Origin of the sequence: Undibacterium sp. RTI2.2, from assembly GCF_035018705.1 — a bacterium.
Classification (GTDB): Bacteria; Pseudomonadota; Gammaproteobacteria; order Burkholderiales; family Burkholderiaceae_D; genus Undibacterium.
Map to the genome: position 1 here is coordinate 1 of NZ_JASJXN010000017.1, position 107,194 is coordinate 107,194.

At 47.2% G+C, this 107,194-nt stretch carries 83 protein-coding genes, 1 other RNA gene and 1 pseudogene; 26 read left to right on the plus strand and 59 right to left on the minus strand.

Annotation, left to right across the window (positions count from 1 at the left end):
• Nucleotides 1-143 precede the first annotated feature (143 nt).
• The 12 genes from araD1 to QN395_RS11025 all read right to left on the minus strand — a co-directional run bounded on the left by araD1 (nucleotide 144) and on the right by QN395_RS11025 (nucleotide 13,880).
• Nucleotides 144-1,148: an AraD1 family protein gene (gene araD1 / locus QN395_RS10970; protein WP_323492559.1), complete on the minus strand. Its 1,005-nt coding sequence runs from the start codon at nucleotides 1,146-1,148 to the stop codon at nucleotides 144-146.
• A gap of 106 nt (nucleotides 1,149-1,254) precedes the next feature.
• A complete protein-coding gene (locus tag QN395_RS10975) occupies nucleotides 1,255-2,997 on the minus strand; it encodes an IlvD/Edd family dehydratase (RefSeq protein ID WP_323492558.1) in 1,743 nt (580 codons plus the stop codon).
• Between the two features lie 345 nt (nucleotides 2,998-3,342).
• Entirely contained in the window at nucleotides 3,343-4,230 is an 888-nt protein-coding gene (locus QN395_RS10980) for an SMP-30/gluconolactonase/LRE family protein (protein ID WP_323492557.1), read from the minus strand.
• 106 nt (nucleotides 4,231-4,336) lie between these two features.
• A complete protein-coding gene (locus QN395_RS10985; protein WP_323492556.1) occupies nucleotides 4,337-5,443 on the minus strand; it encodes an aldose epimerase family protein in 1,107 nt (368 codons plus the stop codon).
• A 43-nt stretch (nucleotides 5,444-5,486) separates the two neighbouring features.
• Nucleotides 5,487-6,434 (minus strand): glycoside hydrolase family 43 protein, encoded by a 948-nt coding sequence (locus QN395_RS10990; RefSeq protein WP_323492555.1) that lies wholly within the window; start codon nucleotides 6,432-6,434, stop codon nucleotides 5,487-5,489.
• A 96-nt stretch (nucleotides 6,435-6,530) separates the two neighbouring features.
• On the minus strand, nucleotides 6,531-7,883 hold the full coding sequence (locus tag QN395_RS10995; RefSeq protein ID WP_323492554.1) for an MFS transporter: 1,353 nt from the start codon (nucleotides 7,881-7,883) through the stop codon (nucleotides 6,531-6,533).
• Nucleotides 7,884-8,028: 145 nt separating this feature from the next.
• A complete protein-coding gene (locus QN395_RS11000) occupies nucleotides 8,029-9,381 on the minus strand; it encodes a TonB-dependent receptor (RefSeq protein WP_323492553.1) in 1,353 nt (450 codons plus the stop codon).
• On the minus strand, nucleotides 9,362-10,648 hold the full coding sequence (locus tag QN395_RS11005) for a TonB-dependent receptor plug domain-containing protein (protein WP_323492552.1): 1,287 nt from the start codon (nucleotides 10,646-10,648) through the stop codon (nucleotides 9,362-9,364). Before QN395_RS11005 ends, QN395_RS11000 begins: the two co-directional genes overlap by 20 nt.
• A gap of 584 nt (nucleotides 10,649-11,232) precedes the next feature.
• The gene (locus tag QN395_RS11010) at nucleotides 11,233-12,174 is read right to left on the minus strand and encodes a family 43 glycosylhydrolase (protein WP_323492551.1); all 942 of its coding nucleotides are present in this window, start codon (nucleotides 12,172-12,174) and stop codon (nucleotides 11,233-11,235) included.
• An 865-nt stretch (nucleotides 12,175-13,039) separates the two neighbouring features.
• The gene (locus tag QN395_RS11015; protein WP_323492550.1) at nucleotides 13,040-13,309 is read right to left on the minus strand and encodes a hypothetical protein; all 270 of its coding nucleotides are present in this window, start codon (nucleotides 13,307-13,309) and stop codon (nucleotides 13,040-13,042) included.
• Between the two features lie 57 nt (nucleotides 13,310-13,366).
• Nucleotides 13,367-13,579: a hypothetical protein gene (locus tag QN395_RS11020; protein ID WP_323492549.1), complete on the minus strand. Its 213-nt coding sequence runs from the start codon at nucleotides 13,577-13,579 to the stop codon at nucleotides 13,367-13,369.
• 28 nt (nucleotides 13,580-13,607) lie between these two features.
• Entirely contained in the window at nucleotides 13,608-13,880 is a 273-nt protein-coding gene (locus tag QN395_RS11025) for a hypothetical protein (protein ID WP_323492548.1), read from the minus strand.
• A 170-nt stretch (nucleotides 13,881-14,050) separates the two neighbouring features.
• Here QN395_RS11025 and QN395_RS11030 point away from each other — a divergent pair, with 170 nt between their 5' ends.
• Nucleotides 14,051-15,175 (plus strand): catalase family protein, encoded by a 1,125-nt coding sequence (locus tag QN395_RS11030; RefSeq protein ID WP_323492547.1) that lies wholly within the window; start codon nucleotides 14,051-14,053, stop codon nucleotides 15,173-15,175.
• Nucleotides 15,176-15,543: 368 nt separating this feature from the next.
• Here QN395_RS11030 and QN395_RS11035 read toward each other — a convergent pair whose 3' ends face one another.
• Nucleotides 15,544-15,732, minus strand: a complete 189-nt coding sequence (locus QN395_RS11035) for a hypothetical protein (RefSeq protein ID WP_323492546.1) — start codon at nucleotides 15,730-15,732, stop codon at nucleotides 15,544-15,546.
• A 274-nt stretch (nucleotides 15,733-16,006) separates the two neighbouring features.
• Between QN395_RS11035 and QN395_RS11040 the strand changes: the two genes are divergently transcribed.
• Nucleotides 16,007-16,804: an alpha/beta hydrolase family esterase gene (locus QN395_RS11040; RefSeq protein ID WP_416352053.1), complete on the plus strand. Its 798-nt coding sequence runs from the start codon at nucleotides 16,007-16,009 to the stop codon at nucleotides 16,802-16,804.
• 219 nt (nucleotides 16,805-17,023) lie between these two features.
• Here QN395_RS11040 and QN395_RS11045 read toward each other — a convergent pair whose 3' ends face one another.
• The 5 genes from QN395_RS11045 to QN395_RS11065 form a co-directional block, all read right to left on the minus strand.
• The gene (locus QN395_RS11045) at nucleotides 17,024-19,063 is read right to left on the minus strand and encodes an AI-2E family transporter (protein WP_323492544.1); all 2,040 of its coding nucleotides are present in this window, start codon (nucleotides 19,061-19,063) and stop codon (nucleotides 17,024-17,026) included.
• A 336-nt stretch (nucleotides 19,064-19,399) separates the two neighbouring features.
• Nucleotides 19,400-20,710 (minus strand): glycosyltransferase, encoded by a 1,311-nt coding sequence (locus QN395_RS11050; protein WP_323492543.1) that lies wholly within the window; start codon nucleotides 20,708-20,710, stop codon nucleotides 19,400-19,402.
• A 255-nt stretch (nucleotides 20,711-20,965) separates the two neighbouring features.
• The gene (locus QN395_RS11055; protein ID WP_323492542.1) at nucleotides 20,966-24,049 is read right to left on the minus strand and encodes an efflux RND transporter permease subunit; all 3,084 of its coding nucleotides are present in this window, start codon (nucleotides 24,047-24,049) and stop codon (nucleotides 20,966-20,968) included.
• Nucleotides 24,050-24,060: 11 nt separating this feature from the next.
• On the minus strand, nucleotides 24,061-25,188 hold the full coding sequence (locus QN395_RS11060) for an efflux RND transporter periplasmic adaptor subunit (RefSeq protein WP_323492541.1): 1,128 nt from the start codon (nucleotides 25,186-25,188) through the stop codon (nucleotides 24,061-24,063).
• Nucleotides 25,189-25,295: 107 nt separating this feature from the next.
• Nucleotides 25,296-26,861 (minus strand): efflux transporter outer membrane subunit, encoded by a 1,566-nt coding sequence (locus tag QN395_RS11065; RefSeq protein WP_322121271.1) that lies wholly within the window; start codon nucleotides 26,859-26,861, stop codon nucleotides 25,296-25,298.
• Between the two features lie 356 nt (nucleotides 26,862-27,217).
• Here QN395_RS11065 and QN395_RS11070 point away from each other — a divergent pair, with 356 nt between their 5' ends.
• Nucleotides 27,218-27,907 carry a response regulator transcription factor gene (locus tag QN395_RS11070; RefSeq protein ID WP_322121270.1) on the plus strand — a complete coding sequence of 230 codons (690 nt, stop codon included), beginning with the start codon at nucleotides 27,218-27,220 and terminating at the stop codon, nucleotides 27,905-27,907.
• Nucleotides 27,908-27,927: 20 nt separating this feature from the next.
• A complete protein-coding gene (locus tag QN395_RS11075) occupies nucleotides 27,928-29,280 on the plus strand; it encodes an ATP-binding protein (protein ID WP_323492540.1) in 1,353 nt (450 codons plus the stop codon).
• Nucleotides 29,281-29,598: 318 nt separating this feature from the next.
• On the opposite strand, the gene QN395_RS11080 is transcribed toward QN395_RS11075, so the two are convergent.
• Nucleotides 29,599-30,345: a class I SAM-dependent methyltransferase gene (locus tag QN395_RS11080; protein WP_322121268.1), complete on the minus strand. Its 747-nt coding sequence runs from the start codon at nucleotides 30,343-30,345 to the stop codon at nucleotides 29,599-29,601.
• 265 nt (nucleotides 30,346-30,610) lie between these two features.
• On the opposite strand from QN395_RS11080, the gene QN395_RS11085 reads away from it, so the two are divergent.
• Nucleotides 30,611-32,167, plus strand: a complete 1,557-nt coding sequence (locus QN395_RS11085; RefSeq protein ID WP_322121267.1) for a Do family serine endopeptidase — start codon at nucleotides 30,611-30,613, stop codon at nucleotides 32,165-32,167.
• A 244-nt stretch (nucleotides 32,168-32,411) separates the two neighbouring features.
• Here the strand turns inward: QN395_RS11085 and QN395_RS11090 are convergent, their stop codons facing one another.
• Nucleotides 32,412-32,633, minus strand: coding sequence for a hypothetical protein (locus tag QN395_RS11090; RefSeq protein ID WP_323492561.1), 222 nt, complete (start codon nucleotides 32,631-32,633; stop codon nucleotides 32,412-32,414).
• Here QN395_RS11090 and QN395_RS11095 point away from each other — a divergent pair.
• The 4 genes and pseudogenes from QN395_RS11095 to QN395_RS11110 all read left to right on the plus strand — a co-directional run bounded on the left by QN395_RS11095 (nucleotide 32,580) and on the right by QN395_RS11110 (nucleotide 36,451).
• On the plus strand, nucleotides 32,580-33,869 hold the full coding sequence (locus QN395_RS11095) for an RHS repeat-associated core domain-containing protein (protein ID WP_323493106.1): 1,290 nt from the start codon (nucleotides 32,580-32,582) through the stop codon (nucleotides 33,867-33,869). The two genes, QN395_RS11090 and QN395_RS11095, sit on opposite strands and share 54 nt — an antisense overlap.
• A 400-nt stretch (nucleotides 33,870-34,269) precedes the next feature.
• The gene (locus QN395_RS11100; protein ID WP_323493105.1) at nucleotides 34,270-34,665 is read left to right on the plus strand and encodes a hypothetical protein; all 396 of its coding nucleotides are present in this window, start codon (nucleotides 34,270-34,272) and stop codon (nucleotides 34,663-34,665) included.
• Between the two features lie 616 nt (nucleotides 34,666-35,281).
• A pseudogene (locus QN395_RS11105) lies at nucleotides 35,282-35,716 on the plus strand (IS3 family transposase); the annotation flags it as partial.
• A 135-nt stretch (nucleotides 35,717-35,851) separates the two neighbouring features.
• Nucleotides 35,852-36,451, plus strand: coding sequence for a hypothetical protein (locus QN395_RS11110; RefSeq protein ID WP_322121264.1), 600 nt, complete (start codon nucleotides 35,852-35,854; stop codon nucleotides 36,449-36,451).
• Nucleotides 36,452-36,974: 523 nt separating this feature from the next.
• On the opposite strand, the gene QN395_RS11115 is transcribed toward QN395_RS11110, so the two are convergent.
• The 3 genes from QN395_RS11115 to QN395_RS11125 all read right to left on the minus strand — a co-directional run bounded on the left by QN395_RS11115 (nucleotide 36,975) and on the right by QN395_RS11125 (nucleotide 40,309).
• Nucleotides 36,975-37,895, minus strand: coding sequence for a peptidylprolyl isomerase (locus tag QN395_RS11115; protein ID WP_322121263.1), 921 nt, complete (start codon nucleotides 37,893-37,895; stop codon nucleotides 36,975-36,977).
• Nucleotides 37,896-38,054: 159 nt separating this feature from the next.
• A complete protein-coding gene (locus QN395_RS11120; protein WP_323491869.1) occupies nucleotides 38,055-39,584 on the minus strand; it encodes an ATP-binding protein in 1,530 nt (509 codons plus the stop codon).
• Nucleotides 39,581-40,309: a response regulator transcription factor gene (locus tag QN395_RS11125; protein WP_322121261.1), complete on the minus strand. Its 729-nt coding sequence runs from the start codon at nucleotides 40,307-40,309 to the stop codon at nucleotides 39,581-39,583. The genes QN395_RS11120 and QN395_RS11125 overlap by 4 nt, the downstream gene beginning before the upstream one ends.
• A 638-nt stretch (nucleotides 40,310-40,947) precedes the next feature.
• On the opposite strand from QN395_RS11125, the gene QN395_RS11130 reads away from it, so the two are divergent.
• From QN395_RS11130 to QN395_RS11140, 3 genes are all read left to right on the plus strand, one after another.
• On the plus strand, nucleotides 40,948-41,415 hold the full coding sequence (locus tag QN395_RS11130; RefSeq protein ID WP_322121260.1) for a hypothetical protein: 468 nt from the start codon (nucleotides 40,948-40,950) through the stop codon (nucleotides 41,413-41,415).
• An 89-nt stretch (nucleotides 41,416-41,504) separates the two neighbouring features.
• Nucleotides 41,505-41,870: a cysteine rich repeat-containing protein gene (locus QN395_RS11135; protein WP_322121259.1), complete on the plus strand. Its 366-nt coding sequence runs from the start codon at nucleotides 41,505-41,507 to the stop codon at nucleotides 41,868-41,870.
• Between the two features lie 45 nt (nucleotides 41,871-41,915).
• Nucleotides 41,916-42,779, plus strand: coding sequence for a sterol desaturase family protein (locus QN395_RS11140; protein ID WP_323491868.1), 864 nt, complete (start codon nucleotides 41,916-41,918; stop codon nucleotides 42,777-42,779).
• A gap of 177 nt (nucleotides 42,780-42,956) precedes the next feature.
• Here the strand turns inward: QN395_RS11140 and QN395_RS11145 are convergent, their stop codons facing one another.
• The 6 genes from QN395_RS11145 to QN395_RS11170 form a co-directional block, all read right to left on the minus strand.
• Nucleotides 42,957-44,279, minus strand: coding sequence for a TolC family outer membrane protein (locus QN395_RS11145; protein WP_322121257.1), 1,323 nt, complete (start codon nucleotides 44,277-44,279; stop codon nucleotides 42,957-42,959).
• Nucleotides 44,280-44,437: 158 nt separating this feature from the next.
• Nucleotides 44,438-44,761: a rhodanese-like domain-containing protein gene (locus tag QN395_RS11150; RefSeq protein ID WP_322121256.1), complete on the minus strand. Its 324-nt coding sequence runs from the start codon at nucleotides 44,759-44,761 to the stop codon at nucleotides 44,438-44,440.
• Nucleotides 44,762-44,778: 17 nt separating this feature from the next.
• On the minus strand, nucleotides 44,779-45,426 hold the full coding sequence (locus tag QN395_RS11155; RefSeq protein ID WP_322121255.1) for a protein-L-isoaspartate O-methyltransferase: 648 nt from the start codon (nucleotides 45,424-45,426) through the stop codon (nucleotides 44,779-44,781).
• A 166-nt stretch (nucleotides 45,427-45,592) separates the two neighbouring features.
• Entirely contained in the window at nucleotides 45,593-48,763 is a 3,171-nt protein-coding gene (locus QN395_RS11160; RefSeq protein ID WP_322121254.1) for an efflux RND transporter permease subunit, read from the minus strand.
• Between the two features lie 3 nt (nucleotides 48,764-48,766).
• A complete protein-coding gene (locus QN395_RS11165) occupies nucleotides 48,767-49,945 on the minus strand; it encodes an efflux RND transporter periplasmic adaptor subunit (protein ID WP_323491867.1) in 1,179 nt (392 codons plus the stop codon).
• Between the two features lie 117 nt (nucleotides 49,946-50,062).
• Nucleotides 50,063-50,698: a TetR/AcrR family transcriptional regulator gene (locus QN395_RS11170; protein ID WP_322121252.1), complete on the minus strand. Its 636-nt coding sequence runs from the start codon at nucleotides 50,696-50,698 to the stop codon at nucleotides 50,063-50,065.
• A gap of 621 nt (nucleotides 50,699-51,319) precedes the next feature.
• On the opposite strand from QN395_RS11170, the gene QN395_RS11175 reads away from it, so the two are divergent.
• Nucleotides 51,320-51,583, plus strand: a complete 264-nt coding sequence (locus QN395_RS11175; protein ID WP_323491866.1) for a YkgJ family cysteine cluster protein — start codon at nucleotides 51,320-51,322, stop codon at nucleotides 51,581-51,583.
• Here QN395_RS11175 and QN395_RS11180 read toward each other — a convergent pair.
• A complete protein-coding gene (locus QN395_RS11180) occupies nucleotides 51,561-51,953 on the minus strand; it encodes a cytochrome c family protein (protein WP_322121251.1) in 393 nt (130 codons plus the stop codon). The genes QN395_RS11175 and QN395_RS11180 overlap by 23 nt on opposite strands.
• A gap of 601 nt (nucleotides 51,954-52,554) precedes the next feature.
• Here QN395_RS11180 and QN395_RS11185 point away from each other — a divergent pair.
• Together QN395_RS11185 and recQ are read left to right on the plus strand one after the other, a co-directional pair.
• The gene (locus QN395_RS11185) at nucleotides 52,555-53,430 is read left to right on the plus strand and encodes an undecaprenyl-diphosphate phosphatase (protein WP_322121250.1); all 876 of its coding nucleotides are present in this window, start codon (nucleotides 52,555-52,557) and stop codon (nucleotides 53,428-53,430) included.
• Nucleotides 53,431-53,433: 3 nt separating this feature from the next.
• Complete coding sequence (gene recQ, locus QN395_RS11190) at nucleotides 53,434-55,263, plus strand: DNA helicase RecQ (protein ID WP_322121249.1); 1,830 nt, start codon at nucleotides 53,434-53,436, stop codon at nucleotides 55,261-55,263.
• Between the two features lie 313 nt (nucleotides 55,264-55,576).
• On the opposite strand, the gene QN395_RS11195 is transcribed toward recQ, so the two are convergent.
• On the minus strand, nucleotides 55,577-56,083 hold the full coding sequence (locus QN395_RS11195) for a peroxiredoxin (RefSeq protein WP_322121248.1): 507 nt from the start codon (nucleotides 56,081-56,083) through the stop codon (nucleotides 55,577-55,579).
• Between the two features lie 325 nt (nucleotides 56,084-56,408).
• On the opposite strand from QN395_RS11195, the gene QN395_RS11200 reads away from it, so the two are divergent.
• Both QN395_RS11200 and QN395_RS11205 read left to right on the plus strand, forming a co-directional pair.
• A complete protein-coding gene (locus QN395_RS11200; protein ID WP_322121247.1) occupies nucleotides 56,409-58,040 on the plus strand; it encodes a hypothetical protein in 1,632 nt (543 codons plus the stop codon).
• Nucleotides 58,041-58,105: 65 nt separating this feature from the next.
• Nucleotides 58,106-59,626 carry a S8 family peptidase gene (locus tag QN395_RS11205; RefSeq protein WP_322121246.1) on the plus strand — a complete coding sequence of 507 codons (1,521 nt, stop codon included), beginning with the start codon at nucleotides 58,106-58,108 and terminating at the stop codon, nucleotides 59,624-59,626.
• A 144-nt stretch (nucleotides 59,627-59,770) separates the two neighbouring features.
• Here QN395_RS11205 and ftsZ read toward each other — a convergent pair whose 3' ends face one another.
• The 17 genes from ftsZ to rnpB form a co-directional block, all read right to left on the minus strand.
• Nucleotides 59,771-60,970, minus strand: a complete 1,200-nt coding sequence (gene ftsZ / locus QN395_RS11210) for a cell division protein FtsZ (RefSeq protein ID WP_322121245.1) — start codon at nucleotides 60,968-60,970, stop codon at nucleotides 59,771-59,773.
• Between the two features lie 157 nt (nucleotides 60,971-61,127).
• Nucleotides 61,128-62,360 (minus strand): cell division protein FtsA, encoded by a 1,233-nt coding sequence (gene ftsA / locus QN395_RS11215; protein ID WP_322121244.1) that lies wholly within the window; start codon nucleotides 62,358-62,360, stop codon nucleotides 61,128-61,130.
• Nucleotides 62,361-62,364: 4 nt separating this feature from the next.
• Nucleotides 62,365-63,168 carry a cell division protein FtsQ/DivIB gene (locus QN395_RS11220; protein ID WP_322121243.1) on the minus strand — a complete coding sequence of 268 codons (804 nt, stop codon included), beginning with the start codon at nucleotides 63,166-63,168 and terminating at the stop codon, nucleotides 62,365-62,367.
• Between the two features lie 4 nt (nucleotides 63,169-63,172).
• On the minus strand, nucleotides 63,173-64,135 hold the full coding sequence (locus QN395_RS11225) for a D-alanine--D-alanine ligase (protein ID WP_322121242.1): 963 nt from the start codon (nucleotides 64,133-64,135) through the stop codon (nucleotides 63,173-63,175).
• Between the two features lie 98 nt (nucleotides 64,136-64,233).
• Nucleotides 64,234-65,655: a UDP-N-acetylmuramate--L-alanine ligase gene (murC, locus tag QN395_RS11230; RefSeq protein ID WP_322121241.1), complete on the minus strand. Its 1,422-nt coding sequence runs from the start codon at nucleotides 65,653-65,655 to the stop codon at nucleotides 64,234-64,236.
• A gap of 6 nt (nucleotides 65,656-65,661) precedes the next feature.
• The gene (murG, locus tag QN395_RS11235; RefSeq protein WP_322121240.1) at nucleotides 65,662-66,735 is read right to left on the minus strand and encodes an undecaprenyldiphospho-muramoylpentapeptide beta-N-acetylglucosaminyltransferase; all 1,074 of its coding nucleotides are present in this window, start codon (nucleotides 66,733-66,735) and stop codon (nucleotides 65,662-65,664) included.
• On the minus strand, nucleotides 66,732-67,865 hold the full coding sequence (ftsW, locus tag QN395_RS11240; protein ID WP_322121692.1) for a putative lipid II flippase FtsW: 1,134 nt from the start codon (nucleotides 67,863-67,865) through the stop codon (nucleotides 66,732-66,734). Before ftsW ends, murG begins: the two co-directional genes overlap by 4 nt.
• Nucleotides 67,866-67,951: 86 nt before the next feature.
• On the minus strand, nucleotides 67,952-69,490 hold the full coding sequence (gene murD, locus QN395_RS11245) for a UDP-N-acetylmuramoyl-L-alanine--D-glutamate ligase (protein WP_323491865.1): 1,539 nt from the start codon (nucleotides 69,488-69,490) through the stop codon (nucleotides 67,952-67,954).
• 5 nt (nucleotides 69,491-69,495) lie between these two features.
• Nucleotides 69,496-70,665, minus strand: a complete 1,170-nt coding sequence (gene mraY, locus QN395_RS11250; protein WP_322121238.1) for a phospho-N-acetylmuramoyl-pentapeptide-transferase — start codon at nucleotides 70,663-70,665, stop codon at nucleotides 69,496-69,498.
• A gap of 1 nt (nucleotide 70,666) precedes the next feature.
• The gene (locus tag QN395_RS11255; RefSeq protein WP_323491864.1) at nucleotides 70,667-72,097 is read right to left on the minus strand and encodes a UDP-N-acetylmuramoyl-tripeptide--D-alanyl-D-alanine ligase; all 1,431 of its coding nucleotides are present in this window, start codon (nucleotides 72,095-72,097) and stop codon (nucleotides 70,667-70,669) included.
• Nucleotides 72,097-73,653: a UDP-N-acetylmuramoyl-L-alanyl-D-glutamate--2,6-diaminopimelate ligase gene (locus tag QN395_RS11260; RefSeq protein ID WP_322121236.1), complete on the minus strand. Its 1,557-nt coding sequence runs from the start codon at nucleotides 73,651-73,653 to the stop codon at nucleotides 72,097-72,099. The genes QN395_RS11255 and QN395_RS11260 overlap by 1 nt, the downstream gene beginning before the upstream one ends.
• The gene (locus tag QN395_RS11265) at nucleotides 73,653-75,416 is read right to left on the minus strand and encodes a penicillin-binding protein 2 (protein ID WP_322121235.1); all 1,764 of its coding nucleotides are present in this window, start codon (nucleotides 75,414-75,416) and stop codon (nucleotides 73,653-73,655) included. Before QN395_RS11265 ends, QN395_RS11260 begins: the two co-directional genes overlap by 1 nt.
• The gene (ftsL, locus tag QN395_RS11270) at nucleotides 75,413-75,688 is read right to left on the minus strand and encodes a cell division protein FtsL (RefSeq protein WP_322121234.1); all 276 of its coding nucleotides are present in this window, start codon (nucleotides 75,686-75,688) and stop codon (nucleotides 75,413-75,415) included. The genes QN395_RS11265 and ftsL overlap by 4 nt, the downstream gene beginning before the upstream one ends.
• Nucleotides 75,685-76,656, minus strand: coding sequence for a 16S rRNA (cytosine(1402)-N(4))-methyltransferase RsmH (rsmH, locus tag QN395_RS11275; protein WP_322121233.1), 972 nt, complete (start codon nucleotides 76,654-76,656; stop codon nucleotides 75,685-75,687). The genes ftsL and rsmH overlap by 4 nt, the downstream gene beginning before the upstream one ends.
• Before the next feature lie 8 nt (nucleotides 76,657-76,664).
• Nucleotides 76,665-77,093 carry a division/cell wall cluster transcriptional repressor MraZ gene (gene mraZ, locus QN395_RS11280; protein ID WP_322121232.1) on the minus strand — a complete coding sequence of 143 codons (429 nt, stop codon included), beginning with the start codon at nucleotides 77,091-77,093 and terminating at the stop codon, nucleotides 76,665-76,667.
• 759 nt (nucleotides 77,094-77,852) lie between these two features.
• The gene (locus QN395_RS11285; RefSeq protein WP_323491863.1) at nucleotides 77,853-81,065 is read right to left on the minus strand and encodes an EAL domain-containing protein; all 3,213 of its coding nucleotides are present in this window, start codon (nucleotides 81,063-81,065) and stop codon (nucleotides 77,853-77,855) included.
• Between the two features lie 403 nt (nucleotides 81,066-81,468).
• Nucleotides 81,469-81,816, minus strand: an RNA gene (rnpB, locus tag QN395_RS11290) — RNase P RNA component class A.
• A gap of 144 nt (nucleotides 81,817-81,960) precedes the next feature.
• Between rnpB and QN395_RS11295 the strand changes: the two genes are divergently transcribed.
• The 3 genes from QN395_RS11295 to QN395_RS11305 all read left to right on the plus strand — a co-directional run bounded on the left by QN395_RS11295 (nucleotide 81,961) and on the right by QN395_RS11305 (nucleotide 84,586).
• On the plus strand, nucleotides 81,961-83,664 hold the full coding sequence (locus QN395_RS11295; RefSeq protein ID WP_322121230.1) for a thiamine pyrophosphate-binding protein: 1,704 nt from the start codon (nucleotides 81,961-81,963) through the stop codon (nucleotides 83,662-83,664).
• Between the two features lie 33 nt (nucleotides 83,665-83,697).
• Nucleotides 83,698-84,096: a MerR family transcriptional regulator gene (locus QN395_RS11300; protein WP_322121229.1), complete on the plus strand. Its 399-nt coding sequence runs from the start codon at nucleotides 83,698-83,700 to the stop codon at nucleotides 84,094-84,096.
• 64 nt (nucleotides 84,097-84,160) lie between these two features.
• The gene (locus QN395_RS11305) at nucleotides 84,161-84,586 is read left to right on the plus strand and encodes a carboxymuconolactone decarboxylase family protein (RefSeq protein ID WP_322121228.1); all 426 of its coding nucleotides are present in this window, start codon (nucleotides 84,161-84,163) and stop codon (nucleotides 84,584-84,586) included.
• Between the two features lie 161 nt (nucleotides 84,587-84,747).
• On the opposite strand, the gene QN395_RS11310 is transcribed toward QN395_RS11305, so the two are convergent.
• Nucleotides 84,748-86,427 (minus strand): S1C family serine protease, encoded by a 1,680-nt coding sequence (locus tag QN395_RS11310; RefSeq protein ID WP_322121227.1) that lies wholly within the window; start codon nucleotides 86,425-86,427, stop codon nucleotides 84,748-84,750.
• Nucleotides 86,428-87,243: 816 nt separating this feature from the next.
• On the opposite strand from QN395_RS11310, the gene QN395_RS11315 reads away from it, so the two are divergent.
• Nucleotides 87,244-89,241, plus strand: coding sequence for a S9 family peptidase (locus tag QN395_RS11315; RefSeq protein ID WP_322121226.1), 1,998 nt, complete (start codon nucleotides 87,244-87,246; stop codon nucleotides 89,239-89,241).
• 151 nt (nucleotides 89,242-89,392) lie between these two features.
• Nucleotides 89,393-90,397 carry a hypothetical protein gene (locus QN395_RS11320; RefSeq protein ID WP_322121225.1) on the plus strand — a complete coding sequence of 335 codons (1,005 nt, stop codon included), beginning with the start codon at nucleotides 89,393-89,395 and terminating at the stop codon, nucleotides 90,395-90,397.
• A 592-nt stretch (nucleotides 90,398-90,989) separates the two neighbouring features.
• Here QN395_RS11320 and QN395_RS11325 read toward each other — a convergent pair.
• The gene (locus tag QN395_RS11325; protein ID WP_322121224.1) at nucleotides 90,990-91,484 is read right to left on the minus strand and encodes an SgcJ/EcaC family oxidoreductase; all 495 of its coding nucleotides are present in this window, start codon (nucleotides 91,482-91,484) and stop codon (nucleotides 90,990-90,992) included.
• Between the two features lie 134 nt (nucleotides 91,485-91,618).
• Between QN395_RS11325 and QN395_RS11330 the strand changes: the two genes are divergently transcribed.
• Genes QN395_RS11330 through QN395_RS11340 form a run of 3 tightly spaced genes read left to right on the plus strand, consistent with a single transcriptional unit; the run spans nucleotide 91,619 to nucleotide 94,853 of the window.
• The gene (locus QN395_RS11330) at nucleotides 91,619-92,398 is read left to right on the plus strand and encodes a response regulator transcription factor (protein ID WP_322121223.1); all 780 of its coding nucleotides are present in this window, start codon (nucleotides 91,619-91,621) and stop codon (nucleotides 92,396-92,398) included.
• Complete coding sequence (locus tag QN395_RS11335; protein WP_322121222.1) at nucleotides 92,395-94,374, plus strand: ATP-binding protein; 1,980 nt, start codon at nucleotides 92,395-92,397, stop codon at nucleotides 94,372-94,374. The genes QN395_RS11330 and QN395_RS11335 overlap by 4 nt, the downstream gene beginning before the upstream one ends.
• The gene (locus tag QN395_RS11340) at nucleotides 94,371-94,853 is read left to right on the plus strand and encodes a response regulator (protein WP_322121221.1); all 483 of its coding nucleotides are present in this window, start codon (nucleotides 94,371-94,373) and stop codon (nucleotides 94,851-94,853) included. The genes QN395_RS11335 and QN395_RS11340 overlap by 4 nt, the downstream gene beginning before the upstream one ends.
• A gap of 37 nt (nucleotides 94,854-94,890) precedes the next feature.
• Here QN395_RS11340 and QN395_RS11345 read toward each other — a convergent pair whose 3' ends face one another.
• From QN395_RS11345 to QN395_RS11385, 9 genes are all read right to left on the minus strand, one after another.
• Nucleotides 94,891-95,790: a M28 family peptidase gene (locus QN395_RS11345; RefSeq protein ID WP_323491862.1), complete on the minus strand. Its 900-nt coding sequence runs from the start codon at nucleotides 95,788-95,790 to the stop codon at nucleotides 94,891-94,893.
• Nucleotides 95,791-96,429: 639 nt separating this feature from the next.
• Entirely contained in the window at nucleotides 96,430-96,732 is a 303-nt protein-coding gene (locus QN395_RS11350; RefSeq protein ID WP_322121219.1) for a hypothetical protein, read from the minus strand.
• Nucleotides 96,733-96,740: 8 nt separating this feature from the next.
• Complete coding sequence (locus QN395_RS11355) at nucleotides 96,741-97,706, minus strand: polymorphic toxin type 37 domain-containing protein (protein WP_322121218.1); 966 nt, start codon at nucleotides 97,704-97,706, stop codon at nucleotides 96,741-96,743.
• Between the two features lie 135 nt (nucleotides 97,707-97,841).
• On the minus strand, nucleotides 97,842-98,612 hold the full coding sequence (locus tag QN395_RS11360; protein WP_322121217.1) for an enoyl-CoA hydratase: 771 nt from the start codon (nucleotides 98,610-98,612) through the stop codon (nucleotides 97,842-97,844).
• A 271-nt stretch (nucleotides 98,613-98,883) separates the two neighbouring features.
• A complete protein-coding gene (locus QN395_RS11365; RefSeq protein ID WP_322121216.1) occupies nucleotides 98,884-100,080 on the minus strand; it encodes an acetyl-CoA C-acyltransferase in 1,197 nt (398 codons plus the stop codon).
• Between the two features lie 14 nt (nucleotides 100,081-100,094).
• Nucleotides 100,095-102,497 carry a 3-hydroxyacyl-CoA dehydrogenase NAD-binding domain-containing protein gene (locus QN395_RS11370; protein WP_322121215.1) on the minus strand — a complete coding sequence of 801 codons (2,403 nt, stop codon included), beginning with the start codon at nucleotides 102,495-102,497 and terminating at the stop codon, nucleotides 100,095-100,097.
• A 167-nt stretch (nucleotides 102,498-102,664) separates the two neighbouring features.
• The gene (locus tag QN395_RS11375; RefSeq protein WP_322121214.1) at nucleotides 102,665-104,455 is read right to left on the minus strand and encodes an acyl-CoA dehydrogenase C-terminal domain-containing protein; all 1,791 of its coding nucleotides are present in this window, start codon (nucleotides 104,453-104,455) and stop codon (nucleotides 102,665-102,667) included.
• A gap of 152 nt (nucleotides 104,456-104,607) precedes the next feature.
• Nucleotides 104,608-105,219 carry a TetR/AcrR family transcriptional regulator gene (locus tag QN395_RS11380; protein ID WP_322121691.1) on the minus strand — a complete coding sequence of 204 codons (612 nt, stop codon included), beginning with the start codon at nucleotides 105,217-105,219 and terminating at the stop codon, nucleotides 104,608-104,610.
• 330 nt (nucleotides 105,220-105,549) lie between these two features.
• Nucleotides 105,550-105,924: an RNA-binding S4 domain-containing protein gene (locus QN395_RS11385; protein WP_322121690.1), complete on the minus strand. Its 375-nt coding sequence runs from the start codon at nucleotides 105,922-105,924 to the stop codon at nucleotides 105,550-105,552.
• Between the two features lie 354 nt (nucleotides 105,925-106,278).
• Here QN395_RS11385 and QN395_RS11390 point away from each other — a divergent pair, with 354 nt between their 5' ends.
• Nucleotides 106,279-106,911: a TetR/AcrR family transcriptional regulator gene (locus QN395_RS11390; RefSeq protein ID WP_322121213.1), complete on the plus strand. Its 633-nt coding sequence runs from the start codon at nucleotides 106,279-106,281 to the stop codon at nucleotides 106,909-106,911.
• The last annotated feature ends 283 nt before the right edge of the window (nucleotides 106,912-107,194 follow it).

Sequence of the window (107,194 nt, forward strand, 5' to 3'; positions counted from 1 at the left end):
GGCCGCTCCTTTCTCATCTATTTTGCGCTTCTCGCAATAAAATTACTCTCCGGTGTTTCGTTTTGCAAGAACCTCAAATGCCAGAAATGCGCTACCGTTTCCCTTCACGCTAACGCCACCGATCAGCGCTTTTCCTGTAATCATCATAATGCGTGTACTTTCGTAAAAGCAGTTTTTGCCACTTCCAGTTTATTTCTTAAAGCCGGACCAAATGCCGGTGCTTCGATCTCAAAAGTTTCACCTGCCTGCACGCTGACATTGTCTGCAAAACTCAGTGTAGCGGTGCCAAAAAAATGAATATGTACATCGCCAGGACGGTTGAACAAGGTATATTTAAAATGGTGATATTCTAAATTCGCAATCGTATGGGACATATTTTGTTCGCCACTGACGAAGGATTTTTCCCATCGCACTTGCCCCTGTTTATCAATAATGCGCGATGTTCCGGCAACATGGGATGGCAACTCACCCACAAGCAAAGCAGGACCGATACTGCATGGGCGTAATTTTGAATGGGCCAGATAAAGATAATTCTGGCGCTCGGTAATATGATCTGAAAATTCATTTCCAATCGCATAACCAACACGATATGGCGCACCATCATCGCCGATCACGTATAAACCGGCAATTTCTGGCTCTTCACCACCATCCAACGCAAAATCAGGCATGTTCAATGTCTGTCCACTAGCGCTGACAACGGAGCCGTCTCCTTTATAAAACCATTCTGGTTGTGCTCCAACCTGACCTTGCTTTGGCTTTCCACCTTCAACGCCAAGGCGAAACATTTTCATACTGTCGCTCAGCGTGTCCACATCGCCACCGATTTTTTTATGCATAGCATCACGTGCATCGGCGCTGCCAAGATGGGTTAAACCCGTCCCGGTGACATAGCAATGCGCTGGATCTGCATGATCTAGCGGCGGCAAAATACGACCTGCTTTTGCAATATCCTCATACTGATAGACCACATTACCAATAGCCGAATTAGCCAATTGCTCAAGCCCAATCTGCTGCCGGATGGCGCTCTGTGCCAGCGCATAGGTTGACGAATAGCCATCAATCACACGAATACTGGACTGCTCCAGAATGCCAATATGTCGTGTCCCGGCTCCTGTAGTAGATTCGGTAAGAAATTGAATGAGTAACATGTGAGTTCCGCGATGAAAAGTGAGATGAAAAGCGTAGTGAAAATAGATAAAATAGATAGCAACTACGCTTTATTTGAATGCTTGGTGTGAATGCTTATTGAGAATATTAATGAGAATGTTTAGGTACGGCAGAGCCACGACTACCCAGCAAAAAGTCAAAATCACAACCCTCATCAGCCTGCAATACATGATCGATATAGAGCTTCTGATAACCGCTCTTGGCAGTAGGAACTTGGTTGGTGGCACGTGTTGCCAAGCGCTCTGTCATTTCTGATTCAGAAATATCTAAGTTCAAACTACCTTTGCTACAATCAAGCGAAATCCAATCTCCATCCTGAACGATTCCCAAAGGCCCACCCGCCATTGCCTCCGGTGCCACGTGCAATACGACTGTGCCATATGCAGTACCACTCATACGAGCGTCTGAAATACGCACCATGTCTTTCACACCTTGGGCCAGCAACTTCGGCGGCAAACCCATATTGCCCACTTCGGCCATACCAGGATAGCCCTTAGGACCACAGTTCTTCATCACCAAAATTGAATTTGCATCTACCTCAAGATCGGGATCAACAATACGTTCTTTATAATGATCAAAATCCTCAAATACTACTGCCTGACCACGATGTTGCATCAGATGTGGCGATGCAGCTGAAGGTTTTAAGACAGCACCACGTGGCGCCAGATTGCCACGCAAAATACAAATTCCACCATCGGCGATCAAAGGATTTACCAACGGTCTGATCACTTCGTCGTCATATACCGGAGCATCTTGGCAATTCTCCCAAAGAGATTTTCCGTTGACGGTTAAGGCCGCTTTGTGCGGTAGTAAGTTACCTTCACCTAAGCGCCGTATCGCACCGGGCAAACCACCCGCGTAATAGAACTCCTCCATCAAAAACCGCCCCGACGGCAATAAATCAACAATCGTTGGCGTGCCCTTGCCTATCGTTGTCCAGTCCTCTAGTTCCAGATCAACACCGATGCGCCCGGCGATGGCTTTTAAATGAATGACTGCATTGGTTGAGCCGCCGATGGCGGCATTCACCCGAATCGCATTCTCAAACGCAGCGCGAGTCAATACCTTGGATAAACGCAAATCCTCCCACACCATTTCTACAATGCGGATGCCGGACATATGTGCCAATACATAACGACGTGAATCGACCGCAGGGATCGCGGCGTTATGCGGCAGCGAGGTACCCAGAGCCTCGGCCATGCAGGCCATCGTCGATGCTGTCCCCATGGTATTACAGGTACCTGCAGAGCGCGACATACCGGACTCTGCCGCCATAAACTGATGCATCGTGATGTCGCCAGCCTTGACGGCTTCATGCAATTGCCAGACCGCCGTACCTGAGCCAATATTTTTACCATTAAGCTTGCCGTTGAGCATAGGCCCGCCGCTTACAACGATGGTGGGAATATCGCAACTTGCCGCGCCCATCAGCAAGGCGGGAGTCGTCTTATCACAGCCAACCAGCAGCACTACCGCATCCATAGGATTACCGCGGATCGATTCTTCGACATCCATGCTGGCAAGATTACGGGTCAACATCGCCGTGGGGCGCAAATTGGATTCGCCATTCGAGAATACAGGGAACTCAACCGGGAAACCGCCCGCCTCCAGTATCCCTTTTTTGACATGCTCTGCCAGCTGGCGGAAATGGGCATTACAGGGCGTTAATTCTGACCAAGTATTGCAAATACCGATGATCGGCTTCCCCTGAAATTCATGATCAGGAATGCCCTGATTTTTCATCCAGCTGCGATACATAAAACCATTTTTATCTTGGGTGCCGAACCACTCAGCCGAGCGTAGCGCGACCTTCTTTTTTGTCTCTGACATGCATACTCCTTATTTTTATATTGCCAGCCCAATGTGTCTCATCCGGCTGGGTAGCGATATAGAAATAATACGGAGTTCATCGATGCCTTTCCAATCACTTTTTATTTAGTAATGATATTCGATTTGATATCGATAAAGTGATCAAGAGCATTAAAATGCACAATACCAACGTCCAATGATCATGCGGCCTTCAAGACAAAAATGACTGGAAAGCCTTATTATCATTAGACCCTGCACTCAGGATTTTTGAACATTGATATCAAAGTAAGCCGGATAAATAACCGATGATCTGCGATAGAAACCAGTAAAGTACAGAATTAGCTGCGCAATCCTAAGAATGTCTAGCTAAATACGTCGGCCTAAAAATCGTTGTTCCGGGATACCTCGAACATCGTCCAGCTCAGCATGAAAAATACCTCCCGCTTGTGGCTGCAATGCCAACTCAGTATCAGACAGTGAAACACGCGCCGTACTGATGTAAAGCGCATTGAACTCCGGCCCGCCAAAAGTAACACAGCTCGGTTGTGATACTGGCAGATCAAGCACTCGATCTATTTGTCCATCTGGCCCATAGCGCACCACACGTCGCCCTCCCCATTGCGCGTTCCACAAGTACCCTTCGGCATCGATAGTTGATCCATCCGGCTCACCAGGCTGATCGCTCAGTTCGGCAAACACTCGGTCGTCCGAAATCGTGCCGCTGATCGCGTCATAGCTGCAGCAACGAATAACTTTTTCAGGAGAGTTGCAGTAATACATGGTGCCGCCATCAGGACTAAAGCAAATACTATTCGCCACTGCGGCTTGGGATAAAGGCAGACGCTCTAAGCTTAGGTCGGTATTGAGGCGATAAAAACTACCGATCGCCGCCGCATCAGGTGCTTGATTAAAACAGCCAAACACAAAACGCCCCTGACGGTCGCAGCGACCATCGTTGATGCGCGTCGTTGGAAGATCAGATTCCACATCGCAAATCGGTGTGATCAGTGCAGTCGAAAATTGAAAATAAGCGAGTCGGGAGGCCAGACCGAGTAACAATTGATCATCGTCATCGGTTAAAGCGAAGCAAGCTAATCGTTCTGGCATAGCCCACTGAAAAATCTCATCGCTCGCCGGATGATAGGACCATAGACATGCACCTTCTATATCGGTCCATAACAAGCGCTGCAAGCGCTCACACCATAAAATGCATTCACCTAATATGTTCTTGGCATCTATTTTGAGTTGCATCATGCGATCAATTTTATATTCACCATTAAATTGCTAATGCGTTGGCTAATGAATTCATTAATAAGTCCATTTTGCGATTCAACTGAAATCTTTCCACCCACCATGACGATCAGGCTTGTACCGAAAACCGATAAACCGAAAAGCTTTCATATTCCTCACCTGGCCGTAAAATAGTATTCGGAAAAGCAGTCTGATTTGGTGAGTCGGGATAATGTTGTGGCTCCAAACAAAAACCACTGCGATGACCGTAATGAGCAGTCTTCCCCGACAATGAACCATCCAGAAAATTACCGCTATAAAACTGTATGCCTGGTTCTTGCGTCCACAATTCCAGTACGCGTCCAGACACGGGTTCATGTACATGCGCAGCCAGACTCAATTCTTGAGATCGACTTTTGTTCAGCACATAATTGTGGTCATAACCGCTACCATAGCCCAGTTGCTGATCCTCGTCATGAATCCTCGCGCCTATGAGTTTAGGCGTACGAAAATCAAATGCAGTATCGGCCACAGGCAATAAGCTGCCGGTCGGTATCAACGCACTATTCACCGGGAGGTAAGTATCGGCGTTGATCATTAACTCATGACCCAGAATGTCGCTCACTCCATCACTAATTCCGGCCAGATTAAAATAAGTATGTTGAGTCAGATTGATAGGCGTCGCTTGATCAGTTACCGCTTGATACAGCACTTGCAGTTCGTTGGCATTAGTCAGTGTGTAAGTGACGGTGACTTGCAGATTGCCGGGATATCCTTGCTCACCATCGACACTGAGGTAGCTCAAAGTCAGGCCAACCGCAGTAATGTCGCCTCGTGCATCATTGCGGACAAAAGGTACGGCGTCCCACTTCACTCGATGGAAACCTGCTGATCCACCATGCAAATGATGGGCACCATCATTACAGGGGAGTTGATGACTGACGCCATCCAGCACGAAACGTCCATCGGCAATGCGGTTACCAAAACGACCGATCAAGGCACCAAAATAAGGAGAGACATCGCAATACGGCGCCAGATGATCAAAGCCTAGCGTCACGTCGGTAAACTGACCGTGTTTATCAGGCACATGCAACTCGGTGATAATGCCGCCAAAGTCGGTAATTTTGACGATCATGCCCTGGCTATTGGTTAAAGTGAATAGCTGTGCATCCCTGCCGTCTGGTAGTTGTCCAAATACTTTTTGACTGATGGAAGGTATCTCGCGGTTGTCACTCATGCCGAAGTCTCCATCACTATTTTATTAAATTTGCCACTCATCGTTACGGCTCTGAGGGACGACCAAACATGGGCATTCCGTTCGCATCCCACTTCAATTTTTTGACAAAAGTATGGCGGTCTGGATTCCAGAGCGGATCACCGATAATCTCGGTGTATGTGCGTGCGTGATAGACCAGCATGACGCTATCGCCATCTGCATCAAAGGTAAAGCTATTATGACCAGGGCCATAAATTCCGTGCTCGTAGCAGGTCTGGAATACGGGTTCTTTGGTCTTAGTCCATACAGATGGGTCTAGTAAATTGGCTTGATCATCAGCCCACAATAATCCCATGGCGTAATTTTCATCGGTAGCACTAGCAGAGTAGCTGATGAATATCTTGCCGTGACATTTTAATATTGACGGCCCTTCATTGACCCAGAATCCACGGATTTCCCAATCAAATTCTGGCTTACTGAGCATGACCGGTGGCCCGCCGAGCTCCCAGGGGGTTTTCATTGGGGCGATGTAGATGTTGGAGTTACCTTCAATTGCCGGATCTTTTTGCGCCCATACGTAATACAACACACCCTGATGAGTAAACGTTGTCGCATCTAGGCAAAAGCTGTCGATACCAGTGTCGATTTGCCCCATGAATTGCCATTCACCTTGCAAGGGATTGCTATTCGTATTACGGATAGCGTACATCCGATGTTGAAACAGTTTATCCTTGATCTCGCGACTTGGTGCTGCAGCAAAGTAAACATACCAGGCACCCTGATTAAAATGCAGTTCTGGCGCCCAGACCAATTCGCTGTATGGGCCGGTATCTGGCTTATGCCAGACATCGACCGTCTCCGCATTTGCCAGTTCTACAATCGATTTGGCACGACGTAATTCTATACGGTCATATTGCGGCACTGAGGCTGTGAAATAGTAATAGCCATCGGTATGCTGATAGATATGTGGGTCAGCACGTTGCTCAATTAAAGGGTGTAATTTTTCAGTCACGGTTATTTCCCATAGTCACATTGCGATCACAAAAAAGATCAGCAACTGACGTCAATACATTAATCTCATTTCAAAACTATATTTCGACTTCACACCTTAGCCTGCTACATAACCTTTAGTGCGCATTTCGTCTTTCACACCGCTGTAGTAATCGTCATTAATACGGTACTTAAACATCAACAATCCCATGATGAAATGGAACACGCCCGGGATCACCGAAAACATTAAGACAATGCCGGTCAAAGCGAATTGAGTCTGCTCTTGATTAGCCTGGTAATTAAAATAGCTCAGCAAGATACCTACCAAGCCGCCCGCTACTGCCATGCCGATCTTTTGACAAACTGAAATACCGCCGAAGGCAAATCCAGAGACCCGCTTACCAGTTTTTACCTGGCCATAATCAATGGTCTCTGCAATCGCCGACCAAAATACAGGTGCATGCAAATCCACTACAAAGGACAATAAAAAATACAAAACAAATGCTAAAGCCGTATCGCCGGGTTTAACCACCAGATAAATCAATGCGCTGATCAAGGCGACCGCGATTTGTGTATAACGGAATAGTTTTACCTTGCAATAAAATTTGGTGATCCAGGTTGAGGCAACCATCGACAAAATCGCTGCGACGACACCGGTAGATAAAAAAGCAGCGACTGTTTCTGTGTTGGCACCCAAAAAGTATTTAGCGTAATAAATTGCCACAGATCCGCGCACCACATAGCCGACCGTACCCGTGACACAGACGCCGCATAAAATCAGCCATTGATCATTGCGTAAGAGCACCGCTAACTGCGAAGACAAAGACTGTTTTTCGACAACATGTAAAACCCGTTCTGTGGTGCTGAAATAGCAGAATAAAAATAAAGCAACACCCATTACTGCCATCACCGCCATTGCAGCCTGGTAGCCGACTGCCGGATTACCAGCACCCCATTTTTGCGCCAGCAGGGGCACAATTATTGTCACCATAAACGCGCCGATTTTGGCAAAAAACAGCCGATACCCGTTCGCCGACAAACGCTCTTTAGGATCATTGGTCAAAGCACTCACTAACGAGATATAAGGAATACCAACCCCTGCCGTCATCACCGTCATTAAAATATAGGTGGAATACGCCCAGACCAATTTGGCGCTGTATTGCCACTCAGGCGTAGTAAAAACAAAAAATACACTGACGCCATAAGGCACAGCCAGCCACAATAAATAAGGACGGTAGCGACCAGCACGGCTGGTGTATCTATCAGTGATTTGCCCCATCCCTAAATCAGCAATCGCACCGACAAACTTAACCAAGACAAAGAGTAAAGCGAGGTCGGTCGTTTTTAAACCATAGATGTCGGTATAAAAAAAAGTAATGATCAGCATCATCGATGAGATCACTACATTTAAGGCCATATCACCTGCCCCAAAACCCACTTTTTCTACTGTCGATAATTTTTGAGTATTCATTTAATTTTTGCCCGGTACAGGTACCAGTTATATGTTCGTCTCAACCAAAAAGGGCATTGCTGCTATTTAGCAATGCCCCGATGAAATCACCTACTGGTGTTGATGTACCTATGTTTTTTACCTTGATCTGTTTAGCTTTGAAAGATTAACCTTTCCAGTTCAAGCCTATACCTATCCTGCGGTCATAGCGGCGGGTGTCACGCGGATACACATTAGGATTGCTAAAGTAATCGCTGTACTTAAAGTCCAACAAATTGCTGCCATCTAAAGTGATTGAAAGATTAGGCGTGATCTTATAGCTCAGCGACCCATCCAGAGACGATATTGGCGCAACTGTCAAATCCAAACCTGAATTAGAGGCATTATAAGTATCCACAAATTTAGAACGCCAGTTATAAGCCAAACGTCCAGACCAACCATTTTTCTCATACAAAGCGGCAACGTTATAAGAGAATTTTGATAAGCCGGTGAAAGGTTTATCGACTAAAGTCGGGTCAACTGATTTGGTCGTTTTACCTTCCATATAAGTCACGTTCGCCTGTAAACCAAAGCCACCTAACCAGCCAGGCAACTTATCATAAAACTGCTGATACGCGACTTCCAAACCTTGCAATTGTCCGCTGTCGGTATTGTAAGGACGTGTGACCTGATATACCGTCCCCGCGAAAGTTTCCGCTTGTGTTTTATTGAGAATATAGCCGTCAAAATAATGCTGGAAAACCGCCGCGCTGACAGATCCCGCTGGTGCAAAATACCACTCAAGTGCAGCATCAAAATTGCGACCTGTTACTGGTTTTAAGTCTGGATTACCGCCTGTCGCGGTCGGATTGACAGTCACGCCAGCATTTATATAAGCCGCCCCCGGATTGAGCTGCGCAAAATCAGGACGAGTAATCGTTTTACCCGCTGCCAGACGGGCGATCAGATCTGGTCGCAAATTAAATTTAAAACTCATGCTCGGCAACACATCTGTACTCGAACTGCTTTTTTGTGTCGCAACATAGCTACCGTCGGTCAACAAATTGTTACCTTGCAGTTCCTCGTCTGTTTTAACTATTCGTACACCAATGACTCCACTGACAGGCACGCTACCCCAGTCGAAGCCAACATTTGTTTTTCCATAAAACGCATAGCTTTTTTCAGAGTCCTGGAACATCGATCCCGGATCAAGCGCTTTCGCGCTGGAAGAACCTGTTACTGCATTGCGAATCGCGGCCGTATTATTGATCAGGAAAGTAGCACACGGTGTGTACCATTGCGCAAGGCCGTAGTTACCGCCCAAGGCTGGCGATACACAGCTCAAACCATTAATACTGGCAGCATTAATGCCTGGTGGCGCACCCACTCCACCTTCAAATGATTTGATCGATTCTGCCGTTCTGCTAGAGACGCGAACGCCAGCGCTAAACTCTTTAAATAAACCATCAGCCTCTGGCGTATAGAAACCATCCGCACGCCAGTCGGTTGAGCCCCCTTTATCACGACCATAACGATCCAATAAATTGAAATAAAGAGAAATTTTTCGCGTCCTTCATATCAATACCCGTATATTGAAAATTAGGCGTGCCATTCAAGCTGGTATTGACGTTGACATTAGGTACCGTAGTATTGGTATCCAGGATAGGATTAGCCCAAGTATATTTGCTTGAGGTAGTAGATATTTCTGAGGTAAATTTTAAGCCCGGACTCGCATTCCACCGGCCACCGACGGCAAACTGCTGTGTCAGCGTATCCGCCTTATTTGCCTGGGTTGAGTCGATAGTAAAAGTGTTATGCGAAGAGATCGTCTGCACCTGATTTGTACCAGGAATCGTCGTGGTCGTCACTGAATTACCAAGCCATGGCAGCCCGACAAAAAAATCTGTTTCAAACGTGTTTTTATAGCGGGTAGAGATGCCCTCCGCGTACAACTCAACATCGGCATTAGGACGCCATTGCACAGCAACGTTCTCTGCCAAACGACGACGATTACCAGGAATGGCTTCAATACCCATCACAAAAGGACCGGTGAGATTAGGGCCTTGGCTAGTTGGGTTGGTATTAAATGCGCGTTCTTCCTGGTACTTATTTTCAACATAAGACAGACCGAATAGGGCACCAAATTCACCGTAGGCTGTTTTCCAGCGATTGGACACCATCATCCCGACATTAGGGTCATTGGATTTTGATTTATCGCTGTTTTCTAAATGCCCATTGGCTGAAAATGTGTAGCCTTTAAAATCGAAAGGCCGGTTGGTGCGGACATCCACTACACCAGCAATACCGCCTTCCACCAAATCGGCGCTTTGGGATTTATACACATCGACCCGTTGCAACATAGTTGACGGGATATCCGCCAGGTTCACATAGCGTCCGTTGGTGGTGTACATTTCTCTACCGTTTAATAGCGTAGCAATCCCGGGAAGCCCGCGTATCAAGACCGAATTGGCTTCTCCGGCATCACGACGAACCTGAATCCCGCTCACACGCGCCAAAGTCTCGGCAACATTTGTATCGGGGAATTTACCAATATCATCGGCAACAATGGTGTCGATGACCTGATCTGAATTTCTTTTGATTTGCAGTGCGCTTTCAGCCGACTTGCGTACACCGGTGACCACTACTACGACACCTTCGTCAGCAGCGGCGGCAACTGCTTTAGTTTCTTGCGCCCAGACAGAAGCACAAGTCAGTATCCCGACACTGGCGAGCGCCGCCACAGATACTTTTAAAACCAAAGGGCGATAAGGCTTGGCCATATCTGGGCCAGATACGTTACGTTTCATACGTCTCCAATTTATTTTTAGTTATGTGCTTCAAGGTCAGGCATTTTTATCTACATGCTCTAAATTCATCTTAAGGTGCGCACAAAAATCTCTCCAATCAATTTTTTAGCGTTTTCGATATCAATATCGGTATCGGGAACTCCCTTAGGAATTAGCGCTAGAAGCGCGCTTAGAGCGCGACTCCAGAATTGATTGGCTACAACGATGTCAGATCACATTGCCAAAAAGGGCAAGCTCGCCCTTGTAAGCCTAGGGAAATTGCCATGCCAGAGAAATTCAGCACAATTTGTGCACATATTGTTCAAGCAAGATGTGATGTAAGCCAGCACGGTTTAAGAGCGGCATAGATTAGCTCATCGCAAGAGATAGTTTTTTTCTGTGTAAAAACCGTGGGAATTTACAACACTTCTGCTAGCAACTGCAACACTCAATGCAATCCTCCTTGGTAATTATGTCGTGCCAAGTTTGAAGGAGTGGCGAATGAGTTAGCAAAAAATGGTGATCGTAAAGAGCTTCAGGCTCGCAACGAAGCGTCATGAGCCTGAAACTGATCCTGACCTAACGCTGACAAAATAGCGAAAAGATTAGTAAGTTGGCCATCCATTCGAGAAATACAGATCATTTAAAAACAGGACGCCATTGAAATTATTCTGACTATCCAGTTTATGTCTGGCGAGCACACCGTTACTAACCGACTCTCCGCCAGGAGCAAAAAAACGACCGCCACCCGCCTCCAAGGTAGTACCGCCAGAATTGAGCATATCGTTACCGCTCATGTCGAGATAAGGGCCAGTAATACTGGTCGATCTACCATAAGAGATGTGATAAGTGCTGTTGGCTTTTGAGCAGCAAGTACCTTTAGAAACAAACAGGTAGTAGTAGCCACCATTGATCATGATGAAGGCGTTTTCAATCCCACTACTGTCAGAGGCTAGGTGGTATCGGGTACCAATCGGCTTTAATGTGGTCGGATCAACTCTGCTGGTATAAATCCCAGTCCACCAGGACCCAAAAGTCAGCCACGGCTGCCCCGCTTTATCGACTACAAAATTCGGATCAATCGCATTAAAGTTATCGCCACTCTTAGAGGACAACACAAGCCCTTTATCAACCCAGTCGCCCTTGGCAATACTGGATGCAGTAGCAAGGCCGATGGCGGATTTTTGCGAACCGAAGGTCGATACGGCATAGTACAAAATCGCTTTGCCATTATAGACACGCATGTCGGGTGCCCAAACGACTTTAGAATTGCCGTTGTACTGCCCCCACCACGACAAACCGCCAGCAAATATGCTGCCACCTTGCGTCCAGGCATGTCCGTCAGGCGAGTATTTGACACCAATGCCGGTGTCGCTGGTTTCAACGATCCACCAAGTGTTACCGTCTTTTATCATACTAGGATCATGCGTCACGACTGCGCCGGTTAACGTCCATGCCGCGGCCTGTGCGCTGGATACTGGCAAGATACTGCTAAGCATAATACCGACGATTACCGACCATTTTTTGATGCGATTTATCTTGTTCATCGTAGCCTCTATTTTATGTATGTAAATATAATTGGCATTATATTTACTCTGGCGTTTTTGCCAAATGTGGGTGTCTCCCACATTTATACTGCGATAAACAAATTGTCTCGTCCAATCACTTTTTTATGACGATCCATATTGCTATGGATATCAATCTGGGCTTACCAACGGGCACCATAACGCGACGCGATCACTAAAACTACCGCGACGTTTTGTCTATCATTAAATGAATTTTAAAACGTAATTGCGATGCGACCAAAAAGATACTCGTCCGTTAAACATTCTTGTCTGATCTTATCTGTATAGGAGGACGGCGTTGTGATTGCAACGGCAATTTCGCGTAGTGTAGGATTAGTGTCTGGCGATGAGAGCCTGTTGATTGAGCCAATCTATGTCAACCAAATAGCAATATTGAAGAGGTTTTCTGCTGGAGGAGCAGAAATGATTTTTTCTTACGGACTTAGTTACTACATCTTTACTACATCTTTACCACATCTGAATTGATCGCTCAGTTGCCAGATTAATTTGCCAGGCTAGCTTGACTGCTTAGGTCATTCTGAGCAAGTGCGTGGCTGTTTGCTACACAGCCTGGTTAATTGCTTATTTTATACCAATAATTAATATACTCCCCATAAAGTAATAAAAATATCGCTTATAGACCAATAATTACAAAGACAATAAAATATACCTATAGGGAGTATTAAAAATCACAAACCAAACACAAACTAAGCATCAATCCAAAATCTATTCAGTACCACGCAAAAGCATACGTGCAGCGGCTCACTGACGTCTGGTCGCATTCGCTGAACTTATCCCCCAGTTAAACGCAATAACAAGGCGTTTATAACGCTTGCAAAATAATCTTTTAAAGCTCTTTCAGGTAGTAGCGATTCCCGTTATTACTGACGATGACATTATCTTCTAATCTGCCGGCGGGCGTCCCGTACATCAGTTTTTGAAGGTCTGCCTTTTTATAAAAGAAAAGACCATGCTCTGTATTCGTTTCTGCCGGATGATCGCCAGGTTCTGCGTAATAAACACGGTCTAACAAATAGCCTACCGGGCTCTGCTGATCCGCGTGAGAGAACAAATCATATTGCACGGCTGCTTGTAAATCTAAGTATTCATCACTCATGTACATCTCCAGAAAATTTTTTGATTTTAATTAAATAGGGTAAAATAGAAAGCAGAATCAAGCATCCGGCACTCTTCCCAAATAGGGGCCAGTGGACTTGCTCCAATGCGCCAGATCCTCACTTGCTTCCGCCTCAGAATGAAAAGTTTTTTCCGAGGTGATGGACTTGCCCTCAACTTCTTTTTTAGAGTGCGGATCAATATGGAAGTCATACACTCGCCACAACCAAAGACCTTCGGGCGTTTCATGAAATTGTGTTTTAGTAGACATCATCATTCCTTCAAAAAAAACGTAGCCTTTAATTTGAGCCAAGAGAAAGTAAAAATCCCGCTAACAAGACGATGAACACCAGCGATAGTGCAGCGGCACCGATGTCTCGCGCCAGCGTCGCAGTCCAAGATGGCTTCCCGATATTAAATTCATCGACCTCGTTATCAAAAATCAGGCTCTCATTTTTTGCTTCAGCTTGGGCATGCATACGAATCTCCATTTTTCTGGTTGGCTCTGACCGTGTCACAGCTGACTTGAAATTACGCCGATTAATGGCAGAGATCGGTTCGATAACCCACATAAGTCCTTTTTTCCTGCGATTGTTATTTTGCTTGGTAAGCGTCGCTGAATTCTGTTGGACTCTTACTTAATTACCGCCTCGATTACGCTTACGTGCGGTCACACACAGACTATGTTCAGGCTTAAACCATAAACTCGGCACCCGACTTAACAACTACCGAAGGGTCAGCCATGTCATCTCTTATGCCACCGGATTTGCCACCAACGTCACCCCTGCCTTATAAATCAAGCTATGAAATGTCTGAAGAGGAAGAGGATGAAACACAAATTGGTTTGCTCAAAACGCTGCGACATATTTCGGACATCACCTACAAAGATTCAGGTCACGCGACCCGTAGTGTGCATGCAAAAAGTCATGGCTTATTACATGGGGAAATGTCGGTTGTAGACAATCTGGCGCCCGCTCTGGCACAAGGTATTTTTGCTACTCCCGGAACATGGCCGGTGGTCATCAGATTATCGACCATCCCAGGTGATGTACTGGACGATGCCGTATCCACACCACGCGGTATGGCAATTAAACTGATTGGTGTAAAAGGAGAAAGGCTGGCAGGTAGCGAGGACGATGTTACTCAAGATTTTTTATTGGTCAACGGCAGCCCTACTTTTGCGGCGCCACGGGCGAAAGAATTTTTGGGTAGCTTAAAATTATTAGCATCGACGACCGATAAAGCGCCGGGCTTGAAAAAGGTATTGTCCTCAGTATTACAAAGCACAGAAAAAGTGCTGGAAGCGGTCGGAGGCAAGAGTGGTACGATCATCGCCTTGGGCGGTCATCCAGAAACCCATATTTTAGGCGAAACGTTTTTTAGTCAGGTGCCGATTCTATTCGGTGACTACATGGCAAAATTTTCTGTCGTCCCGGTGTCTTCTGGTTTGGTGGCGCTGACTGGCGCAGTGGTCGATTTAAACGACAAACCGAATGGCTTGCGTGAGGCAGTAGTCGACTTCTTTGCGCACAACAATGCAGTATGGGAATTGCGTGTACAGCTTTGTACTGACATAGAAAAAATGCCGATTGAGGATGCCTCTGTGGCCTGGCCAGAGGAGCTCAGTCCTTACCTGACCGTTGCCCGCATATCAGTACCGTCCCAGGTCGCCTGGAGTGAAGGCCGCTCAAAAGCGATTGATGACGGCATGTCGTTTAGCCCGTGGCATGGCGTTGTTGCACATCGGCCTTTAGGTTCTATCATGCGACTCCGAAAAGCGGCGTATGAGATGTCGGCTAAATTCCGGGCAGAACATAATCGACAAGCGGTGACTGAGCCCAAAAATATGGATGACTCTCCGCTCTAAATTTGAGGAAAGCAGAAACCATGCGATCCAACCAACATACACCACCCAAATTTATATACGCCGGAATTTTTTATGTACCGGTCTGACGAGACCGCTTAGTGCACTATTGAGTCACTAAAGATAATAACGATGATATCGATAATACATATTGTAATCATCGTTTAAATGGCTCCAGATTATTGGTTATTGGAGCCATGTTTATCTATTAGTTGTATAGTCGTGAAGACTAACGATCTCGTTGATGTAGTGTTTGCTATCTTGGAAGTCCAGCTATCCCATAGGCACCTTAGTGGTACCTGCAGAGAACATTAAAATCTCCTGCTAAATCAACAGAGAATTACCATGCGTAAAAACAAGAATTGGATTGCTCAATTAAAAACAATCACAACACTATTTCGCATCGCCAGCCCAAAGGGATTGAGTAAAATAATCATGCCCTTTAAACGTATTGTGCAGAAGCGATCTAAGAAATTATCGCCGTTCCAATTACCGACACTACCTACCATACCCCGACTACCCAAAATACCCAAAACACCTGGCTTCAGTAACTTCGACATCAGTAAACCGGTCAGAAATTTACCTGAGCTCAATAGAATAAAAGTAGCCTCAACCTGGCCGTACAGCGAAGCGATGCCAACGGATCTTCCTGCCGGGGGAGAATTTTTGACTAAGTCGTATGTTAAAGAAAGTCATGCTCAGACACAGGGGCAGACTCAAATTCACCCCCAGCTTGTGCCTCATATTCACTTTCATACTAAGTCGCGGCCCTCTCACACTTACAAAATTTATATTCCCAGTAACAGCAATGATCAGCCGCTACCACTATTGATCATGCTGCATGGCTGCACCCAAAACCCAGATGACTTTGCAACAGGTACTGCGATGAATTTACTTGCAGAGGAGCAGAAATTTATTGTCGCCTACCCGGCGCAAACTCAGTCTGCTAATGCGCAAAAATGCTGGAATTGGTTCAGGACTGACGACCAGTCACGCGGCAAAGGCGAGCCTTCTATTATCGCGGGAATTACTCAAGACGTTATCCGTGACTACCCGGTAGATACGACGCGCGTGTATATTGCAGGCTTGTCTGCAGGAGGCGCAATGGCCGTTACCGTGGCGACACTTTATCCAGATATTTATGCCGCTGTTGGCGTCCATTCTGGATTGCCGTATGCATCGGCAAATAATGTTCCTTCTGCTTTATCCGCCATGCGCAATGGTAGCTCTCAGGCCAACTGCCAACAACTAGATGAAGCAGCGCTGACGGCAATCCCGATGATTGTTTTTCACGGTGATCAGGATCACACAGTCAACGCCAGTAATGGTGAACACCTGATTCAACAAAATATCGCAGCCCAAAATATAGAAATCGATTCTGCGTCACCTCAAAATATTTCAGTACAAACAGGTAAAACTGATGGCGGTCATACCTACTCCACAACGTCTTATTACGATAGTGATGGCCACTCGGTAGCGGAACATTGGGTCATCCATGGCGCAGGTCATGCATGGTCGGGTGGCAATCCCGCTGGGAGTTATACCGATGCAAAAGGACCGGATGCATCGCGAGAAATGCTACGGTTTTTTTTGAGCCATCAATCTTTGCGACGAAGTGAGCGCAAAAATTGATTCTAAAAAGAACACTCTTTAGCAATCACACGGCGCTGAGGATATATTGATGATTGCGTCCGTCATGCTCACGAACCAAGTCAATAATATAGAGAAATAAGAACATACTCCCCCTAAAATATATAAAAATCGCCGTGTGGACGAGAAAACATATGGACAACCTAAAATACCCATATGGAGTATTTATCCTACACAATAATCTACCTGCTATGAATCAAGCTAGCTGACGGTACTTGACACTGGCATCACCTCAAGACAAGTTTGCAGCGTTTCCTGGTAAGACCTGACGATCTGATCTGCACCGGCAACTTGCTCCAAGACACCTTCGGTTTCATCAAACGGATTGGCTAGCAAGACCGCTACGATTTTTACGTGGGGAAGTTGACTGCGTAATTTAGTGGCGGCGGATTCCAGATGTTGATGGCCTTTGACCGGATCAGTGCTGACGAAACAGACCATAGAAATAATGTCCGGGGTGGAATCCGGTGGCGGCGGCAATTCAAATTCCTCAATAGAGAAATGACGTGCGTCAATATGCTGCGCACGCAGAACTCTGACCAATATTTCTGCCGCCAGTACATCGGTATTGCTTAATCCTATGCTCAGCAAGATCGATCCGGCGGGCGCATTGATCGGCCCTTGCCACTGCCCGATCATCCGTTCGCGCTGGCTACGCAATTGCAGTCCTAGGTTAATTCCTTCTAATAAGGAATTGCGGGAATAATGCTTCCACCATTTTCGGTTCTCTCCCAACTCCTGGATCACAGACACAATGGCGTTACTGACTTTGACTTGCTCGACCTTAGTAATCGCTCTGTCAGTAAAATCCATTTTTGCTAGATGCAAGGCTGGGCCTAACACCGTGTCGCAGTAGGCGCTAAACGATTTGCGCTTTAAGAAGCGACGGGCGTTGGCGATGATTTCTTGTGCATCACCCGCTAAGGCGCGCTGGTAAAAATTCTCTGGCATGGTGAGTGCTGGTATCTCGCCCAACAATACTTCTAAAAAATTCAGCGAGCTGATATAGCGCCCGGCAACCACCATACAAAGCGTCAGCGGCGTGGATAACATTAAACCTACCGGACCCCATAACCAGCTCCAGAAAATCGCCGCGATCACGACAGACAATGGCGATAATCCGGTGGTGTGTCCGTACAGATGCGGCTCTATCAATTGGGAAATCACCAGCTCCACCACAAAGAACAGACTGATCGTCATCAGCGCCAGCGACCATCCTGGCGCGATTGCAGCGGCCAGCAAGGTAGCGCACACCGCAGCAATCCAGACGCCAACATACGGAATAAACCGTAAAATAGCGGCCATCGCGCCCCATAGCAGGGCTTGCGAAAGTCCGATGACGCTGAGCCCTAACCAGATCAGCAAACCCACCGCAATATTCACCCCAAACTGGGATAAGAAAAACCGAGAAAGCCGTTCGCCAGCATCATTGACTGCAATGGTGGTCTCGCGCAAATCATGCTTGCCGATAAGCCGGATAAAACGATCCCGCAGGGCTTCGTGCTCAAGTAAGACGAATATCAGGACAATAAAGACAATACCGGTCGTTTCGATTGGCCCCCATATTGAGTTAAATATTTTTTCTATTAGCTGGAAAGGCTTTAACGGCGGCGAACGTATTTCCACTGGTATGGGAGTAATACTTTTAGTGGCGGTGATCATTTCTCCGGTAGTTGTTCCTGCGTTTGTTCCTACGCTTGTTCCTGCATGCACTCCACCATTGGCTGCGACGTTGATGGAACTAGCCGCGGTACTATTTGCAGCCTTGTTGGCTCCATGCTTAGGATTACTAGCGACCTTAGTCGGGGTCTCTGCCGGAGCCAAACTCTCTGGCACGCTGCTAACTGGTTTTGAATAGTCCGATAAACCATCCATCACCCGGTCTGCCTGTCCGGTCAGTGCGTTCAGTTTGCCCAGCGTTAACTGATCCAGTGCGCGGAGTTTGCCACGGATGGTCTCTTCATATTTTGGCAGGCTAGCACCCATTTGTATCACCTGCACGCCAACCAAAATACACAAAGTACTCAGCGCCAGCGTGAGCGTGACGACCGACACAATCACCGACGCCGCATGCCCAAAACCAATGTGTCGCATACGCCGGATAAGAGGTGCAATCAACAAACTCAAAATCACAGCTAAGGTAATCGGGATCAGAAACTCTCTGCCAAAATAAAGCATACCAAGCACCGTCGCCGCACCAACGAGTTTGGCTAACTTGTCCGGCGATGTTTTGGGGTTCATGAAATTAAGCAAGGTAGTTCCTGTCGGTGATCTGAATTATTGATCTGAATTATTGATCTGAATTATTGATCTGAATTAATGATCCAAATATGTGAACAAATTAAGCGAGGTAGGTACCCGAAAGATTGTACATGGCGATTCGCAAAAAATACGCCCTCAATGATTCTTTTGAGCAAAGATATAGCGATATAAATCGTGTTGGACGATTACAAATATCTAAGGACATAAACATATACTCCCCATAAATATTTATAAATATGCCCTATTGACCAATAATTGTATGGACAACCTACATATACAGATAAGGAGTATATTCATTCGCCTTAAACTACTCGTCTAAGATTCAGTGACCAAACCGCTTGTAGAAGATGGCCGACTGATACAAGCCTCCAGCAATTTAACGGCCACTTCCACACCATTCTCCTGCGCCATTGCCCGAGCAATTACCGCTGCGCGGTTTGCCATATCTGGCGATGCCAACACCTTGGCGATAGAGGCTGCCAGACACTTTGCAGAAAGTCGCTTACGGATCAACTTTGGTCCGGCGACACCAAGTCGTTGTAGCTCTGCGCCCCAAAAAAATTGATCGGCGATATGAGCAACTACCACCGATGGTCGCCCTGCGCGCAGGCTAGCCTGTGTGGTTCCAGAGCCGCCGTGATGGACGATCAAAGCGCAGCGCGGGAAGATAATTTGATGAGTAGAACGCTGTAACTTGAAGACGTTTGTGCTGCAATCAAACACCGACAAATCGTCCCAAGGCAGTTGGAATATAGCGCGGCAACCGACACGCTTAACCGCCTCATTCCAAAGCGCTACGGTCTGCTGGATGTAATTCAAATGATGAATCATCATACTGCCAAAGCAGAAATAAACAGGTGGGTTTCCAGCAGCAATAAATTCTTCCAGACCAGCCGGTGAAGCAGCTTGCGGTAAACCTTTTGGTAAGTTAAGAAAGCCGCAGACGCTGTGTGTGCCCTCCCAATCCGGTGGCACATGAAAAATGCTGGGGCTGACCGCAATCAGATTCAATCGCTCAGATACCCAGCTCTGCTGGATGACATCGGTATTGGGAATCAGGTGTTCTCTGTGCCTGAGCGCATTCACTCGCGGCAAAAAAATATGATTCAGAATAACGCGCACTATTTTCCATGCGAAGGGATAACTCCAAGACCCAAAGTCAGGGAATCCTCCCGGGCACAAAAACGCCGATGGCTGCAAACTATGGACAAGATTGATCGTCACAATCGGCGTTGCAGATTTCTCCGCAGCGGCTCGTAAGGGATGCAAGAAAAAATGTCCCACCACCAGATCATTATTGGCGCACAGCTCTTTTGCCGCAGCAAACATCTGCTCCATCACCGGATCAAATCCAAAACTCAGGATCATCTCGGTTTGCGTGATCAAATTACGCGTACCAATCATTTTTCGCCAAAGTTGCTCCATCACTTCTGGCGACATTTCCTCGGTGCCAAGTACATTAATCAACGTAAATCCGAACTGCTCAGAATACTTGCTGTAATCCCGCCCCTCATTATCAGTCACGAGCAAAGTCACAACATGCCCAGCCTGTACTAAGCCTGCCGCCAATGCGATAAATGGCTGAACATCGCCTTCACTACCCCATGTTTGTAAACCGATTTTCAATTGAGCATCCGCTTTAAATTAAATCTGATTAATTGTTGTTAGACACAAAAAAAATCCTAATCAGCTTAGAGAAATCTAAGCGATGTAATAAAAAACCCACCTTGATTAAAAGGTGGGTTTTGCTTTACTTCCGTTCTTCGTGTCGCTATTGCTTTCACTATTAATTGGCTTTTTGCTTCGTTCTTTTTGACATTTGCTTAACTAGACAATTAAATGCACAAATATCAGATAAAACTAGCAGAGCAAACCCATTAGCTACACCAATTTTGGCACTGTATTGTCGTCCCGGTGGCTAGCATCGACTGGCTCGGCAGGCGTCTCAGCAACATGTTTTCCTGAGATCGCAAGATACATTGCAGGCACCACAAACAAGGTGAACAGTGTGCCGATGGAGAGTCCGGTAAAAATCACCAGACCCATCGCATGACGACCTGCTGCGCCTGCGCCGGATGCGATTACCAGAGGTAATACGCCGAACACCATCGCTGCGGTAGTCATCAGAATCGGGCGCAGACGTTCGCCTGCAGCTTCTTCAATCGCGTCACGTTTGCTCAAACCTTTTTTGCGCAACTGATTCGCAAATTCAACAATCAAAATACCGTGCTTACTAATCAGTCCCATTAAGGTCACTAAACCAACCTGAGTATAAATATTGACCGAAGAGAAGCCCCAGAAGATGAAAATCATCGCGCCAAATAAAGCCAATGGTACCGAGATCAAAATCACGACCGGATCACGGAAGCTTTCAAACTGCGCCGCTAATGCGAGGAAAACGATAATCACCGCAAACGCCATCGTCACCAGAAAGCCGCCCGATTCGCTCTTGAACTGACGCGACTGGCCAGCGTAATCTACGGTGTAGCCAGCCGGTGCAATCTCTTTGACCAAGCCACTCAGATAAGTCAATGCCTCATCTTGCGATACGCCTGCTACGCCAGAGATAGTTGCCGAGTTCAGCTGCTGAAACCGGTTAATCGCCTCTGGTACCACGCTGGTGGTGATGTGAGCCACGGTACTTGCCGGTATCATGCTACCGGTTGGTGTGCGAATATAAAAATCAAGCAAATTCTCTGGATTTAAACGGTCCACCTGCTGCACTTGCGGTATCACTTTGTAGGAGCGACCAGCGATGGAGAAGTAATTTACATAACCACCACCTAAGGCCGCGCCCAAAGCCTGACCCACATCTTGCTGCGTCATTCCTAGCGCAGTAATTTTGTCGCGGTCAACTTCCAGAGTAGCTTGCGGTTTATCCAGTTTTAAATCGACGTCCATAAAATAAAACTTACCGGAGGTACGAGCTTTGTCCATCACTTGCTGAGCAACTGAATTTAAATTCTCAAAAGGCTCGGTCGTCGTGATCAAAAACTGAATCGGCAAACCGGATGAACCAGGCAATGCAGGGAACTGGAAAGCTGCGATTCTGGCACCGGCAATCTTGTTCCACTTTGCTTGCAAGTCTTGCTGAATTTGCTTGGCACTGCGGCCACGTTCGCTCCAGTCTTTCAGCAAGACACCGCCAATACCAGCATTGGTCGTTGGCACACCGGTGATCTGGAACATCTGCTTGTATTCCGGCATGTCATGCGCCACTTTAAATACCTGATCGGCGTAAGTTTGCATCTGGTCGGATGTCGCTGTTGGCGCACCGACGACTTGTGACAAGACGATGCCCTGATCTTCTTCTGGCGCCAGTTCAGACTGCGACATCTTAAACATCAGTCCCAAGCATAAAATCAGAATCACGCTCATCACAATAAGCACAGGCCAGGTATTTAACAAGCTATGCAAAATACGTAAATATCGGCCGCGAACTTTTTCAAAGGTATGGTCAATGTATTTTGCGAAACGGCCATTAGTTTGCTCCATCTTAAAGAAGCGGGAGCACATCATCGGTGATAAGGTCAAGGCGACGATACCAGACATGGCAACCGCGCCAGCCAGAGTAAAAGCAAACTCAGTAAACAAAGCACCGGTTAAACCACCCTGGAAACCGATAGGGACATACACTGCAATCAGCACGACGGTCATGGCCAAAATCGGCGAGGCCAATTCACGTGCCGCAAGCAAGGAAGAGTCCATGATGGACTTGCCTTCTTTCATGTGCCGATCGACGTTTTCGACCACGATAATCGCATCATCCACTACCAGACCAATCGCCAACACCAGCGCGAGTAAGGTCAGTAAATTGATGGAGTAGCCAAACATCAGCATCACGAAGAAAGTACCAATCAGTGACAGCGGCATCGCAATCACAGGCACCATCACCGCGCGGAAACTACCGAGGAACAAGTAAATCACCACCGTCACAATTAACAGCGCTTCTAACAAGGTTTTGACGACTTCTTCGATCGAGGTGTTAATGAACTCGGTGGAGTCATACACGATCTGCCCGGTAAGACCAGATGGCAATTGCGATTGAATCCCCGGGAAAGCTGTGCGAACGCGTTTTGCAACATCAAGGATGTTCGCTTCCGGCGCTACTTTAATACCGATAAACACCGAACGAACGCCACTAAACGCCACGTTAAAGTCATAATTTTCTGACCCCAGAGTGACGGTAGCAACATCCTCCAAACGGACAATTGCGCCGTTATTTTGCTTGATTGCCAGCTTCTTAAATTCCTCAACCGAGTGCAAATCTGTACCGGCAGTTAAAGGCACGGTCACCATCTGACCTTTGGAGGCGCCCAATGCAGTCAGATAATTATTGGAGGCTAAGGCAGTACTGACATCAGCTGCGGTAACGCTAAATGCCGCCATTTTTTGTGCGTCCAGCCAAGCACGCAGAGCAAATTGGCGGGCACCTAACAGCTCGGCGGTTTGTACGCCTTCAATCGAATCTAACTTTGGCTTAACAACGCGGATCAAAAAATCAGTCACGTTATTAGTTGGCAAAGTATCGCTATAAAAGCCCATATACATCGCATCCGTGGTCTGACCGGTTTGTACAGTCAAAACTGGTTGCTGCGCTTGTGCAGGTAACTGGTTTTTTACCGAATTAACCTGGGTGCTGATTTCAGTCAAAGCCCGGTTCGCATCGTAGTTAAGACGCAAGGTTGCGGTAATTGTTGATACGCCACTGGAGCTGGAAGAAGATAAATAATCAATCCCCTGCGCCTGCGCAATAGCGGACTCTAATGGCTGCGTGATAAAGCCAGCGATTGTCTGCGCGTCAGCACCAAAGTAAGTCGTCGAGATCGTGACGACTGCATTTTGAGTATGCGGATATTGGTTGACGGGTAAGCTAAACAAAGACCGCATACCGAGTACCACAATCAGCAAACTCACGACGATGGCGAGTACCGGACGCTTGATAAAAATGTCGGTAAATTTCATCTTGACTCCTTTTAGTGTTCTTGCGGAGTTGGATTGGGACTATTTTTCGGCTGGACAGAATTATCGATCAGCACTGGCGTACCATTCTTCAATTTAAGCTGTCCGCTGGTGACGACCATTTGTCCGACTTCTATCCCTTTTAATACGGCAACCTGATCACCACGAGTAGCGCCAGTGGTCACGAATACTTGTTGGGCGACTTTAGCGACCTCACCTTTTTCATCTTTTTTGTCGCTGTCTTTAATTACAAATACAGTGGAGCCGTAAGGATTGTAGGTAATCGCTGTTTGCGGCAACGTGATAAATTTATTTTTGTCGCCGACATCAATTGCCACATTGCCGAACATACCCGGCAAGAGCAATTGTTTTTGATTGTTCAAGGTTGCTTCTACCTGAACATTACGGGTTGCTACATCGATTTTTGGATTGATGGAAGAGATTTGTCCCTGGAAATCCTGACCTGGAAAAGCATCACTCAAGAGCTTAAGACTTTGCCCAACTTTCAGCGAAGCGATTTGTTTTTGCGGCACAAAGAAGTCCACAAAAATAGGATCAATCGTCTGCAAGCTGACTAACTTGTCACCCGGATTAACGAACTGACCCGGATTTACAGTGCTGATCCCCAAGCGACCTGCGAATGGTGCGCGAATAGTTTTTTTCTCGACGTTGGCGGCTTGTTGGGCGACCAAAGCGCGTTTGCTTTTTAAGTCGGCCATATCAGAATCAACTTGTGCCTGACTAACACCCTCTGCCGCCAATTGCGCCTGATCGCGCTTGAGGACAGTAGCAGATAATTCTGCTGATGCCTCCAAAGAGCGCAGTTGTGCGATGTCAGAATCCGCGTTGAGCTGTATCAAGATGTCGTTATGCTTTACATTTTGACCGGACTTAAATTTTACGTCGCGTACCAGACCAGCGATTTCGGAGCTGATGTCGACGCCACGATAAGCTGTGACTGTGCCGACGGAAGAAATCTGCGGCTGCCACTCTAAGGTTTCTGCTTTTGTCGTGCTAACGGTTTGTGCGCCAGGCTTGGGCGCACTGGCGATTAATTGTTTAATTTGTAGATACTTGCCGAACGCCAGGCCAACGATCAACAACACCACGCAGCCGAGCATGATAAACATACGCTTTGTCATGAATACTTCCCCTTTAATATACTAATCCGGTCACGAATACGATTAAGAAGCGTGACTCAATTCATATCACTTCAATACATCTCATTAAAATTCGAGAACCACAAGATTTATTCTGCGCTTGCCGCTTTATTGTCGGTAATAGCGGAACCGGTAGCGCTGGAAATATCCATCAACGCCGGACGGTTCCACCATCCACCACCCATAGACTGAAATAAAGCCGCCGTATCCGCATACCGGTTTGCCTGCGCCTGAATCAGACTGACACGCGCTGTTTGATAAGTGCGCTTGGCATCGAGCAAGGTCAGAGAGCTAACACTACCCAATTTGTACTGTTTGGTCGTCAAGTCCAAGGTTTCTTTGGCGATGGATTCAACATCTGCTTGCTGCTTTAAAGTTTGCGCATCGAACTCTAAAGCGCGCAAACTATCCGCCACATTTTGGAAAGCCGATAACACCGTAGAACGATATTGCGCTGCCGCCTGGTCGTAGGATGCCACTGCTGCACGACGCTTAGCTGAGAGGGAGCCGGCATTAAAAATCGGTGCCGTCAAACCGCCAGCCAGGCTCCAGAAACTCATATTTTCGCTGAACAGATTATTGGTTTTAGTCGATGCAAAACCATAACTACCAGTGAGAGAAAATTGTGGATACTGATTGGCCGTTGCAACACCGATTTGGGCGCTGGCTTGATGTAATAAGCTTTCAGCCGCGCGAATATCTGGACGTTGGCGCACCAATGCGGAGGGGATAGATACCGGTAACTCTTGCGGCAATTGCAGTGCGTCCAGATTAAATTCAGGCAAGCCCGGATCACTAGGTAAGCGCCCCGCATACACTGCCAGTTGATTACGCGTTTGCTCTAAGGATTTTTGCAGGCCGGGCAAACTCGCACGGGTCTGAGCAACCAAATTGCGCTGAGATAAAAACGAGGATTTGGCAATCGCACCGACTTTAAATTGCTGCTCAATCACTTCCAGCTGCCTGGACTGCGCATCGAGTATCTCTTGCGTCGCTTGCAATTGCGCCCGATAAGACGCTTCGCGTATCGCGGTGGTAACCAGATTGGATGTCAGTGTCAGATACGCTGCCTCGACCTCATAACGCTGATAATCAATACCCGCTTGCAGGCCTTCCAGTCCGCGCTTATTTGCACCAAATACATCCACTGTGTAAGAGACATTAACGGAGGCATTGTATAAATTGAAGATGGTGCCGCCCGGAATGCCTGTAGATACCGCCGAGGCATGTTCGCGTTCACCATTGAGGCTACCAGTCACAGTAGGAAATTGGCTTGATCCATACTGGGCGTTGTAGTTCTCTTGTGCTTGTCGCAATGCCGCCTGGGCAGATGCCAGCGTTGGACTCTTTGTTAAAGCGTCGCGGATTAATTTGTCTAGTGCTTCAGAGCGGAATACTTGCCACCAGGCTGCTGGAATATCCTGCCCGCTCACCAAGGTTTGTGACGTCCCTGCATTACCTGCCGATGCCTCGGTCTGGCTCGCTGTGGGCGATGGCGTATAAGAATAATTCTCTGATTTGACCGGTGCTGCTGGCGCAGTAAAGTTGGGGCCAACTGCGCATCCGCTGATGAGTAGGCTGAGAGCGATGGTTCCGCCAGCGCCACGAGCCAATGATTGCAGAGAAACTTGCTTGCAGATCCTTGTTTTTTTCAATTTCCACACTCCCGAATACGCAAATAGTTTGGCATTAACATTACTGACTTTAAAGTCAGATAAAGATATTACCTGAATACTTGATGAGTGTTTTGAATAATTAGTAAAGTTAGGTAAATATTTTTGTGTGACTTACGCAAAATTGTCCTGCAAGGCGCAACCACGACGACAGTTTTAGGACGGACAGGCGCTGCAACGCGGTTTTGGGCGGTTTTGCGAAAGCCCTGGCGACAATATACTACTACCATGTATATATAAGCAGTCCAGATATTATATGGACAACAAGCCATATTTATTTAAAATAATAGGGAGTATATTAAAATCAATGTTATTACCCCGTCAGCGGAGCGAAATAAATGCGGATTTTATTGGTAGAAGATGATCAGATGATAGGCGAGGCGATCAGAACCTCTTTGCGTCAGCTTGAGTATGTCGTTGATTGGGTGCGGGACGGTGGCTTGGCGGATTCTGTTTTACAGACTGAGCATTTTGATCTGGTGTTGCTGGATTTAGGCTTGCCAGGCAAAGACGGGATTGAAGTTGTGCGTAGCTTGCGTCTTCGCAAGGTGAGTATACCGGTCATCATCATCACTGCCCGCGACGGATTAGAGGATAGGATTAAGGGATTGGATGCGGGCGCTGATGATTATGTGATCAAGCCGTTTGCGATTGAAGAACTGGCAGCGCGTCTGCGCTCTGCCCTGCGGCGCAGCTCTGGGCAAACTGAGCCTGCGATCCAGATCGGCGATGTGATAATTAATCCTGCGACGCACGAGGTCAAACGCCATGATGTGACGGTATCTTTGTCAGCCCGTGAATACGCAATGATCGAGGCTTTGTTGCTGCGACCCGGTGCGATTTTGTCGCGCGCACAGTTAGAGGAACGCATGTACGGCTGGGGTGAGGAGGTTGAAAGTAATACGGTCGAAGTGTATATCCATTCGGTACGGCGCAAACTCGGCACCAGCTTTATTCAGAATGTACGTGGGGTTGGTTACTTTATTCCTAAGCCGACATCAACTACAACATCAACTCCTACGACGTAACAACAACGCACAGTTTCTCGATGAAAATTACTTCAATACGCGCAAAATTATCGGTCTTTTTGATCGCTGCAGCCATACTCACAGCATTGCTAATAGGTTTGATCACTTATCGGCACACACTAAAAGAAAATGAAGATTTGCTGGATTACCAGTTGCGTCAGATTGCCTTGTCATTGCGCGACCAGGGCGTTGTTGCCGACCCGTCGTATTACCAGCAAGGGGACGCGTTAGATGTCGTGATACAGATCTGGAATAGCAATGGCAGCATGCTGTATTTATCGGTACCGGGCGCACCTTTATTTGATCGCGCAACATTGGGCTTTACCGACGTGGATGTGCAGCTCAATATAAGTTTGAACACCTATCCAAAACGCTGGCGGGTATTTAGCGTTGCTACCAGAGACAGGATTATTCAAGTCGCACAACCGCTAGATCTGCGCACCGACCTCGCCGCAACAGCAGCACTGCGCAGCCTGACGCCGCTACTGGCATTTGTGCCGCTGATGGCGCTATTAATCTGGTGGACCGTAGGCAATTCTTTATTACCCTTGCAGCGAGTCGCCAACGAGGTAGAACAACGCGATGCCCGTAGTCTGGAGCAAGTAGCGGAGACCGATTTACCGAGCGAAGTGGTACCGCTGATCACGGCCCTCAACTCACTACTGGCGAGGTTGCAGCAAGCGTTCTCTAGCCAGCGCGCGTTTGTAGCGGATGCAGCACATGAGCTGCGCTCGCCACTGACGGCACTCAAACTGCAATTACAATTATTGGGCAATGCGCCGGATGATGCCGCAAAAAAGCAAGCCTTGGACCAACTCAACCAAGGGGTAGATCGCTCTAGTCACTTAATAGAACAACTATTGATTGCAGCACAAACCGATCCGGCGGACACGCAAATCCAATTGCAAGCCTACGCGCCATCGACCAATATCGCAGAGCTGACGCGGCAGACAATTGCCGATCTTTTCCCAATTGCGCAATCGCGGGAATTACAGCTTGAGTTAGCTGCACCAGAACAATTGCTGATCCCTGTTGACGCCGCACGTTTAAGCATCCTGATCCGCAACCTGATCGACAACGCCATCCGCTACACGCCGAACGGCGGGCAAGTACACACCAGCGTGATTGATCACGGATCGCAAGTTGAATTATTGGTAGAAGATTCCGGCCCCGGGATCGCACCATCTGATCGTGAGCGGGTATTCAGCCGGTTTTATCGCTTAAACAATCACCCAAGCCAACAAACGGGGAGCGGCTTGGGATTATCGATTGTGAAGAATATTGTGGACCAACACGGCGCCCAGATTACGCTAACTAGTTCAGCTTTAGGTGGTCTGAAAGTAAGTGTTATTTTTCAAGCTAGTTCAAATTAGTTCAAGCTGCACCGATGGTTACTTGGTGTTGGGAAAAGCTTTGCGGTAATTTCCCCGACACTCTTTTCAACAGTTTGGTCCAGCAAGACAGACACAGCTATTTTTTGGCTTAAACCGAGATTTTCCGTTAGGATTTGAGTTGATGACGGATGCACTTTTCGAGGCAGTTTTGATGCGAGTTTGTTGCAAATAAGGCGCTCATGGCAAGCCATGAGCAACGAAGAGCGTCAAAAATGACCGGAAATGCGCCGTCAGCACTCAAATAGCACCTTCGGTGCGCCTAATGGAAAATCTCGGTTAATCCCTAATACTTAATGTTCATTGACTGCTAGCGATAAAAGTGTGGATGTCAAAATTAATTTTGACAGTTTCGTTAGTCTCTGTATTTTGGATCTTCGCCAAGAATTCCTCAGCGTACGCGCTCCCGCCTTGTTTATCGATATATCGTGTCACATAACTTGTAGACAAAAAGAATAACCCGACCTCCAATGGTGTCAGTTCTATGATGTTTGAAAATATATGTCGTTCGGCTGAAGCAAATCCTCCTGACGAATCAATTCGTTCTAGGGTGTCATCGTAACTGGTCAGCCGGACGTCACGGTATTGGCTCCATTTCGTGACGAGCTCCTTTTCTATCAGATCACGAAGCGGACCATATGCAACTGGAAAATCATATTTATACGCGCAGAACACTCCTTTATTTTTTAGAAGTGACTTGATTCTTTGCAAGACAATATCCCGATCCATCCAGTAAAACGAGGTTGCGCTGGTAATCAGGTCAAACTTCTTTTGAGAGGAATATTCCTCTGCTGGGGATACGCTAAAGCGAATTGCAGGATAGTTAAATTTGGCCTTCTCAATCAAGTTTGCGCCAATGTCAGCTCCTTCAACATAATTGAAATACGGTGCGAGCCTGATAGTCGAAACTCCATTTCCACACCCAATATCCAACGCAGCGTCAACACCTCCACACCGGCTCACCAAATCCCGATACAGCGCCTCGGGGTAGGCGATCTTTGCGCGGACTAGGTTGTATGCATCTGCATACTGATCAAACTGTTGCATTAAGCAATCTCCAATAGCTTTGGCTATATTCGCCCTTGTTGAGAAAATTTATCAATGAACCGCTGTGACTTACCAACGATAAATGTATGAAGCACCAGCAAGTATGACAGTTATGGGGGGGGAATTACCAGAGGTTATTCGATGCGAACATGCAATTCTCTCTTAAGTCTAATTTAAGTTTGTTCTTTTATTCTGCAGATGTCCCCACATTTTTAGGGCAATTTCCTTGCACTGATTTGTACAGACCTGCTGAATAGGAGCAAACATGAAAGCTAAAGAAATTACCATCGCATTAGTCGCCGCTGGCGTCTTATCTGTCGGCACCGCCAACGCATTCAACTGGAATGCATCTGACTGGTTTCATAAAAAAACGGATACTGCCCAAGCAGACACTCCGGGCACTATCGCCGGTTCGGCGATACCCTCATCTCCAGCAAGTACACCGCAAAATACGCCGTCAGGCACAAGCGCCACAGCGCCTATCGTTCCCATCACTGCGCCCAATTATCGTTCCATTGTTGAGCGTTATGGCTCTGCCGTTGTGGGTATCAATACCGAAGCGATGCATAAAACCAGTATGGAAGATTCGGACGGTGCATCGGGTGATCCGTTCTCTCAGTTCTTCCGGGGTTTGCCCGGTATGCAGGGCATGCCAGGTTTTAATGGTCAAGGTCGTATGCAGCCACATAATGTGCCTGTGCGCGGACAAGGTTCAGGATTTATTTTGAGCAAAGACGGTTTAATTCTAACCAATGCGCATGTCGTAAATGACGCTGATGAAGTCACGGTCAAATTAAGTGACCGTCGGGAATACAAAGCCAAAGTATTAGGCAGCGATAAAGCGACCGATATCGCAGTACTAAAAATCGACGCTAATAATTTGCCAGTAGTCAGTCTTGGCGATACCAAACAACTTGGCGTTGGCGACTATGTTCTAGCCATCGGCTCCCCTTTCGGCTTTGAGCAAAGCGCGACTGCTGGCATCGTCAGCGCAAAAAGTCGCTCATTACCTGGCGACGGTTATGTACCATTTATCCAGACCGACGTCGCAGTTAATCCCGGCAATTCGGGCGGTCCCTTGTTTGATGCCAGTGGCAATGTGGTTGGCATCAATTCACAAATTTACAGCCAGACTGGCGGCTATCAAGGCGTTTCATTTGCGATCCCGATTGAGGTTGCTTTAAACGTCAGCAACCAGATCGTCAAGAGCGGCAAAGTAGTCCACGCCAGATTAGGGGTAACGATACAAGAGCTGAACCAAACTCTGGCTGAATCTTTTAAATTAAAACAACCCGATGGTGCCCTGGTCGCCAATATCGCACCCGATAGTGCAGCGGCCAGAGCCGGACTAGAGCCTGGTGATGTGATCCTTAAATATAACGATCAGATCATTAAGCGATCCGGTGATTTACCGGCACTGGTTGGCATTGGCAAACCCGGCGATAAAGCGACGCTGCAAGTCTGGCGCGCTGGCAAGGCGATTGAACTATTAGCCACGCTGGATACCGCAAAAGATGTCGCCATGAACGAGGATGTATCCCCAAGAAACCAAAATAAAGGCAGGCTAGGTGTTGCGGTTCGCCCATTAACATCCGATGAAATTCGGCAAGCAGGATTGCCATCTGGTTTAGTGGTAGAGCAAGTAGGCGGTGCCGCCGCCCGCGCAGGGATCGAGGCTGGTGATGTGATTATTGCTGTCAACGGTGCCAACGTAAAATCAGTAACGCAACTTCAGTCACTGGTCGCCAAAGAAAATAAGCAGTTGGCTTTGCTGATACAACGAGGCGACGCGAAGATATTTGTACCTGTGAACTTGGGTTAAAAAGAAGTTGAAAGGGAGTTAGCGTAACTCAAGAAATACATCAACTGTTTGCTCAATAAAAAATGCCCTTGTGATATTGCAAGGGCATTTTTTATTTTTAGGACTTTCGCAAACGCCACGACCTCTCAACACAGAGCTATCGCGAAACAGCAAAGAAAAAGAAAGGCAGGTTTTCGCAGCACTCCTGATTTTCTCAGTGTCTCTGTGTCTCCGTATTGATTGGAGTCTCGGGTGCCCCACGGTCTTAAGCAGCATCACCCTCGTCAAAGTCGAATACTGGCACAAAGACCATCTGGGCAGCCTGATCGCCACCACCGACCACACGGGTGCCGTGACCGCACGCTACTCCTACGACCGGTTTGGCAAGCGTCGCACAGCCAGTGGCAATTACGACGCCAATGGTCAACTCATCATCGACTGGACCACCAACACCAACAACGGCACAGATCGCGGCTACACCGGTCACGAGCATCTGGATGATATGGGCGTCATCCAGATGAACGGCCGTATCTATGATCCGCTCTTGGGACGCTTCATGCAGGGTGATCCGTTTATTCAAGACCCGTCGAATTTACAAAACTTCAATCGTTATGGGTATTGCTATAATAATCCGATGACTTGTACCGACCCAACAGGACAGTTATTTGGTATTGACGACATGTTCTTTGTTGCTTTGATTGCGATATGGGGCGCAGAGAAGGCCGGCATTATTGATGCCAGAACCGCCAGACAAATCACAGCGATCGCTTTCACGATTGCCTCTGGGGTGCCGCAAACTTTTGCGGAAGCTGCACAAACTGGCTTTTTTAGCGGAGCCATCTCCAGCGGGAACTTGAAAGGTGCGTTACAAGGAGGATTCACTGCGGGTATGTTCTATGGGGCGGGGAATGTTATCGGCGGAGGTAATTTTTTTACAGGGGGCAGCGGCACACAATGGACAGTGGCTGAGGGGGTGGCGCTGCATAGTGTTGTTGGATGCGTGACTAGTGTTGCAAGCGGTGGGAAGTGTGGACCTAGGGCTCTGAGTGCAGCGTTCACCAAAGCGATCGCCAGTACCGATTTTATGAAGAGTGTTACTGATTCAGGTGATAGAGTTACTGGAACACTGGTCAGTGCCATTGTTCGAGGTACTGCATCAGTGTTTGGTGGTGGTAAATTTGCTAACGGTGCGCAAACCGCTATCTTTAGTTATTTGATGAATGAGGTTGCCCATTGGAAGCAAATGGAACGGGCAAGTGCACGAGCTTTAAGATATCTCGGTTTTAAGGTTGAGCAAGGAGTAAAGCTACTCGTCACTTCCGCAGACGGCACCTCAAGGATTATGATTGCAGACAGTGTTGCCATGAAGGATGGCTTGTTAATTATTACTGAGGTAAAAGATGGACTAGGGGCAAAACTATCGGCGGCACAAAAAATGATTTTTGAAATTGCCAAAGATGAAGGGACAATTGCTATCGTGTCCAGTGATAGGGCTGGTAGGCTTGGGTTGGAGGCTAGGGTCAATTTAATTGAACAAACTACTTTTATTCAACGAATCGCAATTTCTTTAGAAGCTAATATTGCTAATAAAGCGGCTGGTCAATTAACTAGAGTTCTTGGGACAGACGGAGCTGCCACAATTTTTCGGGTTGCTAAAATTGCGACTGGTTTAATGGCAACGATAACGATTGAGTTAGCAACACACTCTGACGACGTGCATTAAAGATTGTATATATGACTTCAAAAAAATTAAAATTTCAAAATTCTCGAGGATTTGTGAAAGTATGGGGCACACCTCAACCATCGACGTTAGAAGAAATATTTTCTTATTTGAATATGAACGGTTATTCGGGACCAGTTTCGTGGAGGGATCCTGCGGCCTTGAATTTTGTGAAACAGATTGATTTGAACTTTTTTTTGTTTTTGCTATCTCTGGTGTTTTTCAAGACCCAGCCGGAATTTTTAATTTTGACATTTCCATTCAAATCTGCTCCAAAAAAATTGGAGAAATTGAATTACTACTTGATTTATGGGAAGTCGATAAAAGGTTCGTTGAGAGCGCTTTTTCATTTCCGAAATCTGCTTTGTTCCAAGTCACATTAAGCCACCTTAAATGGAATTGTGTGCCTGGAGGTAACCCCTGCTGGACCTCTCATTCCAATAATAGTTCTGCTAATTTGGAATTTAATCAATGGGTAAGGGACTGGGAGCAATTTGGTCTACCTTTTACTGAGCGCATAAAAAATTCAAACGATGTAGTGGCTGTATACTTTGATATAAAAAAATATCGAAAAAATTCCTGGGTGAAATCAGATGGACCGCAGCACTATAGCTTTTTTGAGACAGGAATTATTTTGCTGTCTGAAGAGATGCGACATCAGGAGGCTATGGAACTGTTTAAACTTTGGGTAGATGACACAGAAAAATCTAAAGAATTTTTAAGACCGAGAAGTTTGGAATTTATTCAGCGAAGAATAAGAAAAATAAATGATTGGTTAAGTTTAAAACAGCAAGCGTAGCGTGCACACTCCCGTAGGGGGCGCCATGCGCGCCGCTTCAGATGCTAGCGTCCCTCTCTAAGCCCATCGTTTTTCCATCAGTGGTGCGTATGACGCACCCTTCGCTGGAGATCCGATGGGTATGGTTTGTCAGAACCTAGGCTGCGTACCGCCAATAAGCATCAGGTAATCAGAGCATATAAACCTGGATCCGCACCCCGAAAATAGCAAAGCTTCATGCAAGGCAATATCACATACTCCCCCGTAGAGATAAAAAAATATGCCTTATTGCCCAATTATTATATAGACAATTAAAACATACATAGTGGGAGTATATTCATTCAGATGGCGAAGCAAGAATAGCCAACAGCCGTTCGCTTCGATGATCGATCTGGCAGTTAATGATGTTCATTCACCGAACTTTTTGCTACGTCGCTCCTGCGAAGGCAGGAGTCCAGAGGCGTTCGTTGATTGACCGGCGACACTGGATTCCTGCTAAGGACATGCAAGAATGACAGGCAGCAAGCGTAGCGTGCATACCCCATAGCGGTGTGCGCCCTGCGCACGGCTTCAGATGGTAGCGTTTCTTTCTAAGCCGATAGTTTTTCCATCATTGGTGCGTATGACGCACCCTTTACTGTTCAATCGGGAAGTGATCGGGTGGTCGCTCAAGCCACGCATGACAACTGACATCGTGACAGATGCGTTGACGATGGCGTGGTTTCGCCGCCGACCAGACGCTGGTGTCATGCATCATTCAGATCGCGGTAGCCAGCACGCCAGCCATGCATTTCAGGGAAAGCTCAAGGAATTTGGCATGATCTGTTCGATGAGCCGTAAAGGTAATTGCTGGGACAACGCGCCTACTGAAAGCTGGTTTAATAGTTTCAAGAACGAGCGCTATCATGGCGTACGGTATGCGACTCATGCCAAAATGAAGGCTGCCAGCTTCGACTATATAGAAGTCTTTTATAATCGAACCCGCCAGCATTCAACACTGAACTATCAGTCGCCAATTAAATACCTTGATCGCTGGAGGAATGCACAAAATCAGAAAGAACACGCTGCATAATATCCACCTGATGGAAGACGAAATATCGAGGCAACCTCAGTATCTAGAGAACCTATTCCTTAATGCCGACAAACCCGCATAATTTTTCATAAGCCTTAAAGTCGTTATAGCCGACATCTCATTGGATATTTAAACATGAACATCACTATCCTCTTCCCTACCCAAACAGAAGCAAGCCAGTTTCAACGTGATGATGTATCCACGATGATTTCTGGCGTAGGCCTGACTGCGACCGCGCTTGCGACGATGAAGGCAATTCAGCAATATCAGCCGGAGTTGATCATCCTCGCGGGGATCGCTGGGGTTTATCCACATGCGCCATTCAAAAAATATGATGTGGTATTAGTAGAAACAGAGGTCGAAGGTGATTTGGGATTCTTCACTAAGACTGGTTTTGTACACATGGCACATTTACCCATTGAGATGGAGTTTGAGCGACGCCATACTTTGGCTTGTCCACATCTGCCGCTTAATTCACCTTTCCGGCTGGCAAAAAGTATGTCACTGAATGCGGCATTAGCGCCCTTTGTTGATGTGCAAAATATTGATATAGAAAATATGGAAGGTGCAGCTTTTTTCCATGTCTGCCTACAAGAGCAACAAAAGTTTTTAGAGCTGCGGGCAATCTCTAACATTGCACAGATTGGCGATGATGATTGGGATATGCAAGGCTCAGTCAAAGTGCTCACTGAAGGATTGCATCAGCTGATTGATATTTTGCAGGAGCAAGGCTGAGCGTATAGTCATTGAATGCATCAAACTTTTTACTTAGGACTTACGCAAAAACGGAAAGCTACTCGCTGGCATTCCCATGAAACCAGATGGCTTAATATAAAACATCAAGACCTCTCACCACAGAGACACAGAGCCACAGAGAAAATCAGGAGAACAGCGAAATCCTGCCTTTCTCTTTCTTTGTTGTTCCTCTGTGTCTCTGTGCCTCTGTGGTGAGGGGTTTTGTTTTTTGCGTAAGTCCTATTACTTTTATTACTTACGTAAAATTGTCCCTGCAACGCAGTTGGGGCGGTTTTGCGTAAGACCTATTGATTATGCTGATACGATGGTCACGTAATATGCCACGTACCGCACTCGACTGGCCTGCACTGAATAAATTTGCTGACTTAATGTGTACACGTCCAAGCTGGAAAGCGCTGTATCAAAAACAAGGTTTGACGGATTGGACAGGCTGGTAATACGGATTATTTCAGGGAATAAAAAAGGAGCCGAGGCTCCTTTTTTATTCCCTGAATATCGAGAATTACTTCTTTACAGCATCAGCAGCTGGTACTGTAGCGGCTGGAGTTGAAGCTGCCGGTGTACTTGCCGGAGTTGCTGTCACTGGCGCATTCACCATTTCGATTTTAGCTTTTGTGCGGATATCGTCGATCAATTTTTTCAAGCTTTCTTGCTGGGCTTGTTGCTTCAATCCTTCTTTAACTTCGTCTAATGCCGGAACGACTTTTGCGCGAGAGTCTTCTAACAAAATAACGTGGTAGCCGAATTGTGATTTAACTGGCTCTAGCGTGAATTTGCCTTTTTCTAATTTAGCTACCGCTGCGCCAAATTCTGGCACCATGCGTGCCGGGTCAAACCAGCCTAAATCACCACCGCTAGCTTTGGAACCTGCGTCCAGCGTTTTTTGCTTCGCCAGTGCTTCAAATTGGCTCGGGTCTTTTTGTAGCTTAGCGATAATGTCTTTCGCTTCGGCTTCTGTCGCTACCAAAATATGGCGCGCTTTATATTCGTTACCACCAAGTTTGACTTTGATTTTTTCGTATTCTGCTTTGAGCATGTCATCGCTGATGACATTAGTCTTCAAATAATCTTGAACATACGCATTAGCCAAAATCGATTCTTTGGTCAACTGAGTCTGATCGATCACTTCTGGTGTTTTATCCAAACCCTTTTTAACGGCTTCTTGCGCTACCAGATATTGCAACGCCAAATGATCAATGATCTCTTTGCGTGATTCTGGCGTGTCGGGCTGGCCTTGGGCTGCACGTTGCTTGACCATTAAATCGACAATGCTTTGGCTAATTGGCGTGCCATTGACGGTAGCAGCCGCTTTGGATGGAGCAGCAGCCTTGGATGCATCTTGTGAATTACAAGCAGTCAGGATTAGTAAAGAAGCAGCACTAGCTAACAAAATACGGGTATCAACACGGGACTTGATGAACATCTTTAGATTTCCTCTATAAGGTAAGTAATTGTATTCGGCTCAATATTCAGCTTGAGTTCAGCTCAAATGATAAATGCAGAAAGCCGCATATATTAGCAGCATTGCATGGCATTGCTCAAAATTGGCAAGGAGATTGTATTTAGGATGGGTAGTCAATCCTTACGCCAGAGGGAAAAACAGTAGCACTTGCAAACCTGGTGCAGCATCTTGCAATAACATCTTGCCGCCGTGTCTTTGCATGGTGCGTTCTACTATCGCTAAGCCCAAACCGGTTCCTGGCAAGCCCCGGTCTTGCGCACCGCGAGAAAAAGGCTTGCGTAACAAATCTCTCTGATCGGCAGCAATACCTGTGCCGTGGTCGCGCACTGCCAATAAGGCAAATTTCTGCTCCTTGGTTTCTTGCAAATATAAACGCACCAGGACAGGCGCTTGACCATATTTAGTGGCGTTATCTAATAAGTTAGCGAGCATTCTCTCGATTGCGATACTACTGGCTGGCGCTATCCATAACGCAGCGCTGGATTCGACGCTTAAGCTGACGTGATCGTAGTCACCGGCACTCAGCAGACGCTGTGTTAGTGCGCATAAATCGACCCGTTCTTCCATCGGTTCGGCCTCGGCACGAGCAAGGTCTAAAAAAGAACCAACCAACTTATCGGCAATCTGAACATTGCGCACAATGCTGTCGCGTTTATTGTTGACTTCTGAAGTCTCGGGTAGCAGCTCGGCAGCCATACGAATGCGGGCAAGCGGCGAGCGTAAATCATGCGAGATCGCAGCTAACATCAAATCTCTTGCGGTATCTTGCTCTGCTCTTTGTGCTGCAAATTCTGCAAATTGGGCGGCTAACTGACGCACTTCTGCTGGCCCTGTGTTTGCTGCTTTTGCTGCTTTTTCTATATCTGCTGACCGAATATAGGAAGTCGCATGGGGTTGATTACTTTTAGCAGCAAAGGCCTTAACGCTGCGCTGTAAATCTAATAAGGGTCTGGCAATACGCCGGCTTAACCAGGCAGAGGCCACAATAAACACTAGGACAACAATGAGGAATCCAATCAAACCACGCCGGCGGATGTCGGGCCCCTCTAGCTCGCTTTGTACGCCGACCCAAACCGGCTGAGCACTGGTTTGCAATTCTAACCATGTGGTAGTGTTTCCTGTCTCACCGCTAACCGCCAGACTGATCACAGGAATGCCTTGAGCATTTAGCTCAGAAATCAGAGCACGGTAGCGCGGCACTAGCGGCATTGGGCTGGCAGAAAATGGCGGCGGGCCGGGGATTAAACTAATGTCTGCCGTGACGGTTTTAGTATTTGGCAGCCTTGCTGGTTGACCGTCGCGTAAATTTTGTTGTACCGGCTTGAGCGCCTGCGCCCATAACGGGGCTGTTGAATGAGCAAAAATATTGGCTTGCTCATTAAATAGCAGGACAACAAATATGACCGTCAACAAAATGCCCACAGTGACTTGGAGTAAAAAAATCCGCGCGAATAGTGAGTCAAACAAAGAATCAAACCTTGAGTAAAACCATTTACTGAATAATTTATAAAATCTGCCGGCAAAGCTCTTGCTTGGACTGATTGTCTGCGCCAGATTTACAGGCTGAATTGTCGACTGACTAATGGGTGGCTCCACAGCCTCATTCATAGAGTTTTGGTCTGAGGGCGACCTGTTGATTTTCTCGCTCATCTCGCGCTGCCTGTAAATACATAACCTTCGCCTCTGACGGTCTCTATCCACTCACGTCCATTGAGTGCGCTACGTAACTTTTTACGTAGTCTAGCGACTTGTACATCAACCGCTCTGTCCAGCGGCATGTAGCTGCCAGGCTGTACCGCCGCAGACAAAGCATCGCGTGACACGGTAACGCCAGGTTGGCTGGCCAAGGCGACTAATAGCTTAAATTCATTCGACGTCAGTTGTAAAATTTGCGGCTCGCGTTCAGCCGGATCAGTGTAAATTGCCCGCCTTGCCATTAAATCCAAAGTCAGGCCATCAAACTGCAATTGGGTACGCTTGGTGAAGACCCTGACCCGACGTGCAAGCGCACGTACGCGGGCGACCAGTTCCCGCGGCTCAAATGGTTTAGCCAGATAATCATCGGCACCCAGCTCTAATCCCAAGACACGATCAATCGGATCGCCTCTGGCAGTCAGCATCAGAATAGGCAAATCATTCCCCGACTCGCGCAAGCGACGGCATACGTCTAAGCCATTCGCATCAGGTAACATCAGATCTAACAGCAAGACATCCGGTTGATAAGTCGCCAGCGCCGCCATACCGAGTGCGGCCGTCGCTGCGCAATGCGTTTGTATCCCTTCGCGCAATAGCAGCTCGCTGGTCATTTGCGATAACTCAATATCATCATCAATCATTAAAACTCTGGTTGGCTCTGCACGTGCGAACATTTCCATAGATGCTTCCCAATTGAATGAAATCAGAATCTGCATTGGTAGCAATGCGATGTCGCAGTAAAGCGCATACGGCACGCGGTAGTCAAGTGGGGAGGTTGATGCTAAGTCGATTTTTTACTTTTGGGATTGCATTCGAATAAACACTGTTCGATAAAATAGTTTCAGCAGGCTCAGGATTGCTTTTTAAGTAATTTTGTAAGGCCAATATTAATATACTCCCCATTATTTCTATGAAAAATGGCTTATTGCCCAATTAATCAATGGACAGATTAAATATACTTGCCTGGAGTATAAATATAGCACCATACAAGCGTCCTACAAAAAATTGATAAGGGTGACAGATAAAATTTTCCCGATCAACGCCTGAACACCACCTAAGCAGCAGCTGAGCAGCACCTAAGCAGCACCTAAGCATACCCTGCCACTACCTGGCATAGCGACTTATCCTCCTATGAGTTTGATTTGTGTCACCGCTGACATATTTTGACATCGGATGTCAAACACAGAAACCTGCCTTGCTCCTAGAATAAAGTCTGCTTATTTCACTTCTTTTATTTGTTTTTTTATTTGTTTTTTTATTTATTAACAGGCCTTCACTAACTGGGCTCAGTTAACAAACTTAACCACCGGAGTCAATCATGAAAACAGCTCGGATTTCTAGCTTTACAGTTGTATTAACCGGCACTTGCCTACTGATTACTGGCCTGACTATCGGCACAAGCGCATCAGCAGCAGAATTTACCGGACGCCATGGCAGTACCGCCAGCGCCAGCGGCGTAGTGCTGCCGAACCGTCAAGGCGGTGTATCGGCCGCCGGGCAAGTCACCGCCAATGGCGCACGAGGCGGCACAGCCAGCGGACAGGCAAATATCCAGACTAACGGGCAGCAAAGCGCTACCTATAGCGCGAATGGCTCCGGAACGACGGCAAACGGCACAAGTTATAGTGGCACCAGTAGCGGTAGCTCCAGCTATAACAGTAGCACCGGTTACGCTGGCAATAACACCACTACGGTGAACGGCAAAACAGTGAATACCAGTACACAAAACGGAGCAACGACAGTGTCTTCCGCTAAGGGGACAAAGACTTTTGGTAGCCGTCACTAAATCAGATATTTTTAATATCTAAATCGAATAACCATCGCAGCGGTTTCAAGACCCATACACAATAAATCATCAACCAACGGAGCCTCATCATGCAAACTCAACGCGTCTCTATATCCACCTTGATGAAGATGTTGACAGCCAGTCTTTTTATACTCGGTGCAGCACATAGTCGGGCAGAAGATGCTGGCTCAGTACAAAAAGCCTGCCGCGCAGATTTCTCTAAGTTCTGCCCATCGATCAAACCTGGCGGTGGCCGTTTAGCCGGATGTCTGAAGGAACATCAAAGTGAATTATCTGCGGGCTGCCAAGAAAAAATGAAAATAGTGTCATCCTGTGGCGAACAAATCAAAGAGCTTTGCGGTAAAGAATCTGATCCTAAAAAAATCAAACAATGCGCTAAAGAACATCGCAGCGAATTTAATGAAGAATGCAAATCCTCAATCACAGACAAATAATTTTTACTTATTTTTTAAGTCATCAATGCCAAGGCGGTGAGCCACATGATGCGTAACGAATTGACGACACAACTGATCAGCGCAAAGACCTTGCCCTGGATTTTTGGCTTGCTATTAATTATTCTTCTGGCGGCCACTATCGAGGGAATAGTGCTAACGTTTTATAGTAAAAAATCCTATGATTGGCGCGCCTATGCGGCGACTGCGGCGGATATGATCATCCGCCAATTGATTGATGCATCGGGTATTTCTATCGCAGCACCAATACTGTTTTTTGCCTATACACATCGGATCAATACGATAGAACTTTCTACGCCTTTTGCATTTTTTTTACTATTCATCGGACAAGAGTTTTTTTACTATTGGTACCACCGTACGTCGCATACAGTGCGTTGGTTTTGGGCGACACACTCGGTACATCATTCGCCGAATGAATTGAATCTGGCTGCGGCTATGCGCTTGGGCTGGACCGGTAAGCTGACAGGCACCAGTTTATTTTTTACGCCATTAGTCTGGTTGGGATTTGCACCGACAACGGTATTAGCAGTAGTGGCGATTAATCTGCTTTATCAGTTTTGGATACATGCAGCGTGGATACCAACGTTGGGGCCGTTGGAGTGGGTACTGAATACACCAGCCCACCACAGCGTGCATCATGCATCGAATCCTGAATACCTGGATTGCAACTACGGCGGCGTCCTGGTTATTTTTGATCGCCTGTTTTGCACCTTCAGACAAGAGCAAGCTGGCATACAAATACGCTACGGCTTAACTGAAAGATTGTATAGCTACAATCCAATAAAAATTGCACTATATGAGTGGAGTAAATTAGTCAGAGATCTGTGGTCGGCAAAGACTTGGCTTATGCGAATAAAAATATTGTTTGGACCACCTGGTACGGTCGATTAGGAATACGGCAGCACCACTAACACGATCCACTCTATCAAGCCTGGAACATCAACATCATAAGTCCAACATAGCAAAAAAATCGCTTCTTAAAACCGGATCATTGCAATTAGCAAACCCAATTTTTAAGAAGCGAAATAAAGTGCAGTCAATCTGCTGCACAAACGATCCGGCTAAAAATTAATGTAAAAGCAAATCGTTAACCTCGATCAGATCAGCTTCTTTTAAAGTACCGGCAGCCGATTTAAGACGCAGGCCGTTCATGATCGTGTCGTAACGCGCTTTCGCCAAATTTTGACGTGTGGTATACAACTGCTGCTGCGCATTCAAAACGTCGATATTGATACGTACACCAACCTGATAACCTAGCTTGTTGGAATCCAATGCCGACTGCGAAGAAATCTCAGCTGCCTCATACGCTTTTACTTGCGCCAGACCGCTAGTGACACCCAGGAATGCTTGGCGGGCATTCTGTGCCGCTGTGCGGCGAGTGAAGTCCAAATCGCTTCTGGCTTTATCTTCTAATGCGATGGATTCACGTACCCGGCTGTCGACTGCAAAACCAGAGAACAGTGGAATATTCCATTGCACACCGATCGAATTCGATTTAACAACACCGTTACCGTTAAGTGAACTATTGCCGCCATTAGAATTACGACCGGAACTGGCAACCAGATCTAGCGTAGGATAATGACCGGCGCGGTTTCTGGAGATATCACGGCGTGCGATCTCTAACGAAACTTGTGATGCGACTACACCATAATTTTGCTTCTCAGCGGAACTCACCCAGTCGCCAATCTGCGCCGGTTGTGGCGAGCTAATTTGAATACCACGTTTGAGTATCGCCAGATCTCCGGCTTCTTTACCAATAATTTGTTGCAAGGCTGCGCGTTTGATTTGCAGATCACTGATACCAGCAAACTCTTGCGCTACCGTCAAATCGTAACGTGCCTGCGCCTCATGCGTGTCGGTAATGGTGGAGGTACCGACTTCAAAATTGCGCTTGGCTGAAGCCAACTGTTCAGAGATCGCCGCCTTTTGAGCTTGCAAAGTTTCCAGAGCGTCTTGCGATGTCAGCACATCAAAATAAGCTTGACCAACTCTGACAATTAAATCTTGCTGCGCTTGTGCAAATTGCGCATCGCTGGCTACGACCAATAATTTACCTTGCTCATATTGCTGCCAGTTTGCCCAACGAAATAAGGGCTGGGATAAAGCTAAGCTATAGGTATTGGTGTAACCCGTACCCTTACTCGTAAACGGCGCGTCGGGCTGAATTTCTGCCGTGGTACGAACATCACTACCGCTCAAAGCCACGCTGGGCAACAAGCCTGCGCGTCCCTGCACTACTTTTTCTAAGCCAGCCACTTGCGAAGCGCGCGCACTGCTGTATTGCGCATCGTTCGCCAATGCATCTTTGTAGATTTGCAGCAAATCAGCGGCACTGGCATCGAGAGTCAGAAAAACACCGGCGATCAGTGTGGCAATGATGGGATTACGCATGTAACACTCCGAAAGAGTAAATAAGTAGATAGGTAGGTAGTAAAGTAAATGATAAAAATCAGTAGTACAGACGTCAGTTAAAAACTTTGCTCCACAAGCTGTAGTAAATTAAGTCGAAATTCATCAAACCGAAATTAATCGAAACGAATTAATTAAAATCAATACACCGGCATTGCGTTATCCACCTGCTGTGCCCAGGCATGCACACCGCCGGTCAGATTGATCACATTCGTAAAATCATGCTGCTCTAAAAAATGTGCGACTTGCATACTACGAGCACCATGATGGCAAATACAAACAATACTAAGGTCTGAATCAAGCTCCTGATGTCTAACCGGAATACTCTGCATCGGCATCAATACCGCACCGGGAATATGACAAGTTTCGTACTCCCATGGTTCCCGTACATCGAGCAGTAAAGGCGGTGTTTTTGTTTGATCCGCTAACCAGATGGCCAATTCAGGCGCTGTCATATGTTGCATGAGCCAATTCCTATTTTTTAAAATTTAAACTTGGATGCAGGCACAGATTGCGGCAACGCCGGTACGACTGTTTCAAACAAAGTCGTGGTCTTAAATTCTGTTGCTGATTCACGCAAAATAAGTTGCGCCGACATCGCAGGAGCCTGACCTGCGATCACAAACAAACGACCACCGACATTCAATTGCTGTTGCAAATGCGGAGGCACAATTTCTAGCGAACCACTGACAACGATCACATCATAAGTATTGTTATTAGCGATTAAGCCGTTGCCAACAATCACGGTGACATTAGGAACATCGTTCTCACGCAGATTATGTTTGGCAGTTTCTGCCAGCGCTGGATTGGTTTCAGTCGTGGTGACATGGTGTGCCTGATGCGCCAGCAAAGCGGGCAAATATCCAGTGCCTGTACCGATCACCAAAACTGACTCCTGTTTTTTAACAAACAGTTCTTGCAAAATACGTGCTTCGAGTTTTGGGCTCAGGGCAAAAGTGCCGTCCGCAAGCGGTAACTCGGTATCAAAAAATGCCAGGCTTTTTTGGCTTTCCGGGAAAAAGTTTTCACGCTTACAAATGATCAATAAATTTAAAACATCCAGATCCAGTACATTCCATGGACGGATTTGCTGTTCTATCATGTTAAAACGGGCTTGTTCGATATTCATATTGTTCACTCTGTCGCATTAATGATGGGGAACCCGCATTTTATCAAAGCGCGCTGCCACATAGAAGAATCCTTCAATCACTACACTCACTACACTCACTACACTCACTACACTCACTACACCTGCTGTACCGCTACTGCTTCAATTCTGAGTAAAGATAATTTGTTCAAGATAGCCATTTCTTTTTAAACCATTCACCTAAATCGTCCAGATAGGTGTACATCACCGGCACAACCACTAACGTCAATAAGGACGAGGTGATAATGCCGCCAATCACTGCCTGCCCCATAGGTGCTCTTTGCTCTGAACCCTCGGTCAAGGCAAATGCCAGCGGCACCATGCCAAATACCATTGCCAGGGTGGTCATCAAAATAGGGCGCAACCTGACATGAGCGGCCTCTAACAAGGCATCAATCCGGTTCATCCCGTCCCTCCGTGCCTGATTGGCAAAATCCACCAGCAAAATCGCATTCTTGGTCACCAGACCCATCAACATGATGAAGCCGATAATGGAAAACATATTCAAGGTCGACCGGAAAAACATCAGTGCCAGGAAAACACCAATCAGTGTCATTGGCAAAGCAGTCATAATCGCAATCGGCTGCAAGAAGCTGGCAAACTGCGATGCCAAAATCATGTAAATAAAAATCACTGCCAAAGCCAGTGCAGATACGGCATAGCCAAAGGATTCCGCCATATTTTTAGACGCTCCGCCCATCTGATAGCGATAACCTGGCTGCCATTGCATGCTGTCTAAAATCTTCTTGACCTCGGCGCTAACTTCTCCGGCAGAGCGCCCGACGACGTTGGCTGACAGCTCAACCTCACGATTTAAATCCCGGCGATTAATCTGATTGGCGCCAGTCGATGCCTGGATATCAGCGACCTGACGCAAAGGCACCATCTTGGGGGAACCATCGGCATTGGTTTGAGAACTTGCCAACATCAAGCGTGATAAATCGTCTTGGTTGTTTCTATCGCTAGGCGACAAACGCACTGATACATCATAATTTTCATTATCTGGTGCGCGCCAGGTGGTTGCGGCTTCACCCGCTAATAAAGGTCGCAAGGCATTCCCAATTTGTGCCACGCCAACACCCAGATCAGCGCCAATATCACGTTTAGGCTGAATTGAAATCGTCGGCTTTTCAGCCTTCAAGCTGGAGTCCAGATCAACCAATCCCGGAATGGCGCGAAGGCGGCGCTGCACGTCTTCTGACATGATGGCTAATTGCTTGAGATCGGTACCAAGCAAGCTAAACCGGAGTTGTTTGTTGTCACCACCCACGCCGTCCAGTGCGCCGATATGCGTGACGGTAATGCCCGCGATCTGCGTTAAGCGATTACGCAATGGAATCGACATCTGCGATGTGCTTCTAATGCGATCTTTACGCGGGACTAGACGGATGTATGTCGTCACATAACTTTTACCTTGGGCGGAACCAGTATTGACGGTGCTATAGGTATCCAAGACTTCTGGAAATTCTTTCAACACCGACTCAACTTGATGCACCTTGGTCTCGGTCAGTTCTAAGGAAGAACCAACTGGAGTATAAAAGGTGATGCCCGTTTCTGAGTAATCTGCTTGCGGAATAAACTCTGATCCTATCAGGCCACCAATAGGAATTAATAAGCCACCAATAAAAGTCAAAGCGGCAATGAGCAAAGTCATGATGCGATGCTTGAGCGACCACCTGAGCATGTTCTGATATGCCGCAGAAAACCACTGTACACCGCGCTCAAATTGCTCTAACACACGACCGATGGTATTGGCGTAAAACCCTTTGCGCCCCTTGCTAGCTTTATCTTCAGCATTGGCATGGACATCAGGATCTGGCCAGATCGACGACAACATAGGATCTAGGGTGAAAGAGACGAACATCGAGATCAATACCGCCGCCGTCACCGTGATACCAAACTGATGGAAAAACCGGCCAATAATGCCGCCCATGAAACCTACCGGCAAAAATACCGCGACGATAGAGAATGTCGTTGCCAGCACCGCCAAACCAATTTCAGCAGTGCCTTCTAAAGCGGCAGTATGGTGATCTTTATACTTACCATTCACCTTCATGCCGGCATGGCGCACGATATTCTCACGTACGACAATCGCGTCATCAATCAACAAGCCAACGCAAAGCGATAATGCCATCAGCGTAATCATATTGATGGTGAAACCAAACATATCCATGAATAAGAAAGTACCGATCAAAGCGACTGGCAAAGTTAAGCCTGTAATCACCGTTGAGCGCCATGAATTCAAGAAGAGGAAAACAATCAGAATAGTCAGTGCAGCACCCTCGATCAGGGTTCTACGCACGTTTTCTACACCGACACGTATCTGGCGAGAACCATCTTTAATGACTTGTACTTTGACACCGGGATATAAGGCTTTGAGCTGCGGCGTCAGATTCTTTAATGCCTCAGCCAAACCATCGGCAACTTCTATGGTGTTTTGTCCCTGGGCTTTTAAAATATCCAGCGCCAGAGTGCGTTGGCCGTTGTAAAGCGCCAGACTTTCTTGCTCTTCTTGTCCGTCAATAATGGTAGCTACTTGCGACAAAAAGACCGGTTGCCCACCGCGCTTGCTGACGATAATCCGACCAAAATCGGCAGGATTTTTGATACGTCCTTGTATCTGTACTACCTTCTCATTATCTAAGGAACGTATTGCACCTGTTGGTAATTCCTGGTTTTCATTTTTTACTGCATTGATAACTTGATCGACACCCAGGCCCAAGGCTTCCATCTCATTCGGCTTGATATAAATCTTGATCTCACGTTTGACGCCACCGACCAAAGTAACAGAGCCGACGCCGCGTACATTCTCTAAACGCTTTTTTACGATCTGATCGCCGATTGTGGTCAACTCACGGAAATCTCGTTTCTTAATCGTGTCGTCGTTAGTCACTGACACCGAAAAAATAGGTTTATCAGACGGGTCATAACGTGTCACCCGTGGCTCTTTGACTTCCTTTCGAAATCCCGACTTAATCAGTGCAACTTTTTCACGCACGTCTTGTGCGGCTTGTGCCGGGTCAATGGTTAAATCGAACTCCATAATCACCACAGAACTACCCTCGTAAGAACGCGAGGTCAGAGCGCTGATGCCATTGATGGTGTTAACCGATTCTTCTACTTTGCGGGTGATGTCCGACTCGATGGTTTCCGGCGACGCACCCGGATAATCGGTCTGGATGACGACCACAGGAAAAGTAATATCAGGGAACTGATCCACCCGTAAACGCTTGTATGAAAACAAGCCCAACACCACAAACGCCACCATCATCATGGTCGCTAAGACTGGGTTGCCAATACTAATACGCGTAAACCACATGGCTTAGCCTTTGCTATTGGTCTGAACGGCCGCTTGCAGCACTTTCACTGCAACGCCGGAACGCAAACTGCCGAGATTAGCTTTGACGATTTGCGCATCTTTTGCCAGACCAGATAACACTTCTACGCTAGCAGTGCCATTACTCTCGCCTTGCAATCCAAGCGTCACGTTTTTTTGTTGCAAGACATTGTTTTCAATCGCATACACAAAGGTTTTATTGCCGTCGTATTGCAATGCCGTTTGCGGGATAGTCATCACGTCGGACTTTTTATCGAGCGCTAATTGCGCTTCCGCAAAGACGCCCGCTTTAACTTGTCCATCCGTATTGGCGACCTGAATATAGGTCATGATAGAACGTGAGCCAGATTGGACTGCCGGATTAATCCGCGTCACTTTACCGACTATCGCCGTAGCGATGCCTTCAACTTTGAGCGTCACTTGCTGGCCTAATTTGATACTTGCAATATCTTGGCTAGGAACCGCTGCTTCCATCTCCAACACACGCAAATCGACAATATCCAGTAAGCGATTATCGGGCGAGACTTTTTCGCCCGGCTGTACACTGCGGACACTCACCAGGCCAGCAATTGGCGACTTGACGATGGTATCTGCCAAGGCTTTTTGTGCGACGGATAAAGCACCTTTGGCAGAGTCAACATTGGCTGCAGCGATCGCATATTGGTTTACGCCATTATCAAAGGCGTTGGCTGAAATAAAATTTTTATCCAGCAATGCCTTGTTGTTATCACGAGTTTGCTTGGCGATATCCAGCTGGCCTTGGGCTGCCTTGAGTGCGCCGCGTGCCTGCTCTAGCTTGGCATCGTATTCTGTGCTGTCCATTTTGACTAAGACCTGACCGACCTGTACGGCCTCACCTTCACGCACCAGCACTTCGCGCACTTCTGCCGCGACTTTGGCCTTGACTGCGGATTGATTCATGGCGCGCAAGGCACCTGACAAGGTCAAGGTTTTTTGAATATCGGTGGAAGCGACCGTCACAATATCTGTGGGTAAAAACTCTAATATTTGTGGTGTACTTGTAGTCGCTGTCAAACTAGCGACTGATTTTTGTGCTGTATTTTGGAGGCTCTCAATCGATTTTTTCTTCAAGAAAAAAAGTCCTGCTCCCAGCAATACAAATACAACAATGATCCATAATCCCCGACGCTGTAGCATAGTCATCCCGTGTTATTTAATTTTTATTGTGTTTTTATTGCAAGTACATCACTGTTGCAGCAGCCTTGTTCAAACTAATTTAGACTAACATAGTGCCAGTGCGATCGACGCTCACCAACCGCGTCAATTTGGATTGGCTAACAAACCATGTAATGCCATGTCCATATAATGTTCCAGATAGGTTTCCAGATCCTCGGTCCGAATCTGGCACACGCTATAGGAATGCTTCCACATCATCATCATGATCATAGGCGCGATCAATATCTTGGCGCCAATACTAGGATCAATTTTCCGCATTTCCCCGCTATCTATACCTCTTTGCAACAAACGTATCATCATTGCATCGCTGGGGGCGATCACTTCTTCGTAATAAAACTGTGCCAGATCAGGGAAGTTAGCCGCTTCCGCCATCATCAACTTACTCAGTCCCGATAATTTGGTTTTGCCAATGCGCTCCCACCAGGTTCCCATAAACTGGCGGAACAAATCGGCAGTGCTGCCAGTAAATTGATCAATTAACTCACCCGCTTCGCCAATTAAAGGGACGACGCTATCACGCACGACTGCTTTAAATAGCTCTTCTTTACTGCTGTAATACAAATACAAAGTCCCTTTGGAGACACCAGCAATGCGTGCCACATCATCCAGACGGGTTGCGGCAAATCCGCGCTCGACAAATAAATCGAGTGCAGCAGCAAGTAGTTCTTGAGGGCGAGCATCCTTACGACGCTCCCAGCGGGGCTTGAACGGACAGGGCATGATGATGGGGAAATTTAACTTACTGAAGAGTCAGTAATATAAACTTCTCTACCCTGAGCGTCAAGGAAACAGTTTCCGCTACAGCCTTACCAAAGCATGCTCTGGAGTTGTTTCCCATTGCCGCATCGCACTGAGGCAGATTGTCAGGTTTCTATCAGTATCTCGCCATCAATATGCGATCAAGCAGCAAAAGTGGAGGCTGAAATGACAAAATACAGCCGCGAACGACAAGATCACCGGAGGGATTGATGGTTTTTCAATATGGTAAGTGTCTGCTACTATTTAAACCCAGATTTTCCATAGTAACAGCGACAAGTGTGCCTTTGGCGAACTGACTGGCTAGACGCGACGACGACGCAAGCTGCATCTTGCTAGGAGGAGCAACAACGCCAGGCAGTTCGCCAAAGGTGCAATTGTCGCTGTAGCGCTCCCACTCAAATCGCGGTGGTGTTATCCCTCTGATGACCGCATGCCGTCTGCGTTTCTGCGAAGTGGTAGCGGTCTAATGGAAAATCGGGGTTGAATAGGAGCTGAGAAGTGTCTACGATGCACCTGCAACACAAGTCATGCCGTATCCTGGTCAAAACTCTACTGAATAACTTTTACTAATGAAATACCCACATGATTTGTCGTGACAATTGCGGTGCGTGTTGCACCGCCCCTTCGATTTCGAGTGCTATCCCCGGAATGCCCAATGGCAAACCGGCTGGCATCAGATGCATACAATTGACGGCGAATAATCAATGTCAGATTTTTGGGCGTCCGGAGCGCCCCTCCTGTTGCTCAGGACTTCAGCCGTCCACAGAGATGTGCGGATCAACCCGGGAACAAGCGATTCTATGGCTTAGCGAACTAGAGAGAATCACTGCACCGGCTTTGCATTAACCATTGGGAAGCTACGCAAGTAAGTAAGTAGATTGGTAATTTCCTTCTCATCACCAATCCCGTAAAAACGCATTTTTGTACCGGGTACAAGATCGCTGGGGTCCTTCAAAAATGCGGTCAACGATTTCTCTGACCAGACGATGCCTGAATTTTTCATTGCTTGTGAATATCGATAATCACCCGTTGCCCCTGCGCGTCTGCCGATAATGCCATTCAGTTCAGGGCCAAAACCACCTCGGGCAGAGGGACCTACCTGGTGACACGAAGCACATTTTTTAAAGGCGGCCTTACCGGCCTCCAGGTTGCCAGAAGTTTGCGCCGAGGCAAACTGACTGACCAGTACGAATATCAATAAGACTAATTTATGCATGATGGGTCAATAGTGGAGGTAAGTATGTGAAGTGTGCATGCAATACATCGCTGCAACGCGGACACAAAATAGATCATATCCAATTTTTGTAAAACAGGATTAATGGGACGACGTTGGGCTTTTTGAAGGCACCCTTCGAAGTTGTACTACTCAAAGACTCACGCAAAACCGCCCCAGCTGAGTTGTAGCTCCTGGCTCTACTTAAGTGCTATCTTCGTCGCCACGCCTTGCGGGGATAATTTTGCGTAAGCCTTATATTTTTCACTGACAACCACCCTGCCAGCATATATCTGCATAGCGCTGACGGAATCTCAAACGCGCCCGACCTGTACAAACATTCTTTGCTATATTTAAAATACTCCCATATAGTATTTTAAATATGTCCATATATTATCTGGACAATACACCATTTAATAAAAATTTTATGGGGAGTATATGAATTTATCGTACTTTGTAACAAATTCGAGGGGCGCGTAGCATGCGACCATGTTAAGCTTCGTGCCGACTAATTGAGCATGCGATTTTTCTCATATTTGTCCAGCATTGACGCATCATCTACCTTCTTTTTTTCATCCCATTCACTCACAATTTTCTGCCGACTATGGATCTTATCTTCGCCGTAAAAATCATCATCATGGGTATCGTTGAGGGACTGACGGAATTCCTGCCGATCTCCTCTACAGGGCACTTGATACTGACGGGTAGCCTGATTAACTTTACCGAAGGCATTTCATCAGATACGGCCAAAGTATTTGATATCGTGATACAAGCTGGTGCAATTTTCGCGGTTTGCTGGGAATATCGGCAAAAAATTGCGAGCGTGACGATGGGATTAGCGAGCGATAAAAAATCTCAGAAATTTGCGCTCAACCTAGTGGTTGCGTTTTTGCCTGCAGCGATACTCGGCGTGTTGTTCATCAAAACAATCAAGGCCTATTTATTTGCGCCAGTTCCGGTCGCACTCGCCTTCATCATCGGTGGCTTGATTATTTTGTGGGTAGAGCGTAAAAACAAACCCGCTACTGGCAACGCAAACACAGTCGCCAGTGCGGACAAAGTGGCGCGTGTCCAGTCCGTGGATGATATGACGATGTTAGATGCGCTCAAAATTGGTATCGCTCAATCCTTCGGTTTGATCCCCGGCACCAGCCGTTCTGGCGCGACGATTATTGGCGGTATGTTATTTGGCTTAAGCAGAAAAGCCGCCACTGAGTTTTCGTTCTTCTTAGCGATTCCGACCTTGCTGGGAGCAACTGTATATTCGCTCTACAAAGCACGTCATGAATTGTCGATGACCGATGTGCCTGTATTTAGCCTCGGAACTGTTGCCGCATTTATCTCAGCCTTCTTTTGTGTACGCTGGTTATTGCGTTATATCGCTTCTCATAATTTCAATGCATTTGCCTGGTACCGCATCGCGTTTGGCATCATGATTTTAATTACTGCCTACACTGGCGCGATCGCCTGGGTTGATTAAGTTGTGACAGAAGCTAGCAATACTGCCGATCCGGCACTGCACTTATTACAAACCGTATTTGGCTACCCGTCTTTTCGTGGGCAGCAAGAACAAATTGTCGGACATGTCGTCAAGGGCGGTGACGCTCTGGTGCTAATGCCAACTGGCGGCGGTAAGTCTTTGTGTTATCAAATTCCGGCGCTGATACGGCATGGCGTCGGCATCGTCATCTCGCCACTGATTGCGCTGATGCAGGATCAAGTGGATGCGCTGGAAGAAGTCGGTGTGCGCGCTGCCTTTCTCAATTCGACGCAAAGTTTTGACGAAGCCTTACGTATCGAAAAAATGATGCGTAACGGCGAGTTGGACATGGTGTACATCGCGCCAGAGCGCTTGATGACACAGCGTTGTCTGGAATTATTATCGGTAACGCCACTGGCTCTTTTTGCGATTGATGAGGCGCATTGCGTATCGCAATGGGGTCATGATTTCCGGCCGGAATATATCAAGCTGTCGATCTTGCATGAACGCTTTCCCTCGGTGCCGCGTATCGCCCTGACCGCGACCGCCGATCAGCAAACCCGTGATGAAATTATTCACCGCTTGCAGTTAGAAAATGCACTGCAATTTGTCTCGTCCTTTGATCGTCCTAACATCCGTTACCAAATTGTGGAGAAGGCGAATGGACGCAAGCAATTACTCGATTTTATTCAGGCGCAACACAATGGCGATGCGGGGATTGTGTATTGCCTGTCGCGTAAAAAGGTCGAAGAGACCGCTGAATTTTTGAATGAAAACGGCATCACTGCTCTGCCCTATCATGCCGGGATGGCGCTGCCGGACCGGACAAAAAATCAGTCCCGTTTTTTGCGCGAAGACGGGATAGTGATGACGGCGACAATCGCCTTTGGCATGGGTATCGATAAACCTGATGTGCGCTTTGTCGCCCATCTGGATTTACCCAAAAGTATTGAAGGCTATTATCAAGAAACTGGCCGTGCAGGACGTGATGGAACGAGTGCCAATGCCTGGATGGCCTATGGTTTGCAAGACGTAGTTCAGCAGCGTCGCATGATTGATGAATCCGAAGCGAATGAAACCTTTAAACGTGTGCAAGGCGTTAAGCTCGATGCCATGCTGGGCTTGTGCGAAACGCTGAATTGCCGGCGCGTACATATCCTCGATTATTTTGGACAACAATCGCAAGCCTGCGGCAACTGCGACACCTGCTTGTCACCACCAACCTCGTTTGATGGCAGCCTGGCAGCACAAAAAATTCTTTCTACTATCTACCGTGCCGATCAACGCTTCGCTGCGGGTCATATCATTGACGTTTTGCGCGGCATCGATACTGATCGCGTCAAGCAATGGCGACATGATCAGCTGTCCACTTTTGGTATAGGCTCTGACAAAAGCGAAGCAGAGTGGCGCGCACTGTTGCGACAATTAATCGCACTCGGTCTGGTCTCAGTCGATTATGACAATTTTAGCTCGCTAAAACTCACTCAAGAGTCACGCGCTGTTTTAAAAGGCGAGACCAAAGTACAACTGCGGCAATATAAAAAAGCAGAAAAAGCCGTCAAACATAAACGTCAATCGGCAAAAGATTACGCCGAGTCAAACCTCTCGAATAGCGAGCAAGCTATCTTCGAGAAACTGCGTTGGTGGCGGGTAGAAACTGCCAAGGCGCACAACACAGCGGCCTTCATTATTTTCCATGATTCGACCCTGCGCGAAATCGCCAAAGCCAATCCTAGATCAATGGACGATTTACGAGGTGTGACTGGCGTTGGCGAGAAAAAATTAGAGCGCTACGGAGCAGAAATTGTGGCGTTGATTGCGGAATTGCAGTAAGCGGTGAATCGCCTTAATAAATCATTTTGGCGAATGACTTTAATTCATCGATTTTATGGAAAAATCACATACTCCCCCATTATTTTCCTATAAACGTCCTATAGACCAGTAAATATATGGACAATAAAATATACTTACCTGGAGTATAAAAAAATAAGAGAGTGGGCATCATGCGCACTCTCCTATATATTTAAGCTAAGCTTTGTACCATATTCTGATAATGCTCAAGCAAGCTTCAGATCATGAACTAGGATCTAATCCAGACTTGATCCGGCTCGTATCCTCATCCTGTTTCATCCTGTCGCTACTCAAATCAAGCTAACTGCCCCAACAAAGTCTCGGCATTTGAAACTTCAAATTTGCCGCCTTCTTCTACGTTCAATTGCTTAACTACGCCATCAACAACCAGCATCGAGTAACGCTGTGAGCGTGTGCCCATACCAAACTTACTGAAGTCAGCATCCAAGCCCAATGCTTTACTGAAATCTGCGTTGCCATCGGCCATCATACGTACTGTGCCGACTGCTTTTTGCTCCCGACCCCATGCGCCCATTACAAACGCATCGTTGACCGAGATGCACCAGATTTCATCAACGCCTTTAGCCTTAAATTCAGCGGCATGCTGCACATAACCCGGTACGTGTTTAGCGGAGCAAGTTGGCGTGTAAGCACCTGGCAAACCGAAGATAGCAATAGTTTTGCCTTTGGTTAAATCTTCTACTTTAAAAGTATTCGGGCCGAGGGAGCAACCCTCTGATTCAACTTCAATAAATTCTGCGAGGCTACCTGCTGGTAAATGCTGGCCAATTTGTATGCTCATTATGATTCCTTTCATTTAACTCAAAATAATCTTTATTACAATTGTGGTGCAATACATTTTTATTAATAAATGATGCATGCACACTGACGAAGTATGCCTCAGACATGAAAATCATGTAGAAAACAACAAAGTGCTCGTTTTTTAAATTGAAAATATTTCGTAAAGTGAATTTAATCTTGTTTTAGTGTCTTTTAATTTGATGGCTAAATTTCTAGATTAAGCCAGTGCTAAAATAAGTATCAGTAGCGATGAGACAACATATCAACGTTATTGAAATAAAAATAGGTGCACATATCAATCCACTGTTTTGGGAGCAGGGTAGCAAATGAATATATACATCAAGTCAAATGGTATTCCATTAAAAAGCATGGCGTCGGCCTTAGCGAGTATTGGATTTACGGTACTTCTTGCCGGATGCGGCGGCAGCGACTCATCTGCGCCACCAGCACCACCGCCTTCGCCGACGGTTTCAATTGACGTTTTCGGTGCACGGGGTACTACTTTGACTGCTGTAGTCAATAGCACTAACTGCTCGGTAACACCAACAGTCAGCTGGCAAGCATCGTCTGGCGTTGCCTTAGGTACTGGCACTAGCGTACAAGATACTCAACCAAATTCTGCTGTCACAGCGACTGCAAGCTGCTCTACGGCGACTGCAAGTCAAACTCTGCAGGCTAATTCCGTCTACAGCGCACTTGCAGCTTTTGCTGTTACGCAAAATGGTACAGCCTACGCTTGGGGCAATCCAGTTTGGGGCGGACAAAATGCATCGTCCTCAGTGATTACAGGTATTGCACAGTTGTTCCCTTCAGATCGCGGCTTTGCTGCACTGCTAACTGATGGCACGGTTAAAGTTTGGGGTAGCAGCTACGTGTCTCCGACCACCGCTACAAGCGCACTGACAAACATTGCCTCCATTATTCCCGGTCGCGTAGCTTTCTTTGGCGTAAAAAAAGATGGCTCTTTTACTGCGTGGGGTACTTATCGCGGCGTGCTGTCTGGCGTTGATGTACCTTTCAATGATCCAAATTACGGACTCAATGCAGCAACCGTAGCGTCTTTGACAAACATTAAAAGTATCGCCTCCACTGAAGGTGCTTACGCGGCAATCAAAGCAGACGGAACTGTCGTTGCATTTGGTGATGCGGACACGGGCGGTGATGCAAGTTCAGTGCAATCGCAACTTACCAATGTGATCCAAGTCGTCGGCACAAATTATGACTTTGTAGCACTTCGTAAAGACGGTACCGTGGTTAGTTGGACCGGCTCATTTGGCTGGGCAATACCAACCAGTGATCAAGTAGTGACGAATGTAAAAAATCTGACTGCCGGTGGCGCAATTGCCGTCGCGACGACGAATGCTGGCATCACATTTGGATTCGGTTATGCCAATGACATCGAGGCGGTAGACACGCGTATTTTAAACAGTAACGGCATTTTGACAAACATCACTAATGTCTACTCAACGCAAACTGCTTTTGCGGCCTTACGCGCGGACGGTACCGTTGTAAGTTGGGGTGATTTGCCACGTATGCAGGCCAGCTTAACTACTGCACAAGCTTCACTAAACAAAGTGAAATCAATCCAATCCACTGAATATGCATTTGCGGCTCTAAAAGCTGACGGTACCGTGGTAAGTTGGGGTGATCCTAGCGTTGGTGGCGACAGCAGCGCGGTAACCGCACAGTTGACGAACGTGGTTTCAATCACGGCGAACAAATATGCGTTCGCTGCACTCAAAGCTGATGGCACAGTAGTGACTTGGGGCATGCCAAGCAAAGGTGGCGACAGTAGCGCAGTTACAGCGAAACTAGTGAATGTCCGTGCAATTTATGCCACACCATTTGGCGCCTTCCTTGCAGTCAGTAAAGACGGCACCTTTACTAGCTGGGGTGATCAATGGGCGGGTGGCGGAGCAGTTCCGGCAGCTCTGACAAAAATCCCATTTTCCAGTTAATTACTAGAAAATAACTCATACAACGATCTACATCCCAAACGATAAATTATCGGAGAAAATACAGAATGAAATCTTTACTGTTCAGCGTTAAACCTTTACTGTTAGTCGTAATGAGCACGATGCTAAATGTATCTGTCTTTGCACCTGCTTTTGCGTCTGCAGTTGACCCAAATAGCGCAAATAGCACTAAGCCGCAAGTCGAGCAAAAACTCTCTCAAATCATTATCAAATATCACAATGAGAGAAGTAATATGCTTGAGTCGGCTGCTAGTGTCGGAGGCAATCTAACTGCCTTGGCACAAGTACAGGCACAACGCCTTTCCACACTACAGTCGGTGGCGCAAACTTTCGGTACCTCGTTTGTACTGAAGCGCCAGATTGTGACCGGAGGTTGGGTTTATGCTTCCGATATCGCTTTAAAACCAGCTGAAATGCGTGCTCTGGCAGCCAAACTGGCTAGCGTCGATTCGACTATCGAATATGCGGAACCAGACTACATTCGTCGTCCTGCTTATGTACCGACGGATCCTTTGTTTTCTACCAACCAATGGGATATGCAAGATTCCAAGACCCAAGTAGGTGCTTTGAATTTGCCAGCAGCTTGGGATATCACAATGGGGCAAAACATTGTCGTGGCTGTGCTGGATACCGGGTATCGCCCGCATCCAGATATTCTGCCTAATTTGGTTCCAGCACAAGGAGGCAAGGCAAACCAATATGGTTATAACTTTATCAGTAGCCCTGCAGTAGCACGGATTGCCTTACCAGCTGGCGCATCAAGTGTTCGTGGTCCAGACGCAATCGACTTAGGTGACTGGGTCAGTGCAACTGACACATCGTGTGGTCCATCGAACAGTTCTTGGCATGGTACGCACGTTGCAGGTATCGTGGCTGCTGCTACAAACGGCATTGGCATCACAGGAGTCGCGCCAAAAGCAAAAGTGCTGCCTTTGCGCGTACTCGGCAAATGCGGTGGCTATGATTCTGATATTGCTGACGCAGTAGCTTGGGCCGCAGGACTTCATATCAGCGGCATACCAGATAACATCAACAGAGCCAATGTCCTGAATCTTTCTCTAGGTGGCACAGGTGTTTGTACTCGTACTAGCGCAACCGCATATCAAAGCGCGATCGCAGCTGGCACGGTGATTGTAATTGCTGCCGGCAATTCAAGTATTGATGCCAAACTGTCATCGCCAGCGAACTGCCCAGGTGTAATTACAGTAGCATCGACTTCGATTGCAGGTGGTCGTGCGAGCTATTCCAACTACGGCGGCACAGTAACCGTCGCGGCTCCGGGCGGAGGCTTCACAACAGCGAATGATCAGATCACATCGACTTTGCCAACAGGTACAACCGTTGCTACTAACGATTCTACGTATGGTATGTACTCTGGTACTTCTCAAGCGACACCACATGTGGCTGGCGTAGTGGCTTTAATGTTGTCAGTTAATCCCAGATTAACTCCGGCACAAGTAAAAAGCATCTTGATTAAAACAGCTCGCCCTGCACCAGCAAACTGCCCAGGTTGTGGCGCAGGCATTGTAGATGCGGCAGCTGCGGTCAAGGCTGTAACTGGCGGTTAATAGCAACATCGCTAGATCCAGACAAATTCTGGGTCTGGCGAGTGATATTTAAGAAATAATTTAAAATTATTTAAAAAGTAAGCCATAAAAAACCCGCATAAATGCGGGTTTTTTATGGGTTTTGTCAGATTTTATGGCTAGATTTTAATCAGCTTGTTTTCTTAAAAACGCGGGAATGTCATAAGTTTCCATACCATTTTTTTCCAAAGCACGAACCGTATCTGACGCAGACTCACGACGCCATACTGCCGGCTTACTCAAGCCATCAAAACCACTGGAAGCAGTCGTCGTACCTGAATGCATGCCAGCCGAAGCTGTCGTTGGCGACGCCATCATTGGTTCATTATGAGTACCTGTGCGCAGCATTGGTGTTTGTACCAACTGGATATTTTTCTTGCCCCGACCCAAGCCAGTTGCCACCACTGTGACACGAATATCATCACCCATCGTATCGTCGTAAGCGATACCTTGTGCGATAGAAGCATCAGGTGCTGCAAAAGCGCGAACTGCCGCCATGACTTCTTTGATTTCTTTACCTTTGAGACCGCGGCTAGCAGTCACGTTGACCAAGACACCCCGAGCACCGGACAAATCGATACCATCCAACAACGGCGAAGCAACTGCCTGCTCTGCCGCAATACGTGCACGATCAACACCGGATGCTGTTGCCGTACCCATCATCGCTTTACCTTGTTCGCCCATGATCGTTTTCACGTCATTGAAATCAACGTTGATATGACCTGGAACATTGATGATTTCCGCAATACCGGCAACCGCGTTGTTGAGCACGTCATCGGCGTGTTGCAGCCATTCGATCATGCTGTCGTCTTCGTAGATCTCTTCCAATTTTTCATTGAGAATAATAATCAGCGAATCCACATGCTGTGACAAGGCTTCCAGACCCTCGTCAGCGATGTCCATGCATTTTTTACCTTCGTATGAGAAAGGTTTGGAAACCACAGCAACCGTCAGCGCGCCTAATTCTTTGGCGATCTGTGCCACTACGGGGGCAGCACCAGTACCGGTACCACCGCCCATACCAGCAGCGATAAATACCATGTGCGAACCACGTAATGCATCTTGAATGCGAGCACGGGATTCTTCCGCCAACTGGCGACCGACTTCCGGCTTCATCCCTGCACCCAAACCGGTTTCACCGATTTGAATGACGTTGTGTGCCTTAGATTGCAGCAATGCTTGAGCATCAGTATTAGCAGCGATAAATTCAACTCCTGCCACACCTTTGTTAATCATGTGCTGCACAGCATTACCACCTGCGCCACCAACACCGACGACTTTAATTACGGTGCCTTGCGTAGCGTTATCAACCATATCGAACTCCATCATGACTCCTTTAGGTAGGCAGTTTTTAGTCGATAGGCATCACGTTTGAAATACAAATTTTCAACAACGGTGTCACGCCTAGCGACTAATAACTGCGGATCAGAACATTATAAAATGATTACTACTATTTATGCGAAAAAATACACCAAAAAACTGCTTAAAAATTCCCCAAAAACCACTCTTTCATGCGCTGCCATACTGCTTTTGCAGAACCTTCCTGCCGCGTAACAATATGACCACGCATATACTGCTTCTTCGCTTCCAACAACAACCCCAAAACTGTGGCGTAACGCGGGCTGCGTACGACATCTGCTAACTGCCCCGAATACACCGGCATACCTAAACGTGTCGGCTTTAAAAAGATATCTTCAGCCATTTCTACCATGCCTGGCATGATCGCGGAACCACCCGTCAATACGATGCCGGAGGACAGCACATCTTCATAACCAGATTCACGCACTACCTGATGCACTAAGGCGAATAATTCTTCGACCCGCGGTTCAATCACAGCAGCTAAAGCCTGACGCGATAACGAGCGCGGACCACGATCACCAAGACCCGGTACTTCCAAAGAATCAGATGGGTCGGCCAGCACCTGTTTGGCAACACCAAAACGAATCTTGATTTCTTCTGCTTCTGATGTTGGTGTACGCAATGCCATAGCGATATCATTGGTGATCTGATCACCGGCAATTGGGATTACAGCGGTATGACGGATTGCACCTTCGCTAAACACAGCCACGTCTGTCGTGCCGCCACCGATATCAATCAGGACAACGCCAAGCTCTTTTTCATCGCGGGTCAGCACTGCCTCGGCCGATGCCATTGGCTGCAAAATCAAATCAGACACTTCCAGACCACAGCGGCGTACACACTTGACGATATTCTGTACCGCGGAAACTGCACCAGTGACGATATGTACTTTGACTTCGAGACGAATGCCGCTCATGCCAATAGGCTCGCGCACATCATCCTGGCTATCCACAATAAATTCTTGCGGCAAGGTATGTAGCAGTTGCTGATCGGTCGGAATATTTACTGCCTTGGCAGTCTCAATCACGCGCGATACATCAGCAGCCGTGACTTCTTTATCTTTAATCGCAACCATGCCGCTGGAATTAAAGCTGCGGATATGACTACCTGCAATACCGGTATAGACATTGCGGATTTTGCAGTCCGCCATCAGCTCGGCCTCTTCCAATGCACGCTGAATTGATTCGACCGTCGCCTCGATGTTGACGACTACACCTTTTTTCAGCCCCTTGGATTCGTGCTGACCAAGGCCGATTACTTCATGGCGACCATCCGGCATGACCTCTGCGACGACCGCAACAATTTTTGAGGTGCCGATGTCCAGGCCGACGATCAGGTTTTTTGCATCTTTTGTCATTTACTTACTTTCGTTTGACATTGAGTTTGCTGCTTTGTTTTCCACTTAACTTGCTAGCGATACCGAAGCCACTGTGACTCGATTTCAGCGCTAATCCATTCGGATAACGCATATCGACACTTTCAATACTGTCTTGCAAACTTGCGACTAACTGTGGGTACACTGTCAGCAATTTATCTACCCGGCTTTGCAGAGTCTGATCATCCTGTACCCGACCCAACTCGACTTTCATACCGTTGTTCAATTTCACACTCCAGGCGTAACGACTGGAGTACTGCACAGACTCGGGCGCTAAACTGATTTTGGCAAACCAGGTTTTAAAATCGATATAGCGCGCCAGCACTTCTTTCTCACTACCTTCTGGTCCCGCAAAATCAATTAACTCCGCATCCTCTTCCGCTTCAGCCAGATTGGCGGTAAATACATCGCCCTTCACTGACATCAATCGTCCTTCTTCACCCCAAGTACCCAAAGCCTGATGCTCTTCCAAAGTGACAATCAACTTATTTGGCCATTCTCTTTGCACGCTAGCTTTACGCACCCAAGGTACCGCTTCAAATGCAGTACGTACACCGTCCAGATTTGTCGTAAAAAAATTACCCTTCAATTTAGGTAAGGCAGTATCACGAATCGTCAGTGCATTCACGTGTCGTAATGGCTGCTGATCGGCGCCTACCACTTGAATTACTTTTAACGTAAACATCGGACGCTGCACTAACCACCACACACCAGACATCATCAACGCAAGCAAAAAAACACCGAACAACGCATTTGCTGTTGTATTCATAGACCTGACGTCTTGCCACATATGCTTACTGATTACCCTTCGACATCTTTAAGCGAGCGGATTGCAAAATTTTCAGACATAAATCTTCATAACTTAAACCAACTGCACGAGCGGCCATTGGCACCAGCGAATGTCCTGTCATACCTGGCGAAGTATTGACCTCAATCAAAAACGCTTGGTTGTCGGATGCTCGGAGCAATACATCAACCCGCGCCCAGCCTTCGCAATTCACTGCACGGTAAGCGTCTACAGACATTTGCCGTATTTGCTCTGACAATGCAGCATCTAACGGCGCAGGACAAAGGTACTTGGTATCGTCGGTAAAATATTTATTCTGATAGTCGTAATTACCTTGTGGCGCTACGATCTCAATGATGGGTAAGGCGTAAGCGTCTTTACCAGTACCCAAAATTGCTACGGTCAGTTCGCGACCTTGAATAAATTCTTCAGCCAATACCTCGTCATCAAATTGCGCTGCCAAAGCATAGGCATCCTTCATATCGGAGTAGCCATTTACTTTAGTGATGCCAATTGTCGAGCCTTCATGTGGCGGTTTTAAAATCAAAGGCAAACTCAGACGATCTGGTACCAGACGCAATTCCGTTTCAGCGTTTAATACTTCGTATGCTGGTGTCGTCAACTGATGGTTCTGCCAAATTTTCTTAGTAAAAATTTTGTCCATCGCAATAGCTGACGCCATTACGCCGCTGCCGGTGTAGGGAATACCTAATTGCTCCAGCACACCTTGTAAGCTACCGTCCTCACCGAAACGACCATGCAGAGCGATAAAGACACGATCAAATTTTTCAGCTGCCAGATCAGCCAGACTACGCTCGCCAGTATCAAAGCCATGCGCATCCACACCTTTGCTTTTTAAAGCCGCCAGTACGCCCGTGCCGGACATGATCGATATCTCACGCTCAGCGGAGCGCCCACCAAACAGTACGCCAACTTTACCTAATTCGTTTACGTTTGCAATGTCACTCATGATGGCATCTCTGTCTTCTATTCCGTATGAAATTCAATCGTCTTTACTTCGCTTATATTGAAGTTAATAGCATTAACTTCGTCAGTCTTTAGTACTTATTAATCAAATGCATTTGCCAGTTTTGCCGGAACAGCGCTGATCGATCCGGCACCCATTACAATCAATACATCGCCATCTTTCAGCACATGTAAAAGATTGTCTGGCATATCGCTAATCTCTTCTACAAAAACCGGCTCTACTTTGCCTGTTACTCTTAAAGCTCTGGCCAGCGCACGACCATCGGCAGCGACGATCGGGGCCTCGCCGGCGGCATACACTTCTGCCAAAACAACTGCATCGGCGGTCGAAATTACCTTAACAAAATCTTCAAATAAATCACGTGTGCGTGTATACCGATGCGGTTGGAAGGCCAGCACCAAACGGCGTCCGGGATATGCACCGCGGGCAGCGGCTAAGGTTGCGGCCATTTCCACCGGATGGTGTCCATAGTCGTCGACCAATGCAAAAGTACCGCCTGCGTGACCGCTTACACTTATGTCTGTACCGGTATCAGGTAAAGCGATTTCACCATAACGGGTAAAACGGCGACCGACGCCATGGAATTCACTTAACGCTTTTTGAGTGGCAGCATCGGCGACACCAACTTCACGGGCGACTGCAATCGCGGCGCACGCATTTTGTATGTTGTGCATACCGGGCTGATTTAAGCTCACGTGCATAGGTTCGCAACCATCCTGGACTACGGTGAATTGCATCATGCCACCAACAGCTTTAGCATCAGTTGCGCGGATATCTGCTTCTTCATGAAAACCGTAAGTCACAATCGGTTTAGAAATGAAGGGCATAATTTCGCGTATATGTGCATCGTCCAGACAAAGAATAGCGACACCGTAAAATGGCAGACGTTGAGTAAACTCGATAAACGCTTGCTTCAATTTTCCAAAGTCATGCTCATAGGTTTCCATATGATCAGCATCAATATTGGTGATGACTTCAATCACTGGCAACAAATTCAAAAACGAAGCATCAGATTCATCCGCCTCTGCCACAATAAAATCACCACTACCGAGCTTGGCATTAGCACCGGCACTATTTAAACGACCGCCAATAACAAACGTTGGATCAAAACCACCTTCAGCCAGAATACTGGCAACGAGACTTGTCGTAGTAGTCTTGCCGTGAGTGCCTGCAATTGCGATACCGCTTTTTAAACGCATTAACTCGGCCAGCATTAATGCTCTTGGAACGATAGGTATATGCTTTTCTCGTGCGGCAACAACTTCAGGATTATCCGCTTTGACCGCAGTGGAAGTGACGATTGCATCGGCCCCCGCAATATTGTCTGCTGCGTGTCCAAGCATCACTTTTGCGCCCAGACTGGCTAATCTTTGTGAAGCCGCGTTACTACCTAAATCCGAACCAGAAATCGTGTAGCCCAGATTAAGTAAGACCTCGGCAATACCGCTCATTCCGGAGCCACCGATACCGACAAAATGAATGTGTTTGACTTTATGTTTCATATTTTTTCAGGCTAACTGCTCTAATACTTTTGCAATAGTTTCATTAGCTTGACGTTGACCTAAACTATAAGCAGTCTCAGCCATCGCCAAACATTGTTCTCTCGTGATGCTTTGTAACTTTGCCGCTAAGTCAGCTGGATTTAATTCGCGCTGCGGTAAATAAACTGCCGCTTTCTGCTGCGCCATCCATTGTGCATTGTCCTTCTGATGTGACGTACTGGACGCAACGAACGGCACTAAAATACTAGCAACACCAGCTGCTGTCAGTTCCGATATGGTGATTGCACCAGCTCGGCAAATAACCAGATCAGCATCAGCATATCGACGCGGCATATCATCAATAAAATCCAATACTTCTGCTCGTACACCATACGTGGCATAGCTTGCACGTAAAGCATCAATATGTTTTTTTCCCGATTGGTGCGTAACTAATGGACGGTCTTGTTCTGGGATCAGTGCCAATGCGGCAGGTAAATTTGTGTTTAAGGCTTGTGCGCCAAGGCTACCGCCGACGACTAATATTTTTAATGGTCCTGTCCTTGTTATATAACGCTTCGCAGGTTCTGGCAGAATACAGATTTCAGTACGTATAGGATTGCCAGTGACCTGAGCTTTATTATGATTAACGAGACCGCTAGACGGCAAACCGAATAGCACGCGTTTAGCTAAAGGGCGCAATAATTTATTCGACAATAACAAGGCAGAGTCAGCATTCATGAGCACGACTGGTTTGCCACGCAAGGCCGCCATCACACCGCCTGGGACGGTCACATAACCACCCATACCCAGGACTACGTCGGGTTGTCGCTGCCCCAAAATTTTTAGGCAACTAAAGAAACTAAGGGCTAATTTAAAAGCGCCACTGAATGTATGTATCAAGCCTTTGCCACGCATACCGGTAAATGTAATGGTATCCATTGCCACACCGTGCTGAGGAACAATCTGGTTTTCCATACCACTGCTAGTACCAAGCCAAGAGACTTGCCAGCCACGCGCTTTCATCGTTTCCGCAATCGCTAAGCCCGGGAAAATATGTCCCCCAGTACCAGCAGCCATGATCATGAGTTTCTTTTGTGTCATAGCCGCCCCCCACGCATCAGGAGCCGGTTTTCATAATCTATTCTGAGCAATATCGCTAAGCCCACACAATTAATCAATACACCAGAACCGCCATAACTCATTAAAGGCAAAGTTAAACCCTTAGTGGGTAGTAAGCCCAAATTGACGCCCATATTAATGAATGCCTGTACGCCGATCCAGATACCAATCCCCTTTGCGGTTAAACCAGCAAATGTCAAATCCAATGCGATTGCCTGACGACCGATTTCAAAGGCCCGTTTTAATATCCAGTAGAACAATAAAATCACGACTAGTACGCCAGCAAATCCCAATTCTTCGCCAATGACTGCCAGTAAAAAATCGGTATGTGCTTCTGGCAAGTAATGTAGCTTTTCGACACTTGCTCCCAAACCGACACCAAATAATTCACCGCGGCCAAATGCAATTAGCGAATGTGTTAATTGATAGGCTTTACCCAGTGCATGGTCTTCATCAAACGGACTGAGATAAGCAAAGCTTCGCTCACGTCTCCAAGGAGTCAGCACGATCACAAGAGTAAAAATACCAACCAAGGTAGCTGCAATACCCCCAAACCAAACAATATTAATTCCACCTAAAAATAAAATGCCCATGGCGATACAGACGATCACACCAAAGGCGCCAAGATCAGGCTCCAGCAATAACAACAAACCGACAACACCCACCGCCGCTGTCATTGGCAAAAATCCTTTGGTGAGTTTGTGCATATATTCTTGTTTGCGCACTGTGTAATCGGCAGCATACAAAACAATAAACAGCTTCATCAATTCTGAAGGCTGAAGATTGAATACCTTGAACGATAGCCAACGTTTAGCGCCATTCACTCCTTTGCCTAAACCAGGTACCAACACTGCTACCAGCAAAATCAAAGTGACCACAAACAAATAAGGTGCCCACTTTTGCCAGGTGGCGATCTTGATACGAAACACAAATAAGCCAGCGACTAAAGAGACACTGATAAACATCGCCTGCCGCAGTAAAAAATGATAGCTTTTATAATTAGTATATTTAGGTGAATCCGGCAAAGAAATTGAAGCAGAGTAGACCATCACCATACCGAACAACATCAAGATCAATGTCACCCAAACTAAAGCCTGGTCGTACTCCATCATCTTGGAACGCTTGGCCAAATGTGATGCAATAACTGGCTCTGCCGTAAACGGCAGCCACTTACCCAGCGACAAAATGGCTTGCTTCATCAGAATATCTCCCCGCGTGCCAGACCAATTTCTTTTACCGCATCAATAAATACATCTGCACGATGCGCATAATTGCGGAACATGTCTAAGCTCGCACAGGCGGGCGATAACAAGACAATATCGCCTTCTACTGCCTGCTCAGACGCGGCCTGCACTGCCAGTTCCAGGCTAGCGTAATCAATCATATCTACCTGACTGATTTGAGCTGCATTACGAATCTCGCCCGCATCTTTACCGATCAAAAATACGGCTTTGGCATACTGCGCAATCACACTCGCCAAAGGTGAAAAGTCTTGGCCCTTGCCATCACCGCCAGCGATCAAAAGAATGCGTTTTTGCTGATCGTTTGATACAAGTAGTTCTTGGCCTAATCCTTTTAACGCGGCGACTGTTGCGCCGACATTCGTACCCTTGCTATCGTCGACATAATCGATACCAGCAATGCTGGCAACTAGCTCTACCCGATGTGGCTCACCTTGATATTCACGTGCGCCATGTAATAAAGGAGCAAACGATAATCCGATAGCGCGACATAAAGCTAATGCGGCTAATACATTGGCTGCATTGTGTTGGCCACGTATTTTGAGTGCATCGACTGGCATCAGACGCGACATACTTACAGGGATATCTATCACTTCTTTTTTCTTGCGACGACTAAGTACAGGCGCATCTTCAGTGGGTATTGCGGTTGCCAACCAGGTCATACCATGCTCGTTTAATAGTCCCAGATCATTCGCTTGTAGCGGTGCATTTACGCCAAAAGTGATGAAGTTACTATCTGGCTTAGCCATGGCCATGACCAAGGCATCATCACGATTAAGTACTTGTAAAGTTTGTGCGCCAAAAATACGTGCCTTGTCCGTGCAATACGCTGCCAAATCCCCATGCCAGTCCAGATGGTCTTGCGTGATATTCAGCACCGTCGCAACATCAGCATTTAGACTATAAGTCGTGTGCAGCTGAAAACTAGACAACTCCAGCACCCATACTTGAGGCAAGCTTCCACACTCCAATCCTTCGTGCGACAGCTCTTCTCTCTCTAATTCTTCTCGCAGTACATCGAGCACCGCGGGACTAATATTGCCAGCAAGCTTAGTCGTCAAACCCGCACGTTCACATAATTGACCGACTAAACTAGTGACTGTAGTTTTGCCATTAGTGCCTGTAATCGCGATGATTTTCGGTGTGTAATTACGCTCCGCTTTCAAAGCCTCTAAGGCTTGCGCGAATAATTCAATCTCACCCCAGACCGGAATATTTTTCTGCTTCGCTTCTGGCAACAAACTTGCCAGTTCACGCAAAGGCGACAAGCCGGGACTAACGGCAACTACATCAATAGACTCTAATAAAGAGGTCGTAAATTCGCCACCGACAAACTCGATCGACGCAGATAAAGAAGTCAATATAGCTAAAAGATCAGGGGCAGTCCGTGTATCAGCAACACGCAAACGTGCGCCACAGCGCAGCAGCCACTGCGCCATTGCTAGCCCGGTTTCACCCAAGCCTAATACCAAGACATGTTTGCCTGAAAAATCCATTTTACTTATCGCAATTTCAGTGAGGACAAACCAACTAATACCAACATCATGGAAATGATCCAAAAGCGCACAACTACCTGCGTTTCTTTCCAGCCCTTTTGTTCAAAATGATGGTGTAAGGGAGCCATTAGAAATAATCGGCGACCAACGCCATATCGCTTTTTAGTAAATTTAAAATACCCAACTTGCAACATGACGGACACTGTCTCAACAACAAAAATACCGCCCATGATGAACAAAACAATTTCTTGACGAACGATCACCGCGACGGTGCCGAGTGCACCACCGAGCGCGAGCGCCCCAACGTCGCCCATAAAGACCTGCGCGGGATGTGCGTTAAACCATAAGAAAGCCAGACCAGCACCAGCCATTGCACCGCAAAAAATCAATAGCTCACCTGCGCCTGGGATATGCGGAATCAACAGATATTTGGCATAACCAACGTTACCAGTCAGATAGGCAAATAGACCCAGAGCAGAACCCACCATGATGGTGGGCATGATGGCCAGACCATCTAAGCCATCAGTAAAATTAACGGCGTTACTAGTACCAACAATCACGCAATAAGTCAGCCCTATAAAGCCCCAGACACCTAAGGGATAACTGATAGATTTGAAGAAAGGCACAATCAAATCAGCCTTTGGCGGCAAGTCCATACTAAAACCTGATTGCACCCAAGCGACAAACAATTCCAATACTTTGGTATTGGACGGAGCAGAGACCGTAAAGGCGAGATAAAACGCTGCGACAATACCGATCAACGACTGCCAGAAATATTTTTCTCTCGATCGCATGCCCTCTGGGTCTTTATAAACAACCTTACGATAATCATCAGCCCAGCCAATAGCACCAAAACCTAAAGTGACAATCAGAACAATCCAAACAAAGCGATTACTCAGATCAGCCCACAGCAAAGTAGAAATACCGATGGAAATTAGGATCAATACACCACCCATAGTTGGCGTACCCGATTTAACTAAATGCGTTTGTGGACCATCAGTACGAACCGCTTGTCCGACCTTCAAACGAGTCAGCATGCGGATCACGGCAGGACCAGCAAAAATACCAATAGAGATCGCTGTCAGCGTAGCGAATACCGCACGAAAAGTAATAAAACCAAAGACTCGTAAAAATCCGATATCTTGCTTAAAAAATTCTGCTAACCAAAGCAACATGTTAGTGACTTCCTATAGTTTGTTGTTTAGTTAAATGCGCAACGACTCTTTCCATTTTCATGAAACGAGAACCCTTGATTAAGACCGTACTATGAGGATGAATCAGCGTATCTAAAGTTGCGCATAAAGCGTCAACATCATCAAAATGTTGTGCCCCGCGGCCAAATGCGTCAGCTACATACTTAGCCAGATCACCAAGAGTCAATAAGCTACTAATGCCCGATTCGCGCGCGTAGTTACCGATTTCTTCATGGAATGCAATACCTTCGTCGCCAACCTCGCCCATATCACCCAAGACTAAAATATGGTCTTCATTATTTTTGTTGGTTTGCCCCGCAAGCACCGCAATCGCTGCGCGTACTGAGTCTGGATTGGCGTTATAAGTGTCGTCGATAATCGTGGCGCCGTTGTGTGCCTGCTTATTTTGCAGGCGACCATTGACTGGGCGAAACGCTTGCAAACCTAGGGCAATAATATCGTTCGGCACACCAATGCTATGGCAGCAAGCCGCTGCGGCTAAAGCATTGCGTACATTATGAATACCAGCCGCGGCCAGATTGACGGTAAAACGATTCGTCCCAATACGCATTTGCAATTTGCTGCCAAATGTTTGTGCTACATAAGTTGCACTAACATCGGCATCTTCGCTTAGGCCGAAGCTCACAATTTTTCGCTGTCCGCTCTCTGTAGCGTAACTGCGCCATAAATCAGAATACATATCATCTGCTGGAAATACCGCGACACCATCAGCCGGAAGTTGGCGTAATACCATACCGTTTTCTTCTGCCACAGCTTGCACAGTTTGCATAAATTCTTGATGCTCGCGCTGGGCATTATTGACCAGAGCAACCGTCGCTTGCGCAATAGATGCCAGCACGGCGATCTCGCCAGGATGATTCATCCCTAGTTCAAACACCGCTGTACGATGGGTCTCGGTCAAGCGTAAAACGGTCAGTGGCACACCAATTTCATTGTTTAAATTACCGTTAGTAGCAAGATTATGTTCTGCTCCAACATAGGTATTAAGGATGGATGCGATCATTTCCTTAACCGTGGTTTTACCGTTACTACCCGTAACGGCAATAACAGGCAAGGTAAATTGTTGACGCCAATAACGTCCAATTTCTTGCAAAGCCGTCAGTGTATTTGGCACGATTAGCGCTGGCACTTTGAATTCAGAACCACTCACATCTGCTGGCAAGTGATCCACTACAACTGCTGCTGCACCTTTTGAAACTACATCGTGCAAAAAATCATGTGCATCAAAATGCTCACCACGCAAGGCAATAAATAAATCGCCGGCTTTGACCTTACGGCTATCCGTCGTTAAACCAGTAATTTCAATTGCTAAGCTTGTATTTGCCTGAGACCCAACTGCATGGAATTGAGAGCCATTAACAGCGGCTTGCAATTGGCGAAGAGTCGCGCGCATCAGTTGCCCCTCTTCATATTGCCGCTAGTGGCAACGGTGGCTAATGCTAACGATGCATGTTCTTCATCAGAGAACGGCCATTTTTTACCATTAATATCTTGATAGCTTTCGTGCCCCTTACCCGCTAACAGCACCACATCATTATTACCCGCATGCTTAATCGCAAATAGGATCGCCGCTGCGCGATCCTCTATGACCTGAGGCTTATCACTCATGCCCTGCAAAATATGCGCAATGATTTGAGAGGGATTTTCTGTACGGGGATTATCACTAGTAACCACTACATGCTGCGCCTGTTGCGCGATCTTACCCATTTGAGGACGCTTGCCCGGGTCACGATCACCACCACAACCAAATACACACCATAGTCCGCCATGGCGCTCTGACGCGACTTGTTGCAGTGTCTGTATAGTTTTTTCTAAAGCATCAGGAGTATGTGCATAGTCGATGATCACCATGACATGACCTGGCGTACCAAGCTGTTGCATACGCCCTGGAACAGAAGTCAGTTTTTCAATAACTGAAACGGCCTTACTCCAAACAACTCCCGTCGCCAACAAAACACTCAGTACACCCAGTATGTTGCTTACATTAAAGCGGCCTATCATTTGCGTTTTTACCAGACCGGAACCATAGGGGGAGTCCACATGGAAGCTGGTACCAGAGTGTTGCGTGCGAACATTACTTGCAAAGATAACTGCGGCATCATGATGCTCTTTATGCTCAAGGCTATAAGCTAATACCTTTGTTTTTTGCTGAGTCGTTTTGAGATGTTGTACTAACTGGACGCCATAAGCATTATCCAGATTGAGTACTGCTACGCCCAAATCCGGCCAATCAAACAACATGGTTTTGGCAGCAGCATATGCCGCCATATCGCCATGGTAATCAAGGTGATCACGGGTCAAATTGGTCAACAACGCAACGTCAACATGCAGACCATTTAAACGACCTTGATGCAAACCAATTGAAGATGCTTCGATCGCCAGAGCCTTGGCGCCGGTATCTCGCAAATCTGCAAGACGACGCTGTAATTGAATCGCATCTGGCGTTGTAAAGCCTGTTTCAACCAAATTATGTAGTACGCCGTCTTTATAATTGCCAACACCTAAAGTGCCGATAACCGCACTAGGTTTTCCTGTCAAGGACAGGGCTTTTGCCAACCATTGCGAGCAAGATGTTTTGCCATTTGTACCGGTCACCGCAACGGTCAGCATGTCACGATCAGGCTGTGCATACCAGACATGCGCAATCTCGCCCGCTTTGGCTTGTAGTTGCGGGATTGATTTGTGCGGCACTGGCCATGCCGCATCCCAAACAAACTTTTCTGCTTCAAAATCATCTGATTCAAACACCACTGCAGCAGCACCATTAGCAATCGCATCTTGAATATGCCGGCGCCCATCACCAGAGCTACCAGCGATTGGGAAAGCAAAAAATACATCGCCCGCAGCAATCGCGCGCGAATCGGAACTGAGTTGTGAAAGCGGCGTTACAGCAGGAAGCTGTCTTAGCCATTGTAAAATTTCTGTCATGGATTCTTTATGGTCGATCATTACATGCTCTCCTCTACGCTATTGTCAGGAATGATGCTGGTGACATTAGAATCGGGGGAAACATTCATCGACCGTAATACATTGGCGGTAATCGCAGCAAATACCGGAGCAGCAACCGTACCTCCAAAGTGACCACCGGCTGTTGGCTCATCTACCATCACTGCAACAATCACCCGGGGATTAGATACCGGGGCAAAGCCAACAAAGTCAGCCACATATTTTTTGACGTAGTGACCGCCTTCTATCTTGTAAGCCGTACCAGTTTTACCAGCTACCCGATAACCGGCAATGCGCGCCTGCGTTGCGGTACCGCCAGGCTCCGTTACCGATTCCATCATCAGACGCACTTGTTGTGCCGTTTTTTCTGAAATCACCCGATGTGCCACAGGCAATACTTCTGAGCGCTGGAAGGTCAAGGGAATGATGTCGCCGTTACGGGCAAAAATCATGTAGGCACGCGCTATCTGAATTAATGAGACAGAAACACCGTGACCGTAACTCATCGTCGCCTGCTCGATCGGACGCCAAGTTTTAAAGTTGCGCAAGCGTCCGGCAACCGCACCCGGAAAACCAAATTTTGGTTGCTGCCCAAAACCGACTGTAGTGAACAGTTCCCACATCTCTCGTGGCGGCATTTGCAAAGCGATTTTTGCAGTCCCGATATTCGATGATTTTTGTATGACTTGAGCGACGCTCAAAATACCTTCTTTATGTGCATCACCGATGGTCCTACCACCAATCGTCATGGTACCAGGTGCAGTCTGAATCTGCGTCTCCGGCGTAACACGTCCAGTCTCGAGCGCCAGCGCAATCGTAAACGGCTTCATCGTAGAACCAGGCTCAAACGTATCGGTCATCACCCGATTACGCAATTGCGCACCAGTCAACACAGAACGATCATTCGGGTTATAGGAAGGCAGATTGACTAAAGCTAGAACCTCACCCGTCCTGGCATCCAAGACAACCGCACCGCCCGCTTTAGCTTTATGTTTTTCTATCGCTTCTTTTAGATGGGTGTAAGCGATGTATTGAATTTTGCTATCAATAGACAAAGTCAAATCCTTGCCATCATGCGGCTCACGAATCGCCTCGATATCTTCAACGATACGACCCAGACGATCTTTGATGACACGACGATTGCCTGTCTTACCAGCCAGATTTCTTTCTGATGCCAGCTCTATTCCCTCTTGGCCTATATCTTCGACATTAGTAAAGCCGACGACATGCGCCATCACTTCACCCTCGGGATAAAAGCGCTTATATTCTTTACGGGTTTCTATACCGGAAATACCGAGTGCGACAATTTTTTCTGCGATGTCGGCATCTACTTGCCGTTTGAGGTATACAAATTGACGATCCGAATCTAGTTTTTTACGTAACTCAGCCTCGGTCATTTCTAGCAAACCGGCGAGTTGAAGTAATTTTTCTTTTGGCGCTTCCAACACATCATCAGGAATCGCCCATACGGCTTTGACTGGCACAGAGGATGCCAATACCTGGCCGCTTCTGTCAGTAATCCTGCCGCGAGTTGCGGGCAACTCCAAGGTGCGGGTGTAACGACTGGCGCCCTGCTTTTGTAAAAATTCTGTCGTCATCCCTTGCAACCACAGGGCGCGCGCCATCAATGCCAGGAAAGCGATAAATAAGAAAAATAAAACTAAGCGCGAACGCCAGACTGGTAACTTAACAACCAATAATGGGCTAGACGAAAAGGGAACGCCTTTCGCTGCCGCAGTACGTGAACTGCCGGATGAGCGACTCATTTCAGCCCCGCTGCAGTCAAGTATTGTGTACGGTCAGGCGTGACCGGCACCATATTCAGTTCTTTACTGGCGTTCTCTTCAATACGTGCATGCTTGCCAAAAGTAGATTGATCCAGTTTTAGCTGCGTCCATTGCAACTCGTATTGCCTGGCGGCAGCTTGTGCGCGCTCCAATTCGATAAATAAGCGACGCGCCTGGTACTGGGAATTAATCAAAGACAGTGCACACATCATAAGCACAGCGCCAAGCAAAAAATTTAAGCGCCCGCTCATTTTCCACCGCCGAGAATATGCACAGGCAAACGTTCTGCCACACGCAAAATAGCCGAGCGTGCTCGGGGATTGGCCGTGACTTCTGCATCTGAGGGTTTGATTTTTTTGATCAGCTTCATCTCTGGCTGCGGCAAATCAACAGAGCGAATCGGCAAGCGGCGATCTGGTTGCGGCAAGGTCACTTTGGAGGCAAAAAATTGCTTCACAATGCGGTCTTCCAGCGAATGAAAGCTGATTACAACCATGCGACCATGAGGTGCCAGGCTGGCGTATGCCCCGGCCAAACCTATTTCAAGATCTTCCAGCTCCTTATTGATGAAAATCCGTATAGCCTGAAAGGTGCGAGTTGCCGGGTCTTTGCCCTTCTCGCGAGTTTTGACGGTGTTTGCGACGATCTCGGCAAGTTGTCGAGTACTTGAAATGGACTGGACCGCCCGGCGAGCAACAATCGCCTTTGCAATCTGAAAAGCAAACCGTTCTTCCCCATAATTTTTTATAACCTCCCTGATTATTTGTTCATCTTCAGTCGCCAGCCACTCCGCTGCGGAGATGCCACGAGTGGTATCCATGCGCATGTCCAGCGGCCCATCTGCCCTAAAACTAAAACCGCGGCTCGCGTCATCCACTTGCGGCGACGAGATGCCTAAATCCATCAAAATCCCATCCACTTGTCGTACATCGCGCTCTTGCAAAGCCTCTGCCATGGTGGCAAAACTGTCGTGTACGATTTCAAAACGGGGATCAATAATTTGCTGTGCACTGGCAATCGCCTGTGTGTCTTTGTCAAATGCAATCAGCCGACCGGAGGAATTTAAGTGTTGCAAGATTTTGCGACTATGTCCGCCACGCCCAAAGGTACCGTCAACAATCACAGCTGCGGCGCGTTCGCCAGTCAAGTCCAAGGCCTCAACAGCCTCATCCAGCAACACGGTCTGGTGTTTGTAATCTTCTGCTAAGGTCAAAGTCATTGTGCCGCTCAGAAGGAGAAATTGCTGAGCGCGTCAGGCGCCCCGCTGGCAATGGCTTTGGTTTCGTTCTCGGCGAGGCGGGCAGCATCCCAAATTTCAAAATGGGTGCCCATGCCGAGCAACATCACATCACGCTGCATGTTGACAGCGGTGCGTAATTCAGGTGCTACGAGGATGCGGCCAGCGCCATCCATCTCGACGTCCGAGGCATTGCCTAAAAAAATACGCTTCCAATCACGCGCCTGGATCGGCCAGGCAGCAATCTTCTCGCGGTGCGCCTCCCACGTCGGGCGCGGAAAAAGTAGCAAGCAACCATCTGGATGACGGGTTAAAGTGATACGGCCTTCACATTGCAGGCTGAGAGCGTCGCGATGCCGGGCAGGAACTGTCATTCTGCCTTTTGCATCGAGATTGAGTGAGGACGCCCCTTGGAACACGTTGAACCTTTTATCTTGATCAAATTACTGAATTATTCTTTTCAGAAACTTTATTTTCACCACAAAAATACACTTTTTCACACTATTGCCCACTTTAGAGGATCGCTTGAAGCGGGTCAAGCGAATTTAAGTATGAATTTTTGAAATTCTTTAATGAAGTCAAGGACTTAGCGCACATACCTAATCTAATGAATAAGAGAATATTCCAATAAATTAACGACTTACGATGGGTAGTGAAAGTAGCTCCTCACATATACCCATGTGTTTAGCTAAAAATTACAGAAAAAAGAATGTGCACGTTTTAAATGCTGATGAGAAATATCCGAAATTTGGATAAGTGGCATATGAACCGCTTTACTAGCTAAATTGAACGGTTTTGCAGAAGATGGAGGAAGGTATAAATTGCCAATCCACAACCCAAGAAAAACGTGAGACATATGAGCAGCGCGGTCAAAATCAAAAATTTAAGCGCAATTTCTCATGAGGATCTGGCAGAGTCAAAATAATATACTCATATATAGTATATTTAGAACGTCCAATTAAAACTTGGACAATTGACTGATTTTAAAAAAATTAATGGGGAGTATATTGAGATGATTGCATATTTACTCGTTATTTCAGACGATTATGCGCCGTCTGGCATGTCCACAGTTGCAAACAAAGACTGAACTACCCGCTAAGGACTGCGGTTTTAGCTAGGTACTTAGTTACATACTTAGTTGCTGATTCGGTTGCTAATTCAGTTGCTGAATCAGTTACTCACTTCAGCGCCGCCTGCGCCTGCTTTTGAAGTAAGGCTAAAAATTCGCTCTCAGGTATCGCTTTACTGAAATAAAAACCTTGATATTCATCGCATCGGCTTTCTTTCAGTTTCTGGAGTTGCAACTCTGTCTCTACGCCTTCTGCAATGACTTTCAGGCTCAGAGTATGTGCCATGGCGACAATCGCCAGCACGATTGCAGTGTCGTTCACATCGCCAGGGATGTCTTTGATAAACGAACGGTCAATTTTGACGCTATCCACAGGAAAGCGTTTCAGATACGCCAAGGAAGAATAACCAGTACCAAAATCATCAATCGATAGCGTGAAACCAGCGTCTTTTAAGCCATCCATCAAAACGATCGCTTGATCCCGGTTATGCATCACCATGCTTTCGGTAATTTCAAACTCAATCCAGCTCGGGTGAACGCGCCAGAAATCAACCACGCTCTTAACCTCGTCCAGCAGATGCACATCATTAAATTGCGAGCCCGACAAATTGATGGCGACTCGCCCAAATGAGGCATCCACCGCGCGGAAAGTGAGAATATCGCGGCAGGCGATATCTAACACCAGCATTCCAAGCCGCGCAATTAAACCGGCCTCTTCTGCCAATGTAATGAAGTCTCCCGGGAACAGAATGCCGCGTTCAGGATGATTCCAGCGTACCAGTGCCTCTGCGCCGACGATCTTGCCAGAAATTACATGGACCTTAGGCTGGTAATACACAACAAACTCACGACGCTCTAGCGCACGCCGCAAGCGCGCCTCAAACGCTAGACGCTCTACCGTGTGCACGTTCATCTCTGAAGCATAGAACTGGTAATTATCCTTGCCTTTGTTTTTGGCGCGATACATCGCAATATCGGCATTTTTCATTAGCGTAGGCGCATCGCGTCCGTCATCGGGGAAAGTCGCAATACCGATACTGGCACTGAGCTGGCACTCTTGCCCGCGCAATTCAAACGGATTTGATGCCTCTTGCAATAATTTATCTGCAATATCACCCAGATCACGAGGATCACTAAACTGATCGATCAAAAGAATAAATTCATCTCCACCGACGCGGGCTACGATATCGGATTCACGCAGGCAATCCTTAAAGCGCTGTGAGATATTGCGCAAGACCGTATCGCCTTCGTCATGTCCAAAGGTGTCGTTGATATTTTTAAAGCGATCCAGATCCAAGAAAAATACCGCCAAGCGGCTGCGATTGCGCTCGGCATGCGCCAGGGATTTTGCTAAATGCTGGTTATATAAGAAGCGATTTGGCAAACCAGTCAACTCATCGTAATGGGCCAGCTTAAGTATTTTGTCTTCTGAGCGACGACCTTCAATTGCGATGCTGGCAATGTCAGTTGTGATGCCGACCAGTCTCAGATCATCATCGCTCAGGGGCGACATGTCAGAGACAAAGATACTGAAGCTGCCAAGCAACTGGCCTTTTTTACCCATAATCGGCCAGGCGCCACAGGCATGAAAATCAGACAGACTTTCTATCGAGTTCACAAATTGCATTGAAGCCGCATGTTGAAAATTCCCAATCCATACTGGTCCGGCATTCAAAATTGCTTCACTCCAGACACCATTACCGTAAGTGACTGGCATGCCATTTAACTGAGACTTAACGACCTCTGGGAAATTTTTTCCCACATTCATACCAAAAGAATGTAGTTCATTACTCAGCAACTGAATGCCGCAACGCCATTGGGGTGACATTTTTTCTGCAAACTGACAAATCGACTCCAAGACCGACAACATATCTTCATTGCTAGCAATCAATTGCAGTAATTGATTTTGCCCCTCGACTAAATGCTCTACATATTTTCGGGAATTAACATTACGCATCACACAAAAGATTAAATCGTCTGCGCCAATTTCTACCCGACTCATGGTCACTTCGCTATATTGCAAAATACCTTTACGTTCTACTACCCATTCAAAATGCTGTACTTCGCCGGCAAAGGCGGCATTGGTCAAAGACTCAATTAACTGGTCACGTTGTAACCCGGGCAAATGACGTACGGCTTGATTTTCTGGGGAGAACCGTCCTGCACGCCGTCCCAACAACTCAGACCGGTCACTCACGCCAAACATGTTTAATGCGGCGAGATTGCAATCAACATATACGTAGTCACGATTAATCAACAAGATCGTATCTTGCGCATCCTGAAATAAGACCCGATAGCGACTCTCACTAGCGCGTAACTCTTCTGCTGATTTACGCAGGCTGCGAAGCTTGGCGATTAATAGGATCACCAACAGCAAAATACAGCCTATCGTCAGCACAGTGAAGATCAATTTTTGCCGGGACCGGTCATTCAAGTCAGACAAAATGCTGGATAACTCTTTGGCATACACCAATACAATCGGGAAATCGTTCGTTTTCCGGTAGGTATAAATCAATTCCTTTGTATTTCCAGCGTCGGCGGCATCGCGAATAAACGGCGCATCTTGAATTGCACCCTCTACCGTATTTAAACGCACACCGTTGGCTAGCAAAGACTTGGCGACATACTGCGTCAAATAACGCGCATCGTATGGAGCCCGGACATAGATATTGCCCACATCATCATGTAAAGAAATCGCTGCGCTGCCATCTCTGGCCAAGCGTTCATAAAAATCCTGCAAATAATTCAGACCGATATATGCCTGAATCACACCCAGATAATCGCCACGCTGGTTGAAAAAATTTCTGGCTACCGGTAATACCCAACGCGTCGTATTTTTCAGCATGATAGGCTTGCCAGTCACGACCGTGGTGTCCGTCGGGTGGCTGAGCAGCTCTTTAATATAGGGGATATTCCCCATGTTTTGGGGCTCAGCAGGGAATTGAAAAGACGTTACCCACAAGATGCCATTGTGGTCAATCATAGAAAGTGATTGAAGAAAAGGGGAATCCTGGCGCTGGTTGATCAGTATCTTGCGGACTTCCGCCTCATCGAGCTCGGCAGATTCGCTTTGGGTCTGGATTTCTTCTGCGGCAGCGTTAATAGAGCGGGTGGCATCATGCAAAATCCGGCTGGCATGCTCTTCTAAAATCCGTACCGCAAGGTAGCTGCTCTCTTGTGCAGAAGCAAGCGTCAATTGCTTGTCTTGCGCAATAGACCACCAAGTTTGCGCCATGATAGCGACCACAATCAGACTCACAAAGACTAAAAAAGCCAGAGTAGGCAGATCATGCCATTGACGATTGCTTGCCTTTCTCTCCATGCGCTACCCTCGTTTGAATGTTCGCCTAGGTACTTGTTGGCCTATGTCGTGATTTATTATTAGCGGCAGCTATTTACTTATATGAAGACTAAAACAAAATTTCCTCGCGGCAAAGCTAAATCATACATAGCAATGCAATTTCAGCAAACTAAAACTCAGATTACATGCTTTCGCCGTGTGGATATTACTCACATCAATGCGTTAAACAGTTGCTGCACCGCTATATGATTTATTTTCAATGGTGGCATTGCAGATAATTGCGGGCAATTCATTACTTGAAACACATGCTACCGCCATCGTTGTAAAGTCAGCGAGAAGTGTAACACCGAGGATTTATGAATTGGGTAAGCGGAATACTAATTTGATATTTGATCATCTTGAAATAGACAATCGGGGGGGATAAAAATGAAGCAGGCCGGTAGGCCGGATTCTGTTACGGCACTGCGCATTGCTGCCTCGTGCTATGACAATCATTCCTCTAGGCCGGGGATTGCTCCCAGGCTCAAGCTTTCTACCCGCACGCTCCGCGAGCCGCCTCTACGCGTGCCTATTTGAAATTGCTCCGGGTGGAGGTTACCGCGTTTCACCGTAACTAAATACGCTCGTCTCTGTGGCCCTATTCCTCGTCTTATACCTCGGCTTGCGCTCTGGCTTTCAACGTACGGCCGTTAGCCGTCACCCTGCTCTATGGAGTCCGGACCTTCCTCCCGCTTTAGCTCACACCAAAGCCAGCGATTGTCTGGCCTGCTTCAGGTGCTATTGTAACAGCATGGCGCAATGCAACATCGAAATAGCTGCCAGAAACCACGTGAGGATGCGGATTTCGATGTCAAAAACAGCACGTCAGCGGTGCTTTCTGCTAGCGTATGGTTTTTTCCGAACTGGTCTAGTCCTCATGCTCAAATCTCGTTCTGGTGGTCAATTGGTAGTGGATGCTTTACAAGTACATGGCGTAGATACTATTTTTGGAGTACCTGGCGAAAGCTATTTGCCTGTCCTCGACGCCCTGCACGATAGCCCGATTCGCTTCATCATTAACCGCCAGGAGGGTGGTGCCGCTTTTATGGCCGACGCTTACGGCAAGATGACAGGTCGCCCGGGTATTTGCTTTGTAACACGCGGCCCTGGCGCAACCAATGCATCGATTGGTGTGCATACAGCTTATCAAGATTCCACGCCGATGATTTTATTTGTTGGCCAGGTGGGCAATGATTTTGTTGAGCGCGAAGCATTTCAGGAAATCGATTATCGTCGTATGTATGGTCCGATGGCAAAATGGGTAGCGCAAATTGACCGTGCAGATCGTATTCCCGAATACATTGCCCGCGCTTTTCAGGTTGCTACCAGTGGTCGCCCCGGACCCGTCGTATTGGCTTTGCCAGAAGACTGCTTATCCGCCATGGCGGAAGTCGCCGATACCCGCCACTACACTCCAATACAAGCCTCCGCGTCCGAAACCCAACTGGCACAGTTCCGGCGCTTGCTATCAGCGGCTCAGCGTCCGATAGTGATCTTGGGCGGCAGCGGTTGGGATCAGCAATCATGCGATAACATCACTAGCTTTGCCACTAGCCACGACTTGCCAATGACGTGCGCTTTCCGCTTTCAGGACTTGATGGACAATGCGCATCCCAATTATGTGGGTGACGTCGGCATAGGCATCAATCCCAAGCTGGCAAAGCGGATACAAGAGGCGGATCTCGTCATCGCCATCGGACCACGCTTAGGAGAAATGACGACCAGTGGCTACACGCTATTGGAAGCGCCGATCCCGTGCCAAAAGCTAATCCATATTCATAGCGACGCGCTAGAACTGGGGCGCGTGTATCAAGCCGATTTGATGATTAACAGCGGCATGCAAGAGATCGCCGAATGTCTGGCAGAAATGGCACCACTCGATGCCACGGCCTGGCAAGGCACCGCAGCAGCGGCGCGTGCTGAGCTTCTTGCATGGCAGCAGGAACCGGCCATCTTTAAAAACGAGAAAGCACCGCTCAATCTCTGGCAAGTGGTACAAGATATTATGCAAAACACGCCTAACGATACCATCATGACAAATGGTGCTGGCAACTACGCCACTTGGGCGCACCGCTACTTCCGATACGGTGGCTGGCGCACTCAACTAGCGCCGACCTCCGGTGCGATGGGATATAGCGTCCCATCGGGTGTAGCGGCAAAAATCATCGCACCTGGGCGCACTGTCATCACCTTTGCCGGCGATGGCGAATATCTGATGAACGGACAAGAACTTGCCACGGCTGTCCAATATCAGGCTGGCGTAATTATCATTGTCTTTAACAACGGCATGTTTGGCACCATCCGCATGCATCAGGAAAAAAATTTCCCAAACCGCGTCTCCGGTACTGAATTGCACAACCCGGATTTTGCTGCGCTGGCTCGTGCATATGGCGCCTCAGGCGAAGTAGTTAGCACTATAGAGGAGTTTGCCCCCGCTCTGCAACGCGCACTCACGCATACGCAGACCCTTCATTTACCGGCATTGATTGAATTGCGTTATGACGGCAATCTGATTACACCCGGAATGAGTCTGGCGCAAATGCGGCAAGCCGCCTTAGATGCACAGTCAAAGTCGTCTTAAAAGGCGTGCCTTCAAAATCTTAGTTAGACCGCGATGAACGTTCAAGAATTTGCAAAGCAAGTAGGTGTCAGCTCACATACTGTCCGCTATTACGAAAAAATTGGCTTATTTCCAGATGTAAAGCGGACAGTGAGCGGACATCGTGAATTTGGTGAGGGAGATATCGCCTGGATGGAGTTTGTCCTGCGTCTCAAAAATACGGGTATGCCGCTGGCAGATATTTTGGCGTATTCGGATCTAAGATCACGAGGCGTCAAAACGCTGGAGCAACGGCAACAGATGCTGCAAACGCATGCACAACAACTGGCGACACATATACAGCTCCAGCAAGAGTGCTTCAGACTACTGCAAGAAAAAATTTCCTGGTATCAGAACGAAATTAGCGGCGCTACTATCAAGAAAGTCGCCAGTCAAGTCTCGACGAAAAAATAGCGATTGACTGAGAGTTACCTCTAAGCTTTACGCTACTGTTTTCCAACCCTATCAGGAGAACAGTATGTCAAACATTGTCGATCAAATCTCAGATCAAACTACAGAACCAGCGACTCAAGAATCCAGATATCAGCGCGGCCTCAAAAAACTCACAGAGATTGACGGTGAAGCCGGACAAAAAGTCATCGACTCCCTCGGCGATATCGCGCCTGATCTGGCGCGGTATACCATCGAATTCCCATTTGGTGATATCTACTCGCGTCCCGGCTTAGATTTAAAAAGCAGAGAAATCGCTACGGTTGCCGCGCTGACTGCCATGGGCAACTGTCAGCCGCAATTAAAAGTCCACATCCACGGCACACTCAATGTGGGTTGCAGCAAGGAGGAAATTATCGAGATCATTACGCAGATGGCGGTATATGCTGGTTTTCCTGCGGCGTTGAACGGGGCATTTGCAGCCAAAGAAGTGTTTGCGGAGCGGGACGTTTGATTTAATAAATTTGATCTAACTAAGTCAAATAAAAATGCGCCTGTCAGCAAGAAATCGTATTGGCAGGCGCAAGGGTATTACCGTTTTATAAAATCAATGCATTTAAGTATTACTCTATTTTGCTTTGTACAGATTATGATTTTTTCGCTTATTTTTCACTCTCATTTTTTACCCTGCCACACCGCCAGCATATCCGGCGATGCCTGAGCACGGATGCCACTGTCTGTCAAAATCGATTCTGTCGATTCCATCATGGCTTTGCGCGGCAGTACCATCGTCTCGCCAGCGCGTTGATCAAAATGGATCGTCACAAACTCATCTTTTAAATCGCGCAATAAAGTCACCAAATGACGCAAGCTGCGCACTGGTACATTATTGATGGAATACACCACGGCACCAAAACGATTGCTGTAACCCGATGTGAGTTTATGTGGGAAAAACGGTGCGGTGACAACGACTAATTCTTCACGTGCAGCATCAGGCTCATCGCCCCGACGTGTCACCAATGGGCTTGCATTGAACGCAAACGCGTTCAGTCCATTTGCATTAGAACTGATAAATGTCAGAAACTCAGCAGTAGCGCGCGAGAATGCAATCGGACCATAAATAAAATAAGACGGATAGCCGCCGTTTAAATCGGGGATTAGCAATGGGCGCGAAGCAACTACGGGCAATTGAATCTTCATCTGCTTGCCACTACGCATGACTGTCAACGGCACCTTGCCATTTTTTGCCAGTTGTTGCACCCGATACTGAAATTGCACCCGCAAATTAGGTCCTAGTTTAACCATCGCCTGATTATCAATCGGTGAATCGCCAATGTGCGTAATAACATCAAACTCCTTCAAAGGATAAGATGCATCGCTTTGCGCGGGACGATGCACAATCGCGCCCTCTACCGTTTTATCTAATTTCAGAAAAATCCGCATCGCTGGATTTTCCAGAGTTTGAATATCATCATGCATTGCTGGTTTGCCGTCATAAACGCCATCACCAATGTCGGCTAAAAACAAATCGATCTCTTCGTTAGGAATGATGTAACCAATATTTTGCGCACCATTGATACCGCTAAACGCCAGCCCTACCATTTTGTCGCCTGCCATGACTGGACCACCGCTGTTACCCGGATTAATTGCAGCATCAATCTGAATGCGCAAACCTGCTGTGGAATAACCATAATTAACAAACTCAATCCGCGACACAATGCCTTTAGTGATCGACAGCGAACTACCACCGATCGGATAACCGTACGCTAATACGGCATCACGGACATCGGGTAAAACGCTAGCACGCGCTGCGGGTGCATGAGTATCAAAAAACGATTCATCATCTAGCTTCAAGATCGCCAGATCAATCCCGCGCGCGATTGCGACTACCGTGGCAGATACTTTGTCACCAGACTGATTCGCCTGGATTTGTACCTGACTGGCATAGCCAACTACATGCGCATTGGTCAGAATTCGCTTGCCTTCAATTACGACACCAGATCCGGTGACCTCTTGCGGTGCGGCTTTACTCCATGGCTTAAATGGATCAGGTCCACGCAGCGTAGAAAAAATCTTTACTACTGAATTCTCCAACATCGCTGGCAATACCGTCGTGGACGGCAGAGTGGACGGCGCCGCTGATTGCACAGCAGGCGACTTTACTGGGGCAACGATTATCGGCGTGGTTGAGATGGGCGCAGTTCCAGCACCCGGCACATCTGCTCCCGCTGCAAAAGCAGAACTGCTGATCGCCGGACTCAGCACAAGCGCAATTGATAAGGCAGCAGAAACCGTCATCAGGCGACTTCTGACAGTGCGACTTTTAACTAAAGGAAAAATTCTAAATTGGATCATGTGCTTGACTATAAAAAGGATCAATCGGAAGACAATTCATACCATCACCACGCGGCGCAGCGAATGCAAAAAAGACTGCGTGAATTGACACAATATACACGAAACCTCTTTCAAACTTTGCGCAATTGCGAACCGAAACGTAACAATTTATTTCTCGAATAATCGCGGGCTATTCTGGAATCAAAAAACTACGGATCAGCATTCTAAAGGTCAACACGTAGGACTTAAACTTAAGCCAGCTAATATCTTGCGGCAAAAAGTATTTTTATTTTGATGAGTATGTTTGCACATCCCGCCCATAAATTATGGCACCCATTACACGATGTGATTGGCGGGCTTTAGCGCATTTCACATGTTCTGCACATCCTGTAATATAAATATACTCTCTGCTAGTATATTTAAATTGTCCATACAATCTATGGACAATTAAGCATATTTATAAAAAATTAAGGGGAGTATATTAAATGCTAGGTTTTATCAGCAGATAACAATCAACCGATGCCCTTTCGGCGATACACACCAGAGATATCTATTAAGAATATTTAAAGTACTCAAACCTAGTCGCAGAACACACTGGATTGACTGAACTTTATGTTCCAAACCTACTGTTGTTAATTTATTATTTATCAACTAGCATCACTTATCGCTTGAAAGCCACTGGCTATCCTTGCATACTTGTCGTCCGATCATCGAATTTTGCAGTTGGTCGCATCATCACCAAAATATCTTCAAGCAGCATTTACAGTGCTATCGCAGTAAAGAATTTGTCCAGATTTTACTGAACCACATGTCCACACTACTTAATCAGGAGATCGTATGAAATTGATGCGCCACGCCATAAAAATATCTACTCTCAGCATTTTGCTCAGTGCCGCTTTCGGCTTTAGTGCTCTGCATGCAGCACCAGTCGCGGCCGATACCAGCAAGGATAGCAAAGACAGTAAAGATCAAAAACCAAGCAAACAAGCAAGGCAAGCTACACAAAACTATAAACGCTACTCGATAGAACAGTTTATGGCGACCACCAGTATCAACGGTGCATCGTTTAGCAAGGATGAAAAACAAATACTATTCAACAGCAATGAATCCGGTATTTTTAATGCATACACCATCGCGGTGCAAGGCGGCAAACCGGTAGCATTGACTAAATCGAGCACCGACAGCACCTACGCGATTAGCTATTTTTATACCGACAACCGCATTCTGTTCACCCGTGACAAAGGCGGTGACGAAAACAACCATGTGTACGTACGCGAGTTAGATGGTTCAGAAAAAGATCTGACGCCCGGCGATAAACTCAAAGCTGAATTTGCTGGATGGATCAATGACGGTAGCGGTTTTTATCTCATCAGCAATGAACGCGACCCCAAGTACTTCGACATGTATAAATACGATGCAAAAACCTACGCCCGTACCCTGATCTACAAATCGGAAACTGGCATGAATCCAGATAGCATCAGTGACGACGGTAAATGGATTGCCCTTGGTAAAACAAATACTACCTCCGACAGCGATATCTATTTATACAATACCGTCACGCGCGAAACTAAACTGATTACCCCGCATCAAGGTGCCGCGGGACATTACATCGCCAATTTTGATCCCGCATCAAAACGGCTGTTTTACGCATCCAATGCAGGCGGCGAATTTACCTCTATCCGCACGTATGATCTAACAAGCGGCTTCACGAAAGAACATGAAAAAGCAGATTGGGACATCACCGGCACCAGCTTTTCACAAGACGGACGTTTCCGGATTAGTGTCGTAAATCAAGATGGTAGTACTGTCATCCGCGTGGTCGAAGGCCCCTCAGAAAAACCTGTCGCTCTACCCAAATTGCCAGGTGGTGAAATGCGCGGCACGACGTTCTCTGCCAGCGGCAATCTCATGGCGTTTTATGTGAATGGCGACCGCTCGCCAAATAACTTATACGTTCATGATTTTAAAACTAAGCAAACCCATCAATTGACACAAAGCTTGAATAAAGAAATCAATCCAGATGATCTGGTTGAAGCAGAAGTCGTTCGTTTTACCTCCTTCGACGGCACCGTAATCCCTTCGATTTTTTACAAACCAAAAGGTGCTTCCGCTAATACCAAAGTCCCAGCCATTGTGTATGTGCATGGTGGCCCCGGTGGTCAGACGCGACGCGGTTATAGCTCGCAAATCCAGTACTTGGTCAACCACGGCTATGCCGTCCTGGGCATCAATAATCGCGGCAGCTCTGGCTATGGCAAAAGCTTTAATACCGCCGACGACCGTAAGCATGGACGCGAGCCTTTATGGGACTGCGTCGAAGCTAAAACCTACCTCGCTAGTCTGGGCTATATCGACCCGGCACGCATCGGCATCATGGGCGGCAGTTACGGCGGTTATATGACCCTAGCTGCCCTGGCGTTTCGTCCAGAAACATTCAAAGTCGGTGTCGATATTTTTGGTGTCAGCAACTGGTTACGCACTTTAGAAAGTATTCCGCCATATTGGGAAGAACAGCGTAAAGCCTTGTATGACGAAATCGGCGATCCAGTCAAAGATAAAGACTTCCTGATCGCCACCTCACCGCTATTCCACGCTAACGAAATCCGCAAACCCTTGATGGTGATCCAAGGTGCTAACGACCCGCGTGTACTCAAAGCAGAAAGCGATGAAATCGTTGACGCAGTGAAAAAGAATAAGGTGCCTGTCGAGTATGTCGTCTTCGCCGATGAAGGCCACGGTTTTAGCAAAAAGAAAAATCAGGCAGAATCCAGCGAGAGGATTTTACAGTTTTTGGATAAGTATCTGATGCCAACAGGAGCGGCAGTACCGAAATAGATAGTTACGATCATCACTAAAAAACATCGGTGCCGGAACGATCACTCCTGCGCCGATGATTATTTGTAAACCTCATGAATACGCTGCTCTATGAACTATCGCTAAGACAATTCCATACTCACAGGAATTACCGTTGCGGCATTCAATCAAAATGAAGCATCCAACACGTAAGCAAGTCCTAGTTTTATTTATATTGGACATGCCCGCATTACCAGCGCATGCAGAACATCAATTGGGCGAATTTCTGTTTATGCTACCCGCCATTTTCGCGCTGGCTACTTACGAATTATTTTGCAACTGTCTTTGGATATTGCTCTTATTAACAGCAATCGCCTGGATATACCATCTTCAAACTGGTCGTGACATTGGCCGATGGATTCCCAAGGATAAAGACCACTTCACGGATAGCTACGCCATCGTTAGGAGCCACACCGCGTCCTTAATGGCCTCTGTTTTTGCGATCATTTATATCTGCATCACCAATGTAATATTAGGACAGCAGGGAATGCAAACAAAAAGTATCTTTCCCCTGCCTAATCGCCCTGTCTCAAGCGCCCCGTTAGTCACGACGACGTCGGCACCAGGCAAAATACCAATACCAATAAAAATAGAACCGCTTGATACGTCACCAGCGGCAAAAGCTATCGAGGCACAAGAGAAACTGCTCACCTACGGCTCCAAAGCCATGCCTGCATCAACAGTAATCGCCATAAACCCGACGCAATCCGCAACGCCGGCAGAAGTCGCACCGCGCAATCCAAATGGCGATACATGGCCAGTCCGCACCAGTTATTTGATCATACCGACAGAGGAACAACTCAGCGGTAAGGGCAAGATAGAGATCATCAACAACTCTGCACAATCTGATGCCTATCTCAAACTATGCGTGGCTCGTGTTCCAACATGCCCCGGATTACGCCACGCTTACATCACCAACCTCGGCAGCTCAATCAAGTTCGACAACATACTCGATGGAGAGTACGAGCTGCGTTATGTCCAGACCAAAAACCCTCCTTACATCACGGCGATCAGCAAACCACTGGTGATTAGTGAAGGCAAAGTGAATGAGTATTATTGGAACATTCCCAGAGAGCCGTTTCCAAAGGGAGTTGAGATTGAGGATGTTTTTTGGCGGATAGCGCGGAGTGGTTTTTGAGAAACTAATTAAATGACGAGAGCGAGCGATTCTTTCATTTGGATAGGTGGCGTAATCAATTTCGGAAAGACCTTGGTAAATACCTTAATGGAGCAATCGTTTTGGTGACTTCTCTAGATTTGTAGCGAACCTAATGCTTGCAGATCACATCTAGGTACAACGAGGATAGTTTTCTTTGGTCTTCCGATCCATATTCGGCACAAAAAAATATACTCCCTATTATTTTCAATAAAATCCAATTATTAACCAATGATTATAAGGACGACTAAAATATACTAACTATGAGTATATATATTTACTTCAATATCAATACCGGGGCAGCCGCACTGCTGACAAAGATGAAAATCTGTTTTTAGGTCAAAAGATCGTTAGTACAGATATTACATTTTGCTACCATTAAAGTATGCGGAATCTAGCTATACTTCTGCGACTTCATCACATCGTTAGCACGCCTCGTTTGCTCATGATCATCCGCATATCATCTACAACCATCTAAAAAAAACAGACGCATGAAGAAGTAATCCTTGATACGCCTGTTATGTTCAACCCAGATTTTTCGGATCAGCATCATCAACTGATTGATTAGTTTCGATTAGTTTATCGAAACCTGTTCTGGCATAGCGGATGAATGATGATTTAAGATCAGCCAGTCATTTCCTACTTTTTTATACACGTAGGTATAACGCGCCTGTACTTTGGAGTGCTTGCCATCTTTGGTCAGATCAAAGGTGTAGACGCCGCTATCGATTGCGGAGTCTGCATCTAACAAACGAATCTGGCGATAGTTGATGACGCCCGTTGGCTTAAGCACCAAAAAATGCTCGAAATAATCAGTAATCTCAGCGGGCGTAGTACGCACCTGGTTTGACACGGTCGGTTGCAACATAGCCTTCGGGTGGTAAAGCTTGACGACCTCTGCAGGCTTGCCGGTACCGAGTGCTGCGTTCCAGCGATCAAATAACTTGGAAATTTCTTGCTCTGCCGCATTGGCAGGCGCGACTACCTCGTTACCGTAGACTCTTGGTAGGTCTTTTGCAAACGCAGATGAGCCAACTAACAGTGAAATAGCGAGTAAAAGGGATTTCATATACATCTCCAAAAAGTCATTAAAAGTGTGTCGCAGCTTGTGATTGCGATGACGCACTATGACTTGGCAATAGAATCGCCACATCCGCTCACTGACATAGGCAAAGGTATGCTGTTCGGCATATACTATTACGTATGCCTACCACTCCCCACCCTTCAGCACACGCCTTGCGCAGTCATTACCGTGATCAGAAAGCCAATACCGCCCGTCTGAGGTTGTTATATGACGCCGGACAGGCGCTAACAACGTCAGCAAACAGTGCAGCTATTCCGGCTATTTTGGGCTATGCGCTGGAGTTTTGTGCGTTTGAATCCGGCACGGTCATGGTGGCAGACAATGGTGCGCTGCGGATTGAAGCGTCTCGCGGCGACGTACTGCCGAGTGGATTGCGTTTTTCAGCACAAGGTACACTTGCCGCCACATTAAAGCCCGACGCAAACCTGATGGTACGACAAAACAGTGTGAGCCGTATGCTATTACCCGCCGGTGCGATGGCGAGTCTGGAACTTTTACTGCCGCTACGTGCTGCGGGCAACCCGGTTGGTATTCTGCAATTAGTTAATCGCAAACCCATACCCGTTCCGGTTGAGGCTGACTTACAAGCACTCTCTACGCTGGCCAGTATGCTGGCGCTGGCATTATCGTCGGCACTATCTCTACCAGCAAGTAATTTGCAAGCTAGTAGCAAGCAGAGTAAAGCCTTATCCCAGCAACTCACCCCGCGAGAACGTGAAGTGCTGGTGCTGCTGCCTCACGGACTGACAAATGCCGACATCGGCTTACGGCTGGGGATTGCGACTGGTACGGTCAAGGTACATGTCGAGAGAATTATTCATAAATTAGGACTCAACGACCGTACCCAAGTGGCAGCACGTGCAGTAGAACTTGGCTTTGGCAATTCGGGAGCGACATGAAACACAGCATACAAATCAAGATGTCACAGTGGTGGTCAAATCAACCGCTAAGATTAAAAGGTTTAGTGGTAATTGCGGTACCGGTACTGGTGCTGCTGGCGGCGCTGATATCCGGTTATGTCATGAGTCTTGAAAGCAGGCAAGCGCAACAAGGTATACAACGCACCCTGCAAATTCAGCATGATATCCAGGAGGTGCATACGTTGCTGGCCGAGGCGGCGACTGGTGTGCGGGGTTATTTGTTGACGGGCCAGACCAATTTTTTGGAACCGTATCGGATCGCAGAAACGGATCTACCAAAACCACTGCAACGCCTGCGACTACAGATCCGTGATCCGCAGCAAGTCATTTTGCTTGAACGTGTCGCAGCACTTGCGGCAAAAAAAAGTGAGGGACTCCATCATCTGGTTGAGCTGGGCAGCAACACCCCCTCCTCCACTTTGATTCCTATCCTCGTATCAAACAAAATGGTGCTGGACGAACTACGCCGCAGCATCGACACCATGCGTACGCGCGAGGAGCTATTGCTACAACAACGTGAAGAATACGCAGAGCAAGTTAATCAGCGTGCGATGATTGCCACTGCCATTGCAGGTATCGCCGGAGCGTTAGGTGCACTGCTAGCGGTGCTGTTATTTTCAACCGGTATCGTACGCCGGGTGCATCGTCTGGCCGACAACGCCGAGCGGCTGGCGCGTGGTGCGTCGCTGGTGCCGGCAGAACCTGCCACAGATGAGCTTGGACAACTAGCCAGCAGGCTGGATCATGCGAGTATTTTGCTGGCCACACGCAGTGCCGAGGCAGAAAAAGCCTATCGTGAAGCGGAGCAGGCTAACCACGCAAAAACGGAGTTTCTGTCGCGTACCAGTCATGAATTACGCACGCCATTGAATGCAATTCTCGGCTTTGCTCAATTATTGGAACGTGATCTGCAAGAACCAGCAGCGCGTGACAGCGTGGCGCATATTCTGAAAGGTGGCCGGCACTTGCTCGCGCTTATTAACGAAGTGCTGGATATCGCCCGTATTGAAACGGGGCTAATTGACATCGACCTGCAAGCCGTTGAGGTGGACAACTTGCTGCGAGAAGCGGTCGCGCTGATCACACCGATCGCCGATCAAACCGGTATCGACATTAGCATCAAACTCGACCCAGACATCGACACAGCAAATCCAATAAATCCAGCAGATCAGCCTAAAAAAATCCATGTTCTGGCCGACCGCAAACGTTTATTGCAAGTGATGCTCAACTTGCTGTCAAATGCAGTCAAGTATAACGAACCCAATGGCAGTGCCAGCCTGCACGTCCTGGTCCAAGGACGCAGAGCACGGATACAAGTCAGCGACACGGGCAAAGGTATTCCCGCAGAATTACAAGAACGTTTATTCACGCCATTTGACCGTCTCGGCGCGGAACATCGTTCAAGTGAAGGTACCGGACTTGGCTTGGCGGTATCGCGCCAAATTGTACGGGCAATGGGCGGCGACATTGAGATGACCAGTAGTCCCGGAAAGGGCAGCACTTTCTGGATCGATTTACCGGTCGCAGACAACATTGCCATCAACCCGGCGGCCTTAACACCGATCCCAGTTCAACCCAGATTACTACGCAACTGTACGGTGCTATATATAGAAGATCAATCGTCCAATCTGGCGCTGGTCGAAATTCTGCTATCACGCCGTCGCAACATCACCCTCATCAGCGCCTCATCTGGTTCTGGGGGGCTGGAACTGGCGATATCACAACAACCCGATCTGATCTTGCTCGATCTTCATTTACCAGATATGGATGGAGAACAGGTGCTCGCATCTGTTCGCGCAACACCCGCAATGGAGAAAATACCCGTAGTAATCTTGAGCGCAGATGCATTACCCTCAACGATAACGCACATGATGTCAGCAGGCGCCAATGCGTACTTAACTAAACCCCTTGATGTCAGCTTATTTTTTTCGACTCTGGATCGATTACTGTCATGAATATTACCGATTTGCTCGTTATGCGCATCCTCATCGTTGACGACAAAATAGAAAACATCAACGTGTTGGAAGACATGCTGGCACGTGAAGGATTTAGTAACGTCGTCAGCACTACCGACTCACGCAGAACCCTGGATCTAGTCACCGCTTTCGATCCCGATCTGATATTACTGGACTTGATGATGCCGGACTTAGATGGTTTTGCAGTGCTAGAACAATTATCTAAGCGAACATCGTCAGATGAATTTCGCCCCGTGATGGTGTTAAGCGCAGATGTCACCCAAGAAGCGAAGCGCCGCGCCTTATCGCTAGGCGCCAAAGACTTTCTGACCAAACCCTTTGATCTGATCGAAACTCTGCTACGCATCAGCAATCTATTAGAAACCTGTCTACTATATAAACGCTTAAAAAATCTGGCGTCAGCAGAAATGCCTTTGCCGATATGGGCAAAAAATGAGTATCAGAAGACAGGCAAATAAATTCAGCTTCGGCTTACTTGGCAAGCGCAGTAACTGCTTAGCTTTTTCTTCTGAAACTAGTCGTGACCAAGGCCTGATCAATCAGATAAGTCGTTTTGGTGACTAACTCAACAGCACCCATAAAGAAGACGGGATTGATTTTGTCTGCGGTATCAGTTGGTTGATGGTAGTCAGGATGATCCTCTACCCCAAAGTAAATAAAGGGGATACCAGCAGCAAATAAATTGTAGTGGTCAGATTGCTTGGTCCAATCATCCTGACCCTGTTCTGGGCGATCATGACCAAACAGTACCTTGACGTCTTTGCTGGCATCCAGCGGCGCCAATATAGGTTTGAGTGAAGGCGTGTGGTAAGTGCCGCTGGCATACAACTCGCCTTTGTCACCACGGGCAATCATATCAAAGTTGATGTTGATACCCACACGATCAATGTCAATTGGCGGTTTGCTGGCAAAAGCACGTGAACCTTGTAGTCCCAACTCTTCTGCATCAAATAAAATATAAATCACATCATGTTGCGGCAGCGTCTTTTGCATCGCCTCGGCAATTGCCAACACGCCAGCAACACCCGATGCATTGTCATCGGCACCAAAATACGTTTTACCACCGCGCACGCCCAGATGATCGTAATGCGCCGAGACGATCATTGCCGTTGCATTAGCATGGTCGAGCAAGGTTCCTGACTGGCAAGCGATAATATTGCTACCTCGCTTATGTTCACCATTCCGCATCACGACATCAAAGGTCTGTATAAAATCAGTATTGCATGGCTTGATACCCAATCCTTGCAAACGTCCAATAATATATTCACGCGCCAGTTGGCTACCGGGAGTGTCAGTAGCACGGCCCGCCATCTCAGCACTGGCTAATTTTTTCACATCCATCATCGCTTGCGTCTCTGTTGGCTGGGCGATTGCATGAGATATTAAAGATGACAAGAGAATGGAGACAAAACAAAAATGTCGACTAATTTTGATCATAAAAATAATTAGAATGTGATGAGGAAATTTGAAAAATGGTATGGAAATGTTTGTTGAAAAATGAAGCATATAGCGAGAAGTACCCAGAACCGATTTTCTCGGCGATTTGACTAATCAAAAAATGAATATTTTAGATACTCCCCATCATTTTTAATAAAATAACCTAGTTCCCCTTTTACTTTATGGACGTGCTAAATATACTACCTATGTGTATTTTCAAATAGAAATGGAAGCATAAACCATTATTTGCTTATGCTTCCATCTCGTAAAGTGCCACAGAAGTTGAGACCGAAATAACCAAAAATACTACTTCCTAAGAAAAATTGCCACAGAATGTGAGACTGGTTGCCTCGGAAGTTGAGATTTTCTTATGTTCTGCCAAAGAAGTTGAGATTTTCTTGCACTCCTACTTTTATGCAAACATCCTCCTAATGCGCGTTTTAAGACGCAATCTGATAACAACAACGACTTTTTATTTTATTGCGCACGTCTCACGATTGATCTGATGCTTACCGGCCTGAGATGTTGGGCTTCGCTTTGCTCTTCGCCAACCTACCTAGCCCGGGCTGCGCTTGCTTACCCCGTCTTTCCTCGAATTTATAGTCCCATCAAACCGCTATACCAATACGCATGCTTATTCAATACCCATGACCTATTGGAATCGTTGATAAATTGCGTCAGTTGTTGTGAATCAATTTTATATCGATAAAACAGAGCAAGTAGCTCCCGTAACGTTCCGTCTTCAATTTGGTTTGATGGAATATCAATGTGAATTGAATCATGAACCCCTTTCCACAAGATTCCTTCAATTTTGTCTATCCAGTAGAAAAAAGCAGCTTCATCAATTTGAGATCCATATTCAATTTCTTTAGCAATCAAAGTTATTTTTAAATCGTTCATCTCTCTTTTCATCCAGGAAGAATATTTTTATGTCCACCTGTTCTCGGATCTTGCACATCCCAGTGTGGTCCTCCATGAGCGATATCGCCTTGGCTAGTTGGCACCCATACCTTGCCATCCTTGGCTTCCCAACCAATACCTGAACCGTTAGGGTTTTTGACCCAATTTTCGCCGTCTTTTGGATCAGTGAAACCATCAGCTTCGCTCGGCTTACCTGGAGCCTCTGCTCCATTTGGATCTTTCGCATCACGTGGTGGTTTCGCGAAAATAATACTAGCACCCAATAGACACGCCATCGGCATACTTACACATCCGCTGCGGATTAAGTTAGGAACACTTGGCATTTTCGGTCCTGATGATGGAGAACCAACGACGGGACTAAAAAACGGATCATTTACGAACGGGTCACGGTGTCCTGTGATTGTAACTGAAGGCGCAGGAAGAATAACTATCGGTTGGATTTCTATATCAGTACGCCCATCAGGATCAATGTATCTGTAGGGATTGTTCTGAGCGTAAGAATATCGATTAAATCCTCTACCAGTATTTTCATCCGTAAGCACAGGATCCTCACTCAGAAACCTTCCCGCCACAGGATCATAGTACCGCTGCTGCATGTACGTCAGCCCTGTATCCACGTCATTGACATGCCGTGTAAATCCAATCGTGGGTGTGTCACTGCCCGCAACCGCCATGCCGTACGCTTCGTATTTGGTCTGGGTGATTCTGATGCCACTGGCATTGGTCTTGGCAACCGGACTACCTAGTCCGTCTGTGTGGATGTAGGTGACCATTTCTGGGTTGGCGTTGACGGTGAGGTTAATGCCAAGGCTGGTGCCTGTGCCTGCTGGGCTGGGGGTGATGCTGACAGTGCCAGTGTAGTTGCCTGCATTGGTGCTGCTGGTGAAGGTGAGGCTGCCGCAGGTGCTATTGGCGTTGCAACTAGTGAGACCGACGATTTCCCTCTGATTCAAAAGAAAAAGGTCAGCCTAATGGCCGACCTTACGCAATTTTCTAGTCTCAACTTCCGCGGCAAAAAACTCGCCTTCTATGGCAAAAATCTCAGCTTCTGTGGCACTTTACGTTACGACAGAGCACCCGCCAATACATCAAGAAAACTGCGAGAAGTCCGGTTTACGTTTTTGAAAAAATGCCATGAATGCTTCCTTTGCTTCTGGTGCAGTCAACATAGTGCGGAAGTGAACGTTTTCTTCACCCATTTTGGCGACGATAGCTTCTTGTTGATTGCTCTTCATCAGGCGCTTGGTAGCGCGAATAGAAGCAGCTGGCAAGGCGACTAATTTAGCGACTTGTTTCTGCGCATAAGGCATTAATTCTTCTAGCGGCAAGACTTTATTAACGAAGCCAATTTCGTAGGCTTCTTGAGCACTAAATGCTTCGCCTAGCATCAATTTTTCTGCTGCGTGTTGATAGCCGACGATTTGTTGGAAAATCAAGCTGGAAGCGAATTCTGGACACAAGCCCAATTGCGTGAACGGCATAGACAGTTTGGCGTTGTCGGCCAGATACACCATGTCGCAATGCATCAGCAAGGTAGTACCGATACCAACTGCAGCGCCAGATACCGCAGCAACAACTGGTTTGCTAGTGTGACTTAAGGCATGCATGAACTGGTAGACCGGTGGCACGCCCGCGTGCTCGGCGGTGGCGTTCTTCATGAAGTCTTCCAGATCATTGCCTGCAGTAAAAATCTCTGGCCTGCCGCTGATCAAAATAGCGCGCACGGCAGTGTTATCTTCTGCTGCGGTAATTGCGTCTGCCATTGCCTGGTACATCGCGGCAGTAATGGCGTTTTTCTTTTCTGGGCGATTGAATGCAATCGACAAAACGCCATTCTCTATTTGGGTCAAAATATCCATGTGATCTCCTGAGTTTTGATTAAATTTATGGTGTACAGATTATGCTGGAATTTGCTGAATCAAGCTCACTATCCATTTTTAGCTTGATCGATCAATAAAAAACCGCACAGAAAATTTCATATGCGGTTTTTTGTTTTATCAAGTAGCGGAAACTTTGAGTAAGTATAGCGAGCGGCTCAAGGTTTAATCGAGAAGCGCAGGCGTACTTTAGTACGTTGAGCATCGCAGGTTAAAGATTGAGTTGCGCGGTAGCTTAATCAAAGTCTTCCATTTACATGCGTTCGAAAATGCCTGCTGCCCCCATGCCGGTACCAACGCACATCGTCACCATGCCGTACTTCAGATTATTACGATGCAAAGCATGGATCGTGGTCGCAGAACGGATCGCGCCAGTCGCGCCCAACGGATGGCCGAGAGCAATCGCGCCGCCCATAGGATTGACTTTGGCTGGATCTAGACCGAGGTCTTGTACCACTGCCAGAGACTGCGCTGCAAAGGCTTCGTTCAGCTCAAACCAGTCGATCTGATCTTGCGTAATACCAGCGGCACGACAGGCTGCGGGAATCGCTTCTTTAGGACCGATACCCATGATTTCTGGTGGTACGCCGCGTACTGCGAAGGATGCGAAACGTGCCAGCGGAGTCAGGTTGAATTGCTTCAAAATCTTTTCACTAACTAAGATCAGTGCGCCAGCGCCGTCAGACGTTTGCGAGCTGTTACCCGCAGTCACACTACCTTTGTTTGCGAACACCGGGCGCAGTTTTGCCAAGCCTTCTAAGGATGTATCTGGGCGTGCGCCTTCGTCACGGCTGACGGTGCGGGTTTTTAATTCGATCTCGCCAGTCAACAGATTTGGTACGCGGTCGATGATGTCAACCGAAGTAGTTTCCGCATCAAAGTAACCCGCGTTTTGCGCAGCGATGGCACGTTGATGAGATTGTAGGGCAAACGCATCTTGCGCTTCACGCGAGACTTTCCATTGTTGCGCGACCTTCTCTGCCGTCAGACCCATGCCGTAGGCCATGCCGACGTTTTCGTCTTTCAGAATCGCCATGTTCATCGATGGATTGTTACCCATCATTGGCACCATGGACATTGATTCAACACCACCAGCAATCATGACATCTGCCTGACCAACGCGGATACGATCTGCCGCCATTGCCACTGCTGTGATACCGGATGCGCAATAACGATTGATGGTGACGCCACCGATGGTGTTTGGCAAACCTGCCAACAAGATACCCATACGAGCTAGATTCAGACCCTGCGGACCTTCTGGGAAAGAGCAGCCGATGATGGCGTCTTCTGCCAGTTTTGGATCAAGATTAGGTACTTGGGCAAATGCAGATTGCAATACGCGCACCAGCAAATCGTCAGGACGTGTATTACGGAACATGCCGCGACCAGATTTGCCGATCGGGGTCCGTGTTGCTGAGACGATGTAAGCGTCTTGAAGTTGTTTAGTCATGTTGTGTACTCCGATTAGTTTCTAACTGGCTTGCCAGTTTGCATCATGCCCATGATCCGCTCTTGCGTTTTTGGATGATTCAACAATTCCATAAACGCTTTGCGCTCCAGGTCGAGCAACCATTGTTCGCTGACCAGACTACCGTTGTCGATGTCGCCACCGCTGACTACTTCGGCAATCATCTTGCCGAGCTTGTAATCATGTGCAGAGATGAAACCGCCATCACGCATATTGATCAGTTGTGCTGCGATCGATGCGATACCGTGACGACCAGTGACTGGCACCAGCTTGCGCATTGGTGCGCGATAGCCAGCATCAAACATGGCGCGTGCTTCAACTTTCGCTACATGCAACAATTCGTAGGCATTGAATACGATTACGTCGTCTTGCGACAGGTAACCCATTTTTTGCGCTTCTAATGCAGACTTGGATACTGCGGCTGTCGCTGCATTGGTGAAATAGTTCTTCAGGAATTGCAGCAGGTCAGTACCTTTGGCATCGGCTGCAGCACGGACTGCGGCTTCTTTCAAACCACCACCGCCTGGTACCAGACCTACACCAACTTCGACCAGACCAATATACGATTCGATAGAAGCCACGCGTTTCGCTGCGTGCATCATCAGTTCGCAACCACCGCCGAGTGCCAGACCGGCAACTGCAGCGACGACAGGTACATTAGCGTATTTCAATCCTTGATGCGCTTGTTGCAGACGCGAGATCGCTGGCTCGATGGCTTTGACGCCACCAGACATAAACAATGGCAACATCGCTTGCAAATCAGCACCTGCTGAGAAGGCACCACCTTCGGCTGCATCAGCATTCCAGATTACCAGACCTTTGTAATTCTTCTCGGCTTCGGCAATCGCTTTTTCCATGCCTTCGATTACGCCAGGACCAATCACGTGCATCTTAGTCTTCATGGACAAGATCAGTACGTCATCAGGCTTCTGGTCAGTACCTTGGTGCCAGATACGAACGGAGTCGTCTTCGAAGAACGTCGTGCCAGCGGTTGCACCAGTCGGTGCACCAGCGCCCAATACAGGAGCGCGGAAAGCCTGACGGTCATATACCGCTAATGTAGAACGTGGTACATAAGTGCTGCTCGCCGCTGACCAGGAGCCTTCTGCTGTATGTACGCCTGTGCGTCCGTCAAATACCCAAGCTGGCAAGGGTGCGTTACACAATGCTTTACCCGCATCAATATCCTCTTTCACCCAACCAGCAACTTCTTGCCAGCCGGATGCTTGCCATGTCTCGAACGGACCGACATTCCAGCCGAAGCCCCAACGCATTGCGAAATCGATGTCGCGTGCATTGTCGGCAATCGTTGCACCATGTACAGCGATGTAGTGGAAAGCATCGCGGAAAATCGCCCACAGGAACTGCGCCTGTACATTGGTCGATTCACGCAAGGTTTTCATTTTCTTGACGGGATCTTTTTCTTTCAGCATACGGGCAACAACGTCATCCGCTTTCGCGCCGCCAGTCACATATTGTGCTGTGGCGAAATCTAGGCGCTGAATATCTTTGCCTACTTTTTTATAGAAACCTGCGCCAGTTTTGGAACCCAGTGCACCGGCGGCAACCAGTTTCGCTAATACTTCTGGGGTTTTGTAGACAGCAAAAAATGGATCGTCGGACAAATTATCTTGCATCGTTTTGATGACATGACCCATCGTGTCCAGACCTACGACGTCGGCGGTACGGAAAGTACCGGACGAAGCGCGGCCGAGTTTTTTACCGGTCAGATCATCGACGACATCGACGGACAAGCCGAATTTTTCTGCCTCATGAATCGTGGCGAGCATACCGAAAATACCAACACGGTTGGCGATGAAGTTCGGTGTATCTTTGGCGCGTACAACGCCTTTGCCCAATGTAGTAGTCAGGAAACCTTCGAGCTGGTCGATGATTTCTGGACGGGTTGCTACCGTCGGTATTAATTCAACCAGGTGCATATAGCGCGGTGGGTTGAAGAAATGCACGCCGCAGAAACGGGCTTTTAATTCAGCCTCAAAACCTTCGGACAAGGCCGTAATGGACAGACCAGATGTGTTGGATGCGAAGATCGCGTTTGGTGCGATGTAAGGGGACACTTTCTTATACAGATCATGCTTCCAGTCCATGCGCTCAGCAATCGCTTCAATGATCAGGTCGCAACCTTTGAGCAATTCCAGATTGTCTTCGTAATTAGCGACTTCAATCAGGGCTGCGTCATCTTTGTTGCCGAACGGAGCAGGACTCAATTTTTTCAGGTTCTCGATCGCGCGCAAAACGATACCGTTTTTCGGGCCTTCTTTGGCTGGCAGATCAAACAATACGACAGGTACTTTTGCGTTGATGCAGTGCGCAGCAATTTGCGCGCCCATCACACCGGCACCAAGAACGGCGACTTTTTTAACGATGAAATTGGTCATTTTTAACCTCATGTGGAATTCGTAGAACAACGAAAAGCAATTTCTTTGTGCCCTCTCTCAATGATGAGAGAGGCTTAGATCTCATAGGGTTCGCCACGCGCACCGCTTGAAATGGAAGAGAGGCGTAAAGGTGTATATGTTGCACCCCACGCCTGCTCAGTATTTCATCAGAACAAATCAGCTTCGAGCGATAACAGATTTGCAGAACCAGAACGTGCCTGGCGGATCAGCATCGCTGTTTCTGGATACAGACGTGCAAAGTAGAAACGAATTGTCGCTAATTTTGCTTTGTAGAAGGTGTCGCCGGAATCTTGTTTTTCCAGAGCGATTTTTGCCATTTGCGCGAAGAAGTAGCTGTACACCATGTGACCGACAACACGCAGATACGGTACAGCAGCAGCGCCGACTTCATCTGGATTCTGGAACGCCTTCATACCGATTTCCATTGTCAGCTTCGTGACTTTGTCGCCCAACTCAGCCAATGGAGTAACGAATTCGCTCATTGCTTCATTGGTGCCATTAGCTTCAACAAATGCTTGTACCTTTGCACCGAACTTGCGCAACTTAGCGCCGTTATCACCCAAGACTTTACGACCTAACAAATCCAAAGACTGGATTGTGTTAGTGCCTTCGTAGATCATGTTGATACGTGAATCACGTACATATTGCTCCATGCCCCACTCAGCGATAAAACCGTGGCCGCCATATACCTGCATACACTCAGAGGTGGCTGTCCAAGCGTTATCGGTGATGAAGGCTTTGATGATTGGTGTCAAGAGTGCGACTTCGTCAGCGCATTCTTTGCGGACTTCTTCATCAGGGTGATTTAATTCTTTATCCAGCTGCAAAGCAACGTAGGCGCAAAATGCACGTCCACCCTCAGCATAGGCTTTGGCGGTAAATAACATACGACGCACATCAGCATGCACGATGATAGGATCGGCTGGCTTGTCTGGTGCTTTTACGCCGGACAAGCTGCGCATTTGCAGACGGTCTTTTGCGTAGATCAGGGCATTTTGGTAAGCGATTTCAGTCAAGCCCAGGGATTGCATACCCACACCCAGACGTGCTGCATTCATCATGACGAACATCGCGTTGAGGCCTTTGTTCGGCTGACCGATCAACCAACCTTTTGCGCCGTCCATATTCATCTGGCAAGTTGAGTTGCCATGGATACCCATTTTTTCTTCGATCGCGCCGCAGAAAATAGGATTACGCGCACCAACGCTGCCATCCGCATTAGGTAAAAATTTAGGCACGATGAACAGAGAAATCCCTTTGGAGCCTTCTGGTGCTCCAGGCAAACGTGCCAGCACCAGATGCACGATGTTATCAACCATGTCGTGCTCACCAGCGGAGATAAAAATCTTCGCGCCGGAGATCATGTAGGAGCCATCAGCTTTTGGCTCGGCTTTAGAACGCAACATACCAAGATCAGTGCCGCAATGTGGCTCGGTCAGGCACATCGTGCCAGTCCACTCGCCGCTGATCAGTTTTGGCAAGTACAAATCTTTCTGTTCTTGTGTACCGTGTTCGTGGATACATTCGTAGGCGCCGTGTGATAAACCTGGGTACATAGTCCAGGCTTGATTGGCAGAATTCATCATTTCGTAAAATGAATTATTCAGCACCAGTGGCAAGCCTTGGCCGCCGTATTCCGGGTCGCAAGACAATGCTGGCCAGCCAGCTTCTACGTATTGTTTGTAGGCTTCTTTAAAGCCTTTTGGTGTGGTAACAGCGTGCGTTACTTTATCGTGATGGCAACCTTCACGATCGCCAGAATGGTTTAATGGGAACAAGACTTGCGAAGTGAATTTGCCACCTTCTTCTAATACTTGATTGATGATATCGGCATCAATTTCTTCGTATTTTGGCAAATGCTTTAGTTCGCCTTCTACGGCTAACAGCTCATGCAGAACGAACTGCATATCACGCAAGGGAGCGACGTATTGACCCATGATTTTCTCCTGAAGACTAAAAAGTAAAACAAAATTAAGACGGCGTTATTACATTCTTTATGACATTCTTTATGACTACTTACCTGGCGACGATTTAAGTGGTCGCTTGTTGATCAATTACAAGCCACTTATTGATGGCTTGTTAAATCGAATTAAGCCGTGACAGCTTTTTCCACTTGCGGCGCATAACATTCAATCAATCTTTCAAACCCTGCTGCGGCTCTTTCTACACTGCCTGGCTTGCGTAAAAACCGTGCGTCGTGGTGTAGTGCCAAAATCAGCCCATACATTTCATACACTATCTGCTCCGGGTCTACATCTTGATCCAAGTGACCCAACTGTATTGCCAAGGTTGCGGCACGACGCAATGCGCCTTGCCATGCATGCACCATACCTACCAGCTCATCACGGATGGGGCCTTGGCGATCATCGTATTCGGCTGCGCCGCTGATATAGATGCAACCGGAGGCGATTTCAACCGTGACGCGTTTGACCCATAAGGCAAACATGGATTGCAAACGCGGCAGACCACGTTCTTCTTTCATGCTGGGATAAAACACTTCTTGCTCAAAATGTTGGTGATACAACTTTAGCACTTCGATCTGCAAATCTTCACGCGAGCCGAAGTGAGCAAACACGCCAGACTTGCTCATGTTCATTTTGTCGGCCAGCAAACCTATCGTTAAACCTTCGATACCATCGCGGCTAGCGGCGTCTAAGGCCACGTCCAAAATGGCGGCGCGGGTAAGTTCGCCTTTACGCATAAATTTTGATGTCATATTCATATTACATTTTTCGTATTGAAATGATGCACAGACGCACAACTATGATGCAAACATGTGAATTAATCGAACGCTCGTACTATTAAGCACAGCGCACTAAAAGTCAAACTAGAAAACGGCTTTAGAGGAGAGTATCTATTTAGAGGACGACAATTTGGGGCTAAACACCTAAGGTAAATCATTAATGCTCACCAGGCTCCTAAGTTTTTGGACTTACGAGAATTGCTTGATATTACCGAATTACGATTTTTTCTGAGGCCATTATTGAGGCCATATATAAATCAAAGATCAAACTAAAGTCTCCCGCCCTTTTTAATTTCTGCTGAAATCGAGCAAACGCCGGTCTCGTTTGGTAGGACGTCCGGTGAGTGTAGCACTCGGTTCGCGGAAATATTTTCTGTCTTGTGCAAGCTTGGCTCGCTGGGCGATGCTGGCCTCGGTTTCTTGATACATGCTCTGTGCAACTACAGCGGAGCCGCGCGTATCAGATATCCGCAGCACTTGAATAATCCAAATCTGGTCAGCATGATGAATTTCTAGCAGATCACCAGGCTTGACGTTATGGGCAGGCTTAATACGTTCTTCGTTTTGCAGCACACGTCCTAATTCGACCGCATTGGTGGCGAGGGTACGGGTTTTAAAAAATCTGGCGGCCCATAGCCATTTGTCGATTCTGATACTGTTCATTTGCCCTAAAACTTGTCCCACGATTGTCCCGTTTATATGTGCCTAGTGTGTCGTCAAACTGTCGTCAATTTGTCGTTAATATGTAATTTGGCTGTCTGACCAGTGCGGGTAGAGTATCATTTTTTCTCTCCTGACCAAGCTCTGACTGTTTACAAAGTCTTGGGTTTAGATCAGACACATTGTGCATTTTTGTTTTATTGAATGTATTTCACCCCCCACTCAATTACAAGAGATTTGTTGGGCACTGTGAACAGGTTGCACAAAGAAAGTGCAAATGCTGCGCCGCGCATAGACAAATGCTTGTACGGTCGTACAATCCGCAGACCAAGCAATTGCTTTCTAATAAAGATTCCCATGAGCTCATTAGATGATCTAAGCGGAAGAAAACGCGCGATTTTGATTGCTGCGGAGAAGTGTTTTGCAGAGCAAAGCTACCAGGGTGTATCGATACGCGATATTGCTCATGAAGCTGGCGTGCCAGTCGCACTGGTGGGATATTATTTTGGCGCAAAAAATGAGTTGTATCACGCCATCTACGAGCACCATAGCAGCTATATGGCAGAGCGCCTGTCAGAGCTACGGCTGGCGAAATTACATACCAATCCCGAAGTCGCCTTAAACGCCATTATTGCCGCCTTTATTACTCCGGTGTTAAAACTGAATGAGCAGGATCATGGCGTTAATTTCTCGCGCATTGTGATGCGCGGCGTGGTGGACAGACATGAGGCGAGCGACCGGATTACCCGTGAGTTTTATGATCCCATGGCAAGAGAATTTATCGCCGCCTTAAGCGGCGCTTTGCCTACGGCATCCAAAGCCACTGTTTTCTGGTGCTATCAATTTGCACTTGGGGCGTTATTGCATCACGTGGTAGATACGCGGATTGAGCGTTTATCAGAAGGATTATGTCCGGCACGTAATGCCGCTGTTGCTGCGCCCTATTTATTGAGATTTATCACTGCCGGGATACAGGCAGCAGCGGGATAAACAAGGGATCGAACAATTAGGTTTAAAGATTGATCGCAGTGCGACTACGGTGCCATAGTGAACAGATCATCCAAACTAAAAATCAATATACTCCCCCAATTTTTTAATAAATAATGCCAAATGTCCAATGATTAATTGGACATCTTAAATATACTATATAGGAGTATATTTAATTCTTGATACATTTACGATAAATCAGGAAGACTATTTAACCCAGATTTTCCATTGGAACAGCGACAAGTGTGCCTTTGGCGGACTGACTGGCTAGACGCGACGACGACGC

What these genes read in the sequence shown, in the direction of transcription:
- murG (WP_322121240.1), bottom strand. Translation starts at nt 66,735, where the DNA reads ATGACACAAAAGAAACTCATGATCATGGCTGCTGGTACTGGGGGACAT.
- QN395_RS11110 (WP_322121264.1), top strand. Translation starts at nt 35,852, where the DNA reads ATGAACATCACTATCCTCTTCCCTACCCAAACAGAAGCAAGCCAGTTT.
- QN395_RS11080 (WP_322121268.1), bottom strand. Translation starts at nt 30,345, where the DNA reads ATGCAACAGTTTGATCAGTATGCAGATGCATACAACCTAGTCCGCGCA.
- QN395_RS11365 (WP_322121216.1), bottom strand. Translation starts at nt 100,080, where the DNA reads ATGACTAAACAACTTCAAGACGCTTACATCGTCTCAGCAACACGGACC.
- QN395_RS11325 (WP_322121224.1), bottom strand. Translation starts at nt 91,484, where the DNA reads ATGAAATCCCTTTTACTCGCTATTTCACTGTTAGTTGGCTCATCTGCG.
- QN395_RS11015 (WP_323492550.1), bottom strand. Translation starts at nt 13,309, where the DNA reads ATGAGTGATGAATACTTAGATTTACAAGCAGCCGTGCAATATGATTTG.
- QN395_RS11370 (WP_322121215.1), bottom strand. Translation starts at nt 102,497, where the DNA reads ATGACCAATTTCATCGTTAAAAAAGTCGCCGTTCTTGGTGCCGGTGTG.
- QN395_RS11115 (WP_322121263.1), bottom strand. Translation starts at nt 37,895, where the DNA reads ATGTTCATCAAGTCCCGTGTTGATACCCGTATTTTGTTAGCTAGTGCT.
- QN395_RS11160 (WP_322121254.1), bottom strand. Translation starts at nt 48,763, where the DNA reads ATGTGGTTTACGCGTATTAGTATTGGCAACCCAGTCTTAGCGACCATG.
- QN395_RS11285 (WP_323491863.1), bottom strand. Translation starts at nt 81,065, where the DNA reads ATGGAGAGAAAGGCAAGCAATCGTCAATGGCATGATCTGCCTACTCTG.
- QN395_RS11185 (WP_322121250.1), top strand. Translation starts at nt 52,555, where the DNA reads ATGGATCTTATCTTCGCCGTAAAAATCATCATCATGGGTATCGTTGAG.
- QN395_RS11260 (WP_322121236.1), bottom strand. Translation starts at nt 73,653, where the DNA reads ATGATCGACCATAAAGAATCCATGACAGAAATTTTACAATGGCTAAGA.
- QN395_RS11120 (WP_323491869.1), bottom strand. Translation starts at nt 39,584, where the DNA reads ATGAGCGAGAAAATCAACAGGTCGCCCTCAGACCAAAACTCTATGAAT.
- QN395_RS11375 (WP_322121214.1), bottom strand. Translation starts at nt 104,455, where the DNA reads ATGGGTCAATACGTCGCTCCCTTGCGTGATATGCAGTTCGTTCTGCAT.
- QN395_RS11010 (WP_323492551.1), bottom strand. Translation starts at nt 12,174, where the DNA reads ATGAACAAGATAAATCGCATCAAAAAATGGTCGGTAATCGTCGGTATT.
- QN395_RS11030 (WP_323492547.1), top strand. Translation starts at nt 14,051, where the DNA reads ATGTCATCTCTTATGCCACCGGATTTGCCACCAACGTCACCCCTGCCT.
- QN395_RS11020 (WP_323492549.1), bottom strand. Translation starts at nt 13,579, where the DNA reads ATGTCTACTAAAACACAATTTCATGAAACGCCCGAAGGTCTTTGGTTG.
- araD1 (WP_323492559.1), bottom strand. Translation starts at nt 1,148, where the DNA reads ATGTTACTCATTCAATTTCTTACCGAATCTACTACAGGAGCCGGGACA.
- QN395_RS11130 (WP_322121260.1), top strand. Translation starts at nt 40,948, where the DNA reads ATGAAAACAGCTCGGATTTCTAGCTTTACAGTTGTATTAACCGGCACT.
- QN395_RS11220 (WP_322121243.1), bottom strand. Translation starts at nt 63,168, where the DNA reads ATGTGGCAAGACGTCAGGTCTATGAATACAACAGCAAATGCGTTGTTC.
- QN395_RS11170 (WP_322121252.1), bottom strand. Translation starts at nt 50,698, where the DNA reads ATGCCCTGTCCGTTCAAGCCCCGCTGGGAGCGTCGTAAGGATGCTCGC.
- QN395_RS11175 (WP_323491866.1), top strand. Translation starts at nt 51,320, where the DNA reads ATGATTTGTCGTGACAATTGCGGTGCGTGTTGCACCGCCCCTTCGATT.
- QN395_RS11155 (WP_322121255.1), bottom strand. Translation starts at nt 45,426, where the DNA reads ATGAATATCGAACAAGCCCGTTTTAACATGATAGAACAGCAAATCCGT.
- QN395_RS11085 (WP_322121267.1), top strand. Translation starts at nt 30,611, where the DNA reads ATGAAAGCTAAAGAAATTACCATCGCATTAGTCGCCGCTGGCGTCTTA.
- QN395_RS11300 (WP_322121229.1), top strand. Translation starts at nt 83,698, where the DNA reads ATGAACGTTCAAGAATTTGCAAAGCAAGTAGGTGTCAGCTCACATACT.
- QN395_RS11255 (WP_323491864.1), bottom strand. Translation starts at nt 72,097, where the DNA reads ATGCGCGCGACTCTTCGCCAATTGCAAGCCGCTGTTAATGGCTCTCAA.
- QN395_RS11055 (WP_323492542.1), bottom strand. Translation starts at nt 24,049, where the DNA reads ATGAAATTTACCGACATTTTTATCAAGCGTCCGGTACTCGCCATCGTC.
- QN395_RS10995 (WP_323492554.1), bottom strand. Translation starts at nt 7,883, where the DNA reads ATGAATACTCAAAAATTATCGACAGTAGAAAAAGTGGGTTTTGGGGCA.
- mraY (WP_322121238.1), bottom strand. Translation starts at nt 70,665, where the DNA reads ATGTTGCTTTGGTTAGCAGAATTTTTTAAGCAAGATATCGGATTTTTA.
- QN395_RS11165 (WP_323491867.1), bottom strand. Translation starts at nt 49,945, where the DNA reads ATGACTATGCTACAGCGTCGGGGATTATGGATCATTGTTGTATTTGTA.
- QN395_RS11360 (WP_322121217.1), bottom strand. Translation starts at nt 98,612, where the DNA reads ATGGATATTTTGACCCAAATAGAGAATGGCGTTTTGTCGATTGCATTC.
- QN395_RS11225 (WP_322121242.1), bottom strand. Translation starts at nt 64,135, where the DNA reads ATGAGTGACATTGCAAACGTAAACGAATTAGGTAAAGTTGGCGTACTG.
- QN395_RS11320 (WP_322121225.1), top strand. Translation starts at nt 89,393, where the DNA reads ATGAAGCATCCAACACGTAAGCAAGTCCTAGTTTTATTTATATTGGAC.
- QN395_RS11340 (WP_322121221.1), top strand. Translation starts at nt 94,371, where the DNA reads ATGAATATTACCGATTTGCTCGTTATGCGCATCCTCATCGTTGACGAC.
- QN395_RS11025 (WP_323492548.1), bottom strand. Translation starts at nt 13,880, where the DNA reads ATGTGGGTTATCGAACCGATCTCTGCCATTAATCGGCGTAATTTCAAG.
- QN395_RS11135 (WP_322121259.1), top strand. Translation starts at nt 41,505, where the DNA reads ATGCAAACTCAACGCGTCTCTATATCCACCTTGATGAAGATGTTGACA.
- QN395_RS11060 (WP_323492541.1), bottom strand. Translation starts at nt 25,188, where the DNA reads ATGACAAAGCGTATGTTTATCATGCTCGGCTGCGTGGTGTTGTTGATC.
- ftsZ (WP_322121245.1), bottom strand. Translation starts at nt 60,970, where the DNA reads ATGGAGTTCGATATGGTTGATAACGCTACGCAAGGCACCGTAATTAAA.
- QN395_RS11180 (WP_322121251.1), bottom strand. Translation starts at nt 51,953, where the DNA reads ATGCATAAATTAGTCTTATTGATATTCGTACTGGTCAGTCAGTTTGCC.
- QN395_RS11390 (WP_322121213.1), top strand. Translation starts at nt 106,279, where the DNA reads ATGAGCTCATTAGATGATCTAAGCGGAAGAAAACGCGCGATTTTGATT.
- QN395_RS11330 (WP_322121223.1), top strand. Translation starts at nt 91,619, where the DNA reads ATGCCTACCACTCCCCACCCTTCAGCACACGCCTTGCGCAGTCATTAC.
- murC (WP_322121241.1), bottom strand. Translation starts at nt 65,655, where the DNA reads ATGAAACATAAAGTCAAACACATTCATTTTGTCGGTATCGGTGGCTCC.
- ftsW (WP_322121692.1), bottom strand. Translation starts at nt 67,865, where the DNA reads ATGATGGAGTACGACCAGGCTTTAGTTTGGGTGACATTGATCTTGATG.
- murD (WP_323491865.1), bottom strand. Translation starts at nt 69,490, where the DNA reads ATGGATTTTTCAGGCAAACATGTCTTGGTATTAGGCTTGGGTGAAACC.
- QN395_RS11125 (WP_322121261.1), bottom strand. Translation starts at nt 40,309, where the DNA reads ATGGAAATGTTCGCACGTGCAGAGCCAACCAGAGTTTTAATGATTGAT.
- QN395_RS11265 (WP_322121235.1), bottom strand. Translation starts at nt 75,416, where the DNA reads ATGAGTCGCTCATCCGGCAGTTCACGTACTGCGGCAGCGAAAGGCGTT.
- QN395_RS11295 (WP_322121230.1), top strand. Translation starts at nt 81,961, where the DNA reads ATGCTCAAATCTCGTTCTGGTGGTCAATTGGTAGTGGATGCTTTACAA.
- QN395_RS11195 (WP_322121248.1), bottom strand. Translation starts at nt 56,083, where the DNA reads ATGAGCATACAAATTGGCCAGCATTTACCAGCAGGTAGCCTCGCAGAA.
- QN395_RS10975 (WP_323492558.1), bottom strand. Translation starts at nt 2,997, where the DNA reads ATGTCAGAGACAAAAAAGAAGGTCGCGCTACGCTCGGCTGAGTGGTTC.
- QN395_RS11315 (WP_322121226.1), top strand. Translation starts at nt 87,244, where the DNA reads ATGAAATTGATGCGCCACGCCATAAAAATATCTACTCTCAGCATTTTG.
- QN395_RS11350 (WP_322121219.1), bottom strand. Translation starts at nt 96,732, where the DNA reads ATGAACGATTTAAAAATAACTTTGATTGCTAAAGAAATTGAATATGGA.
- QN395_RS11040 (WP_416352053.1), top strand. Translation starts at nt 16,007, where the DNA reads ATGCTGCATGGCTGCACCCAAAACCCAGATGACTTTGCAACAGGTACT.
- QN395_RS11200 (WP_322121247.1), top strand. Translation starts at nt 56,409, where the DNA reads ATGAATATATACATCAAGTCAAATGGTATTCCATTAAAAAGCATGGCG.
- QN395_RS11005 (WP_323492552.1), bottom strand. Translation starts at nt 10,648, where the DNA reads ATGAAACGTAACGTATCTGGCCCAGATATGGCCAAGCCTTATCGCCCT.
- QN395_RS11035 (WP_323492546.1), bottom strand. Translation starts at nt 15,732, where the DNA reads ATGTCGAAGTTACTGAAGCCAGGTGTTTTGGGTATTTTGGGTAGTCGG.
- QN395_RS11070 (WP_322121270.1), top strand. Translation starts at nt 27,218, where the DNA reads ATGCGGATTTTATTGGTAGAAGATGATCAGATGATAGGCGAGGCGATC.
- QN395_RS11305 (WP_322121228.1), top strand. Translation starts at nt 84,161, where the DNA reads ATGTCAAACATTGTCGATCAAATCTCAGATCAAACTACAGAACCAGCG.
- QN395_RS11045 (WP_323492544.1), bottom strand. Translation starts at nt 19,063, where the DNA reads ATGAACCCCAAAACATCGCCGGACAAGTTAGCCAAACTCGTTGGTGCG.
- QN395_RS11310 (WP_322121227.1), bottom strand. Translation starts at nt 86,427, where the DNA reads ATGATCCAATTTAGAATTTTTCCTTTAGTTAAAAGTCGCACTGTCAGA.
- QN395_RS11380 (WP_322121691.1), bottom strand. Translation starts at nt 105,219, where the DNA reads ATGCGTAAAGGCGAACTTACCCGCGCCGCCATTTTGGACGTGGCCTTA.
- QN395_RS11145 (WP_322121257.1), bottom strand. Translation starts at nt 44,279, where the DNA reads ATGCGTAATCCCATCATTGCCACACTGATCGCCGGTGTTTTTCTGACT.
- QN395_RS10980 (WP_323492557.1), bottom strand. Translation starts at nt 4,230, where the DNA reads ATGATGCAACTCAAAATAGATGCCAAGAACATATTAGGTGAATGCATT.
- QN395_RS10985 (WP_323492556.1), bottom strand. Translation starts at nt 5,443, where the DNA reads ATGAGTGACAACCGCGAGATACCTTCCATCAGTCAAAAAGTATTTGGA.
- ftsL (WP_322121234.1), bottom strand. Translation starts at nt 75,688, where the DNA reads ATGAGCGGGCGCTTAAATTTTTTGCTTGGCGCTGTGCTTATGATGTGT.
- QN395_RS11205 (WP_322121246.1), top strand. Translation starts at nt 58,106, where the DNA reads ATGAAATCTTTACTGTTCAGCGTTAAACCTTTACTGTTAGTCGTAATG.
- QN395_RS11335 (WP_322121222.1), top strand. Translation starts at nt 92,395, where the DNA reads ATGAAACACAGCATACAAATCAAGATGTCACAGTGGTGGTCAAATCAA.
- QN395_RS11140 (WP_323491868.1), top strand. Translation starts at nt 41,916, where the DNA reads ATGATGCGTAACGAATTGACGACACAACTGATCAGCGCAAAGACCTTG.
- rsmH (WP_322121233.1), bottom strand. Translation starts at nt 76,656, where the DNA reads ATGACTTTGACCTTAGCAGAAGATTACAAACACCAGACCGTGTTGCTG.
- QN395_RS11385 (WP_322121690.1), bottom strand. Translation starts at nt 105,924, where the DNA reads ATGAACAGTATCAGAATCGACAAATGGCTATGGGCCGCCAGATTTTTT.
- QN395_RS11150 (WP_322121256.1), bottom strand. Translation starts at nt 44,761, where the DNA reads ATGCAACATATGACAGCGCCTGAATTGGCCATCTGGTTAGCGGATCAA.
- ftsA (WP_322121244.1), bottom strand. Translation starts at nt 62,360, where the DNA reads ATGACAAAAGATGCAAAAAACCTGATCGTCGGCCTGGACATCGGCACC.
- QN395_RS11075 (WP_323492540.1), top strand. Translation starts at nt 27,928, where the DNA reads ATGAAAATTACTTCAATACGCGCAAAATTATCGGTCTTTTTGATCGCT.